Annotated in this window: 110 protein-coding genes; 69 read left to right on the top strand and 41 right to left on the bottom strand. The window is 60.9% G+C overall.

Features of this window, described 5'->3' with window-relative positions; genetic code table 11:
* Nucleotides 1–250: 250 nt before the first annotated feature.
* The 3 genes from BLJAPNOD_RS15885 to BLJAPNOD_RS15875 form a co-directional block, all read right to left on the bottom strand.
* Nucleotides 251–595: a hypothetical protein gene (locus BLJAPNOD_RS15885; protein WP_115420468.1), complete on the bottom strand. Its 345-nt coding sequence runs from the start codon at nucleotides 593–595 to the stop codon at nucleotides 251–253.
* Nucleotides 596–756: 161 nt separating this feature from the next.
* On the bottom strand, nucleotides 757–1,017 hold the full coding sequence (locus BLJAPNOD_RS15880; RefSeq protein ID WP_077498400.1) for a hypothetical protein: 261 nt from the start codon (nucleotides 1,015–1,017) through the stop codon (nucleotides 757–759).
* 120 nt (nucleotides 1,018–1,137) lie between these two features.
* The gene (locus BLJAPNOD_RS15875; RefSeq protein WP_115420467.1) at nucleotides 1,138–1,647 is read right to left on the bottom strand and encodes a peptide deformylase; all 510 of its coding nucleotides are present in this window, start codon (nucleotides 1,645–1,647) and stop codon (nucleotides 1,138–1,140) included.
* Between the two features lie 286 nt (nucleotides 1,648–1,933).
* Between BLJAPNOD_RS15875 and mgtE the strand changes: the two genes are divergently transcribed.
* Both mgtE and BLJAPNOD_RS15865 read left to right on the top strand, forming a co-directional pair.
* Nucleotides 1,934–3,355: a magnesium transporter gene (gene mgtE, locus BLJAPNOD_RS15870; protein WP_077498398.1), complete on the top strand. Its 1,422-nt coding sequence runs from the start codon at nucleotides 1,934–1,936 to the stop codon at nucleotides 3,353–3,355.
* A 70-nt stretch (nucleotides 3,356–3,425) separates the two neighbouring features.
* Nucleotides 3,426–3,812: a MerR family DNA-binding transcriptional regulator gene (locus BLJAPNOD_RS15865; protein ID WP_025426710.1), complete on the top strand. Its 387-nt coding sequence runs from the start codon at nucleotides 3,426–3,428 to the stop codon at nucleotides 3,810–3,812.
* Between the two features lie 76 nt (nucleotides 3,813–3,888).
* On the opposite strand, the gene BLJAPNOD_RS15860 is transcribed toward BLJAPNOD_RS15865, so the two are convergent.
* The 3 genes from BLJAPNOD_RS15860 to BLJAPNOD_RS15850 all read right to left on the bottom strand — a co-directional run bounded on the left by BLJAPNOD_RS15860 (nucleotide 3,889) and on the right by BLJAPNOD_RS15850 (nucleotide 6,198).
* A complete protein-coding gene (locus BLJAPNOD_RS15860; RefSeq protein ID WP_077498397.1) occupies nucleotides 3,889–4,362 on the bottom strand; it encodes an isoprenylcysteine carboxylmethyltransferase family protein in 474 nt (157 codons plus the stop codon).
* Between the two features lie 3 nt (nucleotides 4,363–4,365).
* Nucleotides 4,366–5,373, bottom strand: a complete 1,008-nt coding sequence (locus tag BLJAPNOD_RS15855; protein ID WP_244610951.1) for a DUF1624 domain-containing protein — start codon at nucleotides 5,371–5,373, stop codon at nucleotides 4,366–4,368.
* 132 nt (nucleotides 5,374–5,505) lie between these two features.
* Nucleotides 5,506–6,198, bottom strand: coding sequence for a DUF599 domain-containing protein (locus tag BLJAPNOD_RS15850; protein ID WP_077498395.1), 693 nt, complete (start codon nucleotides 6,196–6,198; stop codon nucleotides 5,506–5,508).
* A 694-nt stretch (nucleotides 6,199–6,892) separates the two neighbouring features.
* Here BLJAPNOD_RS15850 and BLJAPNOD_RS15845 point away from each other — a divergent pair.
* Together BLJAPNOD_RS15845 and BLJAPNOD_RS15840 are read left to right on the top strand one after the other, a co-directional pair.
* The gene (locus BLJAPNOD_RS15845) at nucleotides 6,893–8,293 is read left to right on the top strand and encodes an L-serine ammonia-lyase (RefSeq protein WP_115420465.1); all 1,401 of its coding nucleotides are present in this window, start codon (nucleotides 6,893–6,895) and stop codon (nucleotides 8,291–8,293) included.
* 77 nt (nucleotides 8,294–8,370) lie between these two features.
* Nucleotides 8,371–8,808, top strand: coding sequence for a DUF1489 family protein (locus BLJAPNOD_RS15840; RefSeq protein WP_115420464.1), 438 nt, complete (start codon nucleotides 8,371–8,373; stop codon nucleotides 8,806–8,808).
* Nucleotides 8,809–8,954: 146 nt separating this feature from the next.
* Here BLJAPNOD_RS15840 and BLJAPNOD_RS15835 read toward each other — a convergent pair whose 3' ends face one another.
* The 7 genes from BLJAPNOD_RS15835 to BLJAPNOD_RS15805 all read right to left on the bottom strand — a co-directional run bounded on the left by BLJAPNOD_RS15835 (nucleotide 8,955) and on the right by BLJAPNOD_RS15805 (nucleotide 14,829).
* Nucleotides 8,955–9,224, bottom strand: coding sequence for a hypothetical protein (locus BLJAPNOD_RS15835; RefSeq protein ID WP_077498392.1), 270 nt, complete (start codon nucleotides 9,222–9,224; stop codon nucleotides 8,955–8,957).
* A gap of 78 nt (nucleotides 9,225–9,302) precedes the next feature.
* Complete coding sequence (locus BLJAPNOD_RS15830; RefSeq protein ID WP_115420463.1) at nucleotides 9,303–10,820, bottom strand: SPOR domain-containing protein; 1,518 nt, start codon at nucleotides 10,818–10,820, stop codon at nucleotides 9,303–9,305.
* A gap of 184 nt (nucleotides 10,821–11,004) precedes the next feature.
* On the bottom strand, nucleotides 11,005–11,739 hold the full coding sequence (locus tag BLJAPNOD_RS15825; RefSeq protein ID WP_115420462.1) for a hypothetical protein: 735 nt from the start codon (nucleotides 11,737–11,739) through the stop codon (nucleotides 11,005–11,007).
* A gap of 326 nt (nucleotides 11,740–12,065) precedes the next feature.
* Complete coding sequence (locus tag BLJAPNOD_RS15820; RefSeq protein ID WP_077498389.1) at nucleotides 12,066–12,674, bottom strand: transglutaminase-like cysteine peptidase; 609 nt, start codon at nucleotides 12,672–12,674, stop codon at nucleotides 12,066–12,068.
* 141 nt (nucleotides 12,675–12,815) lie between these two features.
* Entirely contained in the window at nucleotides 12,816–13,181 is a 366-nt protein-coding gene (locus BLJAPNOD_RS15815) for a hypothetical protein (protein ID WP_115420461.1), read from the bottom strand.
* A 319-nt stretch (nucleotides 13,182–13,500) separates the two neighbouring features.
* Nucleotides 13,501–14,109, bottom strand: a complete 609-nt coding sequence (locus tag BLJAPNOD_RS15810) for a PilZ domain-containing protein (protein WP_077498387.1) — start codon at nucleotides 14,107–14,109, stop codon at nucleotides 13,501–13,503.
* Nucleotides 14,110–14,220: 111 nt separating this feature from the next.
* Nucleotides 14,221–14,829: a PAS domain-containing protein gene (locus BLJAPNOD_RS15805; RefSeq protein WP_244610950.1), complete on the bottom strand. Its 609-nt coding sequence runs from the start codon at nucleotides 14,827–14,829 to the stop codon at nucleotides 14,221–14,223.
* Between the two features lie 344 nt (nucleotides 14,830–15,173).
* On the opposite strand from BLJAPNOD_RS15805, the gene BLJAPNOD_RS15800 reads away from it, so the two are divergent.
* Both BLJAPNOD_RS15800 and BLJAPNOD_RS15795 read left to right on the top strand, forming a co-directional pair.
* Nucleotides 15,174–15,905: a rhomboid family intramembrane serine protease gene (locus tag BLJAPNOD_RS15800; RefSeq protein WP_115420460.1), complete on the top strand. Its 732-nt coding sequence runs from the start codon at nucleotides 15,174–15,176 to the stop codon at nucleotides 15,903–15,905.
* A gap of 265 nt (nucleotides 15,906–16,170) precedes the next feature.
* Nucleotides 16,171–16,599, top strand: coding sequence for a CBS domain-containing protein (locus BLJAPNOD_RS15795; protein ID WP_077498384.1), 429 nt, complete (start codon nucleotides 16,171–16,173; stop codon nucleotides 16,597–16,599).
* 270 nt (nucleotides 16,600–16,869) lie between these two features.
* Here the strand turns inward: BLJAPNOD_RS15795 and BLJAPNOD_RS15790 are convergent, their stop codons facing one another.
* From BLJAPNOD_RS15790 to folE, 3 genes are all read right to left on the bottom strand, one after another.
* Nucleotides 16,870–17,835, bottom strand: a complete 966-nt coding sequence (locus BLJAPNOD_RS15790; RefSeq protein ID WP_115420459.1) for a patatin-like phospholipase family protein — start codon at nucleotides 17,833–17,835, stop codon at nucleotides 16,870–16,872.
* A 405-nt stretch (nucleotides 17,836–18,240) separates the two neighbouring features.
* Nucleotides 18,241–18,693, bottom strand: a complete 453-nt coding sequence (gene hisI / locus BLJAPNOD_RS15785) for a phosphoribosyl-AMP cyclohydrolase (RefSeq protein ID WP_115420458.1) — start codon at nucleotides 18,691–18,693, stop codon at nucleotides 18,241–18,243.
* A 23-nt stretch (nucleotides 18,694–18,716) separates the two neighbouring features.
* The gene (folE, locus tag BLJAPNOD_RS15780; RefSeq protein WP_077498381.1) at nucleotides 18,717–19,334 is read right to left on the bottom strand and encodes a GTP cyclohydrolase I FolE; all 618 of its coding nucleotides are present in this window, start codon (nucleotides 19,332–19,334) and stop codon (nucleotides 18,717–18,719) included.
* Nucleotides 19,335–19,676: 342 nt separating this feature from the next.
* On the opposite strand from folE, the gene BLJAPNOD_RS15775 reads away from it, so the two are divergent.
* The 5 genes from BLJAPNOD_RS15775 (at nucleotide 19,677) to BLJAPNOD_RS15755 (ending at nucleotide 24,183) form a co-directional block, all read left to right on the top strand.
* On the top strand, nucleotides 19,677–20,123 hold the full coding sequence (locus tag BLJAPNOD_RS15775; RefSeq protein WP_077498380.1) for an iron-sulfur cluster assembly scaffold protein: 447 nt from the start codon (nucleotides 19,677–19,679) through the stop codon (nucleotides 20,121–20,123).
* A gap of 3 nt (nucleotides 20,124–20,126) precedes the next feature.
* Nucleotides 20,127–20,501 (top strand): membrane protein insertion efficiency factor YidD, encoded by a 375-nt coding sequence (gene yidD, locus BLJAPNOD_RS15770; RefSeq protein WP_115420457.1) that lies wholly within the window; start codon nucleotides 20,127–20,129, stop codon nucleotides 20,499–20,501.
* Between the two features lie 96 nt (nucleotides 20,502–20,597).
* Nucleotides 20,598–21,137 carry a DUF1697 domain-containing protein gene (locus BLJAPNOD_RS15765; protein ID WP_115420456.1) on the top strand — a complete coding sequence of 180 codons (540 nt, stop codon included), beginning with the start codon at nucleotides 20,598–20,600 and terminating at the stop codon, nucleotides 21,135–21,137.
* A gap of 128 nt (nucleotides 21,138–21,265) precedes the next feature.
* On the top strand, nucleotides 21,266–23,248 hold the full coding sequence (thrS, locus tag BLJAPNOD_RS15760; protein WP_115420455.1) for a threonine--tRNA ligase: 1,983 nt from the start codon (nucleotides 21,266–21,268) through the stop codon (nucleotides 23,246–23,248).
* Nucleotides 23,249–23,343: 95 nt separating this feature from the next.
* Nucleotides 23,344–24,183 carry a lysophospholipid acyltransferase family protein gene (locus tag BLJAPNOD_RS15755; protein ID WP_115420454.1) on the top strand — a complete coding sequence of 280 codons (840 nt, stop codon included), beginning with the start codon at nucleotides 23,344–23,346 and terminating at the stop codon, nucleotides 24,181–24,183.
* A gap of 45 nt (nucleotides 24,184–24,228) precedes the next feature.
* Here the strand turns inward: BLJAPNOD_RS15755 and BLJAPNOD_RS15750 are convergent, their stop codons facing one another.
* Nucleotides 24,229–25,233, bottom strand: a complete 1,005-nt coding sequence (locus BLJAPNOD_RS15750) for a hypothetical protein (RefSeq protein ID WP_077498375.1) — start codon at nucleotides 25,231–25,233, stop codon at nucleotides 24,229–24,231.
* Between the two features lie 99 nt (nucleotides 25,234–25,332).
* Here BLJAPNOD_RS15750 and BLJAPNOD_RS15745 point away from each other — a divergent pair, with 99 nt between their 5' ends.
* Together BLJAPNOD_RS15745 and BLJAPNOD_RS15740 are read left to right on the top strand one after the other, a co-directional pair.
* On the top strand, nucleotides 25,333–25,917 hold the full coding sequence (locus tag BLJAPNOD_RS15745) for a nitroreductase (RefSeq protein WP_115420453.1): 585 nt from the start codon (nucleotides 25,333–25,335) through the stop codon (nucleotides 25,915–25,917).
* Nucleotides 25,917–26,519: a flavin reductase family protein gene (locus tag BLJAPNOD_RS15740; RefSeq protein WP_115420452.1), complete on the top strand. Its 603-nt coding sequence runs from the start codon at nucleotides 25,917–25,919 to the stop codon at nucleotides 26,517–26,519. Before BLJAPNOD_RS15745 ends, BLJAPNOD_RS15740 begins: the two co-directional genes overlap by 1 nt.
* Nucleotides 26,520–26,557: 38 nt before the next feature.
* Here the strand turns inward: BLJAPNOD_RS15740 and BLJAPNOD_RS15735 are convergent, their stop codons facing one another.
* On the bottom strand, nucleotides 26,558–27,262 hold the full coding sequence (locus BLJAPNOD_RS15735; RefSeq protein ID WP_115420451.1) for an aldolase: 705 nt from the start codon (nucleotides 27,260–27,262) through the stop codon (nucleotides 26,558–26,560).
* Between the two features lie 73 nt (nucleotides 27,263–27,335).
* Here BLJAPNOD_RS15735 and BLJAPNOD_RS15730 point away from each other — a divergent pair, with 73 nt between their 5' ends.
* Complete coding sequence (locus tag BLJAPNOD_RS15730; protein ID WP_077498371.1) at nucleotides 27,336–28,475, top strand: DUF2336 domain-containing protein; 1,140 nt, start codon at nucleotides 27,336–27,338, stop codon at nucleotides 28,473–28,475.
* A gap of 93 nt (nucleotides 28,476–28,568) precedes the next feature.
* On the opposite strand, the gene BLJAPNOD_RS15725 is transcribed toward BLJAPNOD_RS15730, so the two are convergent.
* Nucleotides 28,569–28,985: a hypothetical protein gene (locus BLJAPNOD_RS15725; protein WP_115420450.1), complete on the bottom strand. Its 417-nt coding sequence runs from the start codon at nucleotides 28,983–28,985 to the stop codon at nucleotides 28,569–28,571.
* Nucleotides 28,986–29,227: 242 nt separating this feature from the next.
* Between BLJAPNOD_RS15725 and BLJAPNOD_RS15720 the strand changes: the two genes are divergently transcribed.
* Complete coding sequence (locus tag BLJAPNOD_RS15720; RefSeq protein ID WP_115421310.1) at nucleotides 29,228–29,710, top strand: GNAT family N-acetyltransferase; 483 nt, start codon at nucleotides 29,228–29,230, stop codon at nucleotides 29,708–29,710.
* A gap of 74 nt (nucleotides 29,711–29,784) precedes the next feature.
* On the opposite strand, the gene parE is transcribed toward BLJAPNOD_RS15720, so the two are convergent.
* Complete coding sequence (gene parE / locus BLJAPNOD_RS15715; protein WP_077498368.1) at nucleotides 29,785–31,848, bottom strand: DNA topoisomerase IV subunit B; 2,064 nt, start codon at nucleotides 31,846–31,848, stop codon at nucleotides 29,785–29,787.
* Between the two features lie 210 nt (nucleotides 31,849–32,058).
* On the opposite strand from parE, the gene BLJAPNOD_RS15710 reads away from it, so the two are divergent.
* The 6 genes from BLJAPNOD_RS15710 to BLJAPNOD_RS15685 all read left to right on the top strand — a co-directional run bounded on the left by BLJAPNOD_RS15710 (nucleotide 32,059) and on the right by BLJAPNOD_RS15685 (nucleotide 38,889).
* Nucleotides 32,059–32,991: an alpha/beta hydrolase gene (locus BLJAPNOD_RS15710; protein ID WP_115420449.1), complete on the top strand. Its 933-nt coding sequence runs from the start codon at nucleotides 32,059–32,061 to the stop codon at nucleotides 32,989–32,991.
* Nucleotides 32,992–33,120: 129 nt separating this feature from the next.
* A complete protein-coding gene (locus BLJAPNOD_RS15705) occupies nucleotides 33,121–34,563 on the top strand; it encodes a UbiA family prenyltransferase (RefSeq protein ID WP_077498366.1) in 1,443 nt (480 codons plus the stop codon).
* The gene (locus BLJAPNOD_RS15700; RefSeq protein WP_115420448.1) at nucleotides 34,560–35,882 is read left to right on the top strand and encodes an FAD-binding oxidoreductase; all 1,323 of its coding nucleotides are present in this window, start codon (nucleotides 34,560–34,562) and stop codon (nucleotides 35,880–35,882) included. Before BLJAPNOD_RS15705 ends, BLJAPNOD_RS15700 begins: the two co-directional genes overlap by 4 nt.
* Before the next feature lie 93 nt (nucleotides 35,883–35,975).
* On the top strand, nucleotides 35,976–36,416 hold the full coding sequence (locus BLJAPNOD_RS15695; RefSeq protein WP_077498364.1) for a transporter: 441 nt from the start codon (nucleotides 35,976–35,978) through the stop codon (nucleotides 36,414–36,416).
* The gene (locus tag BLJAPNOD_RS15690; RefSeq protein ID WP_077498363.1) at nucleotides 36,413–37,423 is read left to right on the top strand and encodes an NAD(P)-dependent oxidoreductase; all 1,011 of its coding nucleotides are present in this window, start codon (nucleotides 36,413–36,415) and stop codon (nucleotides 37,421–37,423) included. Before BLJAPNOD_RS15695 ends, BLJAPNOD_RS15690 begins: the two co-directional genes overlap by 4 nt.
* 11 nt (nucleotides 37,424–37,434) lie before the next feature.
* A complete protein-coding gene (locus BLJAPNOD_RS15685; protein WP_244610949.1) occupies nucleotides 37,435–38,889 on the top strand; it encodes an aspartate aminotransferase family protein in 1,455 nt (484 codons plus the stop codon).
* A gap of 35 nt (nucleotides 38,890–38,924) precedes the next feature.
* On the opposite strand, the gene BLJAPNOD_RS15680 is transcribed toward BLJAPNOD_RS15685, so the two are convergent.
* Nucleotides 38,925–39,527, bottom strand: coding sequence for a YceI family protein (locus BLJAPNOD_RS15680; protein ID WP_115420446.1), 603 nt, complete (start codon nucleotides 39,525–39,527; stop codon nucleotides 38,925–38,927).
* 3 nt (nucleotides 39,528–39,530) lie between these two features.
* Nucleotides 39,531–40,145, bottom strand: a complete 615-nt coding sequence (locus tag BLJAPNOD_RS15675) for a cytochrome b (RefSeq protein WP_115420445.1) — start codon at nucleotides 40,143–40,145, stop codon at nucleotides 39,531–39,533.
* Nucleotides 40,146–40,358: 213 nt separating this feature from the next.
* Here BLJAPNOD_RS15675 and BLJAPNOD_RS15670 point away from each other — a divergent pair, with 213 nt between their 5' ends.
* Nucleotides 40,359–40,805 carry a hypothetical protein gene (locus tag BLJAPNOD_RS15670; RefSeq protein WP_077498359.1) on the top strand — a complete coding sequence of 149 codons (447 nt, stop codon included), beginning with the start codon at nucleotides 40,359–40,361 and terminating at the stop codon, nucleotides 40,803–40,805.
* A gap of 1 nt (nucleotide 40,806) precedes the next feature.
* Here BLJAPNOD_RS15670 and BLJAPNOD_RS15665 read toward each other — a convergent pair whose 3' ends face one another.
* Entirely contained in the window at nucleotides 40,807–41,418 is a 612-nt protein-coding gene (locus BLJAPNOD_RS15665; RefSeq protein WP_158556132.1) for a TetR family transcriptional regulator C-terminal domain-containing protein, read from the bottom strand.
* Between the two features lie 155 nt (nucleotides 41,419–41,573).
* On the opposite strand from BLJAPNOD_RS15665, the gene BLJAPNOD_RS15660 reads away from it, so the two are divergent.
* The 5 genes from BLJAPNOD_RS15660 to BLJAPNOD_RS15635 all read left to right on the top strand — a co-directional run bounded on the left by BLJAPNOD_RS15660 (nucleotide 41,574) and on the right by BLJAPNOD_RS15635 (nucleotide 46,727).
* Nucleotides 41,574–42,065 (top strand): GNAT family N-acetyltransferase, encoded by a 492-nt coding sequence (locus BLJAPNOD_RS15660; protein ID WP_115420443.1) that lies wholly within the window; start codon nucleotides 41,574–41,576, stop codon nucleotides 42,063–42,065.
* A 59-nt stretch (nucleotides 42,066–42,124) separates the two neighbouring features.
* Nucleotides 42,125–43,444 (top strand): bifunctional class I SAM-dependent methyltransferase/GNAT family N-acetyltransferase, encoded by a 1,320-nt coding sequence (locus BLJAPNOD_RS36480; protein WP_199565947.1) that lies wholly within the window; start codon nucleotides 42,125–42,127, stop codon nucleotides 43,442–43,444.
* 128 nt (nucleotides 43,445–43,572) lie between these two features.
* Complete coding sequence (gene tpiA / locus BLJAPNOD_RS15645) at nucleotides 43,573–44,343, top strand: triose-phosphate isomerase (protein ID WP_115420442.1); 771 nt, start codon at nucleotides 43,573–43,575, stop codon at nucleotides 44,341–44,343.
* Nucleotides 44,344–44,478: 135 nt separating this feature from the next.
* On the top strand, nucleotides 44,479–44,949 hold the full coding sequence (gene secG, locus BLJAPNOD_RS15640) for a preprotein translocase subunit SecG (RefSeq protein ID WP_077498355.1): 471 nt from the start codon (nucleotides 44,479–44,481) through the stop codon (nucleotides 44,947–44,949).
* A gap of 149 nt (nucleotides 44,950–45,098) precedes the next feature.
* On the top strand, nucleotides 45,099–46,727 hold the full coding sequence (locus BLJAPNOD_RS15635) for a CTP synthase (RefSeq protein WP_077498354.1): 1,629 nt from the start codon (nucleotides 45,099–45,101) through the stop codon (nucleotides 46,725–46,727).
* 239 nt (nucleotides 46,728–46,966) lie between these two features.
* Here BLJAPNOD_RS15635 and BLJAPNOD_RS15630 read toward each other — a convergent pair whose 3' ends face one another.
* The 7 genes from BLJAPNOD_RS15630 to BLJAPNOD_RS15600 form a co-directional block, all read right to left on the bottom strand.
* Nucleotides 46,967–47,626 carry an SdpI family protein gene (locus tag BLJAPNOD_RS15630; protein WP_115420441.1) on the bottom strand — a complete coding sequence of 220 codons (660 nt, stop codon included), beginning with the start codon at nucleotides 47,624–47,626 and terminating at the stop codon, nucleotides 46,967–46,969.
* Complete coding sequence (locus BLJAPNOD_RS15625) at nucleotides 47,623–47,892, bottom strand: autorepressor SdpR family transcription factor (RefSeq protein WP_244610948.1); 270 nt, start codon at nucleotides 47,890–47,892, stop codon at nucleotides 47,623–47,625. Before BLJAPNOD_RS15625 ends, BLJAPNOD_RS15630 begins: the two co-directional genes overlap by 4 nt.
* Nucleotides 47,893–48,030: 138 nt before the next feature.
* Nucleotides 48,031–49,224 (bottom strand): DUF418 domain-containing protein, encoded by a 1,194-nt coding sequence (locus BLJAPNOD_RS15620; protein WP_115420440.1) that lies wholly within the window; start codon nucleotides 49,222–49,224, stop codon nucleotides 48,031–48,033.
* Nucleotides 49,225–49,508: 284 nt separating this feature from the next.
* Complete coding sequence (locus tag BLJAPNOD_RS15615; protein ID WP_115420439.1) at nucleotides 49,509–50,162, bottom strand: CDP-alcohol phosphatidyltransferase family protein; 654 nt, start codon at nucleotides 50,160–50,162, stop codon at nucleotides 49,509–49,511.
* Nucleotides 50,163–50,165: 3 nt separating this feature from the next.
* A complete protein-coding gene (locus BLJAPNOD_RS15610) occupies nucleotides 50,166–50,552 on the bottom strand; it encodes a hypothetical protein (RefSeq protein ID WP_115420438.1) in 387 nt (128 codons plus the stop codon).
* On the bottom strand, nucleotides 50,549–51,499 hold the full coding sequence (locus tag BLJAPNOD_RS15605) for a phosphatidate cytidylyltransferase (protein WP_077498349.1): 951 nt from the start codon (nucleotides 51,497–51,499) through the stop codon (nucleotides 50,549–50,551). The genes BLJAPNOD_RS15610 and BLJAPNOD_RS15605 overlap by 4 nt, the downstream gene beginning before the upstream one ends.
* Complete coding sequence (locus BLJAPNOD_RS15600) at nucleotides 51,496–52,143, bottom strand: lysophospholipid acyltransferase family protein (RefSeq protein WP_199565946.1); 648 nt, start codon at nucleotides 52,141–52,143, stop codon at nucleotides 51,496–51,498. The genes BLJAPNOD_RS15605 and BLJAPNOD_RS15600 overlap by 4 nt, the downstream gene beginning before the upstream one ends.
* Nucleotides 52,144–52,684: 541 nt before the next feature.
* Between BLJAPNOD_RS15600 and BLJAPNOD_RS15595 the strand changes: the two genes are divergently transcribed.
* The 15 genes from BLJAPNOD_RS15595 (at nucleotide 52,685) to BLJAPNOD_RS15525 (ending at nucleotide 67,011) form a co-directional block, all read left to right on the top strand.
* Nucleotides 52,685–53,494 (top strand): class I SAM-dependent methyltransferase, encoded by an 810-nt coding sequence (locus tag BLJAPNOD_RS15595; RefSeq protein WP_115420437.1) that lies wholly within the window; start codon nucleotides 52,685–52,687, stop codon nucleotides 53,492–53,494.
* A 546-nt stretch (nucleotides 53,495–54,040) separates the two neighbouring features.
* A complete protein-coding gene (locus BLJAPNOD_RS15590; RefSeq protein WP_115420436.1) occupies nucleotides 54,041–54,931 on the top strand; it encodes a VOC family protein in 891 nt (296 codons plus the stop codon).
* A complete protein-coding gene (gene kdsA, locus BLJAPNOD_RS15585; protein WP_077498346.1) occupies nucleotides 54,931–55,773 on the top strand; it encodes a 3-deoxy-8-phosphooctulonate synthase in 843 nt (280 codons plus the stop codon). The genes BLJAPNOD_RS15590 and kdsA overlap by 1 nt, the downstream gene beginning before the upstream one ends.
* 130 nt (nucleotides 55,774–55,903) lie before the next feature.
* Complete coding sequence (gene eno / locus BLJAPNOD_RS15580; RefSeq protein WP_115420434.1) at nucleotides 55,904–57,178, top strand: phosphopyruvate hydratase; 1,275 nt, start codon at nucleotides 55,904–55,906, stop codon at nucleotides 57,176–57,178.
* 140 nt (nucleotides 57,179–57,318) lie between these two features.
* Complete coding sequence (locus tag BLJAPNOD_RS15575) at nucleotides 57,319–57,639, top strand: septum formation initiator family protein (protein WP_077498344.1); 321 nt, start codon at nucleotides 57,319–57,321, stop codon at nucleotides 57,637–57,639.
* 136 nt (nucleotides 57,640–57,775) lie between these two features.
* Nucleotides 57,776–58,822: a pyruvate dehydrogenase (acetyl-transferring) E1 component subunit alpha gene (gene pdhA, locus BLJAPNOD_RS15570; RefSeq protein WP_077498343.1), complete on the top strand. Its 1,047-nt coding sequence runs from the start codon at nucleotides 57,776–57,778 to the stop codon at nucleotides 58,820–58,822.
* Between the two features lie 17 nt (nucleotides 58,823–58,839).
* The gene (locus BLJAPNOD_RS15565) at nucleotides 58,840–60,207 is read left to right on the top strand and encodes a pyruvate dehydrogenase complex E1 component subunit beta (protein ID WP_115420433.1); all 1,368 of its coding nucleotides are present in this window, start codon (nucleotides 58,840–58,842) and stop codon (nucleotides 60,205–60,207) included.
* 15 nt (nucleotides 60,208–60,222) lie between these two features.
* Nucleotides 60,223–61,572 carry a pyruvate dehydrogenase complex dihydrolipoamide acetyltransferase gene (locus tag BLJAPNOD_RS15560; protein WP_115420432.1) on the top strand — a complete coding sequence of 450 codons (1,350 nt, stop codon included), beginning with the start codon at nucleotides 60,223–60,225 and terminating at the stop codon, nucleotides 61,570–61,572.
* 67 nt (nucleotides 61,573–61,639) lie between these two features.
* Nucleotides 61,640–62,281: an SGNH/GDSL hydrolase family protein gene (locus BLJAPNOD_RS15555; protein WP_115420431.1), complete on the top strand. Its 642-nt coding sequence runs from the start codon at nucleotides 61,640–61,642 to the stop codon at nucleotides 62,279–62,281.
* Between the two features lies 1 nt (nucleotide 62,282).
* A complete protein-coding gene (locus tag BLJAPNOD_RS15550; protein WP_077498339.1) occupies nucleotides 62,283–62,864 on the top strand; it encodes a GNAT family N-acetyltransferase in 582 nt (193 codons plus the stop codon).
* 18 nt (nucleotides 62,865–62,882) lie between these two features.
* Complete coding sequence (gene lpdA / locus BLJAPNOD_RS15545; protein ID WP_077498338.1) at nucleotides 62,883–64,328, top strand: dihydrolipoyl dehydrogenase; 1,446 nt, start codon at nucleotides 62,883–62,885, stop codon at nucleotides 64,326–64,328.
* Nucleotides 64,329–64,406: 78 nt separating this feature from the next.
* Nucleotides 64,407–64,658 (top strand): GlsB/YeaQ/YmgE family stress response membrane protein, encoded by a 252-nt coding sequence (locus BLJAPNOD_RS15540; RefSeq protein ID WP_115420430.1) that lies wholly within the window; start codon nucleotides 64,407–64,409, stop codon nucleotides 64,656–64,658.
* Between the two features lie 134 nt (nucleotides 64,659–64,792).
* The gene (gene lipA / locus BLJAPNOD_RS15535; protein WP_077498336.1) at nucleotides 64,793–65,764 is read left to right on the top strand and encodes a lipoyl synthase; all 972 of its coding nucleotides are present in this window, start codon (nucleotides 64,793–64,795) and stop codon (nucleotides 65,762–65,764) included.
* A gap of 194 nt (nucleotides 65,765–65,958) precedes the next feature.
* Nucleotides 65,959–66,549 (top strand): AAA family ATPase, encoded by a 591-nt coding sequence (locus BLJAPNOD_RS15530; RefSeq protein WP_077498335.1) that lies wholly within the window; start codon nucleotides 65,959–65,961, stop codon nucleotides 66,547–66,549.
* Between the two features lie 9 nt (nucleotides 66,550–66,558).
* Nucleotides 66,559–67,011, top strand: coding sequence for a type II toxin-antitoxin system RatA family toxin (locus BLJAPNOD_RS15525; protein ID WP_115420429.1), 453 nt, complete (start codon nucleotides 66,559–66,561; stop codon nucleotides 67,009–67,011).
* Here the strand turns inward: BLJAPNOD_RS15525 and BLJAPNOD_RS15520 are convergent.
* Together BLJAPNOD_RS15520 and BLJAPNOD_RS15515 are read right to left on the bottom strand one after the other, a co-directional pair.
* Nucleotides 66,996–67,496: a CinA family protein gene (locus tag BLJAPNOD_RS15520; RefSeq protein ID WP_115420428.1), complete on the bottom strand. Its 501-nt coding sequence runs from the start codon at nucleotides 67,494–67,496 to the stop codon at nucleotides 66,996–66,998. The genes BLJAPNOD_RS15525 and BLJAPNOD_RS15520 overlap by 16 nt on opposite strands.
* Nucleotides 67,483–68,706, bottom strand: a complete 1,224-nt coding sequence (locus BLJAPNOD_RS15515) for a bifunctional 2-C-methyl-D-erythritol 4-phosphate cytidylyltransferase/2-C-methyl-D-erythritol 2,4-cyclodiphosphate synthase (protein ID WP_199565945.1) — start codon at nucleotides 68,704–68,706, stop codon at nucleotides 67,483–67,485. Before BLJAPNOD_RS15515 ends, BLJAPNOD_RS15520 begins: the two co-directional genes overlap by 14 nt.
* A gap of 149 nt (nucleotides 68,707–68,855) precedes the next feature.
* Here BLJAPNOD_RS15515 and dusB point away from each other — a divergent pair, with 149 nt between their 5' ends.
* From dusB to hflX, 9 genes are all read left to right on the top strand, one after another.
* Entirely contained in the window at nucleotides 68,856–69,884 is a 1,029-nt protein-coding gene (gene dusB / locus BLJAPNOD_RS15510) for a tRNA dihydrouridine synthase DusB (protein ID WP_115420427.1), read from the top strand.
* Entirely contained in the window at nucleotides 69,881–71,038 is a 1,158-nt protein-coding gene (locus tag BLJAPNOD_RS15505) for a nitrogen regulation protein NR(II) (RefSeq protein ID WP_115420426.1), read from the top strand. Before dusB ends, BLJAPNOD_RS15505 begins: the two co-directional genes overlap by 4 nt.
* Nucleotides 71,035–72,489 carry a nitrogen regulation protein NR(I) gene (gene ntrC / locus BLJAPNOD_RS15500; RefSeq protein ID WP_077498331.1) on the top strand — a complete coding sequence of 485 codons (1,455 nt, stop codon included), beginning with the start codon at nucleotides 71,035–71,037 and terminating at the stop codon, nucleotides 72,487–72,489. Before BLJAPNOD_RS15505 ends, ntrC begins: the two co-directional genes overlap by 4 nt.
* Nucleotides 72,490–72,701: 212 nt before the next feature.
* Nucleotides 72,702–74,972: a PAS domain-containing sensor histidine kinase gene (locus BLJAPNOD_RS15495; protein ID WP_115420425.1), complete on the top strand. Its 2,271-nt coding sequence runs from the start codon at nucleotides 72,702–72,704 to the stop codon at nucleotides 74,970–74,972.
* Nucleotides 74,962–76,326, top strand: coding sequence for a two-component system response regulator NtrX (gene ntrX / locus BLJAPNOD_RS15490; protein WP_077498329.1), 1,365 nt, complete (start codon nucleotides 74,962–74,964; stop codon nucleotides 76,324–76,326). The genes BLJAPNOD_RS15495 and ntrX overlap by 11 nt, the downstream gene beginning before the upstream one ends.
* 52 nt (nucleotides 76,327–76,378) lie before the next feature.
* On the top strand, nucleotides 76,379–77,755 hold the full coding sequence (gene trkA / locus BLJAPNOD_RS15485; protein WP_077498328.1) for a Trk system potassium transporter TrkA: 1,377 nt from the start codon (nucleotides 76,379–76,381) through the stop codon (nucleotides 77,753–77,755).
* A gap of 15 nt (nucleotides 77,756–77,770) precedes the next feature.
* On the top strand, nucleotides 77,771–78,634 hold the full coding sequence (locus BLJAPNOD_RS15480; protein ID WP_077498327.1) for a D-amino-acid transaminase: 864 nt from the start codon (nucleotides 77,771–77,773) through the stop codon (nucleotides 78,632–78,634).
* Nucleotides 78,635–78,744: 110 nt separating this feature from the next.
* Entirely contained in the window at nucleotides 78,745–78,987 is a 243-nt protein-coding gene (gene hfq / locus BLJAPNOD_RS15475; protein WP_003535434.1) for an RNA chaperone Hfq, read from the top strand.
* A gap of 78 nt (nucleotides 78,988–79,065) precedes the next feature.
* Nucleotides 79,066–80,391: a GTPase HflX gene (gene hflX / locus BLJAPNOD_RS15470; RefSeq protein ID WP_077498326.1), complete on the top strand. Its 1,326-nt coding sequence runs from the start codon at nucleotides 79,066–79,068 to the stop codon at nucleotides 80,389–80,391.
* A 31-nt stretch (nucleotides 80,392–80,422) separates the two neighbouring features.
* On the opposite strand, the gene mazG is transcribed toward hflX, so the two are convergent.
* Together mazG and BLJAPNOD_RS15460 are read right to left on the bottom strand one after the other, a co-directional pair.
* Complete coding sequence (mazG, locus tag BLJAPNOD_RS15465; RefSeq protein ID WP_115420424.1) at nucleotides 80,423–81,256, bottom strand: nucleoside triphosphate pyrophosphohydrolase; 834 nt, start codon at nucleotides 81,254–81,256, stop codon at nucleotides 80,423–80,425.
* 4 nt (nucleotides 81,257–81,260) lie between these two features.
* Nucleotides 81,261–81,848, bottom strand: coding sequence for a nucleoside deaminase (locus tag BLJAPNOD_RS15460; protein ID WP_115420423.1), 588 nt, complete (start codon nucleotides 81,846–81,848; stop codon nucleotides 81,261–81,263).
* 232 nt (nucleotides 81,849–82,080) lie between these two features.
* Between BLJAPNOD_RS15460 and cysG the strand changes: the two genes are divergently transcribed.
* The 6 genes from cysG (at nucleotide 82,081) to BLJAPNOD_RS15430 (ending at nucleotide 88,805) form a co-directional block, all read left to right on the top strand.
* Entirely contained in the window at nucleotides 82,081–83,535 is a 1,455-nt protein-coding gene (gene cysG / locus BLJAPNOD_RS15455) for a siroheme synthase CysG (RefSeq protein ID WP_115420422.1), read from the top strand.
* A gap of 10 nt (nucleotides 83,536–83,545) precedes the next feature.
* Nucleotides 83,546–83,860 carry a DUF2849 domain-containing protein gene (locus BLJAPNOD_RS15450; protein ID WP_025426788.1) on the top strand — a complete coding sequence of 105 codons (315 nt, stop codon included), beginning with the start codon at nucleotides 83,546–83,548 and terminating at the stop codon, nucleotides 83,858–83,860.
* A gap of 14 nt (nucleotides 83,861–83,874) precedes the next feature.
* The gene (locus tag BLJAPNOD_RS15445; RefSeq protein WP_115420421.1) at nucleotides 83,875–85,548 is read left to right on the top strand and encodes a nitrite/sulfite reductase; all 1,674 of its coding nucleotides are present in this window, start codon (nucleotides 83,875–83,877) and stop codon (nucleotides 85,546–85,548) included.
* 17 nt (nucleotides 85,549–85,565) lie between these two features.
* Entirely contained in the window at nucleotides 85,566–86,066 is a 501-nt protein-coding gene (locus BLJAPNOD_RS15440) for a DUF934 domain-containing protein (RefSeq protein WP_077498321.1), read from the top strand.
* Nucleotides 86,067–86,213: 147 nt separating this feature from the next.
* Nucleotides 86,214–87,026, top strand: coding sequence for a ferredoxin--NADP reductase (locus tag BLJAPNOD_RS15435; protein ID WP_077498320.1), 813 nt, complete (start codon nucleotides 86,214–86,216; stop codon nucleotides 87,024–87,026).
* Nucleotides 87,027–87,302: 276 nt separating this feature from the next.
* A complete protein-coding gene (locus tag BLJAPNOD_RS15430; protein WP_115420420.1) occupies nucleotides 87,303–88,805 on the top strand; it encodes an acetyl-CoA hydrolase/transferase family protein in 1,503 nt (500 codons plus the stop codon).
* Between the two features lie 4 nt (nucleotides 88,806–88,809).
* On the opposite strand, the gene BLJAPNOD_RS15425 is transcribed toward BLJAPNOD_RS15430, so the two are convergent.
* Complete coding sequence (locus BLJAPNOD_RS15425) at nucleotides 88,810–89,427, bottom strand: GntR family transcriptional regulator (protein WP_115421305.1); 618 nt, start codon at nucleotides 89,425–89,427, stop codon at nucleotides 88,810–88,812.
* Nucleotides 89,428–89,686: 259 nt separating this feature from the next.
* Between BLJAPNOD_RS15425 and BLJAPNOD_RS15420 the strand changes: the two genes are divergently transcribed.
* From BLJAPNOD_RS15420 to BLJAPNOD_RS15400, 5 genes are read left to right on the top strand one after another with little or no spacing between them, the layout of a single operon-like run.
* Nucleotides 89,687–90,940, top strand: a complete 1,254-nt coding sequence (locus BLJAPNOD_RS15420; protein ID WP_115420419.1) for a ferredoxin reductase family protein — start codon at nucleotides 89,687–89,689, stop codon at nucleotides 90,938–90,940.
* A gap of 39 nt (nucleotides 90,941–90,979) precedes the next feature.
* Complete coding sequence (locus BLJAPNOD_RS15415; protein ID WP_115420418.1) at nucleotides 90,980–94,207, top strand: c-type cytochrome; 3,228 nt, start codon at nucleotides 90,980–90,982, stop codon at nucleotides 94,205–94,207.
* A gap of 10 nt (nucleotides 94,208–94,217) precedes the next feature.
* Nucleotides 94,218–95,120, top strand: coding sequence for an OmpA family protein (locus BLJAPNOD_RS15410; protein ID WP_115420417.1), 903 nt, complete (start codon nucleotides 94,218–94,220; stop codon nucleotides 95,118–95,120).
* A gap of 3 nt (nucleotides 95,121–95,123) precedes the next feature.
* Entirely contained in the window at nucleotides 95,124–96,677 is a 1,554-nt protein-coding gene (locus BLJAPNOD_RS15405) for a caspase family protein (protein ID WP_115420416.1), read from the top strand.
* A complete protein-coding gene (locus tag BLJAPNOD_RS15400; RefSeq protein WP_115420415.1) occupies nucleotides 96,674–98,194 on the top strand; it encodes a caspase family protein in 1,521 nt (506 codons plus the stop codon). Before BLJAPNOD_RS15405 ends, BLJAPNOD_RS15400 begins: the two co-directional genes overlap by 4 nt.
* Nucleotides 98,195–98,363: 169 nt before the next feature.
* Here BLJAPNOD_RS15400 and BLJAPNOD_RS15395 read toward each other — a convergent pair whose 3' ends face one another.
* The 4 genes from BLJAPNOD_RS15395 to BLJAPNOD_RS15380 all read right to left on the bottom strand — a co-directional run bounded on the left by BLJAPNOD_RS15395 (nucleotide 98,364) and on the right by BLJAPNOD_RS15380 (nucleotide 102,629).
* Nucleotides 98,364–99,140, bottom strand: a complete 777-nt coding sequence (locus BLJAPNOD_RS15395; RefSeq protein WP_115420414.1) for an amino acid ABC transporter ATP-binding protein — start codon at nucleotides 99,138–99,140, stop codon at nucleotides 98,364–98,366.
* A gap of 14 nt (nucleotides 99,141–99,154) precedes the next feature.
* On the bottom strand, nucleotides 99,155–100,312 hold the full coding sequence (locus BLJAPNOD_RS15390; RefSeq protein ID WP_077498312.1) for an amino acid ABC transporter permease: 1,158 nt from the start codon (nucleotides 100,310–100,312) through the stop codon (nucleotides 99,155–99,157).
* Between the two features lie 4 nt (nucleotides 100,313–100,316).
* Nucleotides 100,317–101,510 (bottom strand): amino acid ABC transporter permease, encoded by a 1,194-nt coding sequence (locus BLJAPNOD_RS15385; RefSeq protein WP_077498311.1) that lies wholly within the window; start codon nucleotides 101,508–101,510, stop codon nucleotides 100,317–100,319.
* A gap of 93 nt (nucleotides 101,511–101,603) precedes the next feature.
* Entirely contained in the window at nucleotides 101,604–102,629 is a 1,026-nt protein-coding gene (locus BLJAPNOD_RS15380; protein WP_077498310.1) for an amino acid ABC transporter substrate-binding protein, read from the bottom strand.
* A gap of 341 nt (nucleotides 102,630–102,970) precedes the next feature.
* Here BLJAPNOD_RS15380 and BLJAPNOD_RS15375 point away from each other — a divergent pair, with 341 nt between their 5' ends.
* Nucleotides 102,971–104,161 carry a cystathionine beta-lyase gene (locus BLJAPNOD_RS15375; RefSeq protein WP_115420413.1) on the top strand — a complete coding sequence of 397 codons (1,191 nt, stop codon included), beginning with the start codon at nucleotides 102,971–102,973 and terminating at the stop codon, nucleotides 104,159–104,161.
* Nucleotides 104,162–104,167: 6 nt separating this feature from the next.
* On the opposite strand, the gene BLJAPNOD_RS15370 is transcribed toward BLJAPNOD_RS15375, so the two are convergent.
* A complete protein-coding gene (locus tag BLJAPNOD_RS15370) occupies nucleotides 104,168–105,334 on the bottom strand; it encodes an FAD-dependent oxidoreductase (protein WP_115420412.1) in 1,167 nt (388 codons plus the stop codon).
* A gap of 9 nt (nucleotides 105,335–105,343) precedes the next feature.
* On the bottom strand, nucleotides 105,344–105,589 hold the full coding sequence (locus tag BLJAPNOD_RS15365; protein ID WP_053247284.1) for a zinc-finger domain-containing protein: 246 nt from the start codon (nucleotides 105,587–105,589) through the stop codon (nucleotides 105,344–105,346).
* Nucleotides 105,590–105,768: 179 nt separating this feature from the next.
* On the opposite strand from BLJAPNOD_RS15365, the gene BLJAPNOD_RS15360 reads away from it, so the two are divergent.
* The 6 genes from BLJAPNOD_RS15360 (at nucleotide 105,769) to clpA (ending at nucleotide 111,495) form a co-directional block, all read left to right on the top strand.
* Nucleotides 105,769–106,554, top strand: coding sequence for an alpha/beta hydrolase (locus BLJAPNOD_RS15360; RefSeq protein WP_115420411.1), 786 nt, complete (start codon nucleotides 105,769–105,771; stop codon nucleotides 106,552–106,554).
* Between the two features lie 100 nt (nucleotides 106,555–106,654).
* Complete coding sequence (gene cysE / locus BLJAPNOD_RS15355; protein WP_115420410.1) at nucleotides 106,655–107,482, top strand: serine O-acetyltransferase; 828 nt, start codon at nucleotides 106,655–106,657, stop codon at nucleotides 107,480–107,482.
* Nucleotides 107,483–107,582: 100 nt separating this feature from the next.
* The gene (locus tag BLJAPNOD_RS15350; RefSeq protein WP_003535016.1) at nucleotides 107,583–107,786 is read left to right on the top strand and encodes a DUF3126 family protein; all 204 of its coding nucleotides are present in this window, start codon (nucleotides 107,583–107,585) and stop codon (nucleotides 107,784–107,786) included.
* Nucleotides 107,787–108,018: 232 nt separating this feature from the next.
* The gene (locus tag BLJAPNOD_RS15345; protein WP_025426808.1) at nucleotides 108,019–108,372 is read left to right on the top strand and encodes a phasin family protein; all 354 of its coding nucleotides are present in this window, start codon (nucleotides 108,019–108,021) and stop codon (nucleotides 108,370–108,372) included.
* A 240-nt stretch (nucleotides 108,373–108,612) separates the two neighbouring features.
* On the top strand, nucleotides 108,613–108,966 hold the full coding sequence (clpS, locus tag BLJAPNOD_RS15340; RefSeq protein WP_025426809.1) for an ATP-dependent Clp protease adapter ClpS: 354 nt from the start codon (nucleotides 108,613–108,615) through the stop codon (nucleotides 108,964–108,966).
* 9 nt (nucleotides 108,967–108,975) lie between these two features.
* On the top strand, nucleotides 108,976–111,495 hold the full coding sequence (gene clpA / locus BLJAPNOD_RS15335) for an ATP-dependent Clp protease ATP-binding subunit ClpA (RefSeq protein WP_077498305.1): 2,520 nt from the start codon (nucleotides 108,976–108,978) through the stop codon (nucleotides 111,493–111,495).
* The last annotated feature ends 23 nt before the right edge of the window (nucleotides 111,496–111,518 follow it).

Genomic DNA, 111,518 nt, shown 5'->3' with positions numbered 1-111,518 from the left:
TCGTGTGATCCATCGATTGGGGCGAGGGAACGACATAGAGACATTATCGAGGCGCTTGCACTTTACGCTCCGCACGGACAGCGCTTCTGGCCGGCCGCTATGCTTGGCACGCTCCGATCACGGTCAGCTTGACTGTTTCTTAATCCAGCCTTCCGAGAATTGGGAATATCGTGCCTCAATCTGTTTCGATGATATGCGCCCTTAAGGGCGTCTTCATCAGGCAGCGAAACTCCTGAACGGGAAGCTGCTGCTACTTGATCGTGCCATCGGGCGAAGCCTGTTGCGTTTGGGCGCCAGCAGTCGGAGCGGCATCATTCGGTGCCAACACGCGATCCTGCTTGTTATCAATGCTGCCGGTCTGTTCCGGTGACGGCTGAACCTGATCGACTGCCGTCGTCCGGTCGTTATCGTTGCTTTCGCCCCAGATCGCCGCGCCACCCCAGACCAGCAGCGCCAGAAACAGGCCGGCTCCGAGGATTGCCAGAACACGCACGCCGAGAGGACCTTGACGGCTTTCGCCCGCCGTGAAGTCCTCCCGGTCGGCGTCATGCGTCGCTGTGATGGGATCGCCCCGTTCATCCAGATATTTTTTCATCGGATGACCTCCGTTGTTGCCATTCTAAATAACGGGATTCGAACGACAATGTTCCACCGTGGGACAAAATCATCCGGGCATCTGGCTGGGAATGCGAGCACCGAAGCGCCAAGTAAGTTGGCGATCCGGTGTGGCATGTCTTTTTAAGAGAGAGCGAGGCTTCAGTTCGACCAGGTATCCGCAACTCTGCGGCGCACGAGCTTGTACGTATGGTCGGGCTGAACTTCGTAGGTCTCGAAGACCATGGTGCCTTGATGCATGAAGCGGTTTTGAATCATCGTGCCTGGCGCGGCGATCGTCTTGCGGGTGGGGCCTGTCTCGCCATAGGTCAAGCTGCCCGGCAGCGGCTCGAGATTGGGCGTTGTGCTGTTGCATCCCGCCAATGCGAGAAGGGTGACGATAGCGACATGCGTCGGTTTCATAGGCTGATCCTTGATTGAAAACCTGAGTTTGAACTTAGTCATGCAGACTTGCGACGGAAAGAGCAGGCTTTGGTGATTGCCTTGCCGCCTGCTTGAACTTGCACGCGAGCGAGTGCCGGTTCAGCTTCGCGCCATTTCCCTTGTGGCCTTCTCGAACCTCTTGACGGCGCGCTCCCGCTTCAGCCGCGACAGGCGCTGCGTCCAGAATATGCCGTTCAGCTGGTCGATTTCGTGCTGGAGGCAAATCGCCATCAGGCCATCCGCATCTTCCTCGACTGCGTTGCCGTCGAGCGTCTGGTACCGGACGCGCACTGTCGCGGGGCGCTCGATGTCCTCGGAAATTCCCGGCATCGAAACGCTTCCCTCGGCATGTCTGACCATGTGGGACGAGCGGGAGACGATCTCGGGATTGACAAAAACGCGGACACCGCTTTCGCGGGTTAGTTCGATCACTGTCAGACGTTGCAGAATCCCGATATGCGGCGCTGTGATGCCGATCCCCGGCGCTGCGCGCATCGTGTCGAGCAGATCGTCAGCAAGAGCCTTTAGGGCGGCGTCGAACCGGTCGACTGTCTGTGCTTCCCGGTTCAGTATAGGATCGGGAAAACGAACAAGGGGGCGGATCGCCATCGGAAGCTCCTGGGCTGCGGCCGCATAGTGCTATCCGATCATCCGGTCGATGTCGACTGTACACGCGCATGTGCGTTTCCTATGTATTTGCAACAGCTTGAATAAATCTGTTACCACACGCGCGACGTTGGCCCTTGTGATGTGGACCTTGGCAAGGCTTTGCGCTAGCAGGGCTCTAAGGCCCATGTCCTTGAGGAGGATGGGGCGACAAAACCGGCAGTGATGTACCCTTTCCCGATCGGCGCATGGCGGCCGGGAAGTTGGCAATCGTTTCGAGGGCGCGCTCATGAGCAATACCGGCGACGACGACCGCGGTTCCGAAGAAATCCCCGTCTATGACGGAGCGGACATCTATGCCGACGACGGTTCGGTGCGTTCCGATTTCCTGATGCATGTCGGCGCCGCGATTGCCGACCGCGACACGATCTATCTGCGCCAGCATGTCGCCGGTCTGCATTCGTCCGAAATGGGCGACTTGCTTGAGGCGATCCAACCGGAACAGCGCCTGGCGCTCGTCTCCCTGCTCGGCAAGGATTTCGACCTTTCGTCTCTGACCGAAGTCGACGAAGCCATCCGTCTCGATATCGTCGAGCACCTGCCTAACGAGCAGATCGCCGAGGCGCTTGGCGAGATGGATTCGGACGATGCCGTCTACATTCTCGAAGACCTCGACCAGGAGGACCAGGACGAGATCCTGGCGAAGCTGCCCTTTACCGAGCGTGTCCGCTTGCGCCGCTCGCTGGACTATCCCGAGAGCACAGCTGGCCGCCGCATGCAGACGGAGTTCGTGGCGGTGCCGCCGTTCTGGACCATCGGCCAGACGATCGACTACATGCGCGAGGACGCGGAGCTTCCGGAAAGCTTTACGCAGATCTTCGTCATCGACCCGACCTTCAAGCTTCTGGGTGCCGTCGATCTCGACAAGGTCCTGCGCTCCAAGCGCTCGATCAAGGTCGACGCCATCATGCGCGATACCAGTCACGCCATTCCGGCTGAAATGGATCAGGAAGAGGCGGCGCAGCTCTTCGAGCAATACGACCTTCTCTCCGCCGCCGTGGTGGACGACAACGGCAGGCTCGTCGGGGTTTTGACCATCGACGATGTCGTCGATGTCATCCAGGAGGAGGCGGAGGAAGACTTGTTGCGTCTGAGTGGCGTTGGTGATGAGGAACTGTCGGACTCTGTTGCCGAGGCATCGCGCTCCCGCGTGCCGTGGCTGTTCGTCAATTCGATGACTGCTTGCATTTCCGCTTCGGTCATTGGCCTTTTCGATGCGACGATCCAGCAGATCGTTGCGCTCGCCATTTTGATGCCGATTGTCGCCGGCATGGGCGGGAATGCCGGCTCGCAGACGATGACCGTGACGGTGCGCGCGCTTGCGACCCGCGGCCTCGATATTCACAACGCGCCGCGAATCATCCGGCGTGAAGCGGGGGTGGGCCTGCTGAACGGCATGATCTTCGGCTCGCTGATCGGCCTTTTGGCCGGCCTCTGGTTCCAGGATCCGAACATCGGCGGTATTATTGCCACCGCGATGCTCATCAACATGATGGCCGCGGCCCTTGCCGGCATCATGGTTCCGCTGCTTCTGGAGCGTTTTGGCGCCGACCCCGCGGTGTCTTCGGCCGTGTTCGTGACAGCGATTACCGATATCACCGGCTTCTCGAGTTTTCTCGGCATTGCCACTTGGTGGTTTCACGTCACGTGACATCGCCGGTTGTTTGACTTTTACGTCAAGGTCAACGATAGTGATGGTCAAGAAATCATGGAATGGCAGCGTGAATAAGTACTATAGCATTACCGAATTGACGCGGGAATTCGGCATTTCGACCCGAACGCTGCGGTTCTATGAGGACGAGGGCCTCATCCATCCGGAGCGCCGCGGCCGAACCCGCATGTTTCGACCCGCCGACCGTCGGCTGATCCAGGAGATTCTCCGGGGACGACGAATCGGTTTTACGATCGCCGAAATCCGCGAGATCATTCAGGTTTACAAGGATCCGCCGGGCGAACTCGGTCAGTTGCAACTGCTGATGAGCCGCGTCGAGGCCAAGCGCGAAGAACTGCGCCAGAAGCGCAAGGATATCGAGGATACGCTGACCGAACTCGACAATGTTGAGGAGGCGTGTTTGACGCGTCTCGCCGAGATTGGCGTCGGGACCTGATCGCGACCTGGTCAACGCATAAAGAACAAAAGGGTGGCTTTGGCCGCCTTTTTTGCTGTCTGCGAGGAGCTGTGGATCAGATCCAGCGGCTCGTATGCCGGCAGTAGCGCTCGAACTCGAAGCCGAAGCGTGAAAGCAGATGCCGTTCTTCGTTGCGGATGGCAAAGATCGTCGTCAACATCACGGCTGCAACCGCCATCACGAAGAACCATGGATTGAGCGTGATCAGGCCGAAGCCGATCATCATCAGCGTGTAGCCGAGATAGATCGGGTTGCGGGTGAAGCGAAACGGTCCGTAAGTAACGAGGCACGTGGCGCATCGGTGCGGAAGCACAGCGGTATGGCGATCCAGCAGCGTCTTGACGGCCCAGAGGTCGAGCCAGATTGCCGCGGCGACAAGGATACTGCCGGAAATCCACGGCACCCAGCCGTGGCCGTTGGCGACCGGGATAGGCGAGTATCGCGCAAGTAGCAAGGCTGCAAGGGTGGCGGTCCCGTAGAGCAGGGCCGGCCATGGGAAACTCAGCGGCTTGGCACGATAGGCATTCATGTCCTAGTCCCCTGATTGCACGTCCATTGTGCATTGACCGGCGATTCGCGCAATGCGTTCATCCGTGTTCACGTTGATCTTTCCCCTGTTCAGGTCGTCAAACAGGTTCTGCTCCACCAGCTTGTCGAGGGTACATCCGCAGAAGGCGTCGCAGGGCACGGCCGGATTGCCCCGGCTGCAGGCTTCGACGCAATTGGTGCGGTAGGCTTGCTTGGGATCCGGCAGTGTCGGTGGCGAGACCAGCGAGAAGAGGAAGACCAATCCGATGAGCAGCGGCTGGTGGAGGAGGTATATGGCCAGACTGTGACGCCCCCCGAAGGCCAATGCTTTCGTCCACAGGCGCGTCCTTTCGTCGTCGACCGGGCGCTTTGAAAGGGCTGTCACGAGACGCGCATGCACCAGTTTTGCGGTGCCGAGGCCAATCAGGAAGGGTCCGAGCCACGGCAGCAGCGGCACGTAGTCGTTCGAGCGAGGGATCGTTTCGGAAAGGCCGACCCACCAGAGATAGGGGGCGTCGAAGATCGCAGACCGCAAATAGAGGGGGGCAGCGAAGGCGGCAGCCGCAGCTACGAACGAAACAATCGCCGGAAGGGGCAGGAAAAGAAGACCGATGAGGCTTGCCGCCGCAATCGAATGCAGGATGCCGAAGAATATGAAGGTGTTGGGGAAGGCAAACCAGGTCGCAATACTGATGATCGCGGCCGCTCCTGCAATCTTGGCGAACCGGCGCATGAAGGCATCGAACCGGATCTTCGGCCGTTGCCCGAGCACGAGGCTGTAGCCAGCCAGAAACAGGAAGCTGCTGGCAATCAGCCGTGCAAACATCTTCCACCCGCCGGTGCCGGCGGTCCCGGCAGCGACATAGCCGAAGAACTCCAGATCCCAGACGAAATGGTAGAGCGCCATGGCCACCAGCGCCAGGCCGCGCAGCACATCGATAAAGACGAGCCGGCGTTGGCTGCCGGTCGTCGGCTGCGGTTCAACGGGTGAGGTCATGTTGGTATTGGACATGGTGTTCGCCATCCTGTTGGCGCGAATGAGAGTGGCAGGCCTGGCTTGCGCCAGACCGCCTTGATTGCTGAGGAAAGACAAAATGCGGCAGAAAGCCCGTTCGGCGATATCCGCGGTTTACCGGGCCAGCTGCTAGCGGGCGGCTTCCTGCAGCAGGGCTGCCCGCGCCTCGGAGAAGAATTGCCGGCGTGTCAGAACAAAGACGACGAAGATTGTCAGGCCGACGAAGGCGTAGGGACTGATAAACCAGCCGAGATAGCCGATCGACAGGAAGATCGCCCTGAGGCCGGCATTGAAGTGCTTGGCGGCAAGCACGTTCATGCGGACGGCGCGTTCGGCTGCAATCTCGGCCGCGTGCCGGTCCCGGATCATGTCTGCCGTCATCGGTATGCCGCCCATCAGGATCGAACAGTAGTTGAACAGGCGATACGACCAGCCGAACTTGAAGAAGGAATAGCCGAAGAGGCAGGTGAGCCCGGCGACCTTCAGCTCGAAGGCCGTCCGTCCGCCGTGGAACACATAGGGCATGTCGGCGAAGATCATCTGCGCCTGCTCGGTCGCACCCAGGAGAGCGAAGCAGCCACCGAGCGCAAAGATCGTCGTCGAAGCGAAGAACGCGGTGCCCGCCTGCAGCCCGGCAATGATCTGGGTGTCGATCATCTTCAGGTCGCGGTTGAGCGAGTTGCGAATCCACCGGCCACGATGGTCGTTCATCAGCCGTGTGAGACTGATGCGTTTGAAGCCGCGCGTGCCGTCTGTCGCCCAGCTGAAGCCGGCCCACAGCAGGATGAACACGGCAAGTGCTATGTAATCTTCGAAGGTCATACACGTGTTTTTGGCATGGCTTTTGGAAATTGCAAGGCCGGCGCGCCTGTGGAGAATCGGCCGTGCATCAACTAGTGTGATGAAATTGCGGCGGAATTTCTTCCGACAAAAATACGAGAACTCCAGCGTTTGGTGCGTTGGCCGGAGCGCCGAAACGGCCGTGACACCTTTCCGCCATATTTGACCGTTGCGTCTTTACACTTTCTTCAGTATGCATTGCGCCATGCGCGGGCCCTTGATGTGTGGCCCGCAGCCGTTGAGAGTTTTTCGGAGACATCATGGACAATACAATACAGAAGTCTTGCTGGGGCGTGACTGCTCGCGCCGTAGCCGGTTTCGCTGGCGTTCTTGTTCTTGCTTATCTTTTCGGCGGTCTTTGATACCCAAAAGTCCTCTGATTGACAGCGCGGCTTCGAAAAAGCCGCGCTGTTTTGATTCCGGGCGATCGTATCGCCATAGCGCGGAGACTGCTGAGCCTTTCCCCGGCCGGATGTCGCACCAACGGGATCGAATGTCGGTTGATCGCCTGATCGACAGGGATAGGATGGCTTAGGGTTTGATCCTATATCTAACGTGAGGGTACTGCTTCGGTCCTGAGGAGAGATCGAGGTTTGTATCGACTGTGCAATCATGCATATGACGGCATCCGGCGATCGGCCGGGCGGCATATGTTCAGGCTCCGGGCAGGCAATTCATGTTTCTTTCCGTCTTCGACGTCTTCAAGATCGGCATTGGTCCTTCGAGTTCGCATACGATGGGGCCGATGTCGGCTGCCAATCGCTTTCTCGAGCTCATCCTGTCCGATGAATGGCCGCGGCCTTCGCATGCGTCCGTCGCTGCCATCAAGGTGAGCCTGCACGGCTCGCTCGCCCATACCGGCATCGGCCACGGTTCGGGCAGGGCGATTGTGCTCGGGCTTGTCGGCGAGCGTCCCGATCGAGTCGATCCCGACCGTATGGACGCGCTGATCGACGAGGTGGAACGCACCGGCCGCATCACACCACCAGGTCATCCGTCTTACGAGTTTCAGCCGAAGACCGATCTTGTGTTCGACAAGAAGGTGCCCTTGCCGGGACACGCCAACGGCATGTCCTTCTCGGCCTTTGACAAGGACGGCCGCCTTTTGCTCAAGCGCATCTACTATTCGATCGGTGGCGGTTTTGTCGTGACCGACACGGAACTCGAAGCCATGCGCGCTTCGAAGAACAAGCCTGCCGGCGTCAAAGTGCCGTTCCCCTTCAGTAGCGCCGTGGAAATGCTCGAGATGGCCGCCCGCTCCGGCATGACGATCGCGCAGATGAAGCGGGCAAACGAAGAATGCACCATGTCGCCTCAGGAGCTGAATGACGGCCTCGATCGCATCTGGGGCGCGATGAGCAACTGCATCGATCGTGGGCTCAGCCAGGACGGTATCATGCCCGGCGGCCTCAAGGTGCGTCGTCGCGCCCGATCCATTCATGACAAGCTGCAGGAAGAGTGGCGCTCCAACAAGATCAATCCGCTGCTCGCCAACGACTGGCTGAGCGTCTACGCCATGGCGGTCAATGAAGAAAATGCAGCCGGTGGCCGCGTGGTGACGTCGCCGACGAACGGTGCTGCCGGCGTCGTTCCGGCGACCATTCGCTACTACATGCATTTCCATGACGATGCCGACCAGGACGGCATTCGCGACTATCTGCTGACCGCTGCCGCCATCGGCGGCATCATCAAGCACAATGCCTCGATTTCCGGAGCCGAAGTCGGTTGTCAGGGCGAGGTGGGCTCTGCCTCGGCGATGGCGGCGGCGGGACTTGCCGCTGTTATGGGCGGTACGCCCGAGCAGATCGAGAACGCAGCGGAAATCGCGCTCGAGCATCACCTCGGCATGACCTGCGATCCGGTCGCAGGCCTGGTGCAGGTGCCGTGCATCGAGCGCAACGCGCTCGGCGCGGTCAAGGCAGTGACCGCTGCGTCCCTGGCACTCAAGGGTGATGGCCAGCATTTCGTGCCGCTCGATGCCTGTATCGAAACCATGCGCCAGACCGGCGTCGATATGAACGAGAAATACAAGGAAACCTCGACCGGCGGCCTGGCGGTCAATGTGGTGGAATGTTGAGCGTTGTATGAACGATTGTGGACGACGTTGCGCAATTCGCTTGACCGTGACGGCCGGACGGGTGTTCAAAAACAGCCATGTCTCTGCATCTCATAAAGCTCTGCGTCGGGGCGGAATCGATCGAGGATCTGCGCGAATGGGTTTCGCGCAAGGCCCTGACTGCGATTGCCGCCGGCCTTGAACCGCATTCCTACCATACCACCCGCATGGTCCCGAAACGCATGGACGAGTTGCTGGAAGGCGGCTCGCTCTATTGGGTCATCAAGGGTCAGGTCCAAGCGCGCCAGCCGCTGATCGGCATTGAAACCTTCACCGACGGTGAGGGGATCGGTCGCTGCAATCTGCTGCTCGGCCCTGAAGTCGTCGAGACCGAGCTGCAGCCGCGCCGGGCTTTCCAGGGCTGGCGCTACCTCAAGGTCGACGAGGCGCCCCGAGATCTGGCGTCGCTTTCCGGTGGCGGAGCCGAATTGCCGCTTGAGCTGCGGCGCGAACTTGCGGAGCTCGGTCTGCTCTAAGAGCCTTTCCAGGAAAAATGCGAAGCGATTTTCCGTCAGGAAAGGCGGAGAGGCAACGCAAGAGTGCCCCTTAATGGCGCCGGTTGAGGCGGTTACTTCGGCCCAACGAAAAAGGCGGCCGAAGCCGCCTTTCAATCTCAGTCTGTTCAGAGAATGCGCATCTTCAGCGGCTGGCGACGGCCGGGTGCCGTCACGTGAAGATGAATGCCCGCGCGTGGCTGCGTCGAGCGCCAGGCTCTTGCACCATGCGTCAGCAGCATGCCCACCAGATCCTTGGTCTTCGCCTTCGGACGATTGAGACCGAGATCTGCAATGCGCATCGCTGCCTCATGCAGCGGATGCAGATTGATGCGCGACGGTTTGGCCCGCCGCCCCGGCAAGGGAGTAACACCCGGAACATTCTCGTTCATTGCCATAACTAACCTCGTACGCTTTACAAAACCGAGGAGGGCGTCCGGACAAATACAAACCGGACGCCGAAACTAAGTACCCGTCTACTGCTGGGCAGCCCAACAGGAAATGCCTTTCTTCTTCAACGTCTTGCATGCGTTGATCGCCGCATTCTGGTCATCGAAGCCGCCAAAGCGGGCGCGGTAGACCTGGGCGCCGCCGTTGCTGAAGGCGACCGTAAAGGGCGTTGCCTTGCTCAGCGCCTTGCCACCCTTGTCCTTGGCGTTGCCAAGCAAGGTCATGGCCTGGTCCTTGTCCGGCGTCGCGCCGATCTGGATGACCCAACCCTGAGGTTGCGGAACAGGCTGCGGTTCGGCTTCGGCCGCAACCGGCTCGCGCTTGGGAACGGAATTTGTGATCTGAGCGTCGACCATGCCGGCGGAAACGGGCTGGCGCGATAGCTTGATGCTCTGGGCGTCGAGCGTATTGGGAACGATCTTCGGTGAAAGGACCGGGTTTTCCGAAGCGCGCTTGGTGCCGGCATAGGCCATCTGCACACTGTTGGTGTTTTCGCCATTGTAGCGCACGGCCGGAACCGGTCCGGTGTTCGGCAGGTCGAGGCCAGCTGCGGCTGCAACCGGGCTGGCAACCGGCGTTTCCGTGACCTGCGCGACAGCGATCGGTTCTTCGGCAACCGGTGCAACCGGCGTCGGTGCGGTTTCGGCAATCAGGTTGCCCCCGCCGCGGCGCGATGCTGCCGGCATGTACTTTGCCACGAGGCGTCGCATCTGGGCGTCGCGGCTGGCGCCCGACGTGCCGCCCATGACGACGGCGACGATGCTGCGGCCTTCGAGCTGAGCTGAGGTCACCAGATTGAATCCGGAAGCGCGGGTGTAGCCGGTCTTGATGCCATCGACGCCGCGCACATTGCCGAGCAGGCGGTTATGATTGCCGATCGTCTGCTTGCCGAAGCGGAAGCTGCGGGTTGAGAAATAATCGTAATATTGCGGAAAATGCTGGCGGAGCGCGAGGCCAAGGCGCGCCTGATCGCGCGCCGTGGTGCGTTGCTCCGTGTTCGGCAGGCCGTTGGCGTTGCGATAGGTGGTGCGCGTCATGCCGAGCGCCCGTGCCTTGTTGGTCATCATGCGGGCAAAACGCTGCTCCGAGCCACCCAGCAACTCACCGAGCGCCGTCGAGGCGTCGTTGGCGGAACGGGTGACGAGCGACAGGATCGCCTGCTCGACCGTGATCGATTGCCCCGCACGCACGCCCAGTTTCGAGGGCGGTTCGGCAGACGCGTTCTTGGAGAAGGGAACGGGCGTCGACTTGCTGATCCGGCCGGCTTCGAGTGCCTCGAACGCCAGATAAAGCGTCATCATCTTGGTCAGCGACGCCGGGTAGCGCAATTCGTCGGCATCCTCGCCGTAAAGCACCTTGCCGGTTTTCGCGTCGACGACGATGCCCGAATATTTCGGATTGGCCAAAGCGGGCGCTGCGAAGGCAACCGACGCAACGGTGCCCGCAAGGACGATCCGTCCTACCATCTTTGAAAAAGCGCCGAACGGGCGTTTCGCGAGATCAAGAAAACCTGATTGGGACACTACGCTACTCTTCATTCTCATGTCATGGGTGTTGTCCGGACGCCGCCTCCGGGAACGACCGTTCCTGAGACAGTATCGGCATAGCGTTACCAATCGGTTTATGATGAATGATTGGTTTCCGGGATCGGGCGCATTTGTACAGGGGCGATACCGGTGTAGCGCAATGGTGCGGCGCACATGCCAGCACCACACCACTTGGACGAAATCAGGGCACGAGATGGCTTTTCACGAAGCCATCCACAGCGTTGTCGATTTCGCGCCATTGCGGCAGCAGATTACGAGAGAAGCGGTAAAGGACGACCAGGTCCTTGCCAACATGAATGTCGCGCTGGCAGTCCGCACTCGTGGAGGTCTCGTTGGCGCCGGGCTCCAGGCAGCGCACGACATAGGCCGGCTCCTTCTCTCGTTCCGCAGTGAAGAAGGCCTCGCCGGCATAACTCGATGCCGCTTTGACGCCGTGTCGCGTCAACCCGCCGGGACCGGAGCTTGCCGTCCCGTCGAAAACCTGGGTGTAGATGGGCTCAAGCCGGCCGGACATGTCGCGCGACATGGTGCTCTGCGAAATCTGCAGGAAGATCAGGGCCTCGGGACGGTTGACGTCATTGAAGAGGTGGCGGTTGTCATCGCTGTAGCCTTCGAGCTCAGGCCAGGCCAGGTAGAGATCGACGCGTTCGGCGATCGAAGTCGCGCGCTGGTTTTCAAAGCGAATGACGTTAGCAGGCAGCCGCAGGTGATCTTGCCCGATGAAGATATCGTAGGGCGTGAGGCTCGACGTGTGCCCGGCAAGCGCGAGGTTTTCGCCGAACCAGCGGCCGGTCAGAGAAAGCGCCGCGGTTGTCGCGGCAAGCAACGCAAAGAGTGCGGCAATTTTGTAGACGAGGCGTCCTGAAAGAAGCGGGCTGAGTTCCGGCTCCGAATTCCCTTTGGAAGAGGTGCTCATCGATGGGGCGTCCCGTCGCGGTTGCCGCGCGAAATGTGGCGGTTCAGCCGCTGGTCGTCGGTCGGTGGCGGCAATGGATCCTGGCAGGGTTTACTTGCTCGACGCTGGTCGAAGATGGTTAATTTTCGATGAAGCCGACGTCGGTTCCGGCGGCGCCAACGCGACCTTGCTTCGGCCGGGTCACCCACGAACGAAAAAGGCCGGTTCCGAGGGACAGCGGAACCGGCCAGGGCCTGGTCTGAAACGGGGATGGGACTGACCGAAGCCCGGTAAGCGGAGGGTGGCGCGGGCAATCACCCACCGCGCCACAATTTGTCTGCGGGCGGTTACTGGGTGCGGACGCTACCGACGGCGACCGTGCGGCCATCCTGAAGCTTGACCCAGCGGCCGGCATGTTCCGTCGACTGCCGCTTGAGGTAGGTGTATTCGGTATCCGACCACAGCAGCACCTTGTTGCGCATGTTGTCGAGGATGAAGTCGCCGCGATCGGTGCGTACGGTCAGGACCGCGTGGCCATCGCCATTCGGCTGAAGGACGACGGTGATCAAGAGGTCGGAGGCGGAGAAACCGCTCTCGATCAGTTTGCGGCGCTTCAAGAGCACGTAGTCTTCACAGTCGCCGACGCTGTCCGGGTAGGACCACTTTTCTTCGACGCCGTGGATTTCCATGTCGGTCATCGGCGTAATCGCCTGGTTGACGTCGAAGTTGACCTCGAGAATTTTCTGCCAGCCTTCACGCGTCAGGACCATTGGGCCGCGATCGGCTCCGTTCGAGCGGCATTCGCCCGGATTGATCTTGCAGAATTCATAGTGGCCGATCGGCGGATTGGTCGAGCCGGTCACGGCCATGTTTGCCGGTAGGGCCATTGCGCCTTCGATCAGGCTGCCGGTGAAAAGTGCGGCGACAGCGATCATCTTGGTGATTGTCTTGAGCATGATTGTCTCCCCGTTGTGGTGAGACAATGTCACGGACACTTTTATCGCTCGCGAATATACGAGGTAAAACAAAGTACAAATGAAACTCGTATCAGAATAAAATAAGAATAGATTTTTAGATGTATTTAAATTGAATTTGATTCAATTTTTATCGATCTTGAAACTGCGTCGATCCCGAAAGCAGAATTTGTTAAGCATCCAAATGGTTGCGGGGGCGGCATTTTTCGGGCGCGCACGGGCGGAAGGTAGGCTGATATTGAGGCGCGCGAGGGCGGTCGGGGCGCCTGCAAGGCGTAAATTCGCCACTTTGCATTCGGCTCCAATGCTTGAATAGAACGTGAAATCAACGCGGAGAGCGAAAACGGTGAGAAAAAATATTTGAAAAAAGTTGCGCCGAAAATCGGCGAAAAGAGCATGGGATGTGCTGAAATGGAGCAAATGGGCCCAGCTCGACACACGCACGGGTCGATCGTCGATGGTGCCAGGCCCGAATGGCGCCTCGGCCAAAGCGCAGTCCTGCCTCGGACATGTCGATTGCGGGCCGCCGAATACGATGCCGCCGCGGTTGGGCGTTTGAGAAAAAAGCTGGCAATGTCGATGAGGTGACGACCGAGCCTGCCTGACACAGGACACGCAGAAGCGCGCAGCGGTCTTGCGGCAACAACATGCGCAAGAACGCGAGCTCAATGCGCAGTCATCGACGCCTACTGGATGATGCCTGGAATTCTATCCGGCTTAAGGAGACGGAACTGCAGCAGTTGAAAACGCTACAGCGACCGTTGCGGGTCTGGTCAGACGCGCAACGCCGCAGAGATCGCGGCGCGTTCTAGAGGAATTCCGTCAAGGCTTCGCGGGACTGAACGCCCGAGAATTCGATGGCAACGCCTTCCTGGAAATGACGGACGATCTTGCCCTTCATGTTGCCGAGCCTGATCTGTGTGCCGATCGGCGGGCGGTTTTCGATATCGACGGCAGCACCCGACATCGAAAGGTCGATGATGCGGCAGGGATACTTCGCGCCGGTATCGAGCGTCAGCTCGGTCAGTGTCTTGCGCGGTGCAAGTCGGTCATGGCGACGGTCTTCCGGAAGGCCGAGTTCGTGCTTGTTGGCAATCCATGTCAATTGCGCCGCAAGCTTCTCGCGCTTGCGTTCAGTGGCATTGAGCTGGATGACGAAGGCGTTTTCGGCCAGCCGCGACACCGTGCCTTCGAGCCGACCGATGTGATCGATGTAGGCGATGATGCGTTCGCCGGCGCGTGGGCGGGCCGGCGACAACAAAAGCACGTCACCCGGTGACATGTCGACGGCGGTGCAGTCGTATTCGTCATGATTGGCAAGCATCAGTCGCCCGGTGAGATTCACCGAGACGCGCTGGAACGCGCCTTCCTGGTGCGGCTTCGGACCGGTATTTTGCGCTTGCTGGAACGAGAACATGATCACTCTGCATCGACGTATCTTGGCACGCGAAAGCATAGTGTGATCCGGTTAATAGAAGGTTCGCCCTGCGGTTGGTGCCGGCATCGATCTCGGCGGGGAGCAGCAACGTTATCCGTCGCGACGACCCTCGAAGACGCGCAAGTGTTGTACCTGGCGTATGCTCGGCTGAGAGGCATCGCGCTCAACCGGTTCCTTGAGGAAAGCTGCGGTTCGGTCGGGATCGAGTACCCTGAGGCCTGTGACGTCGAGGGCGGAAACGGGGGGGGCATTCAACCAGTACGGGCGCGATAGCGGTGAGAGCGAGCCAAGAATGCGATCGCTGTGACCTTCGTTGGACGCAAGAGGAAGGAGCAATGTCTCTGTCTCCAGCTCTCTTCCGTCTTCCGTTCGTGCTGTCGCCGACAGCACGACGGGGACGTGTTGTGCCATGACTCGCCTGCCGATCTGGAGTACTTTGCCAGCCTGACTTCCGAGCCAAAGCGTGGCGAACTGCCGGCCGCGAAAATCGTGATCGAAGAGGGCGCAAACATGCGTACCGGCTAGGCGGAATTTCATGCCGCCGAAATGATCCCGCTCGAGGATGAAGAGTTGGGGAAGGAGCGTTCGAATTGCCGACGGATCGATCTCGTTGCGACGTGGTAGCTCACGGTCGCCTCGGATGACGTTCCAGTACTGAAACAGCTGCATCGATGTCTTGTTGCGCATGATGTCGTTCATTCCACTTCTGCGGTCGCCTGTGCCGATCCGGCACAAGATCGACCGCTCATTCCTGTCGTGCTGATGACAGAGCGAAATTCGTGCCACGCGGAAATTAAGGTTAACAAACGGTTTCGATTGCCTCGGACGCACCGGGCTGGCACTTGAATGGACATCACTTCACGAAGGGTTGCCTTCGGCACAGAACTTGAGCTCGCGGTATTGGGGGCTCACCGACCGTTCAGTTTTTACTGGACGGTCTTTTTTTGTTTGCTTATGGCTGGGCGCGCTGTCCGGCTATGCGCAATTGCCCGACCGACGTGGTCGGATCGAAACGGATATGCGGACGGAAGAGAGCATCAGCCATGGAACGAGATCAGGCGGCAACGCCACCGGAGGCGGAACGGGAAGGCGCCGTCAATCGCACGCGCGAGCCAGCTTTCAATTTGCCGGCGGGGCTGACGTGCATTCTGCTGTTTCTCGTCGCCATTCACGCGTTGCGCACCTATGTTTTCTCGGAGAGTCTCGATCGGGAAATCATCCTGAACTTTGCCTTTCTTCCTGCACGCTATGACCATCCGTTTGCCGAGCAGGGCCTCGCCTGGCTTTGGAGCCCGGTGACCTACTCGTTCCTGCACGGAAGCTGGGAGCACTTGATCTTCAACATCTTCTGGATGGTTGCCTTCGGCGCGCCGGTGGTGCGGCGCATCGGTATGATGCGGCTTGCGGTTTTCTGGGTTCTTTCAGCTGCCGCCGCCGTAGCACTTCACACGGTTTTTCACTGGGGCGAAATGATCGTCGTCGTCGGCGCCTCGGGGGTGGTTTCGGGCTTCATGGGGGGCGCAGCGCGGTTCGTGTTCTCACCCAGCGGCCGCATCAGTCGCCAATTCGCCCATCTTAACCGCCGGCTTTCCGTCATGGAGGCACTGTCCAATCGTTCCGTCGTCGTTTTCAGCGGCATCTGGTTCCTGACGAATTTTCTCGTCGGATTTGGCATGTTCACGCCAGGCGGTGCCGGCAGCGTGGCATGGGAAGCGCATATCGGCGGTTTCCTCTTCGGCTTCCTCCTGTTCGCCCTGTTCGATCCGCGGGATTGATAGCGAACCGATCCTGTTGCGATCATTGTCAGAACGCTTGATTTCCCCGGAACGCTGGCGCACCATTTGAAACGGCCGTTTTCATTCAAGGGTGATGCGGTCCGTGAAGGCCGGGTGCCGGCAGGTGGATCGCGTCCCTGAGGAGCGGCGCGTCGAGCTTGCCAGTATCGGAAAGGGTATAGGTTCCATTGCCCGACTGTGCCGCACACGACAGGCCGGAACCTTCCTCGCCGACCCGGCGTTGTCGCAACGGGGAGAAGTGCGCATGTCAGTAAAAGCGATACTCAATGAAAAAGGCCGGAACGTCGTGACCGTCGGTCCTCGCATGACAGTTCAACAGGCTGCAGTCCTTCTACGTGACAATCATATCGGCGCGGTGATCATCATCGATGCGGATGATCAGATCGCCGGCATCCTGACCGAGCGCGATATCGTGGCCGCCATCGCCAAACACGGGGCAGCCTGTCTGGAGAAGCCGGTTTCGGCTGTCATGTGGCAGAACGTCTATTGCTGCACCGAGGATATGTCAGTCGATACGCTGATGGAGATGATGAGCAAGTTGCGGGCCCGTCATCTCCCGGTTGAAACGAACGGGCACCTGGCCGGCATCATTTCGATTGGCGACGTGATCAAGCATCACATTCGCGCCATGGAGCAAGAGGCCGAGCACATCAAGGCCTACATCGCCGGATAGTGGGCCGGATAGTGCAAAGGGGCGGTTCCTGCCGCCCTTTCGTCATCCGACTGCCGCACAGTCTCGAATTTTCGCGCCGAGCGCAGGTCGCGTCTCACAGCGCCGCGCGTCAAATATGATACGCAAAGGATGCTGTAATAATCCAGACTTGCTGCATAAATCCCTGAATCGACTCCTGTTTAAGGAGTTATGCAGCAAGCCTCCGCAAAACATGCTGCCGTTATCGCGATCCCTTGGGTCAAGGCGAAAGCTTGCCTTTTGCCCTTGCCGTCAGCGGACTAGGACTTCCTGCATTCGACGGATTTCGGCGAGCTTGGCTTTCGCTTCATGATAGCCGCGATCGATCGCTTCGCCGGCGCGGTGGAATTCCGACAGCCCGATATCGTTGAGTTTTGGATGCAGCGCGAGATCCGGCGGGTCGCCGGCAAGGCGTGCGCGCGAGATCCGATCCTGGATGATGTTGAAAGCCTGAACCATGACGCTGGTCATGCCCATGCGCGCGGAATGGTGCGTCGGCTCCTTGGCGGGCGGCGTATCGTGGGTCTCGGAACCGGCGTTGTGTTTGACGACGGCAGAGCGCCCATAGAGGTCGTAGTTGAGGTTCACGGCGACGACGAGCTGTTGTTCGTGCGCGCGGCAGACGGAAACGGGGACGGGATTGACGAGCGCGCCATCCATCAACATCCGGCCATTGGCCTTGATCGGCTCGAAGATCCCAGGGAGGGCGTAGGAGGCGCGGATCGCGGTGATCAGCGAGCCCTTTTCCAGCCAGACTTCATGGCCGCTATGCACTTCGGTCGCAACGGCAATGAACGGCCGGTCGAGGCCTTCGATGCTCAGGCCCTGCAGGTGTTCCTGCATGCGCTTGGTCAAGCGCAGCCCGCCGAACAGGCCGCCGCCGCCGATGGCGAAATCGAGCAAGCCGGCAATGCGTCGGACGGTGAGAGAGCGGGCGAAGGTTTCCAGTTCATCAAGCTTGCCGGCGAGATAACAGCCGCCGACCAGCGCGCCGATCGAAGTTCCGGCGATCATGCCGACTTCGATGCCCTCTTCGTCAAGCGCCCGGAGCACGCCGATATGCGCCCATCCACGGGCGGCGCCGCCGCCAAGCGCGATGGCGATCTTTGGTGGCATTGGCGGCACGGCGGGTTCTGATGGTGTTGTCGAGAGTGATGACCCGTCCGGGTCGGTCAGGTCGGCAATCTGGCTGCTACGCGTAAAAGTCCAGTTCAACATCCGGCACCTCCAACACCGCCGAACACTTGGCAGCGCAACACGTCCTTCAGAATGCGCGAAGGGCGTTGTGGCGCTCCATGCATTGACTCAAACTTCCGAAGACCCGATTCGATCCTGGAACCACGCAATAATTTTGAGCGCGCTTGTCTGGAGGATACCCTGCCAAGCCGGCGCTGGTGCCGGCCTTGTCCTTATTCATCGCTGAAAGACTGGCACCGTTACTCAGATTACCATCGATCCTGTCGCCGCGTGCGGTGGGGTCGATAAACATTCGCTACAGTCTGCAATACTGCCCGGCTTGCGGCCGTTCCCGGCGAAACTGTATCCTTGCCAAAGGATTAGGCGCCCGCTGGGTTACCAAAATATAAACGCAGTATGCACCCGCCCCAAAAAGGTGCGCAATGCTTAATTTTTGTCATAGACCTCGGTCGGGTCGAAATGCCTGATATCGTCGGTGATCGTGACGGTTGCACGACCCTGCTCGACGCCGACCGTGCGATAGAAGCACGAGCGGCGGCCGGTGTGGCAGGTCGCATCGTGCCCGGCGACCGAAACCTTCAGCCAGATGGCGTCCTGGTCGCAATCGGTGCGGATTTCCTTCACCGTCTGCAGATTGCCGGAGCTTTCGCCCTTCTTCCACAGGCTCTTGCGCGAGCGGCTGTAATAGTGGGCGACACCGGTCTCGATCGTCAGCGCCAGCGCCTCGGCGTTCATGTGCGCGACCATGAGCAACTCACCGTCGCGCGCGTCGGTGACGACGGCGGTGATCAGCCCCTTTTCATCGAAGCGGGGCGTGAAGGCCGGACCATTTTCAAGTTCGGCCTTGTTGGAAGAAGGGGCGTCGAAGGTGAGCGTCATAGAAGGCTCCGTTGGTCGGAGCCTTATTTGAAGCCCCGCAGCATCGTCATGAAACGGGCCTGTTCGGCCGGTTCGGTCTGGAAGGTACCCGTAAATGTGGTGGTCAGCGTTGTCGAGCCTTGCTTCTGAACGCCGCGCATCGCCATGCACATATGTTCGGCTTCGATCATCACGGCAACGCCGCGGGGTGCCAGCGTTTCGTCGATCGACCTGGCGATCTGCGCCGTCATCGATTCCTGTGTCTGAAGCCGGCGGCCATAGATGTCGACGACGCGGGCGATCTTCGAAAGGCCAAGCACCCTGCCATTGGGCAAGTAGGCGACGTGCGCCTTGCCGATGATCGGCACCATATGGTGTTCGCAATGGGAATAGAACGGAATGTCCTTCACCAGCACCATATCGTCGTAGCCGGCAACCTCTTCGAAGGTCCGGCCGAGCACGTCTTCGGCTGCGAGATCATAGCCGCTGAAAAGCTCGCGATAGGACTTGGCGACGCGTGCAGGCGTATCGAGCAGGCCTTCGCGGCTCGGATCATCACCTGCCCAGCGCAACAGAACGCGCACGGCGTCCTCGGCTTCCTTTTGCGTCGGCCGGTCGCTCGCATTGTCGAGCACGGGGAAATTCTTCACTATGGCATCCATAATGGCCTCTTTGCGCAATACGGGGATTGCTTGACGTTTTATCTTTCGGACAACTCGCCACTGGCCATTCGCCTAACCCTGCAGGCTTGGGTTCCGTCGGCGGGCTCCGGGGCTTTCTGGTCCTTGCTTAGCAGTGCAGTGGACCTTCCGGCACGGTTTCCCAAACAACAGGCGACATTTGATCCTCTTGTGGAACTGTCGCCCCAACACGACATAGCATATAGTATGGTGCCATAGAGATGAAAGAGGCCGAGGGGACTGCGTCGTGCTTTTTTCCTGCCTACAGGAGAAAATCATGCGCCGATCACCCAAAACCGCGAAAAATCAGCCGGAACGCGTCACATGATGGATGACATTTACAACAATCGTATTCTTGACTTCGCCGGCAATATCCCACGCATCGGGATCCTCGAAAATGCCGATGCCGAAGCGGTCGCCCATTCGAAACTCTGCGGCTCGAAGGTGCGGATCTGGTTGAAGATGGACGGCGACGTGATCACGGATTTTGCTCACGACGTGAAGGCATGCGCGCTCGGTCAGGCATCGTCGTCGATCATGGCGCGCCATGTGATCGGCGCGCAGGCGAGCGAAATCCGCCAGGCTCGCGACGAAATGCTGGCGATGCTGAAGTCCGACGGCGAAGGCCCCACGGGCCGTTTCGAGGACATGCGCTTCCTGAAGCCTGTGAAGGATTACAAGGCCCGGCACGCTTCGACCATGCTGACCTTCGATGCTGTCGTCGATGCGATCGTCCAGATCGAGGCCAGGCGTCTGGCAACGGCCGTTTGAGCTATGTGCCGTGATCCGCATTGTGAACATTCGACAGCGGCAGGCCCCGTGTCCGCGTATAAGGGACGCAACTGGTCTGGCCCTTTTCGTAAGACGCCGGGGCGTCTCGTCGGCATGGCCCTCATTCGCGCTTATCAGCTGACCCTTTCGAGTTTCATCGGCAACGCCTGCCGGCATCTGCCGACCTGCTCGGAATATGGTTATGAAGCAATCGCGCGCCATGGTTTGTGGGCAGGCGGCTGGATGACGTTTTTCCGCGTGACGCGTTGCGGCCCGGGCGGCACACACGGTTTCGACCCGGTGCCGGAACGCCTGAAGGCCAGGCATCTCTGGTATGCGCCGTGGCGCTACTGGCAGCCGCGGCCGAAAGGTGAATGAGAGCGATAACAACCCATGGGGCGGAGGTGCATGGCTTCGGCTTTCAACCGTTTCTGCGCTGGCAGGCCTCTGCAATGAGATCGGGAGTTCGTTGAATTGAACAGCTACGTCGCGCTGCTTTACAGTATCGTGCTGAGCGAAGGGCGCCGGGTTGTCATGAAGGATCTCAGAGCCATGTCTGAGCGGCTCGGTTACCGGTCGCCGCGTACGCTGGTCGCCACCGGCAACCTGCTTTTCGACGCGGAAGAGGCTGCGGTCAACGATATGGAGGCTGGGCTCGAAACGGCCTTTACCGACACGTTCGGTCGCCATGTCGATATCATTGTTCGCCCGGGTTCCGATTGGTTGAAGCTCGCCGCGACCAATCCGTTTCACGCCGAAGGCGAAGAGGACGGCACTCGTGTTCATGTTCGCGTGATGCGCCAGCCGCTGTCCGGCACGATGCCTGCCGATTTCGAACGCTATTGCACGGCGGGCGAGCGCCTGGCGGTCGTCGATGGCGACCTCTGGGTTCATTTCACCGGCCAGGCAAGCGAATCGAAACTGCTCGGCGCCTTGACCAAAAAACGCCTTGGCGTCGGCACGTTCCGCAACTGGAACACGGTGAAGGGCCTCGCCGCGATGCTCGGCAGCTAGGCTCTCCTTGCCTTTACTCGGCCCCGAAAAACCTCTATCAGGCCTGCGTCAAATAGCCGGCTGAAGCCGGTCAGTCATACCACACCATACCACCCGCATTCGTTGGCGGGACTGGATAGGAGATCATGATGTCGAATCCCGTTTCCCTTACATTTCCTGATGGCTCCGTCCGCGAATACGCCCCGGGCACGACCGGGCGCGACGTCGCCGAGTCGATTTCGAAGTCGCTGGCCAAGAAGGCTGTCGCCATTGCGCTCGATGGCGAGCTGCGCGATCTGTCCGACACCATCGCCGATGGCCGCATCGAAATCGTCACCCGCGACGACAAGCGTTCGCTCGAGCTGATCCGTCACGATGCTGCGCACGTGATGGCCGAAGCCGTGCAGGAGCTTTGGCCCGGCACGCAGGTGACCATTGGCCCGGTGATCGACAACGGCTTCTACTACGACTTTGCCAAGAACGAACCCTTCACGCCCGACGACCTGCCGGTCATCGAGAAGCGCATGAAGGAGATCATCGCACGCAACAAGCCGTTCACCCGGGAAGTCTGGTCGCGCGACAAGGCCCGGCAGGTCTTCGCCGACAAGGGCGAGGCCTACAAGGTCGAGCTCGTCGACGCGATCCCGGAAGGCCAGGATCTCAAGATCTATTATCAGGGCGACTGGTTCGACCTCTGCCGCGGCCCGCATTTGGCCTCCACCGGCCAGATCGGCACGGCGTTCAAGCTGATGAAGGTTGCCGGGGCCTATTGGCGCGGCGACAGCAACAACCCGATGCTGACCCGTATCTACGGCACGGCCTGGCATACGCAGGAAGAGCTCGACCAGTACCTGCACATCCTGGCGGAAGCGGAAAAGCGCGACCACCGTCGCCTCGGCCGTGAGATGGATCTTTTCCATTTCCAGGAAGAAGGTCCTGGCGTCGTCTTCTGGCACGGCAAGGGCTGGCGTCTTTTCCAGACGCTGACCGCCTACATGCGTCGCCGCCTTGCCAACACCTACCAGGAAGTCAACGCGCCGCAGGTGCTCGACAAGTCGCTTTGGGAAACCTCCGGCCACTGGGGCTGGTACCGTGACAACATGTTCAAGGTGACCGTTGCCGGCGATGAGACCGACGACGAACGCGTCTTCGCGCTGAAGCCGATGAATTGCCCGGGTCATATCCAGATCTTCAAGCATGGTTTGAAGTCCTACCGCGAACTGCCGGTGCGGCTGGCCGAATTCGGCAATGTTCATCGTTACGAGCCGTCGGGTGCTCTGCACGGGCTGATGCGCGTGCGCGGCTTCACCCAGGACGATGCACACGTCTTCTGCACCGACGAGCAGATGGCGGCCGAGTGCCTTCGGATCAACGACCTGATCCTGTCGGTCTATGAGGACTTCGGCTTCAAGGAAGTCGTCGTCAAGCTGTCGACCCGTCCGGACAAGCGCGTCGGTTCCGATGAGCTCTGGGATCGCGCCGAAAGCGTGATGACCGACGTCCTGAAGACGATCGAGGCGCAGTCCGAAGGCCGCATCAAGACCGGCATCCTGCCGGGCGAGGGCGCCTTCTACGGTCCGAAGTTCGAATATACGCTGAAGGACGCGATCGGTCGCGAATGGCAGTGCGGCACGACGCAGGTCGACTTCAATCTGCCGGAACGCTTTGGCGCATTCTATATCGACAAGGATTCCGAAAAGCGCCAGCCGGTGATGATCCACCGGGCGATCTGCGGTTCGATGGAACGCTTCCTCGGCATCCTGATCGAGAACTTCGCCGGCCACATGCCGCTGTGGATTTCGCCGCTGCAGGTCGTCGTCGCGACGATTACGTCGGAAGCCGACGACTACGGTCGCGAGGTCGCCGAGCTTCTGCGTGACGCAGGGCTGACGGTCGAGACCGACTTCCGCAACGAGAAGATCAACTACAAGGTCCGCGAGCATTCGGTGACCAAGGTTCCGGTCATCGTCGTTTGCGGCAAACGCGAAGCGGAAGAGCGTTCGGTCAACATCCGCCGTCTCGGCTCGCAGGCGCAGACGGCGATGTCGCTCGACGAGGCGATTGCCTCGCTCTCGGCTGAGGCGACGGCGCCAGATCTCCAGCGCAAGGCTGAAAAGAAAGCCCGGGGTTAAGACCCCGGGAACTTCGCTCTGTCAGCAAACTGTCATATTAGCGGAATATCCGGATACTACAGCGCCTTGTAGCAGGCCACCCATCGGAGACTTCCGTGCAGTTCAAAGAGCTGTCCTACGCAAACGAAAATGACCGGCGCCTGAAGCGCTGGTTCATCCGCTCCATGGAGGGCTTGGCGGGTCGCAACCGATACGCCAAGCTTTACACCCGCTGGCGAACCGACATCGTCGGCAAGAGCGACCGCATCTTCGGCGAGATGCTGCAACTGATCGATGTGCGCCTGCGGCTTCAGGGCGAATGGCCGCCGCGGCATCTTCCGGACACGCCCCTGGTTATCGTCGCAAATCATCCCTTCGGTATCGGCGACGGCATCGCCGTTCTGGCGCTTGCCGAACAACTCGGCCGGCCGTTTCGGGTGTTGATCAACAACGAGCTGTTGAAGGTACCGGAGATGGCGCCCTATTCGCTGCCGGTTTCGTTCGAGGAAACGAAGGGAGCCTTGGCGCTGAACATGGCGACCCGCCATGAGGCCGTGCGGCTGCTGAAAGAGGGCGTGACGATCGTGATCTTTCCAGCCGGCGGCGTGGCGACAGCGCGCTCGGGCTGGGGCAGGGCCGAGGATCTGCCGTGGAAGATCTTTCCCGCCAAGCTTATACAGGCAGCGCGCGCCAGCGTCGTACCGATCTATTTCGAAGGGCAGAACGGCCGCATCTTCCATCTTGCCAGCAAGGTGTCGCTGACGTTGCGGATCTCACTGCTGATCCGCGAATTCCGAAGGTTGTCGGGCACGACGATCGCAGCCCGCATCGGGCACATCCTTACATGGGAAGAGCTTTGCACGTATGGCGACCGCAAGGCTCTGCTCGATCGGATTTACGAGGCGGTGTTCTCTATGGCGCCGCCGCGTCGTCGCTTTCTCAGGCGTGCCGGGTAACGTTGCGTCAGGCGTTTGCCTCAACGTCACCCTTGTGCCATTAGATCAATCCTGTGCTTCCGCGGCCGCTTCCGGGCTTGCGGCAGCACCGCCATTGGTCAACAACACTTCGATATCGGTGTTGACGCCGGCCTTCACCGTGAAATCGCGCTGGTAGATCTTGTTCTTGTTTCTGGCAACGGCCGTATAGTTGCCCTCGAGAAGAACGAGTGTCGGGAACGCGCCTTCCTCCTGGTCGACGATGTCGCCGGCCGAAGTGAGGATCGACCAGCCGGTGTCGGCGATGGCTTCCCCACCCGCTTCGGACACCAGCTTCAACGTCAGTTTTGCCGCCTTGTGCTGGATCGTCGCCTCGGTGAGTTTGCCGGCTTCCACCTGGATGTCAGCGGTGATCACCGCGTTTGTCGTGCCGTAGTTGGAACTGACATGGTATGTGCCGGCGCCCAGACGGATGACGGTGCTGGGTTTCACGTCGGCGGCGATCAGCGCCCGTTCGCCATCGCCCTGCGTTTCGGAGGAATAGATGGAGAAGCTGAGTTCGCCCGGAGGAATGCGCACATCGCTGCCGGAGACGGCATTCAGCGTCATGCCGCCGGCATCGAGCACCAGCACCTGCTTGTCGAGCGCGCCGTCTTCCGGGATGCGGATCTTGCGCGTGGCGGCGGCACGTCCGAATGCGACGTTGACGAAATACTCGCCTGGCACCAGGCTAAAGGCCGTTGATCCGCCTTCCGACGTTGCCAGCAGCGGCAGCTTGCCATCGCTTCCGGGGATGGGACTGAACACCCGCCAGGTCAGGCCCGCCTCGACCGGTTGGCCCTTGCCGGTCAGAAGCGCCTCGAGCTTGACGTCCTTCAGCGTGCCTTCCTGCGTGGGGTCGGTGGTCATCGGGCTGAAGCCGGTCAGCTTCGGCATCTTGCGCGTTCCGGAAATCGACGGAAAGCTCTCAAAAGCTTCGGTCGCATCCTGCGCCAGGACGCTGCCGGCGGCGATACTCGCGAGTGCGACCGCCAAACCGGTTCTGATGAAAATACGAGGGCAGGTGCGCATGAGAGCAGTTGACTTCCTGACTGGGTGACTCCACTTGAGACGCCGGTATGGCATTTTCGTGGCTGCCGGTCGGCGGCAAAGTAGTGGAATTCACCCAATATGAAAACCGAAATAAAGCTCGTTGATTATCTCGCGTCCCGGCGATCCATTCCCGCTTTTCAGATGGGCGAGCCAGGACCTGGCAAGGCCGAAGTCGAGGAAATGCTGACGCTCGCCTCGCGCGTGCCGGATCACGGCAAGCTCGCTCCATGGCGGTTCATCGTTTACCGCGGCGAGGAGAGGGCGCGCATCAGCGGCGAATTGAAGACAATGGCACTCGCCAAGAAACCTGATCTTTCGGAAGAGATGATCAAGGTGGAAGAGACGCGGTTGTCACGGGCGCCCGTGGTCGTCGCAGTCGTCAGCAAGGCGGCCCCGCATTTCAAAATCCCCGAATGGGAGCAGCAGATGTCGGCCGGTGCCGTCTGCCTCAACCTGTTGATGGCGGCCAATGCGCTGGGCTATGCCTCCAACTGGTTGACCGAATGGTATGCTTTCGACGAGAGGGCGTATCCGCTGCTCGGCGTCGAGCCGGGTGAGAAAGTCGCCGGCTTCATACACATCGGCACCGCCATGGTTCCGCCGACCGAGCGTCCGCGCCCGGAGCTGGCCGAGATCGTCACCTGGGTCGGAGAAGGCGCCTGATGTTTTACGACACGGCCGAAAACAGGCATGGCCTGCCGCACGATCCGTTCAAGGCCATCGTCTCGCCGCGGCCAATCGGCTGGATTGGCACCCGCGCTGCGGACGGGTCGCTGAATGTCGCGCCCTATTCCTTTTTCAATGCGATCAGCGACCGGCCAAAACTCGTGATGTTTTCATCGAGTGGCTACAAGGACTCCGTACGCAACATCGAAGCAACGGGCGAATTCACCGCAAGTTTCGCCAGCCGCAATCTGAGCGAGGCGGTCAACAAGACCTCTATTGCAGCCCCTCATGGCGACAGCGAGTTTGCGATCGCCGGATTGACCCCCGTTGACGGTACCCTGGTCAAGGCGCCATTTGTCGGCGAGGCCTATGCGGCGCTCGAATGCCGGATGACCGAGATGTTCCAGCCAAAGGGGCTTGATGGCGAGCCCTCGGACAATTACGTCGTCATTGGCCAGGTCGTCGGCATACACATTCGCGACGAGGCGATCCGCGACGGTCGTTTCGACATGGCGACGGTGCGCCCGCTCGCCCGCCTTGGCTACATGGATTACTGCGACGGCGGCGACGTGTTCCAGATGGTGCGGCCGACGCGCTGAACCGTCTTCGGTTCGGTGACGGGCTGTCAACGATGGCGTCAGACGTCGATTTTCAGCCATGCCGCTTGCTCCGGCGAGCGGCAGACCACGGACGAAAAGCCGTCGGCCCGGCTGGCAGCAAATGCCTGCCGGGCGGCAATCTCCGTCATGGCCGTCTGCGGCAGCACGTCGTAACAGGCAAGACCCGCTTCGCGGGCGCGAAGAACGGTGGCGGCGCGCCCGGCGGCAACCGGCGCGGCTGTGACCTGATCCTGCCGTACCGGCAGTGGTTTGCAGCCCGTTGCCGCCGCTAGCTTTTGGCCATCGAAAACAAGTCCTTCGAGACGTGGGGAGCTTTCGTGAAGGGAGCAGGGTGAAAGCACGCTTTCCGGGACCGCACCATATTCGGCAAGGATAGCAATCTGTTGCGGACGGGAACTGGTGCTTGCCTCCGCGACACGCAACATGACGTCGAGCCTCTGCACGTCCGCACGGCTCCTGCATTCGGAGAGCACGACACCGTCAACATCGTTGCGAAGCAGCGCGAAGAGTGTGTCCTCCGTCACGCGGTTGATCGGAGGGATCCGTGCGAAGATGCGACAGGCGCTTCTCGCGACGCCCGCTGGTCGAGCAAGCACGTCGCCGCCAAACCCGAACTCGACAATGAGGACATCAACGGTTCCGAGGACGGCGGACGTCGCAACAGGCGCGCCGACGCTCTGAAACAGCAGTGGCTTCATGGTTTTGAAGCGGTTAACGGACATGGTGAACCAATCTTAAACCTTTGCCGGCTAGGATTCCAACATCAGGTGGCTTTGGGTGTCTAGTGGGGCGTCGGTGATCATACAAGCATTTCTTCGCTGGGTGGAAACGGCGAGAACGGGCGATCGGGCTCGCGCTGCACGAGCCCTCGGCCGCGCTTACGTCGACGCGCAGATGAACGGCATCGATCGTCAGGCCGCCGAAATGGCCATGACCTTTCTGCTCGACGATCCCTCTCCAAAGGTGCGTTCCGCGTTGGCGGACGTGCTTGCAGCATCGTCCGATGTTCCGCGCGCCATCGTACTCGGCCTTGCCGAGGACCAGCCGGAAATCGCCTATACCGTCATCTCCCGCTCGCCCGTTTTGACGGACGAGGATCTTGTCGATCTTGCAGCTCGCGGCTCGGTCGAAACGCGGGCGCTGATTGCGGCGCGTACGTTCGTCTCGCGCTCGGTCTCAGCCGCCATCGCTGAAATCGGCGGCGAAGAAGAAATGCTGATCCTGCTGGAAAACGCGGGCGCCCAGTTGTCGCGCCGGTCGTTGAAGCGGATCGCCGACCGCCTCGGCCATTCCGCATCCGTCCGCGACCGTCTGCTCGATCGTGCTGATCTTCCAGGTGACGCGCGGCACGCGCTAGTCGAAGAGGTTGGGGCAGCCCTTGCCGCATTCGGCCTGGTCCAGATGGCGATAGGGACGTCACGGGTAGAGCGCATCACGCGCGAGGCCTGTGATGTCGCAGCGGTCGGCATGGCTGGTGCCCTGGCAGTGAACGAATTGCCGAACCTCGTCGCCCATCTGCGCGAAACCGGCCGTCTGACGCCGGCCTTCCTGCTGCACGCGCTTGTCACGGGCCGGGCGGAGTTTTTCTCGGCCGCGATCGTCGACCTCTCCGGCGTTGCAGAAAAGCGCGTTCGCTCGATCCTTTCAGGCGGCCGTATTCATTCGATCCGCGCGTTGTTCGAGAGCGCCGGTCTCGGGCGCGACGTCAGCGAAGCGTTTGCCGAAGCGGTCCTTCTTTGGCGCAAGGACGGCACGACGGGCACTGATGATTGCCGCGCCTCCGTCTGCACGGCGCTGCTTGCAAACCTGCGCGGCCAAGGCGCGTCTTCGCCGGCATGCAATGCAATGGCGGAAATTCTTGAGCGACTGGCCTTTGCCGAGCAGCGACAATCGGCTCGCGATTATGCTCAATTGGCCGCGCGCCAGGCGGCCTGACGTTACCTCACGGAAGCTGACGCTGACCGCGCGCCACGTTCGTCTTGGTCTCGACGACGACATATTCATTAATGTCGATTTCGTCTTGTTACATCAGTCGGTGAACCGGCGCGCCACCCACGAGTAACCGTCCTCGATATAATGAACTGGCCTGCTGACGAGGTTTTTCAGCTTCTCGCGGTCGGGGACGGCGCCGGAGAGAAATTCCAAAGCCCGTTTCGGCAGGCCCGCTTGCGTCTCGGTCGCCTGGGGCGATGGCGTCTCGGGCCGTGGAAGCGGAGCGGCCACCTCCTGCTGCGGTTCGTTGGTTGCAAGGCCGGGGCCGGAGCTCTCGCAGACGGCTACGACCACCGGATAGTTGGCGTTGGAGAAGCGCGGCAGCTGTTTCTGCGAATCGGTATCGCACTGCGCGATCGAGGGCCATGTCCCATCCACTGTCGAGATATATTGGCACTGGTTCACGTCGTGGTCACAGCCAAGAATGGTCATGACGATCAGGGCGGCTTTCATGGTCTGGCTGTGTCCATCTGGTGCATGGTTGTGCGTTTTTCCACGTCAACTTATGCCTGTGTGATTCTTCCGGAAATGGGGCGGTGGCTCGAATGCGCAGAAACAATTTGTTTCGTCGTGTCATTCGGATTGATGGGGCAGGTCCGCTTGTTGCGCAATTTGACGTATTGGCTCCCGATACGCACGACCGTAGTTTCTTCCGCGAACCGTATCAGAACTCAGAAACAGCCATGGATCGAAAATTGCCTGAAGTCACGATTGCTGAAGAACCGCCGCGCCAGCCGGAAATCCTGCGCCTCCTGGAGATGTCGGACGCCTATGCGGCGTCGCTCTATCCGGCCGAAAGCAATCATCTTGTCGATGTATCGACACTGGAGCAGCCGGCCGTATCCTTCTTCGTCGCGCGTTTCGATGGGGCTGTCGTCGGTTGCTGCGCGCTGGTCGAAGCCGGTGATGGCACGGCGGAGATCAAGCGCATGTTTGTCGATCCGCAAGCACGGGGGCTGAAAGTCGGAAAGCGTCTTTTGCAGACACTCGAGCGGCAGGCCAAGAGCCTCGGGCTTGATATGATCCGGCTTGAGACTGGCATTCACCAACCGGAAGCAATCGGGCTTTACAGAAGCGCCGGATATGTCGAGCGCCCGCCTTTCGGCAATTATCAGCCGGACCCGCTAAGTCTGTTCATGGAAAAGGCGCTGCATGCGCCTGCTGATCTCGACCGATAGGCCTTGTCGCTTCTGACGCCACATCGGGTGCCCGTCTGCCTGTAAGCAGATAGGCACCGCGACGGATCGGTCGATCAGATGTCGAGATTGTCGGCGAACACTGCCCGCTCCTGGATAAAGCGAAAGCGTGCGTCGGCCTTCGTACCCATCAGGCTGTCGACGGCTTCGCGCGTGCCTTCGAAATCGACGTCGTCGATCTGCACCTTCAGCAATGTGCGGAACTTCGGGTCCATCGTCGTTTCCTTGAGCTGCGCCGGCAGCATCTCGCCAAGACCCTTGAAGCGGCCCACTTCCACCTTGCCGCGGCCGTTGAATTCGGTGCGCATCAGTTCTTCGCGATGGGCATCGTCGCGTGCGTAAAGCGTCTTTGAGCCCTGGCTCAGGCGATAAAGCGGCGGCACGGCGAGATAGAGGTGGCCACCACGGATAAGCTCGGGCATCTCCTGGTAAAAGAAGGTGATCAGCAGCGAGGCGATGTGCGCGCCGTCGACGTCGGCGTCGGTCATGACGACGATGCGTTCGTAGCGCAGATCCTCTTCGCGGTATTTGCTGCGGGTGCCGCAGCCGAGCGCCTGGATCAGGTCGCCGATCTGCTGGTTGGCGCCCTGCTTTTCCCGGCCGGCGCTGGCGACGTTCAGGATCTTGCCGCGCAGCGGCAGGATAGCCTGGTTCGCGCGATTGCGCGCCTGCTTGGCCGAGCCGCCAGCCGAATCCCCTTCGACGATGAAAAGTTCGGCGCCTTCAGCGGTGTTCTGTGAGCAGTCGGCAAGCTTGCCGGGCAGGCGCAGCTTGCGTACGGCGGTCTTGCGGTTGACTTCCTTTTCCTTGCGGCGGCGGACGCGCTCGTCGGCACGCTCGATCACCCATTCGAGGAGCTTTGCAGCCTCCGCCGGGTTGTCGGCAAGATAATGGTCAAAGGGGTCGCGCAGGGCGTTTTCGACGATACGCTGCGCCTCTACGGTCGCCAGCTTGTCCTTCGTCTGGCCGACGAATTCCGGCTCGCGGATGAAGACCGAGAGCATGCCGGCGGCTGAAATCATCACGTCATCGGTGGTGATGATCGCGGCACGCTTGTTCTGCGTCAGTTCGGCGTAGTTCTTCAGACCCTTGGTGAGCGCGATGCGGAAGCCCGCCTCGTGCGTCCCGCCTTCGGGTGTGGGAATGGTGTTGCAATAGGAATGGACCTGCTGGTCGCCGCCATACCAGGTGACCGCCCATTCCAGTGAGCCATGGCCGTTCGACTTTTCGGACTTGCCGGCAAAGATCTCGCGGGTGACGGTGAATTCCTTGCCGAGCGTGGCGGCGAGATAGTCCTTCAGGCCGCCCGGGAAATGGAACACCGCTCGGTCCGGAATTTCGGAACCTTCAGGCAGCAGCGACGGATCGCACGACCAGCGGATCTCGACGCCACCGAACAGATAGGCCTTGGAGCGTGCCATGCGGAACAGCCGCGCCGGCTCGAAGCGGGCATGCGGCCCGAAGATCTGCGGATCGGGATGAAAGCGAACCCGCGTTCCGCGCCTATTGTGGACGTCACCCAGTTCTTCCAGCCCGCCCTGCGGTACGCCGCGCGAAAAGCGCTGACGATAAAGCTTGCGGTTTCTGGCGACCTCGACCTCCAGATCGTCCGAAAGCGCGTTCACCACGGAAACGCCGACGCCGTGCAGGCCGCCTGAGGTCTCGTACGCCTTGCCATCGAACTTGCCGCCCGCATGCAGCACCGTCATGACGACTTCTAGCGTCGACTTGCCCGGGAACTTGGGGTGGTTTTCGACCGGAATACCGCGGCCATTGTCGGTCACCGACAGATAGCCGTCAGCGTCGAGATAGACTTCGATGAAGTTGGCGTGACCAGCCACCGCTTCGTCCATCGAGTTGTCGATGACTTCTGCGAAGAGATGGTGCAGCGCCTTCTCGTCGGTGCCGCCGATGTACATGCCCGGACGCCGACGCACCGGCTCGAGCCCCTCCAGCACCTCGATTGCCGAAGCGTCATAGTCGCCGCTATCGCTGCCTTTGGGGGCAGGGCGCGGTTCTTCACGCGGAACCGGCGCTGCTCGCGCAACAGGCGCGGCGTCTGGCACCGCGGGCTTCGGTTGTTCGGGCATTGCGGAGAAGAGGTCGTTGCTGTCGTCCATGGGGCGTCTAGATCATTCCTGTCGTGCGGAGGTGGTCAAGGCCATAGCAAGACCGTGGTCTTGTCGCCATCCCCAGTCATTCGAATCACCCTAATTCTGCCAGACTCTTGCCGATTGTGCGAACAAAAGGAGAATGGCGGCGCCGAATGCCTGTAAAATAAAGCCTGAGCGTTGGCACTTGTCACCAACTGTTGCTTTGGTGCCGAGCCGATGGCAAGGCTTTGCGACGAACCAGGGAGCCCTTCGTTGTCCGTGTCCACAGCTCATTCTTGCTTTCGTCGGCTTAGCGCCATCGTGCTGTCCTTCGGGCTTGTTGCCGGGGCCGCTGCTCTCGCTGCGGCGCAGGTGTTGAAGCCATACAAGGATGATCTGTTTTCCTACGGCACAGTGCTTGAGCAGAGCGACAACGGCGACTACCGCGTCGTCGATTATCAGGAATTGCGCGACATCAACGGGCGTGACGAAATTCCGGAGCGGCGGGTCAAGCGCGCTTTCGTTTCTCTCGGCGTCAAGGGTGAGCAAGCCAACGAGACGCTCGACGTGGGCGGGCGCCGACTCGATGTGACACGCGTCGGCCCGGATCGCGGTGCGGCATTCAGCGTAATCTTCATCCACGGGCGAGGCGGCGACCGGCGCCTCGGCGCCAACGACTTTTCCTTCGGTGGCAACTTCAATCGCCTAAAGAACCTGGCTGTTGCCAATGGCGGCGTCTACTGTGCACCGAGCGTTCGGTCTTTCGATGCGGCTGGGGCAACTGATATTGCAGGCTTGGTCAAGCTTGCCGCCGAGCGCTCCGGCGGCCGGCCGGTCGTGCTGGCCTGCGCCTCCATGGGCAGCTTCATCTGCTGGGGTGTGGCACGGGACGCCGGCGCCGTTGCGGCCCTTGGCGGCATGATGATCATGGGCGGCGTCGCCGATCCCGATTTCACGAAGAGTGCCGCGTACAAGGCAAGGCTGCCGATGTTTTTCAGCCATGGCAGCAGGGATAGCGTCTATTCGGCCGAGAGCCAGAAAGCGCTCTACAGCACGTTGAAAGGGCAGGGTTATCCGGCCCGCTTCGTGCTTTTCGAGACCGGGTCGCATGGAACGCCGATCCGCATGACCGACTGGCGCGACGCCTTGAACTGGATCGGCAGCCGCTGAAGCGTACCGAACTACGCTCGGCATTTATTAACCAGACCGGCAATTTCCGGATGCAATCAGGCCGCTTGTTTTCACCTTTGAAAGTGATCGGCGCGATGATCTCCGGCAGATATTGCTGGGGTATATTTCATGAACGCGCACATCGAAACACGACAAATTCCGTTGTGTGTCGACCTGGATGGCACATTGCTGGCTGCCGACACGCTTTGGGAAGGCGCTGCGATCATCCTATTGCGCAATCCGCTGATGCTCTTCCCCATGCTCCTATGGCTGTGGCAGGGCAAGGCTCGCCTTAAACATGAAGTTGCTTCGCGCTCCGGCCGAAAGGCTGAGGACTGGCCCTACCGCCAGACGGTGCTGAATCGATTGGCTGCTGAGAAGGCCGGCGGGCGCGATATCGTGCTTGTCACCGGTGCCGCACCCGCTGTTGCCCTGGGGGTTGCTGCGCATGTCGGGCTCTTTTCTTCGATCATGCATTCATCCGAGGCACTCAATCTGACGAGCGGCCGCAAGCGTGACGCACTTGTCGACCGTTTCGGCAAGGGCGGTTTCGACTACATGGGCAATAGCCGTGACGACATCGCGGTGTTCGACGTCGCGCGTCGCGCGATCGTCGTTGCTCCCGATGCGGCGGCTGAGAAATGGCGTCGCAATCACGATGCAGAGAAGCTCGATACCGGCAAGGTGAGTGCCCTCGCTGCCTTGAAATCGATCCGCGTGCATCAATGGGCGAAGAACGTGCTCATCGGTGTGCCGATGATCCTCAATCATGAGGTCCTGCATCTCGATGCGCTGGTCAGCGTCATCGTTGCGTTCTTCGCCTTCAGCTTCCTTGCCTCTGCCGTTTACATCATCAACGATCTCTCCGATCTGGCCAATGACCGACGTCACGCGAAGAAGCGCAACCGACCACTCGCCAGCGGCCAGATGTCGGTGCCAACGGCTTTGGTCATGGTCGTTTGCCTGATCCTGGCTTCGGTTTCGCTAACCTCGCTCTTGCCGTGGAACTTCGCAGTCGTCCTCGCCTTCTATGCCTGCGCCACGACGGCCTACACGTTCGTGTTGAAGCGCAAGCTTCTGGTCGACGTGTTCACGCTTGCCGGCCTCTACACGACCCGGATCGTTGCCGGCGCGGCAGCGACCGGCACCGAGCTTTCCTTCTGGCTGGTATCCTTCGCGATCTTCTTCTTCTTGAGCCTCGCGCTGGTGAAGCGATACGTCGAGCTGCATGAATTCGAAGACAAGGACGGTGGCGCCGTTCCCGGGCGCGGCTATCTCGCGGTCGATTTCGAAATGGTCGGGCAGGCCGGTGTGGCCTCCGCCTTCACGTCGGCCCTGGTGCTTGCACTCTATGTGCACAGCAAGGAACTGCAGGAGATGTACACGACGCCGTGGGCGCTGTGGCCGCTTTGCCCGCTGGTGCTTTACATGCTGTTGCGGATCTGGATGCTAGCGCGCCGTGGCATGCTGCACGAGGATCCCGTCGTTTTCATCATGCGCGATTGGCGCAGCCAGCTGACCATGATGGTCGGGGCGTTACTTATCCTTTTCGGAGCTGTCGGGCCGCAATGAATACGCAAGATTACGACAGCTGGGGCCGGCTCGACCGTCGGCCGCGGCAGGGCATTTCGCCCGACGACTACGAAGATCGCATCGGTTCGATCGAGCCGGAGACCTTCCTGCCGTTCGGCAATGGTCGCAGCTATGGCGACAGCTGCCACAACGATCTGGGTACGCTGATCGACAATCGCCGACACGCGCGCATTCTCGCGTTCGACCCCGGCACCGGTATGATGACCTGCGAAGCGGGCGTTACCCTCGGCGATGTGTTGGCCCGCGCCATTCCCCACCGCTTCTTTCTTCCCGTCACGCCCGGCACGGCTTTTGTCACGATAGGCGGCGCGCTTGCCAACGATGTTCACGGCAAGAACCACCATGTGCGCGGGACCTTCGGCAATCATGTGTCCGGCATTACGCTGCTGCGCTCCACTGGCGAGCGCCTGACCTGCACGCCGCTTGATAACCCGGAGTTGTTTTCGGCGACGATCGGCGGAATGGGACTGACCGGCCTGATCCTGACCGTCAGCCTTCGTCTCACCAAAGTGCCGTCGCCGCATGTGCAGCAGCACGCCATTCGGTTCGGCAATCTCGACGAATACTTCGGCCTGGTGGATCGCGTCGATGAGGAACATGAATATTCCGTCGCCTGGATTGACCAGCTTGCAACCGGACGGCGCATGGGCCGTGGGGTCCTGCTCGCCGGGGATCATGCGGATGGCTCCTGCGAGTTTCCCGACATGCCGAAAGGCATGAAACTCTCGGTACCGTTCTCGCCACCATTCAACCTTCTCAATTTCGCGACGCTCAAGGCGTTCAACGAATATTACTTCCGCAAGGAGAAGCCGGGCGAGACAATTTCGACTGTGCCGTGGACGTCGTATTTCTATCCGCTCGACGCCATCGGCGCGTGGAACAGGCTTTACGGTCCAAAAGGACTGTATCAGCACCAGAGCGTCTACCCCGCCGAGAGCGCGCGTGAGATTACCGCGACGCTGATGGAGACGGCGCGCCGCGCCGGGCACGCGTCCTTCCTGACCGTCCTGAAGCGCTTCGGGGACGTCGCCTCGCGTGGCCTCATGTCGTTTCCGCGGCCCGGTTTTACTTTGACGCTAGACTTCGCCAATCAGGGTGAACGGACGGTAAAGCTGCTGGACCGCCTCGATGCGATCGTTGTCGAGGCCGGAGGCGCGATCAATCCCTACAAGGATGCGCGCATGAGTCCGCAAGTCTTTGAAAAATCTTTCACTTCTTGGCGGTCACTCGAGGCGTTGCGCGATCCGGCGTTGACGTCGAACTTCTGGCGCCGCACGGCGTTGGCTTTGCCAAAATGAGACTGCAGACAATTTTATTAAATTAAATGCGCGAACTTCACGGAATATGCGTCTCTTGCGTGTAGTTGTTTTCCCGGGACTGGGAGTAAAACTATGAAATATATTCCATTCATTCTCTTCACTGTGCTGACCAATGCGGCCGCACAGCTGATGCTGAAGCAGGGCATGATGTCGCTCGGGCCGATCTCGATGACAGCCGAGACGGCGATCGTCCGCCTGTTCCAGATCATTTTCAATCCATGGGTCTTCGCCGGTCTCGCGACCTTCGTCATCTCCATGGCATCGCATCTCTACGTGCTGTCGAAGGTGGAGCTTTCCTTCGCCTATCCGTTCCTGAGCCTGGCTTATGTCGCGGTGGCGTTCTTCGCCTATTTCCTCTTTCGCGAAGACCTTAATGCCTGGCGCATCGCCGGCATCGCATTCATTTGCGTCGGAACGGTCCTGATCGCCCAGTCGGGCATTTCATCCCATAGCGACGAAAAGCCGGCCGAAGCGGCTGGTGCAAGAACAGCAGATTTCGGGAGCAAGTCATGAAGCACATTATCTTTGGTGGCGATGGTTTCGTCGGCCGGCATCTGGCGCAGCGCCTCGTCCAGGACGGCGAAGAGGTCGTTGTCGCCGATATCGTCAAGTCCGATCTGCCGCACTACAGCCGCGCGCGCTTCGTCCATTGCGACGTTACGCAGATGAGCGATGTGCTGAAGGTCGGCATCGGCCCGGACGACATGGTCTACAACATGGCGGCCAAGATGCTGTCGCCGTTGCAGATCCGCTCGAAGCGTTGGGACTTCTTCTGGCCGGTCAACTACTACGGCGCCGAGAACATCATGAAGGCCATGGGCGTGGCGAATGCCTCGCGCCTCGTGCAGTTCACCACCGACATGATCTACGGCCACACGGTTCAGTCACCGCAGACCGAGGACCATCCGGCAAAGCCGCTTGGCGAATATGGAAAGTCGAAGTGGGCGACAGAACAACTGGCCGTGCAATGGCGCAAGCAGGGCATGAGTATCTCGATCTTCCGCCCGCGCCTGATTATCGGCCCCGGCCGTCTCGGCATTCTCGAAAAACTGTTCAAGCTGATCGACATGAACCTGCCGGTGCCGATGATCGGTTCTGGCAAGGTGCCGTACCAGTTCATCTCGGTGTTCGATTGCGCCGAAGCCGCAAGGCTTGCCTGGAAGGGCGGCGTGCCCAACGAGGCCTACAACCTCGGCTCGGACAGTCCGCCTTCCGTGCGGGAGCTTCTCGGCAACCTAATCAAGCATGCCGGTTCGAAGTCCTTCTTGCTGCCGACGCCTGCCTTCGCGGTGAAGCAGACGCTGGCGCTCTTCGACCTGATCAACAAGCCGATCATGGATCCGGAGCAGTACCTGATTGCCGACGAACTGTGCGTGCGCGAGACGGGCAAGCTGAAGCATCAGCTCGGCTGGCGGCCGGAGTTCAACGACGGCGATATGCTGGTTGCCGCCTATGACGAATATCGGGCCAAAAAGTCCGGTACCACGATGCAAAACGCCGCTGCCGTACCGGCCGAGTGAGGGGAATGACCATGCTGGATAGACCGAACCGAACAGCCGTCTCGGCACCGTCGCACGAAGGTGGCGTCGCAAGGCCAAACCTGCTCACGGTCGAGCAGGCGAAAGCCATGTCGATCGGCGACATCACCACCGCCTTCAAGGATCATCTCAACCCTGGCCAGTTGCATTTCATGAAGCTGCTCGGTTTTCACAAGGTGAAGATCGAAAGCGCCGAGGGCATGTATTACACCGACCAGAACGGCCGGAAAATCCTCGATTTCTTCGGTGGCTTCGGCTCGCTGGCCTTCGGCCACAACCACCCCCGCATCATCGAGGCGCGTCAGAAGTTCCAGGACGAGAAACGCCACGAAATTGCGATTGCCTTCATGTCGCAATATGCGGCGGCGCTTGCAAAGAACATTGCCGCCTGCTCGCCTGCTGATCTCGACATGGTGTTCCTCGGCTCGTCGGGCTCAGAGGCGATGGAGGCCGCCGTCAAGCTTGCCGAGCGCGCCGCCGGCCCGAAGCGCCCGAAGGTCGTCTATGCGGAAAACTCCTTCCACGGCAAGACCAAGGGTGTGCTTGCCATCACCGACGGTCAGCTCTACCGCGCCGATTTCAAGCTCGTTGACAACACGGTCCGTGTTCCCTTCGCCGATATCGCGGCCGTTGAGAAAGCCTTCCAGTCCGATCCGGAGATCGGCGTCATCGTGCTCGAGACGATCCAGGGCGGCGGCGGCATCATCCAGGCACCGGCCGAATACTGGCAGCAACTGCGCGCTCTGTGCGATCGCTATGGCGTCCTGTGGGTGGCTGACGAAGTGCAGTGCGGTTATGGCCGCTCGGGCCGCTTCTACGCTTTCGAACACTATGGCGTCGTGCCTGACGTTACCGCTCTCGCCAAGTCGCTCGGCGCTGGCAAGGCGGCGGTTGGCGCGATGATCGCGCGCCGCGAAGTCTACATGAAAGCCTATGGCACATCGAAGACGGCGATGATCCACGCCATGGCGACGTTTGGCGGCATGGGCGAAGCCTGCGTCACAGCGATCGAGGGCATCAACGTGCTCTACGACGATCGTCTTATCGATCGCGCCGGCGACAGCGGCGACTATCTGCTTGAGCGCCTGCAGGCGTTGAAGGAGAAGTATCCGAAGATCATCAAGGATGTGCGCGGCAAGGGCCTGATGGTTGGCCTGGAGTTCCAGGATTTCAGCCAGACATTGCCGATGGTACTGCGTCCCGTGGTTTCCGTGCTCGACGACAAGCTGAAGGGATCGCTTTCGGGCTTCATCGGCGCCTTGCTTCTGCGCGACTACGACGTGCTTGTCGCGTTCACCGAATACAATCGCAACGTCATCCGCCTTGAGCCGCCGCTGATCTGCGAACGGTCTCATGTCGACCAGTTCATTGCCGCGCTCGACGCGCTCCTGGGCCGTGGGATCGTGCGTATCGTCAAGGACTTTGTCGGCAGTCAGATCGGCAGCTGATAGCTTTCGCAATCGATTGAGAGGGGGCAGGGCGCTTAGTGCTTCTGCCCCTTTATGTTCATGTCGAATTCGACGACGTTGGAATAGATCGGTGTCCCGACGTCCATGCCGTAGGGCGAGCGAAAGATGCTGCCCCGGATCATGAACGAGATCGAGCGGCTGTTCCAGTCCGTCAGCTTTACCGAGAAACGTTCCTTCCGGGTTTTGCCGCGCGCGGTCAGCGTGCCTTCGACGGCGGCTGAGTCGGGGCCGGTCTGCGTGACGCTGGTCGAGCGGAAGGTGACGGTGCGGTATGTCGCGCTGTCGAAGACCGCGCTCGACTTCAGGAAGTCTTCGACGCGGCTTTCTCCTGTCTCGACACTTTCCGGATAGAGCGTGAACTCGACTGACGAGCGGCTGATATTGCTGCCGTCTATGCGGAAATTGCCGGAGAACTTGCCGAAGTCGCCGACGATGCCGCCGCCGCCGACTTGGGCGACGGAAAAATGGACGCGTGATGCCCCGGTGATACCGTAGTTGCCGGCAGCGTCCTGGAGTTGCGGAGCGCTGGCTCTGGCAGTATCTGGTCCGGATGCGCACGTGAGTACGATACAAAGTGCCAATGCTGCTGGCGATGGTTTCGATTTCTGCATGATCATGGGTTACTTCCTCTTGGCAACCAGGGGCGCGCCGCTGGCTTTCTCGATTTCGCCGCGACGCCGCTGCCGCAACGTCAACATGCGAGCCAGAACCTCATCTCGCCTGATGATGTGGTGGTAGAAAGCGGCCATGGCATGGACGAGGACGAGGGTGAGCATCACGTAGGCCAGGATCGCGTGCGTTGACGTCCAGACGGTCTCAGCCGCCTCTGATTTCGCCATCGGCAGATGCGGGATGACGAACCAGTCGAAATAGAAGCTCGGAATGTTCAGGGTCGAGGTCGACGCGACCGCCCAGCCAGCAAGGGGCACCGCCAAGGTGAGGACGATCAGCGCAACATGCATCGTTGCCGATGCGTGCCGTTCAAGCGGCGAAAGGCCCGCGGTCGCCTCTGGTTTCCGCTCGAAGAGATGCCAGACGGCCCGAAACGCGGCGAGAGCAAGCACGGTAAAGCCGAACGATTTGTGCCATTGGTAGAGTGAGAATTGCAACGCCGGATCCAGCGACAGTCTGCGCATGGCGAAGCCGAGCGCGATCAGGCCAAGGATCAAAGCGGCGATCATCCAATGGAGGACGATCGTCACCCAGCCGAATGTCGATCTGCTGTTTCGCAGCATGGCAAGCTCCCGCGACTTCAGACGAAGTCCAAGACTTCGCTCTGATCGCTCGGATGGGACCCACAGGCCCTCGCTTTTATTCGCCGACGATACCGTAAATCTGCGGGTCGTTTACGTTGATGCGCGCGAAAGACGCCTCATTTGCTTGTGAACAGGCTGCGGGCTGGCTGGTCTGGTCTCTGCAAAAATCCAACCTATCGCGGAACATCAATCATGACCGAGAATAACTCGACACACCAGTTGATCCCAATTGAAAACGTGGTGTTGGACCACGCAAACGCCGGCATCGCACTGGGGACAGAGCACCGGTTCGAGGAGTCGCTCGAACAGTGGCGGCTGGCCGCGCAACTGGCGGACGCAAATTTCGAGGGGGAAGATCTCTATTATTGGGTGAAGGGTGGTTATGGCGCGGCGCTTCACGACGTCGGTCGTCACCGCGACAGCATCGCCGTTTCGAAGCTTGTTCGCGCGTGGACGCTTTCACTGCGCCAGCCGCTCGCATCGATGACCATTGCGCGTTCTTACCTGGCACTCGGCGAGGCCGAGAATGCCTATCCCCATATCCAGGACGTCCATCGGTTGGTGGGTGACGAGGTGTTCGGCCTGTTCGACCGGCGATACGTGGCCGATATCCGCAGGGCGCTTGCGATAAAAGCGTAGGTCAGGATACCCCAGTCATTTCTTGAAGCGCGATGCCGAGATCGTCGGCAACGGCTTGCATCATCAGAGTGCGGGCCGTTGCCGGAGAAAGCAGTGGCACAGGAAGCACTGCCATGCTGGAAAGGCCTGTTGCGAGGCCGAGGATCCGCCAGGCGATCGATTCCGCGACCGTGCCTGTGCGGAACTCGCCGGCGGCAATGCCATCCTCGATGATTTCGCAGAGCAGGCGATGCCAGTCAGAAACGGTCCGGGCGTAAGCCTCCGCCAACGCAATGTCGGCCTGGGCTGCACGCCATGTCTCCGCCCAGAACCGCATCCCGTTCTCACGCGCATCGTCCGTATGGTCGCTGACGAAGAGCTTGAGCGCCGCAGTCGCTCTGAGCGTCGGGCGCATCTTCATGAATTCGGCCCGTGCCGCAGCCTCGTAATGTTGGAAGGCCGCGGATTTGAGTTCGCTTGCGGTCTTGAAGTGATGGTGGATGATACCGTTTGCCGCTCCCATTTCGGCGGCCACCCGCCGTGTCGTCATCCCGTCGAAGCCGTCCTTCAGCATGACGGCGACGGCCGCCGCAATGATCGCCTCACGCCGGGCGAGGCGGGTCATGTACACCATATTCAGTCTCCGGTTGTATCCGGTTGACATATCGCAAATTTGATCATATGTCCAATTTGAGCGATGGCTCAAATCGTTGGCGGACGATCTAAAACCGCGGCCGGCCTTTTTGGTCTGGTCTTCGTCTTTCATCCATTGATTTTCAGGGAACGCTCATGAGCGAACATGTATTGCCGTCCGATGCCGAAATTACCTTCCGCCGCATCTCTGCCCTTACCGTCTGCGACGTTTGCGAACTCAGCGAAACGCTGAGCGAAGAACAGCGCAACATGGTGGCCGACAACGGCACGTCGATTGCCGAAGCGCATTTCTCCGAGAATGCCTGGTTTCGCGCGATCTACGCCGAGGAGACGCTTGTCGGTTTTATCATGCTGCACCAGGGATCGGATTGGGACGATGGCATCGATTGCCCCGGCGTCTACCTTTGGCGCTTCATGATCGCCCGACCTTTTCAGGGAAAGGGCATCGGCAAGAAGGCGATTGACCTTGTCGTGCGCGATCTCAAGGCGCGCGGCATCCGTGAGCTTTACACCAGCTACGGCCTGGGCGAGGCAAGCCCGGAAGGTTTCTACAAGGGGCTGGGCTTTGTCCGAACAGGTGACAGCTACGGCGAAGAGCCGGAGGCCGTGCTGAAGTTTGCGGCCTGAACGGGACATCATTGGCGGCGCTCGACCCGGCGTCGCCTGGGCTATTTTACGAGAGAGACATGCAAAACGACCTACACGAGGCCAATCGGCTTTCATGGAACGCGGCAACCGCGGCACACAACAGCCACAAGGGTGATCAAGGTGCGTTCTTCTGCAACGGCGGCTCGACGCTCTATCCCGAAGAGATCGAATTGCTCGGCGACCTGGCCGGCCTCGATCTCTTGCATCTGCAATGCAACTCCGGCCAGGACAGTTTGAGCCTTGCCCGCCTGGGCGCCAAGGTCACGGGCGTCGACATTTCCGACGAAGCGATCGCTTTTGCCACACGGCTTTCGAGCGAAAGCGGGATTGCCGCGACCTTCGAGCGCGCCGACCTTTTCCACTGGTTCGAAGGCGCTCAAGCACGCGGCGCGGTGTTCGATCGCGTCTTTGCGTCCTATGGCACGATATGCTGGTTATCCGACCTCGGGTTGTGGGCTCGCGGTGTCGCTTCGCTGCTGAAGCCCGGCGGCCGGTTCGCCTTCATCGAGTTTCACCCGTTTGCGATGGTCTTCGATGAAACGTGGACGCCACGCTACGACTATGCACCGCGAGAGCCGATCTCAGAACCGGGCGTAGGCGATTATGTCGCGGCGTCAGGCGCAGGGTTGGCTCCGAACGGCTACGAACAGGGTGTTGTGGATTTTCGCAACCCGCACCCCTCGTTCGAGTTCAATTGGGGCATCGCCGACGTCGTCCAGGCGCTGATCGACGCCGGTCTAAAGGTCGAATGCCTGAGGGAGTATCCCTATGCCAACGGCTGGGTCGGCTTTGAAGGGATGCGTGATTCCGGCGGCGGACGGATGCTGCCACCCGAGACCATGCCTAGCATTCCGCTGATGTATGCGATTGCGGCGACAAAGCCCGAGGCGATGACACAGGCCCCGGCACTGAAGCGGCCCGAAACAATCATCCGCCCCTACCGCGCCGAGGATCGTGACAGGCTGGTTGCCATCTGGCTCTCCGCCTCGCGCATCGGACACCCATTCCTTGGCGAGGAGCGTCTGCTTGCTCAACTCGAGATGGTTCGCGACACCTACCTTCCGATGGCCGACAATTGGGTCGCCGAGATCGACGGCAGTCCGGTCGGGTTCATCGGCCTGATCGACAGATTTATCGGCGGACTGTTCGTGGTTCCAGAAATTCATGGCGCCGGCATCGGCCGCGGGCTGATCGAGCACGCGGCGAGGCGGCTCGGACATCTCGATGTCGGCGTCTATGCCGACAATGCCAGCGCCGTTGAATTCTATCGCCGTCGCGGTTTTGTCGAGACCAGCCGGCAAGAGACGGATGATGAAGGGTTGCCCTTTGCGGTGATCCACATGGCACGCGCTTCCTGAGCAACAAACGACCGGCAGGGCCACGCGCTTTGGCCCTGCCGGAATATTCCGCGGCGCATGCTTTCTTTTGCCGGTGGCATTTGCTAGGCCGCTTTCCGGAGAAAAAGTCCTGACCCGGAGGAAAATTCATGACGCCTGACATCCGCCCGCTCGTCGCCGGAAACTGGAAGATGAACGGAACGCGCGCCTCGCTCGATCAGATCAAGGCGATGGCCGAAGGGGTCAAGGGCGATCTGTCCGGCAAGGTCGAGACGCTGATCTGCCCGCCCGCGACGCTGCTCTATGTGGCGACCGCGCTTTGCGACGACAGCCCCCTGATGATCGGTGCCCAGGATTGCCACCAGAAGCAGTCCGGTGCGCACACCGGCGAAGTTTCGGCCGAGATGATTGCCGATTGCTTCGGCACCCATGTGATCGTCGGCCATTCCGAGCGCCGCACCGACCATGCCGAGCACGACGGCCTGGTGCGCGAAAAGACGGACGCGGCCCATGCGGCAGATCTGATTGCCATTGTCTGCATCGGCGAGACCGGTGACGAGCGCAAGGCGGGCAAGACGCTCGACGTGCTCAAGCGTCAGCTCGCCGAAAGCCTGCCCGATACGGCCACCGCGGAGAATACGGTCATTGCCTACGAACCGGTCTGGGCGATCGGTACCGGCCTGACGCCGACCGTCGGCGATGTCGAAGAGGCGCATGCCTTCATGCGCAAGGAACTGGTGTCGCGTTTCGGTGATGCCGGGGCCAAGATGCGCATTCTCTACGGTGGTTCGGTCAAGCCGTCCAACGCCCGCGAGTTGATGGGCGTTGCCAATGTCGATGGCGCGCTGATCGGCGGTGCAAGCTTGAAAGCCGAAGACTTTCTCGCCATCTACCGGGCATATGAAGATTTGACGGCCTGATTGTCCGGCACGCGCCGGGCAGGGGGTTGGAATAACGGACAGGTTGGTATAAAGAGGCGCGAAAATTGCGCCCGGGAATGCCCCGTGTCCGCGCGAGATTTGATTCGTTTGCCCAAAGGGCAGGACTGGAAGCTGATGCAGACCGTACTACTCGTCATCTATCTCATGGTCGTCGTTGCCCTGATCGGCGTCGTTCTCATTCAGCGTTCTGAAGGTGGTGGCCTCGGCATCGGCGGTGGCTCCGGCTTCATGTCCGCGCGCGGCACGGCCAATGCGCTGACCCGCACGACGGCGATCCTCGCCGCGCTTTTCTTCGTTTTGGCCCTGGCGATGGGCATCCTCGCCCGTTACGAGCCGCAGGCGACCGATATCCTTGACCGTATTCCGGGCACGAGCTCCGGTGGCGGCGTGCTCGATTCGCTCGGCGGCGGCAACACGCAGGCTCCGGCCGGTGGTGCAACCCAGCAGCCGGCGACCGGTAACGGCGCCACGGCACCGGCTCCCGCCACCACAGGCGAAGCTCCGGCCGGCGGTGCAACGACAACGCAGACACCCGCAGGCGGAGCCAACAGCAATACGGGATCGCAAGTTCCCAGCGGCCAATAAGGTCGCAATTTAGAAGAACCCACCGGCGGATGGCACCATCCGCCGGTTTTGTTTTGTGTGAAATCTGATTCCCTTCGAAGACGGAAAAATTCGGATAGACGAATTTTTCTGTGGCGGAATCGTTTGTTAAAAGGTAACCGGTGACTCCCATGGCGCGATATGTATTCATCACTGGCGGCGTGGTTTCCTCCCTCGGAAAAGGCATAGCTGCGGCCGCTCTTGGAGCGTTGCTGCAGGCACGTGGCTACCGGGTGAGACTGCGCAAGCTCGACCCCTACCTCAACGTCGATCCGGGCACCATGAGCCCGACCCAGCACGGCGAGGTGTTCGTCACCGACGACGGCGCCGAGACCGATCTGGATCTCGGCCACTATGAACGCTTCACGGGGCGTTCGGCGACGAAGACCGACAACATCACCACTGGCCGGATCTACAAGAACATCATCGACAAGGAACGTCGCGGCGACTATCTCGGCGCAACCGTTCAGGTGATCCCGCACGTTACCAACGAGATCAAGAATTTCGTTACCGAAGGCAACGACGATTATGATTTCGTGCTGTGCGAGATCGGCGGTACCGTCGGCGACATCGAAGCGATGCCGTTCATGGAAGCGATCCGCCAGCTCGGCAACGACCTGCCGCGGGGCACTGCCGTCTATGTTCACCTGACGCTGATGCCCTATATTCCGGCGGCGGGCGAACTGAAGACCAAGCCGACGCAGCATTCGGTCAAGGAACTGCAGGCACTGGGTATTCACCCCGACATCCTGCTGGTTCGTGCCGATCGCGAGATCCCCGAAGCCGAGCGTCGCAAGCTTTCACTGTTCTGCAACGTCCGCCAGTCGGCGGTCATCCAGGCACTCGACGTCGCCTCGATCTACGACGTGCCGATCGCCTACCACAAGGAAGGCCTCGACAACGAAGTGCTGGCCGCCTTCGGCATCGAGCCGGCACCGAAGCCGCGCATGGAAGCGTGGGAAGAGGTTGCCGATCGTATCCGTACGCCGGAAGGCGAAGTCACGATCGCGATCGTCGGCAAGTACACCGGCCTGAAAGATGCCTATAAATCGCTGACCGAAGCGCTCTATCACGGTGGCATCGCCAACCGCGTCAAGGTCAAGCTCGAATGGATCGAGTCGGAAGTCTTCGAAAAAGAAGATCCAGCGCCGTATCTTGAAAAGGTGCACGGCATCCTGGTTCCCGGCGGCTTCGGCGAGCGTGGCTCCGAGGGCAAGATCAACGCGGCGCGCTTCGCCCGCGAGCGCAAGGTGCCGTATTTCGGCATCTGCTTCGGCATGCAGATGGCCGTCGTCGAAGCGGCGCGCAATCTCGCCGGCATCGACAAGGCGTCCTCGACCGAGTTTGGTCCGACCAAGGAGCCGGTCGTCGGCCTGATGACCGAATGGGTGAAGGGCAACGAGCTGCAGAAGCGCACTGCTTCCGGCGATCTTGGCGGCACCATGCGCCTTGGCGCCTATCGCGCGTCGCTGAAGGGCGGCACGAAGATTGCCGACATCTACGGTACGACCGACATCTCGGAGCGTCATCGCCACCGTTACGAGGTCAACGTCGACTACAAGCCGCAGCTCGAATCCTGTGGCCTGGTCTTCTCCGGCATGTCGCCTGATGGCATCCTGCCTGAGACCGTCGAGTACCCTGATCACCCGTGGTTCATCGGCGTGCAGTACCATCCGGAGCTGAAATCACGTCCGCTTGATCCGCACCCCCTGTTCGCGAGCTTCGTCGAAGCAGCATTGGAACAGTCGCGTCTCGTTTGAACCGTCAGCGCGGTTGTAAGAATTGCGGCCGGTCCCTTGTGACCGGCCGTTTTCGTTTCTGTGCTCTGTGACAGCGATCTGCGGCGCGAGATCGGTAGCTGTGTGCCGCAGGCGCTTTTTGTGGTTCTGGAAGGGGGCGGTCACTTCTCACCGATCGAGACGACAAGGGTGGTTGCGACCGCGATCGCGACTTCCTTGCTGTGCTCGACCCTTAAGGTCGGGTGCTGATGAGGCAGTCGTCACCGACGTGACGGCCGTCCTTGCCGGCGTGAGAAGAGATAGCTGTACAGACTGCCGACGACGATTGGCAGCACGAAAGCGGTGATCGTTACCACCGCAAGCAGCGGGCCGGCGTCGAGTGTCAATGCCGCCAGCACCGGAAGGATGCCGGATATCATCATGAGCTTACCGGTCAGGCGATGCGTTGCTGTCCAATTGGCTGCATCGGCGAGCGTCCACGGCAGGCGGAGGCCGGCAAAGCCGTTCCGTTGCGACTTCGGCATCACATTGTCGATGAAGATGGAAAGAAGACCCATGGCGAACGCGATGACCCGGACCATCGACACGTCGACCCCAATGCCGACGAGCACGGTAACGGTTTGGATTGCCATAAAGAGTGCAAGGATGCCGGTCGAAGCGGCGGCGGCCACATGGCGGCCTGCCTGTCGCGCGGGTGCGAAGCGGTCGGCGAAAGCCATCAACGCCAGAACGACCGTTGCACCGATGGGCGCCATCAACAGCGCCCGGTCGCGCGGCAAGAACCCATCCGGCTTGCCGTCTATGCCCCAATGGATCGGAAGCTCGATGCCGGGCGGGATCATGATGTAGCCGGAAAGCGTCGTAGCTACCAGCGCGGCCGCCAACGGCAACACCAGGGGAGAACGCAGCACAGATGTCATGGCGTTTGATCCTTCTTGCCTAAAAGTCCGCTCAAGGCTTCTTCCAGGATGGACATGTTGAGGTGATAGATGAGGCTCGTGCCCCGGCGTTCCATCGCGACCAGTTCGGCATCGCGCAGCTTGTTGAAGTGCACTGAAAGCGTCGGCTTGGTCAGATCGAAATGGCCGGCGAGTTCACCGGCACTCATCGGGCCGCTTTTCAGCAGCGTCAGAATTTGTCGCCGCACCGGGTGCGAAAGCGCTTCGAAGACGGTGTTGATCCGCATGGCCATATTCCGTTGTCGCCAATATTTAGAGATTCATCTAATTAGAGTCAACGCGAACAATTGCCGCTCTGAACAGCAAAACACCCGGCGTGAAACGCGCCGGGTGCGTTGAGATCCCATCTGATGACGTAGGGAGGGCTATCGCTGATCGGCGCCTGCGAGCTTGCGCCATTGCGGCACGCGCCAGATGGTGACGAAGCGCAGCAGCCATTCCAGCGGACCATAGGCGAAGCGCTGCATCCACCAACGGCTGAGAACAAGCTGGGCGGCGTAGATGATGAGGGCTATCGATACGGTTTCGAGCGCCGACACACGCCCGACCAGGCCGAGGCCATAGCCATGGAAGATCAGCGCGCAGACGAGCGACTGCAGCAGGTAGTTGGAAAGCGCGGTGCGACCGGCCGGCGCCAGCCGATCGCGCAGCCATTGGCCACCGGGGCTATCAAGGAACAGCACCATGGCGCCGACATAGGCTCCCGTCAGCAACGGCCCGGTCAAGAGGCCGATAGCGAGCCCGATAATCGCCAGCGGCGTTTCGCTCATCTCGACGCTGGTATAGGCATAGACGACGGCACCGGGCAGGCCGACGAAGAAGCCGAGGCGAACGAGCCGCCGGAGCATGGCGCGGTTCTCCTGCGGGTGAGACAGGATTTGCCGACGTCCGGCAATCAGGCCGATGAGGAACATGGCAAGCGCCGACGGCGCCTGCAGCAGGCCGAGGATCACCCAGACCGACTGCAGTTCAATCAGGTGTTGGCCGATGATGGATTGCCAATTGCCCCTGAAGGCCGCTTCGGTCGCCGCGGCTCCGGCGATGATGGCATCCCGATCGACAGGGAGAGGTTCCAGCGTTGCGACGACGCCGAGCGCGAACCAAGCGAGAGCCGTTCCCACGACCAGAAAACGAGCGAACCGCCAGAGGCTGGCATCGCTTCGCGTGCGCAGCATCATCAGCGCGATGCCGAGAACGGCATATGTCGTCAGGATGTCGCCGTGAAACAGCAACACCGCATGCGCCAGCCCAATCAGCCAGAGCCCCGTTTGGCGCCGCAAGAGGCGGGGCACAAAGGCGTCGCCGGCTTTTTCGGCGGAGCGCATCTGCAGCGTGAAGCTGTAGCCGAAGAGGAAGGAGAAAAGCAGGTAGAACTTCATCTCGAAGAACAGCGCGACGACAAGGTGCACGGCGCGGTCTAGGCCGCTATCGTACGATGGATCCGGCAACTCCAGGCCGTAAAACCCCGAAGCGAAGGCCATGGCGTTGACGAGCAGGATGCCGAGCAACGCGAAGCCGCGCAGCGCATCGACCCCGTCTATGCGGTCTTGGGTGGTCATGATTATCTCCGTAACGGCAGGCGCGATAAGCCCCGGCCGGATCCATCTGATTCAAAACGATTATCGGAGAACGCACAGGGCGGTGAACGGCCGAGACGGCCGCTTCATCCATTCCTGTCGGCAGTGCGCCGCGGCAGCCGTTCAAAGGTAATCAAGTCGTATCATTTAATAATTAGAGTAATCGATCTAATAATTAACAGCGACGACGTCAAGCCTCTCGCGGGGTCGATACCGGCGACGGTAGTCAAAGGATCAGTTTTGGCGATTGCAGTCCGCTTGATGCCCTACTTTCCTGCGGCGTTGGCCCTCAGCCATGAGGTCTGGCGCCGGGCGCGACGCAGTGCCGTAAAGGCGGCCCCGACTGAGACGGCGATAAGGGCGGCGAGCAACATTTCGCCATCGCCGAGCCACAGCCCTTCAAAAGCGGAAATGACGGCCGCGAGCGTGATCGCGGCCATGCGATGCTGTTTTGCCATCGGGCCGGAGAAGTCACTTGGTGCGCCGTTGGCGCGTCCGAGCTCGCGGACATAGGCGGTAAGCACGGCGAACGCACCTGCGGCAAAGCCGAGCGCGGGCAGGCCGATGCCGTAGCCGGCGCCGACGAGAATGAAGAGGTCGGCCACCCGATCGGGAAATTCGTTCCAGAAGGGACCATCCGGTGCACCCTTGTCGCCCTCGACGGCAACCATGCCGTCAAAGAGATTGCAGAGCAGGCGCAACTGGCAGAACAGGGCGGCTGCGATGAAAAGCATAGAGCGAAGTCCGTCCTGGGTCTCGCTCGTCAGCCAGAAGGCAAGGCCTGCAAGTGCCGCGGCCGCCATGCTCGCCTGCGATATCTGGTTGGGCGTGATCGCCATCGCGGCGAGCCGTCGGGCGATCGTCTGCGCCCAGCGGGTGTTGCGGCTTGCCAAAGGTCTGCGATCGCCGGTGTTTTCCATGGTTCAAGCTTTCCTGCGGCTGATCGAATAATTGTAAAGCACGGCGTAGCTGGTGGAGACCATGAGCGGCAGGGCAATGGTCCTAAGGATTTCCGGCGTTCCGGTTGCCGCGTGGACTGTCACGAGAATGGTCGTCGAGGCAAGGCAGGCGATAAGCGGCGGCATCCAAAGCCGAGCGGTCCCGTGGAACCGAAGAGACAGCGCGTCGATCGTCGATTTCAGGCACAGCGTCAGCGCGGCTGAGAGCGCACCCTGCACCAGGCCGGCGACGAGTGGCCGCGGCATCGGGTGAAGCCTGTTGGCAAACAGCGCCCATCCGCCCATGGCCAGAAAAGCAAAAAGCACGTGGACGATGCTGCTGCGGGCAAGGGCGCGCAGGTGGCTGCTCATGTCAGCGACCACCAGTAACGCGTCAGATGGAAGAAGATCGGCGCCGAAAACACGACCGAATCCAGACGGTCGATCAGGCCGCCATGCCCTTCGATCAGATGGCCCCAGTCCTTGACCCCGCGGTCCCGCTTGATCGCCGACATCACCAGTCCGCCGAAGAAGCCCATCAATGTGATGATGAGCGACATCACCCCTGCCTGAAGCGGTGTGAACGGCGTGATCCACCACAGCGAGGCGCCGAGCAGCGTGGCGCTGGCAACCCCGCCGACGAAACCCTCCACTGTCTTCGATGGCGAGAGTTTCGGGGCGATCTTGGTGCGCCCGAAAAGCTTGCCCCAGACATATTGCAGCACGTCGCTCGATTGCACGACGATCACCAGGAAGGCGATCAGGAGCACGTTGCGCCCCTCGTAACCGGGGATCTGCAGCGTCAAAAGCGCCGGCACGTGAGAGGCGCAAAACACGCAGATCATCAGTGCCCATTGAACTTCCGAAATCCTCAGCAGGAAGTTCTGCGTGTCGCCTCGCAACACCGCAATGATCGGCATCAGCAGGAAGGCATAGACGGGAATGAAGATCGCATAGATGCCGTATTCTTCCGCCCACAGCAGATAGTAGTTGATCGGTAGCGCCAGGAAGAAGGCGGCAGCGATCGCCCAATGATCGGCGCGTCTCGTGTTGATCAGCGTGATGAATTCGCGCAGCGCTGCAAACGAACAGAAGGCGAAGAGCAGAAGCACCCCGACGCGTCCGGCGATGAAAGCGATGGCGATGAGGAAGACCATTGCCCACCAGGCCTTGATGCGGGCGTTGAGGTTCTCGATCGCGCCATTCGAACCGTCGGGCGAGAGCTTGCGCTGCAACACATAACCGACAGACGAGGCGAACAGCAGGATGCCGCCGACGCCGAGCAGCAGGGTGACCATGTCGGAAGTCGTCGTGCTCATGCGTCATTGTCCGTCTGGGTCGGGGCGAGGGACAGCAGTGCGCCTTGTGCCCTGGCGATGAAGTCTTCCTTGCTCTCGTCCGGCTCGACTTTGAGCGGTTCACCGAAGTTGATCGTGCAGATCAGCGGGATCGGAACGAACTCGCCTTTTGGCATCACGCGGTTGAGATTGTTGATCCACACCGGGACCAGCGCCACGTCCGGGCGCTTGCGCGCGAGGTGATAGAGCCCGCTCTTGAACGGCAGCAGCCTGGCCTCGGTCTGGTTGCGCGTGCCTTCGGGAAAGACGATCAGCGACGCGCCTTCGTCGAGCGCGGCCGCCATCTGCTCGACCGGGTCGCTGGTGCGCGCTGCCGGGTCGCGCTCGATCAGAACGGCATTGAAGACGTCGCGGCCTATGAAGGACGTCAACTTTGACTTCAGCCAGTATTCGGCGCTGGCGACAGGACGGGCGCGTTGACGCAGCCAAGGCGGCAGCACGGCCCAGATCAGGATGAAATCGCCATGGCTGGAGTGATTGGCGAAATAGACGCTCTGTCTCGGCGGCAGGCCGGTTTCATGCCAGAGTGCGCGGGCCGCGGTCAGCGCACGTGCAAACATCATGATGGCGACTGAAGCGAGCTTGGCAAGAAAATCGCGAATCATGCCGCTTCGATCCCGCCTGCAAGAGATGCCGTTGTTGAGGGGCGCTTCGCCCCTCGTGCCCGGATGCGTCCCACGCCCTGCGATGCATTGATCAAATGTTGCCCCTCAAACTGCCAGGCCTGCCATAACCTCAGGCTGCATTTTCCGACTTTACGCGATTGCGTCCGCTTCACAAGCGGCCCAAGTCGCTGGTGGGATGATGACGTATGAGCGCTGCGAATTCTTCGATCTCCGCAAGCTTTTAGCCGACGTGCAGGAAACGACGTGACGTCTCACCGCAGTCCTTGACGGAAGAGCTGCTCCTTTCCACCGTTGACCGCTTGCAACTCAGGCGCTAATTTCCGAGGCTCAACAAGAGGAGCGTCGTCCAATGCGCCAGTAATGCCCGGTGAAAACCGAATTCGCCTCAACTTCGCTCGCGAAGGGGATGGACGATGGCATTGCTCGATCCGCAATCAACGGACAGACGCAGAGGCATATTTGCCTGCAATTTCTATTCCCCGTGAGCGGTCATGTTTGGACATGTTTCCAAGGACCGATTATGCAAGACACATCGACCAAGCTCGATATCATCAATCACAACCGCCAGGCCTGGGACCGCCAGGCAAGCGAGCAACGCGAATGGTCAAGACCGGTGACGCCGGAACTGATCGCTGCCGCCCGGAACGGGCAATGGCAAGCGCGGCTGACGCCCAGTGACCTCCCGAAAGGCTGGCTGCCCGCTATCAGGGGCCTGAAGATCCTGTGCCTGGCATCGGCCGGCGGTCAGCAGGCGCCAATTCTGGCGGCGGCCGGTGCCGATGTCACCGTCTTCGATATTTCGGAACGCCAACTCGATCAGGACCGGTTGGTGGCGGAGCGCGAAGGCCTGACGTTGAGCGCCGTTCGGGGCGACATGCGCGACCTCTCGGTTTTTGCCGATGGCGCCTTCGATATCGTCTTCCACCCGATATCGAACCTCTATGTACCCGATATCCAGCCGGTCTGGCGCGAATGCCATCGGGTGCTGAAGATGGGGGGTCGGCTGCTGGCAAGCTTTTACAATCCGGTCGTCTTTGTCGGCGACCGCGACCCGAGCTATGCCGAGCAGGGGCTCGTCCGACCGGCCTACGCGCTTCCCTTTGTCGAGGCCGAGCATCTCGCGCCCGACCTGGTGCGATCAAAGATCGAACGGGGCGAGGCACTCGTGTTCGGGCACAGCTTGGCTGAGCAGATCGATGGCCAGCTCCGGGCCGGTTTCGTGCTGGCTGGCTTCCACGAGGATCGGCAACGGGTGCCGCGCTTCCTGATCGACAGGTTCATGCCGACCTTTATCGCCACCTGCGCCATCAAGAGCGATCTTGGCCTTTAGTGCGCGTGGGCCGATAATGTTGGTCGGGTCTTAAACGCGGATCGAACGAGAACGACCGCAGCGCCCGACGCGACGCTGCGGTTCCAGGCCGTGCTGGTGGCGTCACGTTACGTCGTGTTACTGTTACGTACTCGCCAAATCATCGGATTCGTACTTTTCTGTTCTCCAGCCAAACCGGAAAGGGTCAATGCATATGCGCTCCATAGCTTTGTTGTTTGTGCCGCTGACGCTCGTCCTGCTGGGGCTGTCGGGCTGTGCCACGACGTCCTCGAGCAATACGACCTACGCGCACCCGCAAACATCCGCCCCCGGACTCGGGGCCTCGAATACGGGCAACGCCACGGCGGCTCCGGGCTACTATTGACGCCCAGGCCGTTCGGTACCTGCTGGCAACAGTAGATCTGCGGCGGGCGAGGCCCGGCGCGCACGGATGCTGCTTGCCGTAGATGTTTGCGGCCAGGCGGCCAATCGGCGCCATGGTCGGCAGCCGGCTTGCATTCGCCGGGCAAAAGTTGCAAACAGCGGCAAACCATCAGGGAAACCGCCATGAGCCTCTCCAAGCGCACCACCCGACCGCTCGATCATCTCGTGCTGCCGGTGGACGCACTTGAACAGGCGCGGCGCCGGCTCCATGATCTCGGCTTCACCGTGGCCGAGGATGCACGCCATCCCTTCGGCACAGAAAACGCCTGCGTCTTCTTCTCCGACAGCACCTATCTTGAGCCTCTGGCCGTGGCTTCGCGCGAAGAATGTGAAGCGGCAGCCCTGGACGGCAACGCCTTCGTCGCCCGCGACCAGGCATTCCGTTTCCGTCAGGGACCGCAGGGGCTGTCGGCGATCGTGCTCGGCACCGAGGACGCAGCCTCCGATCACATGCGCTTTCGCGCCCATGGCATCTCGGGCGGCGACATGCTGGAGTTCTCGCGGCCGATGCGACTGCCGGATGGCCGGGAAGGGCTCGGTTCCTTCCGCCTCGCCTTTGCCGCCGACCTGCGTTCGCCGGATTTCTTCCTGTTCAGCTGTCAGCGCGTGCGTGCGCTTCCAAGTGATCGCGGCGCGCTCGAGCGGCACGAAAACGGTGTACTCGGCATTTCCGAGGTCGTGCTTTCGGAGACGAACCCGACAGATTTCCAGTACCTCCTGCAAGAAGCGGTCGATGAGCGCGAAGTCGAAGCGCATTCCTTCGGCATGGACATCGAGACGACGAACGCCAAGATCTCGGTGCTGAGTGCCGCCGGCATGGAGGCCTTCTTCGGCCGTTCGGTTCGCAGCGCCGAGCGCGGCCTTCGCGGCCGGGCCGTGATCTTCCGTGTCGCGGACCTCGAAGTGACGCGCGCGCATTTTGCGCGCAACGATATCGAATTTTCAGAAATGGGCGGACGCCTCATTGTTCCCGAAATGCCGGGGCAAGGGGTGATCTTCGCGTTTGGAGCTTGATGATGGAAACGAATGCCAGAGTAGTTGTCGGTGAGGGTGCAAAGCAGGTCGCTTTCTCGCAGAAGGAGCGGCTGTCGCTGATCGCTGGCCCCTGCCAGATGGAAAGCCGTGAGCACGCCTTCATGATGGCGGGAGCGCTCTCCGAACTCTGCAAGAAGCTTGATATCGGCCTCGTCTACAAGTCCTCCTACGACAAGGCCAACCGCACGTCGCTGTCGGGCAAACGCGGCATTGGCCTCGACACGGCGATGGAGGTCTTTGCCGACCTCAAGAAGGAGTTCGGCTTCCCGGTGCTGACCGATGTCCACACCGAGGAGCAGTGCGGACTCGTCGCCAAGACAGTCGACATCCTGCAGATCCCGGCCTTCCTGTCGCGCCAGACCGACCTGTTGGTGGCCGCCGCCAAGACCGGCCGCACCATCAACGTCAAGAAGGGCCAGTTCCTGGCGCCTTGGGACATGAAGAACGTGCTCGCCAAGTTCACGGAAAGTGGCAATCCCAACATTCTTCTGTGCGAACGCGGCGCGTCCTTCGGCTACAACACGCTGGTGTCCGACATGCGGTCGCTGCCGATCATGGCTTCGCTCGGTGCCCCCGTCGTCTTTGACGCCACCCACTCGGTGCAGCAGCCCGGCGGGCAGGGCGGCTCGACCGGCGGCCAGCGCGAGTTCGTCGAGACGCTGTCGCGTGCGGCCGTTGCCGTTGGCATCGCCGGCCTGTTCGTCGAAACCCACGAGGATCCCGACAACGCACCTTCCGATGGCCCCAACATGGTGCATCTGAAGGACATGCCGCGGCTGCTCGAAAAGCTGCTGGCCTTCGATGCGGTCGCCAAGGGCTGATCGCGCCCGCGTGAAATTTTCATGAACCTCGGTGGCGCGGTTGTTTTTAGATCTTGCGCGCCATTGAAATTCCCGGGCCTTCGCTTATGACAGGCCCGACCCACCACCGTCCTAAAGCAGGGAAGAGATCATGACTGCAATCATCGACATCATCGGCCGAGAAATTCTGGACAGCCGCGGCAACCCGACCGTCGAGGTCGACGTCTACCTGGAAGACGGAAGCTTTGGCCGCGCCGCCGTGCCGTCGGGTGCCTCGACGGGTGCGCATGAAGCGGTCGAACTGCGCGATGGTGGTACACGTTACCTCGGCAAGGGTGTCGAGCGCGCCGTCGACGCCGTCAACGGCGAGATCTTCGAGGCGATCGGTGGTCTCGATGCTGAAAACCAGATCCAGATCGACAAGACGATGATCGAGCTCGATGGCACGGCCAACAAGTCGCGCCTCGGTGCCAACGCCATTCTCGGCGTATCGCTTGCTGTCGCCAAGGCTGCCGCCGAAGCCTCCGGCCTGCCGCTCTACCGTTACGTCGGCGGCCCGAACGCCCACGTGCTTCCGGTTCCGATGATGAACATCATCAACGGTGGCGCCCATGCCGACAACCCGATCGACTTCCAGGAATTCATGATCGTTCCTGTTGGTGCTGATACGCTTCGTGATGCGGTGCGCATGGGTTCGGAAGTGTTCCACACGCTGAAGAAGCAGCTTGCAGCCGACGGCCACAACACCAATGTCGGCGACGAAGGCGGCTTCGCGCCGGGTCTCGCATCCGCTCCGGCAGCCCTCGACTTCATCATGAAGTCGATCGAGAAGGCTGGCTACAAGCCGGGCGAAGACATGTTCATCGCGCTCGATTGCGCTGCGACCGAGTTCTTCAAGGACGGCAAGTACGTGCTCGAAGGCGAAGGCCGCACGCTGGAGCCGGGTGCCATGGCCGAATACCTGGCGGAACTTGCCGCCAAGTACCCGATCTTCTCGATCGAAGACGGCATGGGTGAAGACGACTGGGATGGCTGGAAGGCCGTGACCGATCTCATCGGCAACAAGTGCCAGCTCGTCGGCGACGACCTGTTCGTCACGAACTCCGCGCGCCTGCGCGACGGCATCAAGATGGGCGTCGCCAACTCGATCCTCGTCAAGGTCAACCAGATCGGTTCGCTGTCCGAAACGCTCGACGCCGTCGAGACCGCGCACAAGGCACGCTACTCCGCCGTCATGTCGCACCGTTCGGGCGAGACCGAAGACGCGACGATCGCCGACCTCGCGGTTGCCACCAACTGCGGCCAGATCAAGACCGGTTCGCTTGCCCGTTCCGACCGGCTCGCAAAGTACAACCAGCTGATCCGCATCGAAGAGCAGCTTGGCCTGCAGGCCAAGTATGCCGGCCGCTCGATCCTGCGCGGCTGATAGCCTCGCGTAATCGCTGAAAATTTGACCCGCTCACGGCCCGTGGGCGGGTTTTGCTTTATCCGGCCATTCATGGTCAACGGTCGGTTAATCAATGCCCGCTAGTCTCACTCGGTATTGCGTATCAGGGTGTGGACGGGATGTGGACACGGCATCATAAGAAACGGAAATTGGGTCGGTTGGTGCTGCCGCTGATCGCGGTCGCCTTTCTCTCCTATTTCGGCTATCATTCCATTCACGGCGGCTACGGCTTGAAGGCGACGGAACAATTCGATCGCCAGATCGTTGAGCGGCAGGCACGGTTGGACGCACTCACCAAGCAGCGAACGACCCTCGAAAGAGAGGTTCAGCTGATGAGCGACGGTTCGCTGGAGCGTGACATGCTGGATGAGAAAGCTCGCCTCGCGCTCAACATGTCGCGGAGCGATGAAATCGTTATTTTCCACCGCATGACGAATTAACCGAAATTCGGTTAATTTATATTTCTTGTTTTAATTCAACAGCTTGCGCGGAATGCGAGCCATGCAAATATGGCATTGCTGTGGCGCTTTTCTTTCCCTATGGTAACCCTCAAAGGCTAACCATTGGGAGGAATGAATGGCTCCGCGAAAAAACGCGTCCGTCTCCAGCCGTAAGACCGCAGCAAAGCCGGCCAAGAAGGACTTGAGCGGCGGCAATATCGCCGACTTCACCAAAGAAGACGAACTGAAAGCCTACCGCGAAATGCTGCTCATCCGGCGTTTCGAGGAAAAGGCCGGCCAGCTCTATGGCATGGGCTTCATCGGCGGCTTCTGTCACCTCTACATCGGTCAGGAAGCTGTCGTTGTCGGCATGCAGATGGCCCTGAAAGAAGGCGACCAGGTCATCACCGCCTATCGTGACCACGGTCACATGCTGGCCTGCGGCATGAGCGCCCGCGGCGTCATGGCCGAACTCACCGGTCGTCGCAGCGGTCTTTCCAAGGGGAAGGGCGGCTCGATGCACATGTTCTCCAAGGAGAAGCATTTTTACGGCGGCCACGGCATCGTCGGCGCCCAGGTGTCGCTCGGCACCGGTCTGGCCTTTGCCAACCGTTACCGCGGCAACGATAATGTCAGCGTCGCCTATTTCGGAGACGGTGCGGCCAACCAGGGCCAGGTCTACGAAAGCTTCAACATGGCGCAGCTGTGGAAGCTGCCGGTGATCTACGTAATCGAAAACAACCGCTACGCCATGGGAACTTCGGTCACCCGCGCCTCGGCGCAGACCGATTTCTCCAAGCGCGGTGTTTCCTTCGGTATTCCCGGCTTCCAGGTTGACGCGATGGACGTCCGCGCCGTGAAGGCGGCTGGCGACGAGGCTGTCGAATATTGCCGTTCGGGCAAGGGCCCGATCATCCTGGAAATGCAGACCTACCGCTACCGCGGCCACTCCATGTCCGACCCGGCGAAGTATCGCTCGAAGGACGAAGTGCAGAAGATGCGGTCGGAGCACGATCCGATCGAGCAGGTGAAGGCGCGTCTGGCTGAAAAGGGCTGGGCGAGCGAGGACGAGCTGAAGCAGATCGACAAGGACGTCCGCGACATCGTCGCCGATAGCGCCGATTTTGCTCAGGCTGATCCGGAGCCGGATGTATCCGAGCTCTACACCGATATCCTGCTTTGATCCGGGGAGGCTCAAACATGCCAGTAGAAATTCTCATGCCCGCCCTTTCCCCGACGATGGAGGAAGGCACGCTCTCGAAATGGCTGAAGAACGAAGGCGACAAGGTCTCCTCCGGTGACGTCCTTGCCGAGATCGAGACTGACAAGGCCACCATGGAAGTGGAAGCCGTCGATGAAGGCACGATCGGCAAGCTGCTGATCGCCGCCGGCACCGAAGGCGTTAAGGTCAACACGCCGATCGCGGTCCTGCTGCAGGATGGCGAAGGTGCAGGCGATATCGCCGCACCGAAGGCCGAAGCGCCGAAGGCTGCCGCTGCAAGCGAAGCACCGGCCGCGCCGGCACCGGTTGCCGCCCAGCCGAAGGTCGAAGTGGCTGCCGATCCGGCGATCCCCGCTGGCACTGAAATGGTGACGATGACCGTGCGCGAAGCGCTGCGCGACGCCATGGCCGAAGAAATGCGCTTGAGCGACGACGTTTTCATCATGGGTGAGGAAGTCGCCGAGTACCAGGGCGCCTACAAGATCACGCAGGGCCTGCTGCAGGAATTCGGCGCCCGTCGTGTCATCGACACGCCGATCACCGAGCACGGCTTTGCCGGCGTCGGCGTCGGTGCTGCCATGACCGGCCTGCGCCCGATCGTCGAGTTCATGACCTTCAACTTCGCCATGCAGGCGATCGACCAGATCATCAACTCTGCTGCCAAGACGCTCTACATGTCCGGTGGCCAGATGGGCGCGCCGATCGTGTTCCGTGGCCCCAGCGGTGCCGCGGCCCGCGTCGCAGCGCAGCACTCGCAGTGCTATGCCGCCTGGTACAGCCACATTCCGGGCCTCAAGGTCGTCATGCCCTACACGGCAGCCGACGCCAAGGGCCTGCTGAAGGCTGCGATCCGTGACCCCAACCCGGTCATCTTCCTCGAAAACGAGATCCTCTACGGTCAGACCTTCGAAGTGCCGAAGCTCGACGATTTCGTTCTGCCGATCGGCAAGGCGCGGATCCACAAGGTCGGCAAGGATGCCACCATCGTTTCCTTCGGCATCGGCATGACCTACGCGGTCAAGGCGGTCGCCGAGCTCGAAGCGCAGGGCATCGACGTCGAACTGATCGACCTTCGCACCATCCGCCCGATGGACCTGCCGACGGTGATCGAATCCGTCAAGAAGACCGGCCGCCTGGTCACCGTCGAGGAAGGCTACCCGCAGTCTTCCGTCGGCACCGAGATCGCGACCCGCGTCATGCAGCAGGCCTTCGACTATCTCGATGCCCCGATCCTGACGATCGCCGGCAAGGATGTGCCGATGCCTTACGCCGCGAACCTCGAAAAGCTTGCGCTTCCGAACGTCGCAGAAGTCGTCGATGCGGTGAAAGCCGTTTGCTACAAATAAGGGGAGGGCCCTTCGATGCCTATCAACATCACAATGCCTGCCCTCTCTCCGACGATGGAAGAAGGCAATCTGGCCAAGTGGCTGGTCAAGGAAGGCGATAAGGTCAAGTCCGGCGATGTGATCGCCGAGATCGAGACCGACAAGGCGACGATGGAAGTCGAGGCCGTCGATGAGGGCACCGTTGCCAAGCTCGTCGTTCCTGCCGGCACCGAAGGCGTCAAGGTCAATGCGTTGATCGCCGTTCTTGCAGCCGACGGCGAAGATGTCGCCGCGGCCGCCAAGGGCGGTAACGGCGCAGCCGCCGCACCTGCCCCAGCCGAAAAGAAGGAAGAGCCGGCCGCAGCACCGGCGGCAGCAAGTGCTCCTGCTCCTGCCGCAGCTCAAGCCGTGGCGGCAGCGCCGCAGGCGGCCAAGGCCGATAGCGGTGCCCGCGTCTTTTCGTCGCCGCTCGCACGGCGTCTTGCCAAGGATGCCGGTATCGATCTCTCGGCGATCGCCGGCACCGGTCCGCATGGCCGCGTGATCAAGAAGGACGTCGAGACCGCTGTCGCCGGTGGCGGCGCCAAGCCGGTCGCTGCACCAGCGGCAGGTGCTGCAGCTCCCGCTGCCGCGCCGCTTGCCAAGGGCATGTCGGAAGACGCCGTTCTCAAGCTGTTCGAACCCGGCTCCTATGAGCTTGTGCCGCATGACGGCATGCGCAAGACGATCGCCAAGCGTCTCGTCGAATCCAAGCAGACGATCCCGCACTTCTACGTCTCGGTCGATTGCGAACTCGATGCGCTCCTGGCGCTCCGGGCCCAGCTCAACGCCGCATCCCCCGAAAAGGACGGCAAGCCGGTCTACAAGCTCTCGGTCAACGACATGGTGATCAAGGCTCTGGCTCTGGCTCTGCGCGACGTTCCGGATGCAAACGTGTCCTGGACCGACAGCAACATGGTCAAGCACAAGCACGCCGATGTCGGCGTTGCCGTGTCCATCCCGGGCGGCCTGATCACGCCGATCATTCGCCAGGCGGAGCTGAAGAGCCTGTCGGCCATCTCCAACGAGATGAAGGATCTCGGCAAGCGCGCCAAGGATCGCAAGCTGAAGCCCGAGGAGTATCAGGGCGGCACAACGGCGGTCTCCAACATGGGCATGATGGGCGTCAAGGACTTCGCCGCCGTCGTCAACCCACCGCACGCCACGATCCTTGCGGTCGGTGCGGGCGAGGAACGCGTCGTCGTCAAGAACAAGCAGATGGTCATCGCCACTGTGATGACCGTCACGCTCTCGACCGACCATCGTTGCGTCGATGGCGCGCTGGGTGCCGAGTTGCTCGGAGCCTTCAAGCGCTACATCGAAAATCCGATGGGCATGCTGGTCTGATGTGGACCAGGACCGGCCTTCGGGCCGGTCCGCTCCTTGATCGCAACGCCGAAGGCGGGCCCGGACGATGAAAACAGTTCTCTGCTACGGTGACAGTCTGACCTGGGGCTACGATGCCACGGACGGCGGCCGCCATGTGCTTGCCGATCGCTGGCCGAGCGTCCTGCAGACGGTACTGGGCGCGGACGTCCAGATCATTGCCGAAGGCCTGAACGGTCGCACCACCGCCTATGACGATCACCTAGCCGATTGCGATCGCAACGGCGCCAAGGTGCTGCCGACGATCCTCCACAGCCACGCGCCGCTTGATCTGATCATCTTTCTGCTCGGCGCCAACGACATGAAGCCGATCATTCACGGGACAGCCTTCGGCGCCGTGAAGGGCATCGAGCGCCTCGTCAATCTGGTGCGCCGGCACGACTGGCCGGTCGAGGGCGAAGGCGGACCGGAGATATTGGTCGTCTCGCCTCCTCAGCTTTGTGAAACGGCAAATGCAGCCTTCGGCGCGATGTTCGCCGGCGGCATCGAACAATCGGCGATGCTGGCGCCGCTCTATCGCGATCTTGCCGACGAACTCGATTGCGGGTTCTTCGATGCGGGATCCGTTGCAAGGACCACACCGCTCGACGGCGTGCATCTGGACGCTGAAAACACCCGTGCGATCGGCCGTGGCCTCGAGCCGGTCGTTCGGATGATGCTCGGTGTCTGAGATGGCGGGCGACGTCACCATCAGGCCGGCGGAGAGACAGGAGGCTGCGGAATTGGCGGTTCTCGCCGATATCGCCTCGCACGGCTTTGCCGCCTGGCTCTGGTATGGCGCGGTTCTCAGTGGGGCGACCGATACGGCTTTCGAGCGCGGGCGCAACAAGCTGCGCGAAGATGTGGGGCCTGGAAACTGGCGCGATGCCGTCGTCGCCGATGTCGAGGATGAAATCGCAGGCGTGTCGATCGGTTACGGCATCGAGGCATCGGCGGTGGAATCCGAGGCAAAACATGCCGTGATCGAGCCCTTGCTCGCATTACAGCGACAGGTGGTCGGTCACTGGTTCATCGATAGCCTCGGCGTCTACCGTCATCGGCGCGGCCGCGGCATCGGACGCAGACTGCTTGCACATGAAATTGCACGCGCCGGCTCGGCGCCGGTGAGCCTGATCACCGAAAGCCACAATGACAGGGCGCAGGCACTCTACAGCAAAAACGGCTTTGAGGAGGCGGCTCGGGCTGAGGCCGTACCGCTCTTCGAAGGCAGCAGAAAACACGACTGGGTGCTCTTCACCCGCAAGGTCGCTTGAGGCAAAGGCAGGAAACACATGGCTGAGAATTACGACGTCATCGTCATCGGTTCGGGTCCGGGCGGCTATATCGCCGCCATTCGTGCGGCACAGTTGGGTCTCAAGACCGCGGTCGTCGAGCGCGAGCACCTGGCCGGCATCTGCTCCAACTGGGGCTGCATTCCCACCAAGGCGCTGCTGCGCTCTGCCGAAGTGCTGCACTACGCCCAGCATCCGGGCAGCTACGGCATCAAGATCGAAGGTGCGGTGACGCCGGACCTGAAGGCGATCGTCGCCCGCTCGCGCGGAATTGCCGAGCGCATGAACGGCGGCGTCGGCTTCCTGATGAAGAAGAACAAGGTCGACGTCATCTGGGGCGAAGCCAAGCTGACGAAGCCCGGCGAGATCGTCGTCGGCAAGACGACCAAGGCGATCGTCCAGCCGCAGGCGCCGCTGCCGAAGAACACCAAGGGCGAGGGCACCTACACAGCCAAGCACATCATCATCGCCACCGGCGCCCGCCCGCGGGCGCTGCCGGGCATCGAACCGGATGGCAAGCTGATCTGGACTTACTTCGAGGCGATGAAGCCCGAGGAAATGCCGAAGTCGCTGCTCGTCATGGGCTCGGGCGCGATCGGCATCGAATTTGCCTCGTTCTACCGCACCATGGGCGTTGACGTCACCGTGGTCGAGGTCATGCCGAACGTGATGCCGGTCGAAGACGCCGAGATCTCGAACATCGCCAAGAAGCAGTTCGAAAAGCAGGGCATGAAAATCCACCTTGAAGCCAAGGTGACCAAGGTCGAGAAGGGTGCGAACTCGGTCACCGCCCATGTCGAGATGAAGGACGGCAAGGTCGAGAAGATCACCGCCGACCGCATGATTTCTGCCGTTGGCGTTCAAGGCAATATCGAGAACCTCGGTCTCGAGACGCTGGGAATCAAGACCGATCGCGGCTGCATCGTCATCGACGGTTACGGCAAGACCAATGTTGCCGGCGTCTACGCGATCGGCGACGTTGCCGGTCCGCCGATGCTTGCCCACAAGGCCGAGCATGAGGCTGTCATCTGCGTCGAGAAGATCGCCGGCCTGCCGAATGTCCACCCGATGGACAAGCTGAAGATCCCGGGCTGCACCTACTGCCACCCGCAGGTCGCTTCCGTCGGTCTCACCGAGGCCAAGGCGAAGGCCGAGGGCCGCGACATCCGCGTCGGCCGCTTCCCCTTCGTCGCCAACGGCAAGGCGATTGCGCTTGGCGAAGATCAGGGCATGGTCAAGACGATCTTCGACAAGAAGACCGGTGAACTCCTGGGCGCGCACATGGTGGGCGCAGAGGTGACCGAACTCATCCAGGGTTTCGTCGTCGCCATGAACCTGGAGACGACGGAAGAAGACCTGATGCACACGATCTTCCCGCATCCGACCATCTCGGAGACGATGAAGGAAAGCGTGCTCGATGCCTATGGACGCGCGCTGAACGCCTGACGGGATTTACCGCCGCCGGAACTTTTGGGGCGGTCCCGCATTGATGACGCACCTTGTCCTCAATGCACGGAGATCACCATGGCTGTGAACGGCGTCGGCATCCTGGCTGCGATCATCATCGGCGGTTTCGCCGGGTGGCTCGCGGAGAGGTTCATGAACAGCGATGTGGGGCTGTTCATGAACATTGCGCTCGGCATCATCGGCGCGGTGGTGTCGAATATCATTCTGGCAGCCTTCGGAATGGCTTTTTCCGGCTGGCTTGCCTATCTGGTCTTCGGCTTTATCGGCGCTTGCCTGCTGATTGCCGTTGGCCGCGCTGTCAAACGATAGCCTGCGACGCTTCCAGCGCGAGCGGTCGGGCTTTCGAGTAAAAGGTGGCCTGACATTTCCCGTCGAGCCATCTATATAGATCGAAAAAGGGTCTGCCGGCACAAAGCCGCAGCCGCCGCGACGAGGAAGACAGTATGGTAACGGTGTTCGATGCCGTCTCTGAACGGGCGCAACGCGTCCGCCATCCGGAAAAGGCCCACAAGCCCGATACCGAAATGCTGCGCAAGCCGGAATGGATCCGCGTCAAGGCGCCGACCTCCAAGGGCTACCAGGAAACGCGCGAACTGGTGCGCTCGCACAAGCTCGTCACTGTCTGCGAAGAGGCCGGCTGCCCGAATATCGGCGAATGCTGGGACAAGAAGCACGCCACCTTCATGATCATGGGCGAGATCTGTACCCGCGCCTGCGCCTTCTGCAATGTCTCGACCGGCAAGCCGAATGCGCTCGATATGGCGGAACCCGAGAATGTCGCCAAGGCCGTCAAGCAGATGGGCCTCTCCCACGTCGTCATCACCTCTGTCGACCGTGACGATTTGGCCGACGGTGGTGCGGAACATTTCGAGAAGGTGATCTGGGCGATCCGCGCCGCGTCGCCGCTGACCACCATTGAAATCCTCACGCCCGACTTCCTGAAGAAGCCAGGCGCGCTGGAGCGCGTCGTCGCCGCCAAGCCCGATGTCTTCAACCACAACATGGAAACGGTACCGGGCAATTACCTGACCGTCCGTCCGGGCGCTCGCTACTTCCACTCCATCCGCCTGCTGCAGCGGGTGAAGGAACTCGATCCGACGATGTTCACCAAATCCGGCATCATGGTCGGGCTCGGCGAAGAGCGTAACGAAGTCCTGCAGTTGATGGACGACCTGCGCACAGCCGACGTCGATTTCATGACCATCGGCCAGTACCTGCAGCCGACGCGCAAGCACCACAAGGTCGAGAAGTTCGTGACGCCGGAAGAATTCAAGTCCTACGAGACGGTCGCCTATACCAAGGGCTTCCTCATGGTCGCTTCAAGCCCGTTGACCCGCTCGTCGCATCACGCCGGCGACGATTTCGCCCGCCTGCGAGAAGCCCGCGAAAAGAAGCTGGCGGCTGCGGCCGGGTAAAGCCGGGGCATTTCGAGACAACAGGAACTCCGGCCCAGCGCCGGAGTTTTCGTTTGGCGATCTTTCATCTCATCTCCGGCGGTCGGCGCTACGCTGCGTCCCGCCGCGTATTCGTCTTCCGAACGATCTTGAGGTTTCGATCGCGGCTACGGTACAACCGACCGTGGGCCGGGATTGGTGAATGGAATTTGTCGATGGATCAGCCAGTGGCAACCGGAAAGGTGCTCTATGTCGACGCTGCCACCGCCGCCGACCATATCCGTAGCGCTGATCGTATTCTCGTCGTCGGGTGCTCCGGCGGCGGCAAGTCGACACTGTCGCAGAAGCTCGCCCGACATTTCGACCTCGCCTATGTCTCCATCGACCGCGATATTCTGTGGTTGCCGGGCTGGGTTCAGCGCGATCGCGCCGAACAGCGCCGGCGCATCGTCGAGCGCGTAGCGGCAGACCGCTGGATCATGGATGGGACCAGCCCTTCCACCTTCGATATCCGCGTGCCGAGAAGTGATGTCGTCATCTGGGTGCGCATGCCGCGGCTTCTCTGCGTCTGGGGTGTCCTCACCCGCTGGCTGAAACATCTCGGGCGCACCCGCCCGGAGATGGCACCGGGTTGCATCGAGAAAGTCGACTGGGAATTTCTCGAATTCATCTGGACCTTCGAGGACAGGTTCTCGCCGCGTATCGTCGCAGGTCTCGCCGAACATGGCCCTAATGTGCCGGTTCTGCAGTTGAAATCGCGACGCCAGATGCAGAGGCTCCTTGATCTTCTCGGTCTGCCCGCTTAACTCCCCTCTATGCCGCACTTTGAAACGAACCATGTCGTCAAGCACACGGCCGACCAGATGTTCGATCTCGTCGCCGATGTTGAACAGTATCCGCAGTTCCTGCCGCTGTGCGAGGCGCTGACGGTGCGCTCGCGCAAGGAGCGCGACGGTAAGGTCCTGCTGCTCGCCGACATGACCGTCGGCTACAAGGCTATCCGCGAGACCTTCACGACGCAGGTGCTGCTCAACAAGGCCGAGCGGGTGATCGAGGTGAAATACATAGATGGCCCGTTCAAGTATCTCGATAATCGCTGGCGTTTCGAGCCGGCGGGCGAGGGGCAGTCGGCCGTCCATTTCTACATCGATTACGAGTTCAAGAGCCGCATCCTCGGGGCGCTGATGGGATCGATGTTCGATCGTGCCTTCCGCATGTTTTCTGACGCGTTCGAAAAACGCGCCGACAAGATCTACACCGCCGTCTGAGCGACCTCGGTCAGCATCTCCAGCGCCGTTCGGATGGTTGCCAGCCGCACGGCGTCCCGGCCGATATCGCCGTAGCGCATCTCGCGGTGAAGCGCGGTGCCGTTGCGCCCCGTAGCCGACAGATGCACCAGGCCGACCGGCTTTTCGGTCGATCCGCCGCCAGGACCGGCAATCCCCGTTACCGCGACGGCAAAGTCGGCCTCGGAGCGCGCGACCGCGCCGTGCGCCATTTCGATGGCCGTCTGCCTTGAAACTGCGCCATGGGCTGCCAGCGTTGACGGATCGACGCCGAGCATCTGGATCTTGGCGTCGTTGGAGTAGGTGACGAAGCCGCGGTCGACGACCGCCGACGATCCGGCAATTTCCGTCAGGGCACCGGCAATCAGTCCACCGGTGCAGGATTCGGCCGTTGCCACCTTGAGCCCGCGGGCGGTGAAATCGGCGATGATCTTGCCAGCCGTGGCTTGAATGTCATTCGGCCACATCGTGTGCGTCCCCCGGCATGTAGACGACGGTTGCCGTTGCGATCGCGGCGATACCCTCGTCGCGGCCGACGAAACCGAGCCGCTCGTTCGTCGTCGCTTTGACCGAGCAGCGGTCGAGATCGATGCCGAGCATCTCGGCAAGGTTCTCGCGCATGGCCTGGCGATGTGGCCCGACCTTTGGCGCCTCGGCAATCAGCGAAATGTCGGCATTGGTGATCGTGCCGCCGCGCTGGCGCACGATGTTGGCTGCATGTTCGAGGAAGATGCGTGAGGCTGCACCCTTCCACTGCGGGTCCGAGGGCGGAAAATGGTCGCCGATATCGCCGGCACCGCAGGTGGCCAGCAGCGCATCGGTGAGCGCATGCAGCGCCACGTCGGCGTCGGAATGGCCGGAAAGCTTCTTGGTGTGCGGAATGAGGACGCCGCAAAGCGTCACGCCATCGCCTTCGACGAGTTGGTGCACGTCATAGCCATTGCCGGTGCGAACGTCTGGAATGAGATGCCGCTTGAGTTTTTCGTCGGCCATGGCGATGTCCCTTTTCAGTGTGAGCTTGACGTTGTCGACCGTGCCTTCGACGAGCGCGACGGGGATGCCCGCCCATTCGGCGATAGAGGCATCGTCGGTAAAATCCGTCCGTCCGCTTGTCGCGGCTGCCCGGTGGGCGTCGAGAATGGTTTTCAAGTCGAAGGTCTGCGGCGTCTGGGCCGCATGGAGATGATCGCGCGAAACGGTTTCGGTCACCAGGCCGGCGGCATCGGCGCGCTTCAGCGTGTCCGACACGGCAATTGCCGGCAGCACCCCGCGCGCGCCATTTGTCAGGGCATCGGCGCAGCGCGACAGCAGGGCATGATCGGCAAATGGCCGTACGGCATCGTGGATCATCACGTAACGTGAGCCGGTTGCCGCCACAGCTTCCAGGCCTGCCAGCACCGATTGCTGCCGCGTCGCGCCGCCGTGGACCACGATCAACTCGCGCGCCGGCGACCGTCTGCGTGCGGCAGCCAGCAAACCCTCGTCTTCAGGATGGATGACAACCACGATCGGGCCGGTTCCTGGCCATGTCGCGAAAGTGTCAAGCGTATGGGCGATAACCGGCTTGTCGCCGATGGTGCGGTACTGCTTCGGCCCCTCGGCCGACTGGCCCGCGCGTTCGCCGCGCCCTGCTGCAACGATCACAATGCCGCAGGAAAGCTGTTCTTCAGGCTGCATCTTCTGTATGTGGTCCCGGATTTCGCCAATCTTCGCCGTGATGTACCGCGAAGGTCCGTGCTTTGCCAGCCGAACAGGGAAATTTGCCCGACGCTTCGAAATCGCTTGGCAAGCCAGAGAACAATGTCTAAAAATAGTGCAAGAACAACATGTGCCTGAAAGATATGCATTTGCCAGCTCCGGCTTTGTCATCACCGCTTCGGATCGGGAATATCGAAATCCGCAACCGGGTGGCGCTCGCCCCGATGTCTGGCGTCACGGACCTGCCGTTCCGCACTTTGGCCTGGCGTTTTGGTGCGGGGTTTGTGGTGACGGAAATGGTCGCAAGCCGCGAACTGGTCGGCAACGCGTCCGAATCCTGGGCAAGGCTGAAGAACTCCGGTATCAAGCCGCACATCGTTCAGCTGGCGGGCCGCGAGGCGCATTGGATGGCCGAGGCGGCAAAAATCGCTGCCGCGAACGGTGCCGATATCATTGATATCAACATGGGTTGCCCGGCAAAAAAGGTGACGGGCGGCTATTCAGGATCGGCGCTGATGCGCGATCCCGATCACGCTCTGTCGCTGGTCGAGGCGACCGTGAAGGCAGTCGATGTGCCGGTCACCCTGAAGATGCGGCTTGGTTGGGATGAAAACTCGATCAACGCACCGCTGATTGCAAGGCGGGCGCAGGAGGCTGGCGTCCAGGCGATCACCGTGCATGGCCGCACCCGGATGCAGTTCTACACCGGCAAGGCCGACTGGGATGCGATCCGCGCCGTGCGCGAGGTTATCTCCGTGCCATTGGTCGCCAATGGCGACGTCGACACGGTGGCGGATGCGCAAGAGATCCTGAGGCGCTCCGGGGCAGACGCCGTCATGGCTGGGCGGTCCTCGCAGGGCCGTCCCTGGCATGTCGGCGTTCTTGCCGGTGCTGCAAGCCATCCTGACCAGGCGGAAATCGCCGACATTTTCGTGGAGCACTATGAAATGATGCTCGAATTCTACGGTGCTGATACCGGCCTGAGGCATGCACGCAAGCATGTCGGTTGGTACCTCGACCGTTTCGCACCCGGTCTTGCCGGGGCGGAGAAGGGAGCGATCCTGACGTCGACCGATCCCAAATCCGTCGCCGCGCGTGCTTCGGACGCCATTCGCAGTTCGCATGCGACCTTCTCAAGCGAAGGGATCGCGGCATGACGGACAAGCCCAACACTTCGGAAGCCGCGACTGCTGCAAACGGGCTGTCGATGTCCGTTCTGAATGCCATCCAAAACCCGGTGATCCTCGTTGATCAGAACGGTCTCGTCGCCTTTGCCAACTGGGAAGCCGAATCCTTCTTTGGCGCCAGCGCCAATCATCTCGCCCGCCACGATATCAGCGCCTTTATTCCCTTCGGCAGTCCGCTGCTGACGCTGATCGAGCAGGTGCGCGAGCGCAAGGCGCCGGTCAACGAATATCGCGTCGATCTGAGCTCGCCACGGCTTGGCGCCGACAAGCTGGTTGACCTCTACGTGGCACCGGTGATTTCGGAGCCCGGCTCCGTGGTGGTCGTGTTCCAGGAACGGTCGATGGCCGACAAGATCGATCGCCAGTTGACGCACCGCGCGGCGGCGCGCTCGGTCACCGGCCTTGCCTCGATGCTGGCACATGAGATCAAGAACCCGCTTTCCGGCATTCGGGGTGCGGCGCAATTGCTGGAGACCTCCGTCAACGACGAGGATCGAGCGCTGACGCGGCTGATCTGCGACGAGACCGACCGGATCGTTTCGCTTGTCGATCGGATGGAAGTGTTTTCCGACGAGAGGCCGGTCGATCGCGTGCCGCTCAACATTCACTCGGTGCTCGATCACGTGAAGGCGATTGCGCGGGCCGGCTTTGCGCGCCGGATCAAGGTGACGGAGAACTACGACCCGTCCCTCCCGTCCGTCTTTGCCAACCGCGACCAACTGGTGCAGGTGTTTCTCAATCTCATCAAGAATGCGGCGGAAGCGATCGGCGATCGGCCGGAAGGCGAGATCATGCTGACGACCGCCTACAGGCCCGGTATTCGCCTTTCGGTCGCCGGCACCCGCGAGAAGATCTCGCTGCCGCTGGAGTTCTGCGTGCACGACAATGGCCCGGGCGTTCCCTCCGACCTGTTGCCGCATCTGTTCGATCCGTTCATCACCACCAAGACCAACGGTTCGGGCCTTGGGCTGGCGCTGGTTGCCAAGATCATCGGCGGGCATGGCGGCATCGTCGAATGCGACAGCCAGCAGAACCGCACGACTTTCCGCGTCCTGATGCCGGCCTCAAAGGGGCAGGCGGCGGATGAAGACGACATACCTATGACAAAAGGAAACATTGCATGACGGGTGCCACGATTCTCGTCGCGGATGACGACGCAGCCATTCGCACCGTGCTCAATCAGGCGCTGAGCCGCGCCGGTTACGACGTTCGCATCACGTCGAACGCGGCGACGCTGTGGCGCTGGATCTCCGCCGGCGACGGCGACCTTGTTGTCACCGACGTGGTCATGCCCGACGAGAATGCCTTCGATCTTCTTCCGCGCATCAAGAAGGCGCGCCCGGATCTGCCGGTTCTTGTCATGAGTGCGCAGAACACCTTCATGACGGCGATCAAGGCCTCCGAGAAAGGCGCTTACGACTACCTGCCGAAACCTTTCGATCTCACCGAACTGATCGGCATTATCGGCCGGGCGCTGGCCGAACCGAAGCGCCGCCCGGCCAAGATCGACGACGATTCGCAGGACGGCATGCCGCTCGTCGGCCGCTCGGCGGCGATGCAGGAAATCTACCGGGTGCTCGCGCGCCTGATGCAGACCGATCTCACGCTGATGATCACCGGTGAATCCGGCACCGGCAAGGAGCTGGTGGCGCGGGCGCTGCATGACTACGGCAAGCGCCGCAACGGCCCCTTCGTCGCCATCAACATGGCGGCGATCCCGCGCGACCTGATCGAATCAGAACTGTTCGGTCACGAGAAGGGCGCTTTTACCGGTGCGCAGACCCGTTCGACCGGTCGTTTTGAGCAGGCAGAAGGTGGCACGCTCTTCCTCGACGAGATCGGTGACATGCCGATGGACGCTCAGACGCGTTTGCTGCGCGTGCTGCAGCAGGGCGAGTATACGACGGTGGGCGGACGCACGCCGATCCGCTCCGATGTGCGCATCGTCGCTGCAACCAACAAGGACCTGAAACAGTCGATCAACCAGGGTCTCTTCCGCGAGGACCTGTATTACCGGTTGAATGTGGTGCCGCTGCGCCTGCCGCCGCTGCGCGACCGTGCGGAAGACATTCCCGATCTCGTCCGCCATTTCGTCCAGCAGGCCGAAAAAGAGGGCCTGGATGTCAAGCGTTTCGATCAGGAGGCGCTGGAACTGATGAAGGCGCACCCGTGGCCGGGCAACGTGCGCGAGCTGGAAAATCTCGTGCGCCGGCTGACAGCCCTTTACCCGCAGGATGTCATCACCCGAGAAATCATCGAAAACGAGCTGCGCTCGGAGATCCCCGACAGCCCCATCGAAAAGACGCAAGCGCGAAACGGTTCTCTTTCGATCTCACAGGCGGTTGAGGAGAACATGCGGCAATATTTTGCCAGTTTCGGGGACGCGCTTCCCCCAAGCGGTCTTTACGAGCGGGTGCTCGCCGAGATGGAGTATCCACTCATCCTTGCCGCTTTGACGGCGACGCGGGGAAATCAGATCAAGGCTGCCGATTTGCTCGGTCTCAACCGCAACACGCTGCGCAAGAAGATCCGAGAACTCGGCGTCTCTGTGTATCGCAGCTCACGTACGGCTTGACTTGGCCACAACCACCGTTGCATTTTCGCCACAATACGTTGCTTGAACGTGTTATGACCGCCGAATCGAGCGGTGTTGCGCTGCTTTGCCTGGCCTTGGGGCTGTGGCTGATGCGCAACAGCTCCGGTTGACGGTCCGGTCAATACCTTGACCCGGGATGTGCGTGAGAATTGCTGGTGTCGATAGGCGCCGGTCGGGGGAACGTTTTTTACATGGTGGATGCAATGGCCTTGCCGCTGGGCACAGATGACGGATTGGCGGCGCACGACCGTCGCGCGTCCTTTGCCTTACCGGGCCTCATGCTGGCGATCGGCGCACTCGTCTGCGCTACTCTGTCTCTGCTCGTCTTGCTTGGGCTGACGCCGATTCGTCTGGAACGCAACGTTTTCATCGCCTGTGCCGCGATCAATGGCCTGTTCGTCGTCGGCCTGATCTATCTCATCGTTCGCGAAATTCTCAGGCTGCTGCGGGCGCGTCGCAAGGGGCGTGCTGCCGCGCGGCTTCATGTCCGCATCGTCGCGCTGTTTTCGATCGTCGCCATCACGCCCGCCATTCTGGTCGCGATCTTCGCCAGCATAACGCTCGATGTCGGACTTGACCGCTGGTTCTCGCTGCGCACGCAGGCGATCGTCCGGTCGTCGATCAGCGTCGCCCAGGCCTATGTTCTGGAGAATGCCAGCTATCTCCAAGGTCAGACGGTTTCGATGGCCAACGACCTTGAACGCAACCGGCAACTCTACAGCCTCGACCGCACCGGCTTTACCGAACTGGTGACGCGCCAGGCCAGAGGCCGGGGCATGCTCGGCGCCTTCCTCGTTCGGGCAGACGGCAGTGCCATTCTGCAGGCCAACATCTCGACGGAAAAGCCCCTGCCGGCCATTCCGCCGGATGCGCTCAAAAGCTCGGTTTCCGGACAGCCGACATTGATACCGCCCGGGATTACCAATCTGGTGGGTGCCGTGATCCCGCTTGACGACATTCCCGGCACCTATCTCTACACAGTCCGCAACGTCGATCCGGAAGTGATGCGTTCGCTGCGGCTGATGGAAGAAAACACTGCGGAATATAAGACACTTGAAGCCGGGCGGGCCTTTACGCAGATTGCCTTCGGCGTGCTCTATATCGGCTTTGCGTTGATCGTGCTGCTGGCGGCAATCTGGACGGCAATCGCGGTCGCCGACCGCATCGTTCGACCGATCCGCCAGCTGATCGGTGCCGCCGACAGCGTTGCTGCGGGCAACCTCGATGTCGTCGTGCCGGTGCGTGCCGTCGATGGCGACGTCGGCAATCTTTCGCGTACGTTCAACAAGATGGTTTCGGAGATCCGCACCCAACAGGAGCAGATCCTCGAGGCCAAGGATGAGGTCGATCATCGGCGGCGTTTCATCGAGGCAGTTCTTTCGGGCGTCACGGCAGCGGTCATCGGCGTCGGCCGCGACCGGCAGATCACCATTGCCAATTCCTCTTCGGAGGAGTTTCTGAAGAAGGCCGCGCCCGAACTGCTCGGTGCGGATCTGCGCGTGGTTGCGCCTGAGATCGAGGAAGTTTTGGTCGAGGCGGAAAGCCGCTACCGCAACAACTTCCGCAAGCAGATCAATATCATGCGCGGCGGAACCGAGCGTACACTCAACATCCAGGTGACGCGCGAAGAAGGCGGCGAGGCAAACGAATCCTACGTCATCACCATCGACGACATCACCGACCTCGTGATTGCACAGCGCTCGACCGCCTGGGCCGATGTGGCGCGGCGTATCGCGCATGAAATCAAGAACCCGCTGACGCCTATCCAGCTCTCGGCTGAGCGCCTGAAACGTCGCTACGGCAAGCAGATTGATCAGGAAGACAGGACCGTCTTCGATCAATGCACCGACACGATCGTAAGGCAGGTCGAGGATATCGGTCGCATGGTCGACGAGTTCTCCGCGTTTGCCCGCATGCCGAAGCCGACGAAGGAGAAGGCGGATCTGCGGGCAATTTTGAAGGACGCCGTGTTTCTGCGCGAAATGGGCAACAACCATATCAGCTTCATGCGCGATTTCGGCGACGAGCCGCTCGAGGGCATGTTCGATGGCCGCATGCTCGGCCAGGCATTCGGCAATATCGTCAAGAATGCAGTGGAAGCGATTGAGGCGGTGCCGACGGGCGCTGTCCGTGGCGAGCCTAAAGTACTCGTGCGCGCGCAGCAGGATGGAGCCGCCGGCCGGTTTGTCGTCGATGTCATCGACAATGGCAAAGGCCTGCCGACCGAGAACCGGCATAGAATATTGGAACCGTATATGACGATGCGCGAGAAGGGCACGGGCCTCGGGCTCGCGATCGTCAAGAAGATCATTGAGGACCATGGCGGACAATTGGAATTGCACGACGCACCGGCCGATTTCGATGGCGGCGTTGGAGCAATGATCCGCGTGATCCTGCCGCCTGCCGGAGAAGCCGGGGGCGAAGACACTTTGAAGGGTAAGGATACGAGCGATGGCCGCTGACATTCTGGTTGTAGACGATGAGGAAGACATCCGCGAGATCGTCTCCGGCATCCTGTCCGACGAGGGGCACGAGACCCGAACGGCTTTTGACAGCGACAGCGCGCTGGCGGCGATCAGCGACCGCGTGCCGCGGCTCGTCTTTCTCGACATCTGGATGCAGGGCAGCCGCCTCGACGGTCTCGCCCTGCTCGACGAGATCAAGGCGCGCCATCCCGATCTGCCGGTGGTGATGATTTCAGGTCACGGCAACATCGAGACGGCCGTCAACGCCATCAAGCGTGGCGCCTATGATTTCATCGAGAAGCCGTTCAAGGCCGACCGCCTGATCTTGATCGCCGAGCGTGCGCTCGAGAACTCCAAGCTGAAGCGCGAAGTCTCGGAGCTGAAGAAGAAGTCGGGCGATCCGGTCGAACTGATCGGAACCTCCGTTGCCGTTTCGCAGCTCCGCCAGACCGTCGAAAAGGTCGCGCCGACCAACAGCCGCATCATGATCCAGGGGCCGTCCGGCTCCGGCAAGGAGTTGGTGGCGCGCATGATCCACCGCAAGTCGACCCGGTCGACTGGTCCGTTCGTGGCGTTGAACGCCGCAGCGATCACACCCGACCGCATGGAGATCGCGCTCTTCGGAACCGAGGGAACGCCGGGGCAACCGCGCCGCACCGGTGCGCTCGAAGAGGCGCATAGCGGCATCCTCTATCTCGACGAAGTCGGCGAAATGCCGCGCGAAACGCAGAACAAGATCCTGCGGGTTCTCGTCGATCAGCAGTTCGAGCGGGTCGGCGGGACGAAGCGCGTCAAGGTCGACGTCCGCATCATCTCCTCGACGGCCTACAACCTCGAAAACATGATCTCCGAGGGCCTGTTCCGCGAGGATCTCTTCCACCGGCTCGCGGTCATCCCGGTGCGGGTGCCGGCACTGGCCGAACGCCGAGAGGATATTCCGTTTCTCGTCGACATGTTCATGCGCCAGGTCAGCGAGCAGGCTGGTATCCGTCCGCGCAAGATCGGCGACGATGCGCTTGCCGTGCTGCAGGCCCACGACTGGCCGGGCAACATTCGCCAGCTCCGCAACAACATCGAGCGGCTGATGATCCTGGCGCGCAGCGACGGCCCTGACACGCCGATCTCGGCCGACATGCTGCCGACCGAAGTTGGCGATACCTTGCCGAAGATCTCCGCGCAGGGCGACCAGCACATCATGACGCTGCCGCTGCGCGAGGCTCGCGAAATGTTCGAGCGGGATTATCTGATCGCTCAGATCAACCGATTCGGCGGCAACATTTCCCGCACGGCCGAATTCGTTGGCATGGAGCGGTCGGCGCTTCACCGCAAGCTGAAGTCGCTGGGCGTTTGAGCAACAGATTTCTTCCGGCTAGCGGCCGCCTGTACCTTGGTGAAAGAACGACATGAAGGTGATCATTTGTGGTGCGGGGCAGGTCGGCTACGGCATCGCCGAACGGCTGGCCCAGGAAGACAATGACGTCTCGGTGATCGACACATCGGCGGCGCTCATTGCCAACATTACCGAAAGCCTCGATGTTCGCGGCTATGTCGGCCACGGCGCCCATCCGGACGTGCTGGCGAAAGCCGGTGCCGATCAGGCCGACATGCTGATCGCGGTGACACTGTTCGACGAAGTCAACATCGTCGCCTGCGAGGTGGCGCATGCGATCTTCAATGTGCCGACCAAGGTCGCCCGTATCCGCGCGCAGAACTATCTGGCGCCGGAATACGCCAACCTGTTCTCCCGCGAGAACGTGCCGATCGACGTGACCATTTCGCCCGAGGTCGAAGTCGGGCGAATGGTGCTGCGGCGCATCTCTTTCCCGGGCGCGACGGACGTCGTGCGCTTTGCCGACGACCGGATCGCCATGGTCGCGATCGAGTGCATGGAAGACTGCCCGGTGGTCGACACGCCGCTGCAACAGCTGAGCGAACTGTTCCCCGATCTGCAGGCGACCGTCACCGGCATCTTCCGAAACGGCAAGCTGATCGTGCCGCACTCGACGGACCAGTTGCAGACCGGCGATCTCGCCTATGTCGTCTGCGACCGGGATCATGCGCGCCGCACGCTCGCTCTGTTCGGCCACGAGGAACAGGAAGCGCGTCGTATCGTCATTCTCGGTGGCGGCAATATCGGTTATTTCGTCGCCAAGGCGATCGAGGAAAATCAGCCGAGGACCCGCGTCAAGCTGATCGAGAACGATCGCGACCGTGCTGTGATGATGGCCGACAAGCTCAGCAACACCGTCGTTCTCAACGGCTCAGCGATGGATCAGCGCATCCTGATGCAAGCCGACGTGCAGGATGCAGACCTGGTGGTGGCGCTGACCAATAACGACCAGATCAATATCCTCGGCAGCATGATGGCAAAGCGCCTTGGCGCCAAGTCGACGCTCGTTTTGATCAACGAACCGTCCTACCAGGATTTCGCGGGAACGGCCGGTGTCGACGCCTATATCAACCCGCGTGCGGTGACGATCTCGCGTGTGCTTCAGCACGTGCGCAAGGGGCGTATCCGCTCGGTCTATGCCGTCCAGAAGGGGACGGCTGAAGTGATCGAAGCCGAAGCGCTGGAGACCTCGCCGCTGGTCGGCAAGGCACTACGCGAGCTGGATCTGCCCGACGGCATTCGCATAGGCGCGCTTTATCGGGACAAGACATTCATCCGCCCGCACGGCGACACCAAGATCAAGGCCAAGGATCGCGTCGTGCTCTTTGCCGCCGCCGAGGCTGTGCGCCATGTCGAGCAACTTTTCCGCGTCAGCATCCAGTTCTTCTGAGGTCAAACAAACGCCATGCCGAGAATTGCCTATGTCAACGGCGCCTATGTGCCGCACGCCGACGCTGCCATCCATATCGAAGATCGCGGCTACCAGTTCGCCGATGGGGTCTACGAGGTCTGCGAGATCCGGCATGGCTACATCGTCGATCTGACCCGCCATCTTGACCGCCTTGGCCGATCGCTGAGTGAACTTCGCATCGATTGGCCGATGAGCCGTGCGGCGCTGATCCACGTCATTCGCGAAGTCGTGCGCCGCAATCGCGTTCGAAACGGCCTGTTCTACTTGCAGGTCACGCGCGGTGCCGCTCGCCGCGATCACGTGTTCCCGGCAAAGGGCACCGCTCCGACAATCGTGGTGACGGCGAAGCGCACTGATACCGCGGCAATCGCCCGGAAGGGTACCGAAGGCATCGCGGCGATCACCGTTCCGGAGAACCGCTGGGATCGGGTCGACATCAAGTCCGTCGGTCTCCTGCCGAACGTGCTCGCCCGTCAGAAGGCCAAGGAGGAGGGCGCCCATGAGGCAATCTTCGTCGACCCAGATGGAACGGTTAAGGAGGGCGCGGCGACCAATGTCTGGATCGTCGATCGCGATGGCGTACTGCGCACGCGTCCGGCCGATCACGGCATTCTCAAGGGCATTACCCGCACGACCCTTATGGATGTTGCTGGGCCCCTTGGCATCAGGATAGAGGAGCGGGCCTTCTCCGTCGACGACATGCTCGCAGCACGCGAGGTCTTCATCACCGCGGCTACGAGCATCTGTTTCCCGGTCGTTTCCGTCGACGGTAAACCGATCGGCAACGGTCATCCAGGAAGCATAGCACAGAATATTCGTGAAGCCTTTTTCGACGTTGCGGAAAAGACATTGATTTGATACCAAACTGACAGAGGCGTCGGGGGAAGGGTACTTGTGACGCCTCTGATTGAAAAAATAGACAAAATGCACCGGCGCGCGACGCCGGCAAATAAGAAAGAATCGGCGCGATGGCGGAACGTTCTCAGAACTTGCAGGATCTTTTTCTCAATACGGTCCGCAAACAGAAGATTTCTCTGACAATTTTTCTTATCAACGGCGTCAAATTGACGGGCGTCGTCACGTCTTTTGACAATTTCTGTGTCTTGTTGCGCCGCGATGGTCATTCGCAGCTCGTCTACAAGCACGCGATCTCGACCATCATGCCGGGCCAGCCGCTGCAGATGTTCGAGAACGAAGAAGCCGCATCCTGACGGGACGTTAGGCACATTACCAAACGGGATTCAAAGTCGTCGTCGATCATTCCGGAGCTTGAAACGCTCCGCGACGACATGCGCGCAGTCGTCATCGTGCCGGTTCTGAAAAAGACCGGCCGGCAGGCGGCTGATACTCTTTCTGCGACCAGCACCCGCACCGACGAAAGTCGGCTCGAGGAAGCAGCGGGCCTGGCACGGGCGATCGACCTCAACGTCGTTCATGGCGCCATCGTTTCGGTGGCGCAGCCAAAGCCAGGGACGCTTCTCGGCACCGGTAAGATTGAGGAGATCGGTCACATCCTGGTCGAACAGGATGCTGGTCTGGTCATCGTCGATCACCCGTTGACACCGGTGCAACAGCGAAATCTGGAAAAGGAATGGAACGCCAAGGTCATCGACCGGACGGGCCTGATCCTTGAGATCTTCGGGCGGCGCGCTTCCACCAAGGAAGGCACGCTGCAGGTCGATCTCGCACATCTCAACTATCAGAAGGGCCGGCTCGTGCGTAGCTGGACCCACCTCGAGCGTCAGCGCGGCGGTGGCGGCTTCATGGGCGGCCCGGGTGAAACCCAGATCGAAGCGGACCGGCGCTTGCTGCAGGACCGGATCGTCAAGCTCGAGCGCGAGCTCGAACAGGTTCGCCGTACGCGGCAATTGCATCGCTCCAAGCGCAAGAAGGTGCCGCACCCGATCGTGGCGCTCGTCGGTTACACCAACGCCGGCAAATCGACGCTTTTCAACAGAATGACCGGAGCCGGCGTGCTGGCCGAGGACATGCTGTTTGCAACGCTCGATCCGACGTTGCGGCGGCTGAAACTACCGCACGGCCGCATGGTGATCCTGTCCGACACGGTCGGGTTCATCTCTGACCTGCCGACGCATCTTGTCGCTGCCTTCCGTGCGACGCTTGAAGAGGTGCTTGAAGCCGACCTGATCCTGCATGTGCGCGATCTCTCCGATCCGGACAACCAGGCGCAGGCAAGCGACGTTCTGCGGATCCTCGCCGATCTCGGTATCGACGAGAAGGAAGCCGCGGCCCGGCTTGTCGAGGTCTGGAACAAGATCGATCGGCTTGAGCCTGAAGCGCGCGAAGCCCTGACGAACAAGGCTGCAAACACCGATAACACCGTGGCAGTTTCGGCGATTACGGGCGAGGGCGTCGACGTGTTGCTCGCCGAGATCGGTCGTCGCCTCTCCGGCGTGTTGACCGAATGCACCGTCGTTCTCGGCGTCGACCAGCTGCAGCTTCTGCCCTGGGTCTACGAACACGCCATCGTCGATGGTCGCGAGGATCTCGAGGACGGTACGGTCAGTCTCGATCTTCGTCTGACTGAAAACGAAGCCGTGGAACTGGATCGGCGTCTCGGCAACGGGCCGAAGCCCGCCGCTGAAGACTGGTAAACGTATTTACCTGAGGCGCGGATGGCGCGCCTCAGGCCAGTTGCCGCTCGATCGCCTTGGCTGCCTGCCAGAGCTCTTCCATTCGTTCCAGCGTCGCCGCCTCAAGCGTCTCGCCTTGAGCTTGCAGCTCGTGCTCGATGTGGGAAAAACGCCGGCGGAACTTGGTGTTGGTGCCGCGCAGCGCCATTTCAGGGTCGGTGCCGACATGGCGGCCGATATTCACCACCGCAAAGATCAGGTCGCCAAGTTCATCGGCCACCTTCGCACGGTCCTTCTCCTTCAGCGCCTGACGCAATTCTCCGATCTCTTCCTCGATCTTGTCGAGAATCGGCTCCGGTTCCGACCAATCGAAACCGACCTTGGCGGCGCGCTCCTGCAGCTTCAGCGCCTCGACGAGGGCTGGAAAGCTGCGCTGGATCGAGCCCAGGTGACTGGCAGCACCGTCTGAGGGCAGGCCACGCGTGGCACGGCACGCTTGGCGTTCGGCCTTTTCGGTCTGCTTGATCGCGTCCCACTGGTTCTTGACCGCTTCCGGGGTATCGGCGTCCGAACGGGCGAAGACATGCGGATGGCGACGGATCATCTTGCGCGTGACGGCCTCGACGACGTCGCCGAAGGCGAACTCGCCGGCCTCTTCGGCCATGCGTGCATGAAATACCACCTGCAACAACAGGTCCCCCAGTTCGTCGCAAAGGTCATGCATGTCGCCGCGCTCGATCGCGTCGGCAACTTCGTAGGCTTCTTCGATCGTATAGGGCTTGATCGTCTCGAACGTCTGGACGACGTCCCAAGGGCAGCCGGTTTCCGGCTGCCGCAGCGCTTCCATGATATCGAGAAGGCCCTTGATGTCGCGTGATGGTTTCATGGGATCAATTCAACGGAATGGCGTTGTCGCTTTTGCCCGACTGGTAGCTTTCGGACAGGCGCTGATAGCGGCCGCGGATGCGATCATCCTGGGCTGCAAGTTTCTCCTGCGTTTCCTGGTCGGCGTCCTTGGCGAGTGCTGCGATCGACGACGACTTCCAGAACGCGTTGTTCTGCGCGTAGCCGCCTGGCTCAAGCAGAAATACTTCCTTCAGGATCTTCAGGTCGTGCGGGATGGAAAAGCTGTCGCGCGAATCTTCGTGGCTGAAGAAGTAGTAGAAATTGTCAAAGCCCGCCCAGGTGATTGCCGACAGGCACATCGAGCAGGGCTCGTGCGTGGACAGGAAGATCAAGTCGTGCGTGTCCGGTTTTTCCGCCATCTCGTAGAAACGCTTGAGTGTGTGCACTTCGCCGTGCCAGAGCGGATTTTCCGTCTCGTTGTTCGTCTCGGCGAGAACGAGAGAAAGATCGGACTTGCGCAGGATTGCCGCGCCAAACACCTTGTTGCCGGCGGCCACACCCTTTTCCGTCAAGGGCAGGATATCCTGTTCGATCACGTCGAGCAGCCGTTTGGCCAGTTCGGATTGCGTCATGTATTCGGTCTCCGGCAAATGCGTTGCGGCATTTAACGGAGGTTGCCCCTTGGGCGCAATGGCTGCCGACAGCAGGTATCGCGCAGCAGTCCCGGAGAGATTTGCTCAAAATGCTGCGTGGTCGAGCAAAACAATACGGGACCTCAAAGCCATTGAAATTTCTGTTTCTTCAATTGCTGTGGGCTATGCGGGATATTGAGCGAAGCCTGTAGAAGGAACAGATTGCAAGACCATGCCGCAGCAACTCTCCGTCTTCCCCGCATTCTTTCGCGTCGCGCAAAAGCGCGTGGCGGTTTTCGGCAATGGCGATGAGGCTTTTGCAAAGGTGCGGCTACTGCTCAACACCGAAGCGTCGATCGTCGTGCACGCCGATGCTCCGGAGGCTGACTTTGCCGCATTCCTGAACGAACGAGCGATTGAAACCTTGCGCGCGGCATTCGCTCCGCAGCAGCTTGAGGGCGCGATCCTGGCATTTGCCGCCACCGGCGATGCAGCGCAAGATCGCAAGATCGTCGTTGCCGCGCGCGAACAGAAAATTCCGGCCAACGCCGTCGATCAGCCCGATTACTGCGATTTCTTTACGCCGGCGCTCGTCAATCGCGCCCCGGTCGCCGTTGCGATCGGCACCGAAGGTGCCGGTCCGGTGCTTGCGCAGATGATCCGTGCCCAGATCGATCAGATGCTGTCGCCCTCGCTCGGGCTCGTGGCAACGCTCGCCGCCAGCTACCGCGACGCCGTTGATCGGCTGGTGCCGCGCGGTGTGGCGCGCCGCCTGTTTTGGCGTCGGTTCTTTCGGGGGCCGGTGGCAGACAAGGTTGCGCTTGGTGATGTCGCTGCCGCGCGCCGCGAAGCTTCGCGTCTGCTCGACACTGCGCAGGCAGCCTCCGGTCACGTCTGGCTCGTCGGCGCTGGCCCGGGCGCAGAGGACCTGCTGACGCTCAGGGCACAGCGGGTGATGATGGAAGCCGATGCGATCGTCTATGACGCACTGGTGCCGCAGGCGATCGTCGACATGGGGCGCCGCGATGCCGAGCGACTCTCGGTCGGCAAGCGCAAGGGTTGCCACACGAAGTCGCAGGACGAGATCAACCAGCTGCTGGTGAAGCTTGCAGGCGAGGGCAAGCGCGTCGTTCGCCTGAAGTCCGGCGACCCGCTTGTCTACGGCCGCGCCGGCGAAGAGATGGCGGCGCTGCGCGACGCGGATATCACCTACGAAATCGTGCCGGGCATCACGTCGGCCTTTGCCGCTGCCGCCGACTTCGAACTGCCACTCACCTTGCGCGGCGTCGCTTCGTCGCTGGTGTTCACCACCGGCCATGACCTGACCGGCGAAGTGCTGCCGGACTGGGCGCGGCTTGCCGTCTCCGGCGCAACGATCGCCGTCTATATGGGCCGCACCGTCGCTGCTTCGGTTGCCGGCCGCCTGATGCAGGCGGGCTTGCCCGCCGAGACCACCGTGGCCGTGATCGAAAACGCCAGCCGTGCCGATCGCCGGCTGTTGCATGGCACGCTCAACGATTTGCCGGACCTCGAAGGTCGCACCGAGCTATCCGGCCCTGTTATGGTCATCATCGGCGATGCCGTTGCTGGCGCGAATTTCGAGCGCTCCGAACCGCTGGTCGCCGGCAAGCTTACGCAAACAAAGATCAAAGCTGCCGCTGAGCGCAGCGAACAGATTCTGAACTAAGGGAAACGTCATGGTGAACAAGGTTTTGACGGCAAATCGGCTCTCGGATGGCATATCCGTCTGGCTGGATGCCTCGGGCAACTGGGTCGAATCGCTCCAGCAGGCCTTCATTGCCCGCCATGCCGAGGCGGTCACCGCACTCGAAGCGACGGGCAAAGTCGCTTTTGACGACAACAAGGTGGTGGATGCCAATGTCGTGGATGTGGAGGAAGTGAACGGGACGTTGCGACCGCTGCGCATGCGCGAGCGCATTCGCGCCGAGGGGCCTTCGATCCCCTATGCCGCCGGATATAATGGGCTCGCCGGCCCGAACTTTGCTGCCTGAGGAACCGAGACAACATGTACCGTTACGATGAATTCGATCATGCCTTCGTTTCCTCGCGCGTCGAGCAGTTCCGCGATCAGGTCGAGCGCCGCCTGAGCGGCGAGCTGGCCGAGGACGCCTTCAAGCCGTTGCGCCTGATGAACGGCGTGTACCTCCAGTTGCATGCCTACATGCTGCGCGTTGCCATTCCCTACGGCACGCTTTCGAGCCGCCAGATGCGCATGCTTGCCCATATCGCCCGCAAGTATGATCGTGGCTATGGCCACTTCACCACTCGTCAGAACATCCAGTACAACTGGCCGCGCCTTTCCGATACGCCGGATATCCTTGACGAGCTGGCAAGTGTGGAAATGCACGCGCTGCAGACGTCGGGCAATTGCATTCGCAACGTGACCGCCGACCATTTCGCCGGTGCGGCTGCCGATGAAGTCGCCGATCCAAGGCCTTATGCGGAAATCCTCAGGCAATGGTCGAGCGTACATCCGGAATTTTCGTTCCTGCCGCGCAAGTTCAAGATCGCCGTCACCGGTGCCGAGCGCGACCGTGCCGCCATCCAGGTGCACGATATCGGCCTGCACCTGAAAAAGGATGAGAACGGCCGCATCGGCTTTGCCGTCTATGTCGGCGGCGGACAGGGCCGTACCCCGATGATCGCCAAGAAGATCCGCGACTTCCTGCCGGAAGAGGATCTTCTGTCCTACACGACGGCGATCATGCGCGTGTACAACCTGCATGGCCGTCGCGACAACAAGTACAAGGCGCGCATCAAGATCCTCGTTCACGAAACCGGCGCGGAAGAACTTTCCCGCCAGGTCGAGGTCGAATTCGCAGCGCTGAAGGATACCGAGCTGAAGCTGCCGGAAACCGATATCCAGTCGATCTCCACCTATTTTGCACCGCCGGCTCTGGAGCCCCGCGCCGAAGGCTGGGAGAGCCTGGCGCGCTGGAAGAAGACCGATCCAGAGTTCTCGCGCTGGGTTCACCAGAACGTGCAGCCGCACAAGCATCCTGATTACGGCATGGTCACGATCTCGCTGAAGCCGATCGGCGGCATTCCGGGGGATGCGACCGACGCGCAGATGGAGGCCGTGGCCGATATCGCCGAGGAATATGCTTTCGATGAGATCCGCGTCAGTCACGAGCAGAACCTGATCCTGCCACATGTGGCGCTGGCCGATCTGGAGCCGATCTACCGCGCGCTTGTCGTTGCCGGTCTCGCAACGGCCAATGCCGGGCTGATCACGGATATCATTGCCTGTCCCGGGCTGGACTACTGCGCGCTTGCAAACGCGCGCTCGATTCCGGTGGCACAGGAGATTTCCAACCGCTTCGGAGCGCCCGAGCGTCAGGCCGAGATCGGTGAACTGAAGATCAAGATCTCCGGCTGCATCAATGCCTGCGGCCACCACCATGTCGGTCATATCGGCCTGCTTGGCGTCGAGAAGAAGGGTGCGGAACTCTACCAGATCACGCTCGGTGGCTCCGGCGACGAGAACACGTCGATCGGAGAAATCATCGGTCGCGGCTTCGAGCCGGAAAAGGTGACCGATGCGATCGAGACGATCGTCGATACCTATCTCGGGCTGCGAAATGACAAGTCGGAGACGTTCCTCGAAGCGTACCGTCGTGTTGGCCCGCAACCCTTCAAGGAAGCGCTCTATGGCGGCAGTGCACAGGAAGCCGCTTGAGGGGCTAAGGAACGGACATGACAAAAATCTGGAAAGAAGCCGGCTTCGCAAGCGATGATCCCTGGATCATCGAAAACGAGGAAACCAAGGCGGGCTCGAACGAAAAGGCGATACTCGGCTTTGACGCGTTTCTCGCCAAGGTGGCCGAGACGGACGAGGTCGGCTTGGGTGTGGTCGTCGCTCCGGCGGATGATGTTACGAAGCTGCAGCCCTATCTCGATCGCATCGCGCTGGTCGCCGTTGCATTCCCTGCCTTCAATGACGGGCGGGCGTTCAGCCATGCGTCACTTCTGCGTGCAAGGCTTGGCTTTGCCGGCGAGGTGAGGGCTGTCGGTGACGTGTTGATCGATCAAATCCCGTTGATGCTGCGTTGCGGCATCGACAGTTTCGCGGTAACCAACGGCACGGCGCTGAAGCGTCTGACGGAGGGCCGGCTTCCGGGCATAGCCAATCACTATCAGCCGACCGCAAAACCCTCTGCTGACGCCAGGTCCTATAGCTGGCGACGTGTTTCTTGAAGCTTGTGCTGACCGCGACAGTGTGAAGCACGCCGAAATGCGCGAAAGCGACTATATTTGGAAGGGAATTCCTTCCCGTTGAGCGCGGCTTGGAATATCCACGTATTGTTGATAGACAGGGTCATCATTTACAGGACTGTAGCCACAATGAATGCTCCGGCAAAAACGGAAGATTTCGCGATCCAGGCACCCGCAGGTGTCTTCGTTGAGACGGTGACGAGCGTCACCCACTATACGGATCGGCTCTTCCGCTTCCGCATGACCCGTCCTGCGGAATTCCGTTTCCGCTCCGGCGAGTTCGCGATGATTGGATTGATGGTCGGCGACAAGCCGGTCTATCGCGCCTATTCGATCGCAAGCCCTGCCTGGGACGAGGAACTCGAATTCTTCTCGATCAAGGTTCCCGATGGCCCGCTGACGTCGCACCTCCAGGCGATCAAGCCTGGCGACAAGGTGCTGATGCGCAAGAAGCCAACCGGCACGCTGGTGCTCGATGCGCTGGTTCCCGGCCGCCGACTGTATATGTTCTCGACCGGCACCGGCATTGCGCCTTTTGCCAGCCTGATCCGCGACCCCGAGACCTACGAGAAATTCGAGGAGGTCATCCTCACGCACACCTGCCGCGATGTGGCCGAGCTGAAATACGGCTTCGACCTCGTGGACGAGATTCGCAACCACGAATTCCTGAACGAGATCGTCGGCGACAAGCTTCGCCACTATGCGACGGTGACCCGCGAGGACTACCCCTTCAAGGGCCGCGTGACCGACCTGATGGTCAATGGCAAGTTCTTCGCCGACCTCGGCCTGCCGCCGCTCGATCCGGCCATCGACCGCGGCATGATCTGCGGCTCGACGGCAATGCTGAAGGACACGAAGGAGATCCTGGAGGCCGCAGGCCTGACGGAGGGTTCCAACAACAAGCCGGCCGAGTTCGTCATCGAACGAGCCTTCGTCGGCTGATCGGCGGCACAGCCGTCACAACACGTGGATTTTCAAAAGGCGCATCATCGGGTGCGCCTTTTTCGCATCCGTGCGACAGTCGCTGCCGGAGGACGAGCTATGCGTTTCTGGAAGCTCCGCTCTGATCAATCAGCGTACCGGCAGCCGGTCTCAGGCACTATCGTTGCCCAGCATTTTGACATGTCGCTCAGCCGCAGCCAGGCGGAGTGAGCGCGCCAGGAAAGCGTCCCACGCCGCAGATATGCCGGCGACAGTGGATCTTGCAGGGAGTGGCCGATGAGCCTTGAAACCAGAATTCGCCGCAAGTCGTTGCATGACCGGATCGTTTCACCGGAGGCGGCGGCGGAGCTGATCAAGGACGGCATGACGATCGGCATGAGCGGCTTTACCAAGGCGGGCGATGCGAAAGCCGTGCCGCTGGCCATGGCGCAGCGGGCGGCTAAGGAGAAGTTTCGCATTACATTGATGACCGGGGCATCGCTTGGCCACGACATCGACAAGATGCTGACGGAGGCGGGCGTTCTCGCGCGCCGATTGCCCTTCCAGTCCGACCCCGTCCTGCGTGCCGCCATCAATCGCGGCGAGGTCATGTTCATCGACCAGCATCTATCGGAGACCGTGGAGCAGCTTCGCTCCGGCCAGATCAGCCCGATCGATTACGCCGTCGTTGAGGCGGTGGCGATTACCGAGGATGGCGGCATCGTGCCATCGACGTCGGTCGGCAATTCCGCAAGTTTCGCGATCCTCGCCAGGAAAGTGATCGTCGAACTTAATCTCAGCCACAGCCCGGAGCTCGAAGGGCTGCATGACATCTACATTCCGGCCAAGCGACCGTCGCGCACGCCGATCCCGGTCGTCGCCTGCGACAGTCGCGTCGGCTCGCCCTATATCCCGGTCGATCCCGACAAGATCGCAGCGATCGTCATCACCGAAAAGCAGGACAGTGCCGCGCGGATCTCGCCGCCGGATCCGGAGACCATTTCGATCGCCGGCCACCTGATCGGCTTCCTTGAAGACGAAGTGCGCAAGGGCAGGCTCGACATGACGTTGAACCCGTTGCAGGCGGGTATCGGCATCATAGCGAACTCGGTTCTGAGCGGCCTCGTCGACAGTCCGTTCCACGATCTGCGCATGTACAGCGAAGTGCTGCAGGACAGCACCTTCGAGCTTTTCGAGGCCGGCAAGCTGAGCTTCGCCTCGGCGGCGTCGATGACACTCAGCAGCACCTGGGCCGATCGGGTCTTCCGCAATATCCGCGCCTATAAGGACAAGGTGATCCTGCGGCCGCAGGAAGTCAGCAACCACCCGGAGATCATCCGCCGGTTGGGCGTCATCGGCATCAACACCGCGCTGGAGTTCGACATCTACGGCAACGTCAACTCGACCCATGTCGGCGGTACCGACATGATGAACGGTATCGGCGGCTCGGGCGATTTCGCCCGCAATGCGTTCCTGTCGATCTTTGTTGCGAAGTCGGTTGCCAAGGGCGGCGCGATCTCTTCGGTGGTGCCGATGGTTTCCCATGTGGACCACACGGAACACGATGTCGATATTCTGGTCACCGAACATGGGCTTGCCGATTTGCGCGGCCTTGCGCCGCGCGAGCGCGCGCCGGTGATCATCCGCAATTGTTGCCACCCGGCCTATCGCGAGTTGCTGGCGGATTATTTCAAGCGCGCCGCGGCAACGCGGGCAGGGCAGACGCCGCATATCCTCGAGGAAGCGTTCGACTGGCACGTGCGCCGGCTGAAGACGGGCAGCATGCTGCCGGGTGCCTGACGGCCTATTCCTGCGCGAGGTAAGCCATCAACGACGACATGGCCGCCGCCGCACCCTCGGCGTCGGCAGACGCGATTGCGTCGATCACCCTGATGTGGCGCTCGACCGACCCGCGCATCCGCTCGACGGATGCGCCGGCAAACCAGATGCGCCGGGCATGCGTCTGCAGGGGCGCAAGGGCCGCTGTCAGGAACCTGTTGGGGCAGACTTCCTCCATCAGCTCGTCGAAGACCTTGTCGGCCACCAGGAAGCCTTCCATGTCGGCGGCGTCTGCGCATTGGCTCATCTCGGTGGCGCATTCCTTCATTGCTCGCCGTGCATCCGCGTTGGCGTGTTCGGCGACCAAGGCGGCTGCGAGCGGCTCCAGCTTCTGACGGGTTTGCACCACATGCGCTCGATCGTTCGGCCCGATCGTCGTTATCTGTAGGCCGATGCGCGGGCGAACGGCCATCAGTTCCTGCCAGGCGAGCTTCTGGATGGCCTCGCGCACCGGCGTGCGGCCATGACCGGCAAGTTCGATCAGTTGTTTTTCCGTCAACAGCCTGCCGGGCTCGAGCTTGAGCGTAACGATCAGCCGCTCGAGAGCGAGATAGGCGAGGTGGGCCTGGGAGTGAACTGACATGTGCATCCCGCAGTTTCTGATATATCAGAGCGTGCCATGTTTTCGGTTTAATGGCAAACAAACGGATGGTCGCTAATCAGGAAGGATTACGCTGATCGAAGCCGTAGCCATGGAACGGTAAAAGCCTCAGATTTCAACGGCCTGAATAAAATTGGCTTGCCGCCCGTACGAGGGGTGAATGGTGTTGACGAAGAGGAAGCTGCTTGTCAGTCTCCTCTAAAAAGGACGTCCGACATCGACGTTGAGGGGCTTGGCTGAGGTGGGTGCGTTTCTGGTCTGGTCGCTGATTGTTTTTGCGGGGCTGCTTGCCGTCCCGGCAGTGAGCCATACGAACGCGCAGACGACGTTTTCCCTGATGGCCTCTTCAATGGCTTTCGTCGGTATGGGCATCGCGCAGTTCATGGCGGCGCGTCCGCCGGTCATAGAGCCGCTGTTCGGCGGGCTGGACCGCATCTATCACCTTCACCGCAAGATCGGTATCTCAGTGCTGGTGCTTATCCTCGTCCACTATTTCCTGACGCCGGATTTCAAGGGGCTGTCGTTCACCAGCGGATTGAACCAGCTTGCCGCCTCCGCCGGGAAGTATGCGTTCTACGGGCTTGTCATTCTGCTTGTTCTGAGCCTCGTCAAAATCATCCCAAAGACGAAGATCGAGATTCCTTACCACCTCTGGCGCTACACCCATCGCTTCATCGGTCTGCTGTTCATCCTTGTCGCGTTCCACCAGATGTTCATCAAGCGTCCCTACGACAGCACCGCCCTGCTTGCGGTCTATCTCAATGTGTTCGCGGCACTCGGGATCCTGAGCTACGCCTATACGCAGCTTCTGCCCTGGCTGAGGACGCGCCGCTACGAGGTGTCCGAGGTGGTGAGACACGATGGCGCAACGATCATTTCGGCGCGGCCAAAGGGGCGGGCGCTGCGGGCCAAGCCCGGTCAGTTCGGTTTCCTGCGCGTGTTGAAGACTGGCCTGCGCGAGCCGCACCCCTTCACCATTGCCGGTATCGATGGCGATGGTACGGTGCGCTTCGCCATCAAGCCGCTCGGCGATTATACGCAGGCGCTGCGGAACAATATTGCCGTTGGCGACCGGCTGAAGCTCGAAGGCGGATACGGCCATTTCAATCATCGACGCGGCGCCAGGAAGCAGATCTGGTTGGCCGGAGGCATCGGGGTCACGCCGTTTCTCGCCATGGCCCGCCATTTGACCGGCAATGAGGGGCAGGACATCCACATGGTCTATTGCGTGCGCGACCGAAAGGAAGCGATCGGCCTTGAAACCTTCGAGGCGCAAGCGGAAAAGCTCGGCAACTTCAGCTTCGTGCTGCACGATTCGGCCACGGACGGGCGGCTCGATGCTGCCAAACTGGCGGCGGGCAGTCTTATCGATCCGGGCGAGGCCGACCTTTGGTTCTGCGGCCCGGCACCGCTGAGGGAGGCGATCGTCAAGGGCTTGAAAGAGCTTGGAAAGAAGCCGCTCCGCGTGGAGTTCGAACAGTTTCAGTTTCGATAGCAGTTTAATTGAAGATTTTTCGGTTGAGGGAGTACGGCCATGCGCAGTCTGCGTGAAATGCGAGAGAGCGTCTCGTCAAGTGCCGGCATCCGCAAGAGGAACGGATTGGCGCTGGTTGCCGGTCTGCTGGTCGCCACGCTCTCTCCCGGCGCCGCATCGGCGCGCGACGCTTTTACCGAGGACGCCTTCTCGACCTACAAGGCGAATGTCGAGAACGGCAAATACATGTTCAACGCAGCCGGCTGCGGCGCCTGCCACGGATCGGGCGATGAAACCGAGCTTTTGTCCGGCGGCATGGAGATGAACACGGCGATCGGAACCTTCTATGCGCCGAACATCTCGCACCATGCCAACGGTATCGGCGGGTGGAGCAACGCCCAGTTTCTCAGTGCGGTGATGGTCGGGCTCGACCGCGACGGCAACAATCTCTATCCGGTCATGCCCTATACGTCCTATGGCGGGATGAAGCCGCAGGACGTGCTTGATATCAAAGCCTATGTGGAGACCTTGCCGCACTCGGATGCGGCCTCCAAGGAACATGAGATCGCTTTTCCTTTTAGTCGGCAAACGACGATAACCCTATGGAAACGCAGTAATTTCAACGTTCCGGCCTATCAGTCGCGCGAAGAGACGCAGATGGAGCGCGGCCGCTATCTCGTTGAAAATGTCGGCGGCTGCGGCGACTGTCACACGCCGCGCACGACCACCTATGGGCTTGACCTGGAACACGCCTATCAGGGTGAGAAGGGGCTGACCGGTGCGGTCGCACCCGATATCGGCAAGGCGAAGATGGCGGGTTTGTCCGCGCCCGAAGTCTTTACCACGGGCCTGATCGGCGAAGGCAAGAAGTTGTCCGGCGCGCCGATCAGCGATCCCGTCATGCGGCGCATTGCCAAGGGGCTTTCGGCACTCAGCGACGACGATCGTCGCGCGATCTACGCGTTCCTGTCCGATCGCGAAGTCAAGGCGCCGGCGCCGGTCGCGCAGTCTGTCACGGCAGTTTGCAAGGAGACCACCGCCTCGACTGCATTCTCTGGCGACAATGCGGCACTCGCCCAACAGGCAGATGACTTTATCGGCAAGTATTGCCGCAACTGTCATGGTCCGGGGGAAAGTTCCCAAGGCAGCTACCCCGCAGGCGAGCTGACATCGATCGCCGCCGATGCCAATTTCGTCACGCCGGGCAATGCTGCAAAATCACGCCTCTTCACCTCGGTCACGAGCGGGCGCATGCCGCTTGGCAAGCGACCGACCGATGAAGAGATCAAGGTGTTCGAAGACTGGATCAATTCGCTCAGTGAAAAGAACCTGCCGCAGACGGCGGCCGCCAAGCCGGATCGATCGCGCCCGATGCTGTCCTACGACCAGTTCGTCGAAGCGGCGCTCAAGGATATCTCCAAGGTCAGCGCACTCGATCGTCGGCACGTCCGCTACTTCTCCTACCGCGACCAGTATAACGGCATGATGGGGTGTGAAGACGACGCCACGTTCATGAAGCGCATGGATGTGCTGGCGGGTGGCTTCAAGAAGCTGCTGAACTCCTTGTCCTATGGACCGAAGCTGGTGGTGCCGGCGGAGGTGGACGGCACCAATGGCCTGCTCGTGCGGGTCGATCTGCGCGACCTGCAGTGGGATGCCGCCGACTATGATTTTCTGGTCAAGCGCTACTTCTATGGTGTCGATCCGAAGAGTGATGCCTCGCTTCAGGCGCTCTCCACCGAGACGCAGACGCAGCTGCCGATCATGCGCATCGACTGGTTCATGAGCAATGGCGCCCGGCCGGAGATTTACAACCGGCTGATGAAGTTGCCGACGCATATCCGCGAGCTGGAAACGCGCTTCAAGATCGATGTGGACGACAACATAAGGCGGCGCAACGTTCTGCGCGCCGGATTTGCGGATGGGTCCTCGGGTGTTTCGGACCATAACCGCATGCTTGAGCGGCACGACATGCCGTTTGGCGGATACTATTGGAAATCCTACGATTTCGCTGGTGATCTCGGCAAACAGGTGCTGAAGCGTTTTCCGCATGGCCCCAAGGAACTGGGCACACTCGATGCCGGTCTGGTGCCGTTTGAGCACGATGGTGGCGAGATGATCTTTTCGCTGCCCAACGGCTTGCAGGGCTACTATCTGTCGACCGCGGCGGGGAAACAGCTTGATGTCGGGCCCACCACCATCGTTTCGTTCCGCGAGCGGCCGATCGGCAAGGGGGTCGAGATCGTCAATGCCCGCTCCTGCTTCGATTGTCATGCCGATGGCATCCTGTCGAAGCGCGATCAGTTGCGCGACCACATCGCCACGTCGACGCTGTTCAGCAAGGACCAGCAGGATGTGCTTTTGGCGATGTATGTGAAACAGGAGGAGCTGGACGAGGCCTATCGCAAGGATCGCGAGCGCTTCGTCGGGGCTCTGCAGACGTTGGATGTAACCGAACCGACACCGGACGGCGGACTGCAGAGCAAGCACGCACCCGGCGACTCCGAGATCGTCACCTATTTCGCCGACAAGTATGAAGACGAACTGGACTTTGACGGTCTGGCGGCTGAATTCGACATGACACCGCAGCAGTTCTCCGAAGCGGTCAAGCGAGTGACGGATGTGAATGTGCTGCGCCTCGGGCTGGATTGGGTCACGACGCTGGAGGCCGGCGGAACCGTTCCGCGCAACGAGGTCGAGCAGCAATATGCCCTGTTGCTGAAACCGCTTGCCCAGCGCCGTCCGCTTGATACCGACGCAATCGTCGTTGCCGGTGCCGAACAGCAACCGGAGGCAATGCCGCAGACAGTGGCCGCGGCCGTACCAGACTATCGAAAACAGGAGGTCGCAGGCGAGGGTAAGCTTGAACTTGCCTTGAAGGTGCCGACGACGACGGCCAGGGTCGGCGATCAGCTGTCGTTTGAACTCAGCGCCAATCAGGCCTGCGAACTGCAGATCCTCTATGTCGAGGAAAACGGCAATGTCGAAGTCATCCCGGACGAGATGATCGGCAACACGACGCTGCAGCCCGGCGAAAGCAGACTGATCCCGCAGCCTGGGACCGGCACGCTGACCTTCGATACGGCAGCGCCCGCCGAAACCATGCTTGCCTTCTGCCGGGTCGGTGGCTTGGCGGAACAAAAGCTCACATTGGAGAAAGCACGCGAATATGTCGCTCAATCGAAGTTGCCGCCGACCCGCGGACTGGCGGTTAATCTCGCCAAGAAGGCACGGGTGGATAACGGCGCGAGCAGCGTGCAGATGGTAACTTTCGAGATCAAGGAATAGCGCTAAAGCAATGGGCAAGCTGATGAAAAGGCTGATCGTCGCTTCCGCCGTGTTGTTGCCGCTCGCCAACCCGGCCAGTGCCTGTGATGCGCTGGTCAAAGCCTCCGAGGCCCTCAACAGGGGCGACGAGGCCGGGGCACGGTCGGCCGCCGCGCTGGAGAGCACGAAAACATGTTCGAGTACGGACGCAGCGCTGACGCGACGCGTGGCGGCGCTTGCGACTTTCAATCGCATCGCCAACGCGGTCGGACGTGGTGCTGCGCTTGAGACGTTCCAAAGCGAGCTTGAAGCCGTGCGTAATGACGTCGGTGGACCATGGCAGATCCTCGACGCGCTTGGGGATATCGAACGGGCGCGAAAGAAGTACGAAAGCGCGGCGACCTATTATCAGCAGGCGTTGGAGGATGCGGCCAACGAGCAACTGACCCCGCAGTGGATGGCGCCGGACAACGCCTATATTCTGCGGTTGGATCGGCTCGCGTCCGAGATGCGTCTCGCATCGGCCAGGCCGGTGAAACTCGCCATGCGCGGCGCCTGCAAATTTTCCTATCGCGGTGTCGCGATCAGGAAGAAGGCGACACCGGTTCGCTATGTCTTCGGAACGGCGGAGTTCACGCCTGAGGGGCTGCAGTCGGCCAAGGATCTTTTCGAGTGCCTGAAATCGGCAAAACCCGCGTCGATCACCCTGATTGGCCACACCGATCCGGTCGGTAGCACCGAGGCGAACAAGACGTTGTCGTTGGCGCGTGCCGAAGCCCTCGCGCACTATCTCGTGGACGCTGGCTACAAGGGCACCTGGACCACGGTCGGCAAGGGTGAGGAAGAGCCGTTCAAGCCGGATGACCCTGGTGCCTATGACGAAGCGATGCTGCACCAATTGGATCGCCGCGTTGAAGTTGATGTGGAGAAATAGACGGTGCTGCGCAAAGCTCTGATTTCGAGCGTGATCTTTGGGTTATCGACGTTGCCCGTCACGGCCGCCACGTCAGCGCTTGTCGTCGGCGTCGATATCTACCCACATGAGGTGAGCCTCGACGGAGCCGTCAAGGATGCGCGTGACGTGGCGCAGGCGTTGAAGACGGCGGATGTCGGCACCATCCGTGAATTCATCAACGGGCAGGCGACCAAGGACGCGATCCGCGCCGCCTGGTTGGAGCTTGTCGACGCCGCCAGCAAAGGCGACACGATCATCTTCACCTATGCCGGGCATGGCGCCCAGATGCCGGAGCTTGTTGCCGGCAGCGAGCCCGACGGGTTGGACGAGTTTCTTGAGCTTCCGGGATTCGATCGCAGTCGCGCCGAGGAAACGGCAAAGGAGATCATCGTCGACAACGAACTCAATGCCTGGTTCGCCGAAGCGGAGGCTAAGGGGGTCCAGGTGTTGTTCGTTTCCGACAGCTGTTACTCGGGCGGCATGAACCGGTCAATCTCCGGCAAGACGCGGCTTGCGCCGACGGTCCGGGCGCAGTTGCCGCCGCCGTCGCAAGAGGCGGTCTCCGGCGCGGCGGTCAAGGACGAGGATCTGGCGCAGGTGACGATCCTTGCCGCATCGCTTGAGAGCCAGCCAACGCCGGAGGTTGTGATCGAAGGCGAGCCAAGGGGGGCGCTCAGTTGGAGTTTCGCCCGTGCGCTTGAGGGGGCAGCCGATCGTGATGGCGATGGCCGGATCTCGAGGGTCGAGCTTGAGGACTACGTCTTTTCCAACGTCAAGCTCCAGTCCGAGGCGCTGCAGGTGCCGAACTTTACGCCGCAGGTTCCGCGATCCGATAGGGAAATCGTCCTGTCCCTGCCCAGAAGCGCGACGCTGGTAACAGGCAACGGCGCTGCCGCAACCGGCCGGTCGGTAAAGCTGAAACCGGCCCGGGACATGGGGTGGACGGGCAAGCTGGCGCTCAGCGTCGATGGCGTGGCGCCGACGCTTGAGAATGTCGGTGGCAGCGGCGTCCCCTATCGATGGGATGCTGCCAGCGGCACATTCTACACGCCGAACGGCGATGTCGCGGGCGAACACGTTGCCCCCGATATGGTGCAGGGGGTGGTGGACAAATTCATCGCCCTCGATTTCCTGAAGGCTCTCGCCGCGCAGAACCCCGGCAAAGTCTCGCTGACGCCGGTCAAGGATATCTATTCGTCAGGGGATCGCCTGAACTTCGATGCGCCGCAATCCGGATACGCGAACATGTTGGTCGTCAATCTCGCCAACACCGGGGAAGTCCAGCTTCTCGATGCCCAGATCGCAGGCTCCGGCAGCCATGTGTTCAAGCTGACGGACCTGGAAGTGGTCAAGCCTTTCGGCGCCGATCATCTGGTGGTCGTCTCGACGAACGCTCCGATCGATGCGGTGGCTGCTGCGCTCGCGGGCCCTGGCGTCGATGCATCGAGGTTTTTGCGTCTCCTGGAAGAACGCCTTGATGGAACCGACAGTGCCGTCGCGATCCAGCCGCTCTATACGCGGGAGCGCGGGCAATGAGCGTCGACATCAGGGCCTGGTCTTTCCTGTTGCCGCTTGTCGGCTTGGGGATGTGTTCGCCTGCATTGGCTGCGGACCGGGCCTTGCTGATCGGGATCGGAAGCTACCAGAACCTGCAGCCAAAGCTGTTTCTGCACGGGCCGAAAAACGACCTTGTTGCCATGGACCGGCTGCTGACCGGAACACTCGGCTTCGATCGTTCTGCCATCCGCGTCCTGAAGGACGAGCAGGCGACGCGCGCGACCATCCTGTCGTCGATCGAGGAGTGGTTGGTCGCGGGCACGGAACCCGGCGACCGTGCCTATCTTTACTATTCAGGTCACGGTCTCCAGGTCGCCGATGCCGATGGTGAAGAGGATGACGGTTTGGATGAGGCGCTGGCGCCGTTCGATGTGGTCTCCGGGCCCAAGGATTGGGACGGTGCCGTCACCGATGACGAACTCGATGCCATCCTCGAACGCTTGAAGGGCAGGGCGGTGACCCTGGTGATCGACGCCTGTCACTCGGACAAGATTTCGCGGTCGCTGTCGGGAGAGGTATCCGTCGGCATCGACGGCGCCCGTTTCTTGGCGCGACCCGAGGCGAAGCCAGTGGAGCAGGCGCTGACACGTGGGCTTCGCATCGACCTTGGTGTCGTCGACAAACCGGCCCGTGTCAACGAGAGCGGTATCGTCGCCTGGAGTGCAAGCGCACCCTATCAGGTGGCGTGGGACGATGTGAGGCTACCGATCGAAGGCCGCCACGGCGTTTTCACGGAGGCCTATGTCGCTGGACAGACGGGAGCGGCGGCGGACGCCAACGCCAACGGGCTGACCAGCAACGCCGAACTTTTCGAATATGTCACGGCGCAATCGGCCTCCTACTGCGCCTCGCAGGAGAAATGCGAGACTCTCGACCCGCAGCTCGAGATGAAGGCGCAGAGCCTGGGCGCCAGCGCGGTCGTTCCGGTACAGGCAGGAACCGAAGCGACGGCACGGTATCAGCCCGTTGCCGGCGATGGTGCCGCCCCGGCAAGTTATCAGGATGCAAATGCGGTCGATGCGGTCGGCGATATCGTCGGCAAGGCCAATGCTGGCGACGTGCGTATCAGCATCAACCGGCCAACCACGATGAAAGCCGGTGACGTGTTCAAATTGACGGTCGCAAGCAAGGTTGCCGGAAGCCTCATCCTCATCGACGTCAACGCGAACGGCGCTGCAACCCAGATTTTCCCCAACGAGTTCGCGCAGAAGATTACGCCGCTCGCCGCCGACGTTCCGTTGACACTGCCGGACGAGTACTACGGCTTCGACTTCGAAGCCTCCGGTAAAGGCGAAAGCGCATTCGTTGCGCTGGTGGTCAGCGACGCCGTCGATTTGTCTGACGTCGCGCCGAAGACACGAGGGCTCAAGATCGAGCTCAATGCGCGAGAGACTTTGAGCGAAATCGTCTCGCGGCTGCAGCAGGCCTGGACAGACGACCTGGAGAAACGTGCTATCCGCTGGTCGGTCGGCACGCTGCGCTATCACGTCGAATGATTGTTTCTGCGACAGATCGGACAGCAAAAAGCCCGCCGCAAAGGCGGGCTTTCTGTTTGAAATCTTTCGCGATGGTTAGAGCGTTTCCGACTTAGGCTGAAACGCTCTACCTCTTTGCTCTTACGCATTTCCTGACGGAAAACCGCTTCGCACTTTTCCTGGAAATACTCTAGTGCAGGATCTGGCTCAGGAAGAGCTTGGTGCGCTCGTGCTGCGGATTGTCGAAGAACTCGGCGGGTGAGTTCTGTTCGACGATCTGGCCCTGGTCCATGAAGATCACGCGGTTGGCGACCTGGCGCGCAAAACCCATTTCGTGGGTCACGCACAGCATGGTCATGCCTTCTTCGGCAAGGCCCACCATCGTGTCGAGCACTTCCTTGACCATTTCCGGATCGAGCGCCGAGGTCGGCTCATCGAACAGCAGGATCTTCGGCTTCATGCACAGCGAGCGGGCAATCGCCACGCGCTGCTGCTGGCCGCCCGAAAGCTGGCCCGGATACTTGTGGGCCTGCTCAGGGATCTTGACGCGCTTCAGGAAGTGCATCGCGATTTCTTCGGCCTGCTTCTTCGGCATCTTGCGGACCCAGATCGGTGCAAGCGTGCAGTTTTCGAGAATCGTCAGGTGCGGAAACAGGTTGAAGTGCTGGAACACCATTCCGACTTCGCGGCGCACTTCATCGATCTTCTTCAGATCGTTGGTGAGTTCGATGCCGTCGACGACGATCTTGCCCTTCTGGTGTTCTTCCAGCCGGTTGATGCAGCGGATCATCGTCGATTTACCAGAGCCCGATGGGCCGGCAATGACGATGCGCTCGCCCTTCATCACCTTCAGGTTGATGTCACGGAGAACGTGGAAGTCTCCGTACCATTTGTTCATTCCGTTGATTTCGACCGCAACGTCAGTCGCGGATACGGTCATCTTGGAAACAGTGGCTGCATTGGCCATGCGATCTCCCCCTCTTATCGTTTATGGCTCGTGTCGAGCACGCGTTCCATGAAGCCTGAATAGCGCGACATACCAAAGCAGAAAAGCCAGAATATGAAGCCTGCGAAAATTAGCCCTGAGATCGGCGTCACCGCCGACGCCCAGTTGGCGTCCGAGAAATTCAACCGGACGATGCCGAGAAGGTCGAACATGCCGATGATCGAGACCAGCGACGTATCCTTGAACAGCCCGATGAAGGTGTTGACGATGCCTGGAATGACGAGCTTCAACGCCTGCGGCAGCACGATGAGGTTCATCTTCTGCCAGTAGCTGAGGCCGAGCGAATCGGCGCCCTCATACTGCCCCTTGCCGATCGCCTGCAGACCGCCGCGCACCACCTCGGCCATGTAGGCGGAGGCGAAGAACGACACGCCGATCAGCGCCCGCAGAAACTTGTCGAAAGTCACCCCCTGCGGCAGGAACAGCGGCAACATCACGCTCGCCATGAACAGAACGGTGATCAGCGGGATGCCGCGCACGACTTCGATGAAGAACGTGCAGAGCATCTTGATTACCGGCATGGTCGATCGCCGGCCGAGCGCAAGCAGGATGCCGAGCGGCAACGAGACCGCGATGCCGACGAAGGAAAGCACCAACGTCACCATCAGGCCGCCCCACAGCGGCGTCTCGACGAACGGCAATCCGAACCACCCGCCCGGCAGAAGGATCAGCGCCAGGATAGGCAGCACGACGAGAAGCAGGATCGCGTTGATGTTCTTGTAGGGAACCTTCGGGATCAGCATCGGCGTCAGGAACAGAATGAAAAGGATGCCGACAAGTGCGGGTCGCCAGCGCTCCTCGATCGGGTAGCGCCCGAAGAGGAACTGGTCGAACTTGGCGTTGACGAAAGCCCAGCAGGCGCCGCTCCAGCCATCCGGCTGCGAGCCGCCCTGCGCGACGGTGGCACAGACCCCACGCCCGCCGCCGGTCCAGGCGGCATCGATAAACAGCCATTGCACGGCCGGCGGTACGAGCCAGGCGAGCACAAGCAGGCTTATGATCGTCAGAGCCGTATCCTTCGGCGTCGCAAAGAGGTTCTTGCGAAGCCAGTAGGCAAGGCCGCCCGTCTGTATGGGCGCCGGTGCAGCCTCGATCATCGAGGCGCGGACAAAATTTCCCTGGTGTGAGTTCATGATCTTATCTCTCCACCAGGGCCATGCGGGCATTGAACCAGTTCATCAGCAACGACGTCGTCAGGCTCAGCGACAGGTAGACGATGATCCATATCGATACGACTTCGATCGCCTGACCGGTCTGATTGAGGATCGTTCCGCCGACGGCAACCAGGTCGGCGTAGCCGATGGCGATCGCCAGTGACGAGTTCTTGGTCAGGTTGAGATACTGGCTGGTGAGCGGCGGAATGATGATCCGCATCGCCTGTGGTACAACGACGAGGCGGGTGGTGAGGCCGGGCCGGACGCCCAGTGCATGGGCAGCCTCGGACTGCCCCTTCGAGACACCGCGAATGCCGGCCCGCACAATTTCGGCGATAAAGGCGGCGGTGTAGAAGGAAAGCGCCAGGAACAGCGACAGGAACTCCGGTCCGATGACCGAACCGCCGGTAAGGTTGAACTTGCCGGCTACCGGGACATCGAAGGTAATCGGCGAGCCGGTTGCCAGGAAGGCGAGGAGCGGCAACCCGATGACGAGGCCGAGCACGGTCCAGAGCAACGGGAAGCGCTGTCCGGTTGCTTCCTGCTTGATGCGCGCATAGCGGGCCAAGAAGAAGCTGGCTATGACGGCGATCACGAACGTGTAGAAAACATATTGCGAGCCGTCGCCGAAAACCGGTTTGGGAAAGGCGATGCCGCGGTTGTTGAGGAAGATGTTGAGGGGCAGCGCGGCCGATTCGCGTGGCTGCGGAAGCACGGCGAGAACGCCGCTGTACCAGAAGAAGATGACCAGCAGCGGCGGGATGTTGCGGAACACTTCGACATAGGCGAGCGACAGTTTCGCGATCAGCCAATTGTGCGAGAGCCGCCCGATGCCGACGACGAAGCCGATGATGGTTGCGGTGATGATGCCGGTTACTGCCACGAGCAGCGTATTGAAGAAGCCGACGACCAGCGCGCGCCCGTAGGTGGAATCACTCGTATAGGCGATCAAGGACTGTCCGACGTCGAAGCCGGCGCGCCCGTTGAGGAAGCCATAGCCGGACGCGATGTTCGCGCGCTTGAGGTTCTGGATTGTGTTGTCCGCTATCCAATAGACGAGGGCAACGAGAATAACGACGGTTATGACCTGGTAAAATATTCCACGCACCTGCGGGTCGTTCATGATCGAACCGGAAGGTTTGCTCTTCTCAGGCGTAGTTGTGACGCCAATCGCCATGCAATGCCTCTTTCCCCTTGTCACCCTTTTGGGTGTTTTTATCGTTGGGATGGGGAAGCGGCGTGCCGCTTCCCCCTGTTGTGTCTGGCCGTATTAGCGGACCGGAGGAGCGTACTGAATGCCGCCCTTGCTCCACAGCGCGTTGAGGCCGCGTTCGATCTTCAGCGGGCTGCCGGCGCCAATGTTACGGTCGAAGACTTCGCCGTAGTTGCCGACTGCCTTGATGATGTTGACGGCCCATTCGTTAGTCAGGCCGATGTCGGTGCCGATCTTGCTGTCAGCTTCGACGCCGAGGAAGCGCTGGACGTCCGGATTGGGGGACTTCTTCATCTCTTCGACATTTGCCTGCGTGACGCCGAATTCTTCGGCCTGGATCAGCGCGTAATGGACCCAGCTGACGATATCGAACCACTGGTCGTCACCCTGGCGAACGGCCGGACCAAGCGGCTCCTTCGAGATGATTTCCGGCAGGATCATGTGATCGTCGGGCTTGGACAGCGTCAGGCGCAGCGAATAAAGGCCCGACTGGTCAGTGGTGTAGACGTCGCAACGACCGGCGTCATAGGCCGCGTTCACTTCTTCGAGCTTTTCGAAGACGACCGGGTTGTACTGCAGGTTGTTGGACTTGAAGTAGTCGGCGAGGTTGAGCTCGGTGGTGGTGCCGGTCTGTACGCAGACGGCAGCGCCGGAGAGTTCGAGGGCCGACTTTACGTTCAGGCCCTTGCGGACCATGAAGCCCTGGCCGTCATAGTAGTTGACCGGGCGGAAGTTGAAGCCGAGAGCGGTGTCGCGGTTGATCGTCCATGTTGTGTTACGGGCGAGGACATCTACTTCACCGGACTGCAGGGCCGGGAAACGCTCCTTGGCCGAAGTGGGTGTGTATTTTACCTTGGTGCCATCCGCGAAGATCGCGGCGGCGATCGCCTTGCAATAATCGACGTCGAAGCCGCTCCAGTTGCCCGAAGCATCCGGTGCAGCGAAGCCGGCGAGACCGGTGTTCACGCCGCATTGGACGAAGCCCTTGGCCTTCACGTCATCGAGTGTCGCAGCCGAAGCCGCATGTGCGCCAATCCCCATGACAGCAGCGCCAACAAGGGCTGTCAGAATTCTTCTTGCCATTTTTTAGAACCTTTTTCTGTTGTCGTTAGTTCCCGTCTGCACCAGCGCGTCTCCCTGCGCGTACAGCCTCCGCCACCCTCATGGCGCGAGTGCAATCTATCTCATGCTCAAAATCCATGGGGGTCAAGAGAGCTTGCCGATTTTCTGAACTTGCATGTGAAAAACCTGAAATAAGCCAGAAGTTTAGGCATGTTTTGCAGGAAACGGGCAATTGCTGAGCGAAAATTCGCCAGTTGCCCCTGCATTCGATTGCAAAACGCCTTTGTCGGATTTTGCCACTTGACCCCGGTTGTAGGGCGTTCGAAGAGTTTCGGATCGGTTTTTCAACATCGGACTCTTCAATGGCAGACAGCGGCAATGTGAATGGCAAGATGGGCATCAACACCCGCCTGGCCCATACCGGAAACAAACCCTCCGACTATTTCGGTTTCGTCAATCCACCGGTCGTTCACGCGTCCACTGTGCTGTTTCCAAACGCCCAGACGATGGAAACGCGCGCGCAGAAGTACACCTACGGCACCCGCGGCACGCCGACGACGGATGCGCTTTGCGACGCGATCAACGAGCTTGAGGGGGCCGCCGGCACGATCCTCGTTCCCTCGGGCCTTGCTGCCGTCACCGTGCCGTTCCTGGCCTATCTTTCGTCCGGCGACCACGCACTCATCGTCGATTCGGTTTATTTCCCGACCCGCCACTTCTGCGACACGATGTTGAAGCGTCTCGGTGTCACCGTCGAATATTACGACCCGATGATCGGGGCTTCGATCGAAAGCCTGATTCGCCCGAACACGCGCCTGGTTCATACGGAAGCTCCAGGCTCCAACACGTTCGAGATGCAGGATATCCGGACGATCGCCGATGTCGCGCATCGTCACGGCTGCATCGTCACCATGGACAACACGTGGGCGACGCCGGTTTATTTCAAGCCGCTTGACCATGGCGTCGACGTATCGATCCATGCCGCCACGAAGTACCCTTCGGGCCATTCCGACGTGCTGTTCGGCACTGTCTCGGCCAACGCTGCCCACTGGCCGGCGCTGACGGAAGCCATGGTCACGCTCGGCATCTGCGTTTCCCCTGACGATAGCTACCAGATTTTGCGCGGGCTTCGTACCATGGGCATCCGTCTCGAGCGGCACCAGGAGAGCGCTCTGTCGCTCGCCACTTGGCTGGAGGGGCGTGACGAGGTTGCCCGCGTCCTGCATCCGGCGCTGCCGAGTTTCCCAGGCCACGACCTCTGGAAGCGCGACTTTACCGGCGCGAGCGGCATCTTTTCCTTCGTGCTGCGGGCGGAAAGTCCTGATCGCTTCAAGGCCAAGGCGCATGCCTTCCTCGACGCGCTGTCGCTGTTCGGCCTTGGTTACTCCTGGGGTGGCTTCGAAAGCCTGGCGCTTCAGGTCGGATTGTCCGATCGCAAAGTGGCTTTGGCGCCGACCGAGGGTCCTGTCCTTCGCCTGCAGATCGGCCTCGAAGATGTTGCCGATATTCGCCGGGATATCGAGGCAGGGCTTGCTGCAGCCAACGCCGTCTGAGCGTTTTCAGCGTTCGGGAGCGCCGTAGCCGTAGAGCCAATCGAAATCGGCTGCGAGCGCTTCGGGACTTTTCATGGACAGGACGATATCCCGCCCGAGCCGGAACGGGCCGCGGGCGTGATAGGCGAAGCGGTTGAAGGCGGCGCGACGGCGCACTTGGGCGATACGTGGCCGGCGCGTAGCCTCGAAGGCCCCAAGGGCTTCGCCGATATTGCTTGAGCCGACGAGGCAAGCCGCAAGCTCATATGCATCTTCGATCGCCATGGCGGCGCCTTGCGCCGCAAACGGCGTCATCGCATGGGCGGCATCGCCGATCAGAACAGTCTTTCTTCCATCCTGCCAAGCGCCATCCGTTACCGTGCAAAGCGGCCAATAGGTCGGCGCATCAGCCTTTTTCAGCATCGTTTGCAAGCCAGTGTTCCAGCCGGAAAAGGCTTCGAGGTAGTCACGACGCCGGCCTTCGGAATCCTTGCCTACCCAGACGCTGTCGGTTTCATCGCCCTCGATGATCGCAACCAGGTTGAAACCGTCGATTTCGCGCAAGGGATAGGCGACCAGATGCGCCCGTGCGCCAAGAAAGGCTGTGACACGATCCGGCAATAAAAGGCCGGCGGCGGCATCGCGCGTGACCGTCATGCGCCAGGCGACATTGCCCGAAAACTGGACCGTACCGGCATCCGGAACTGCCGTGCGCAGGCGCGACCAGATGCCGTCGGCGCCAACTGCCAGCGCCGGCGTCCGGCCTGTAACGGCGGGGATTGCCTGCTCGGCGTCGCCATCGATCCGGTGTCCGAGATGCAGGCGGCAGCGCGGCTCAGCTGCCACGGCGGTTAGCAGGATTCGTTGAAGGCTTGCCCGGTGCAGCACGCCATAGGGCGCGCGCCAGCGCTCACGGGCAAAACGGCCTGAGGCAACCCGTGCAAGTAAGCGGAGAGATTTGCCATCGACGAGCGTAATTGCATCCGGCTCGGTCCAGACGGCTTCAAGCTCGTTCTGAAGGCCGAGTTCGATGAGGATGCGCGATGCATTCGGGGAGAGCTGAAGCCCGGCTCCGACCTCGGTCAGAACGGCTGCCTGCTCGACAATGTCGACGTCAAAACCGCGACGCGCGAGGCTGAGTGCTGCCGTGAGCCCGCTGACGCCGGCACCGACGATCGCGACCGCCGCTGACATCCGCGTTGATCAGGCCGCCTGGAATGTGAAGAGGCAGCCCGGCGGGTTGGTTTCGGTCGCCTTCAGCTTCGGATTGTAGCGATAGAGCGTCGAGCAGTAGGAGCAGACTTTTTCGTTGTCGTCGCCCATGTCGATGAAGATGTGCGGATGGTCGTAGGGAACGGACGCGCCGGTGCACATGAATTCCTTGACGCCGATCTCGATTGCCTGGTGTCCGCCATCATTCTGGAAATGCGGGATGCTGTGGCCGGCCATGTCATGCTCCGATGTATGCAAGTCTTTGAGGGTCGAATTTGCCGGCACCATAGTGAGCTTTGTCGCAAAAGTGTAGCGGCAAACACGCCGCACCTGTGGTTTTTGCGGGCTCGGGGTTTCCCTCTTCGGAGCGACAAATTAGGTTGCGCCAAACCGCCGCCGCCTCAAGGACCAGAATGATGGATCTCAATCCGCCCCCATTTTCGCACTTCACGCATGAGGGGCTGGATATTGCCTTCTTCGACGAAGGCGATCCGTCCGGTCCGCCGATCCTGCTCATTCACGGCTTTGCCTCGAGCGCCAACGTCAACTGGGTTTTTCCCGGCTGGCTGAAGACGCTTGGCGATGCCGGCTACCGGGTGATCGCGTTCGACAACCGCGGGCATGGCAAAAGCAGCAAGCCCTATGATCCGGCCGTCTACCATCCCCAGCAGATGGCCGGCGACGCGATCGCGTTGCTCGGGCATCTCGGCATCGCCGAGGCGCATGTCATGGGCTATTCCATGGGCGCGCGCATCTCGGCGTTCCTGGCCTTGGCTCATCCCGATCGCGTGCGCTCTCTGGTCTTTGGCGGGCTCGGTATCGGCATGGTGACGGGGGTCGGCGACTGGGACCCGATCGCCGATGCGCTTGTGGCGCCGTCGCTCGACGTCGTGACACACGCGCGTGGCCGCATGTTCCGCGCCTTTGCCGACCAGACCAAAAGCGATCGTCAGGCGCTGGCCGCCTGCATCTCGACCTCGCGCGACCTGCTGACCGACGAGGACATGGGACGCATCGATGTTCCAACCCTGATTGGCGTCGGCACCAAGGACGATATCGCCGGCTCGCCGCAGGAGCTTGCCGACCTGATGCCGAATGCCCGTGCGCTTGATATTCCGGGCAGGGACCATATGCTTGCGGTCGGCGACCGGGTGTTCAAGAAGGCGGTGCTCGAATTCCTCGAAGAGGTGGGGCGAGCTTAGGTGCGTCTACGACCTTTGGTCGAAGTGGATGCTGACCATTTATGTCCTGCCGGATTTCCCCTATATTGACGGCATAGACCGATTAAGAAGGAGTGCGACGATGGTCGCGACGACCGAACTTCGTCAGACGGAATCCCTCAAGCTGATGGATCCGATCTGGAGCAGCCTGCGCGAGGAGGCACGCCTCGCCGCCGAGCAGGATCCGATGCTGGCAGCGTTCCTCTATTCCACGGTCGTCAACCAGCATTCGCTGGAAGAAAGCGTCGTCTACCGCATCTGCGAGCGCCTCGATCATCCCGATCTGCAGGCGAACCTCCTGCGGCAGACATTTGCCGACATGCTGGAGGATTGGCCGGAATGGGGCACGATCCTGCGCGTCGACATCCAGGCGGTCTATGACCGTGATCCGGCCTGCACCCGGTTCATCGAGCCCGTGCTTTACTTCAAGGGTTTCCACGCCATCCAGACGCACCGTCTCGCCCATTGGCTCCTGAAGCGCGGGCGCCGGGATTTCGCGTTCTATCTGCAGAGCAGGGCATCCAGCGTCTACCAGACCGATATCAATCCGGCCGCCCGGATCGGCCGAGGCATCTTCCTCGATCACGCCACCGGGTTGGTGGTGGGCGAAACCGCGGTCATCGGCGACAACGTTTCGATCCTTCACGGCGTCACGCTTGGCGGCACCGGCAAGGAGGGCAGCGACCGCCATCCGAAGATCGCCGACGGCGTGCTGATCGGCGCAGGCGCCAAGATTCTCGGCAATATTCACATTGGTCACTGCTCGCGCATTGCCGCCGGCTCGGTCGTCCTGAAGCCGGTGCCGCCGAAAACGACGGTTGCGGGCGTTCCGGCCAAGGTCGTCGGCGAAGCCGGCTGTTCCGAACCGTCGCGCCAGATGGACCAGATCCTGACAAGCTTCGAAATTTGAACCATCGGGAACCGGTGCGTAGCTGCTTTCGAGGGGTTTACACCCGCCAACGCAGCGTGCGAGAAGCGCCGCACATCAAAAACGGCTACGGAGAAGACATTTGAAGCCCGAAGAAATCCGCAAGCTTGAAGCCTATCTCAAGCGCACGTTCAACCAGTCGATGGTCGTCAAGGCTCGCCCGAAGAAGGACGAGTCGGCTGAAGTCTATCTCGGTGACGAATTCCTCGGCGTCGTCTTCCGCGATGAGGAAGATGGGGAACTGTCCTACAACTTCTCCATGGCGATCCTCGACATCGACCTCTAAGTCGCCGATCGACCGTTCCAGGAAATGACCCGGTGGCGAGCGATCGCGCCGGGTTTTTCTATGCCTTGACGTTTTTCGGGGCGCAAAGCCGAAGAATTTTCAACATCCGTGGCGTTTTTCATCAAGCTGTTGCAAGCATTGTGTTTTATTGCAGCGCACGCTCGACTTGACTTTTTGTGCAGTGCACATAAACTGAAGCCTCCAGATCAGGCCGTCACTAAGGAGACACCCGATGTTCAACTTCGATGATGCAAACAAGAAAAGCAAAGAAGCCATTGACGTGGCTGTGAAGAGCTATTCCGCCTGGACCAAGGGCCTTCAGGCCATTGCGACCGAGGCTGCCGATTTTTCCAAGAAGTCCTTCGAAGACAGCGTTGCGCATGTGGAGAAGCTCTCCAGCGTCAAGAGCGTCGAGACGGCTTTCGAACTCCAGACCAATTTCCTGAAGTCGAGCTACGAAGGCTTCTTCGCCGAGGCGACCAAGATCGGCGAAATGTATGCCGACCTCGCCAAGGACGCCTACAAGCCGTACGAAGCGCCGGTTGCCAAGGCGACCGCAGCGGTCAAGGCCGCCGCCGCAGCGTAACGCAACGGATCATTGCCGTCATTGGAAGGCCGGTCGCCGATGAAGCGACCGGCCTTTTTGCTGTTTCGCACACTTCTCGGTGGATCGAAGAAAGTTGATCAATCTTATGCCTCTCCGTGCGATTATGATTGCAGTGCGTTGGTTCGGTCTTAAAATCCAGAAACGAACCATTAGATAAAGGGCAAGCACGCTGCGGCCATGTTCGATGGATCCGCGGCTTGTACTAAGGAAAAGACACGAATGATCGCCATGCCGGTCCGGATGCAGCAAGGAAGCGACGACGAAGGAGGTGGAAGCAACCGCAGCACCTCCGTCATCACGCGCACCAAGCCGAAGACCAAGAAGCCGAGTTTGTATCGCGTTCTGCTTTTGAATGACGATTACACGCCGATGGAGTTTGTCATCCACATTCTGGAACGTTTTTTTCAGAAGAATCCGGAAGAGGCGACTCGCATTATGCTCCACGTCCACAATCACGGTGTGGGGGAGTGCGGCGTCTTTACGTACGAAGTCGCCGAAACGAAGGTGACGCAGGTGATGGATTTCGCCCGCCAGCATCAGCATCCGTTGCAATGCGTCATGGAAAAGAAATGAGGAACTAACGTGCCAACATTTTCGCCCAGCCTCGAAAAGGCGCTGCACCAGGCACTGACTTTTGCCAACGAGCGCCACCACGAATATGCGACGCTTGAGCATCTGCTTCTGGCATTGATAGACGATGCCGATGCAGCGGCCGTGATGGGCGCGTGCAACGTCAATCTCGAGACGCTGCGCAAGACCGTGACAGACTATGTCGACAACGAACTGTCGAACCTGATCACCGGCTATGATGAGGATTCGAAGCCGACCGCCGGCTTCCAGCGCGTTATCCAGCGGGCCGTCATCCACGTTCAATCGTCGGGTCGCGAGGAAGTGACCGGGGCAAATGTGCTCGTTGCGATCTTCGCCGAGCGCGAAAGCCATGCCGCCTACTTCCTGCAGGAGCAGGAAATGACGCGCTACGACGCGGTCAACTTCATCTCGCATGGTATCGGCAAACGGCCGGGAAGCTCCGAGGCACGTCCGGTGCGCGGGGCAGAGGAACACGAATCCGAGCAGAAGCCTGCCCGTGAAAACGAAGAGGCGAGCGCCAAGAAGCAACAGGACGCGCTGACGGCCTATTGCGTCAACCTCAATGAAAAGGCGAAATCCGGCAAGATTGATCCGCTGATCGGCCGGCACGCCGAAGTCAACCGCACGATCCAGATTCTCTGCCGCCGCTCGAAAAACAATCCGCTCTATGTCGGCGATCCAGGCGTCGGCAAGACGGCGATCGCCGAGGGCCTTGCCAAGCGCATCATTGAGAAGAAGGTGCCGGAGGCGCTCCAGGACGCGACGATCTTCTCGCTCGACATGGGCACGCTGTTGGCCGGCACGCGCTATCGCGGCGATTTCGAAGAGCGCCTGAAGCAGGTCGTCAAGGAACTTGAGGACTATCCGGGTGCGGTACTGTTTATCGATGAAATCCACACCGTCATCGGTGCCGGCGCCACCTCGGGCGGTGCGATGGATGCCTCGAACCTGTTGAAGCCTGCGCTTTCGTCGGGTGCGATCCGCTGCATCGGATCGACCACCTACAAGGAGTACCGGCAGTTCTTCGAAAAGGATCGCGCGCTCGTCCGTCGCTTCCAGAAGATCGATGTCAACGAGCCGACGATCGCCGATACGATCGAGATCATGAAGGGTCTGAAGCCTTACTTCGAGGACTATCATCACCTGAAATACTCCAATGAGGCGATCAAGGCCGCGGTCGAGCTTTCGGCCCGCTACATCAACGACCGCAAGCTGCCGGACAAGGCGATCGACGTGATCGACGAATCCGGAGCCGCGCAGATGCTGCTGCCGATCAGCAAGCGCCGCAAGCTGATCACCGAACGCGAGATCGAAGCCACCATCGCGACCATGGCCCGCATTCCGCCAAAAACCGTCTCCAAGGACGACGAGGCGGTGCTGGCCAATCTCGAGAAGGAGCTGCGCTCCGTCGTCTACGGTCAGGATCTGGCGATCGAGGCGCTGGCGTCGTCGATTAAGCTTGCCCGTGCGGGCCTGCGCGAACCGAACAAGCCGATCGGCTGCTACGTCTTTTCGGGCCCGACGGGCGTCGGCAAGACCGAAGTCGCCAAGCAGCTGGCAACGTCGCTCGGCGTCGAGCTTCTGCGCTTCGACATGTCGGAGTATATGGAGCGGCACACCGTATCGCGGCTGCTCGGTGCACCTCCCGGCTATGTCGGTTTCGACCAGGGCGGCCTCCTGACCGATGGCGTCGACCAGCATCCGCACTGCGTGCTGCTGCTCGACGAAATCGAAAAGGCGCATCCGGACCTGTTCAACATCCTGCTGCAGGTCATGGACCATGGCTCGCTCACGGATCACAACGGCAAGAAGATCGACTTCCGTAACGTCATTCTGATCATGACGACCAATGCAGGCGCTTCGGAAATGGCACGGGCCGCAATCGGCTTCGGCTCGTCCAAGCGCACCGGTGAGGACGAGGAAGCGCTGAACCGCCTGTTCACGCCCGAGTTCCGCAACCGTCTCGATGCGGTCATCCCGTTCGCATCGCTGCCGACGCCGGTTATCCACCAGGTGGTGCAGAAGTTCGTCATGCAGCTGGAAACCCAGCTTGCCGAACGCAACGTCACGTTCGATCTTGCACCCGATGCCATCGCTTGGCTTGCCGAGAAGGGCTACGACGAGAAGATGGGTGCGCGGCCACTGGCGCGCGTCATCCAGGAACACATCAAGAAGCCGCTTGCCGACGAAATTTTGTTCGGCAAGCTGAAGAAGGGTGGCGTCCTCAGGGTGACGATCGGCACAAAGCCCGACGGAACCAGGGGGCTGTTGCTTGATGCCGTACCGGAAACGGCGCCGATCAAGCCGAAGGCGGAAGTGACACGCCCGGCGATGAAGAGCGCCAAGCCGAAAAAGGCTGAGGAAAAGGAAGCTGTCGGCGCCGAGCCCGCACCGAAGGCCAAGCCTAAGAAGGCAGCCGCCAAGGCGCCTTCCGATGCCGGGGCCAAGGATACGGACGCGGCAAGCCCCCGAAAGGGCAAGACGGTGCCGAAGGTGCCGCGGAAGAAGTAGTCCCATCGGACACGATGTTTGGC

This window comes from Ensifer sp. M14, from assembly GCF_003355565.1.
Taxonomy (GTDB): Bacteria; Pseudomonadota; Alphaproteobacteria; order Rhizobiales; family Rhizobiaceae; genus Ensifer.
This window is presented reverse-complemented; position numbering and strand designations above follow the sequence as displayed.

Coding starts and splice junctions, on each gene's coding strand:
- BLJAPNOD_RS15885 (WP_115420468.1), bottom strand. CDS start 595: ATGAAAAAATATCTGGATGAACGGGGCGATCCCATCACAGCGACGCAT.
- BLJAPNOD_RS15880 (WP_077498400.1), bottom strand. CDS start 1,017: ATGAAACCGACGCATGTCGCTATCGTCACCCTTCTCGCATTGGCGGGA.
- BLJAPNOD_RS15875 (WP_115420467.1), bottom strand. CDS start 1,647: ATGGCGATCCGCCCCCTTGTTCGTTTTCCCGATCCTATACTGAACCGG.
- mgtE (WP_077498398.1), top strand. CDS start 1,934: ATGAGCAATACCGGCGACGACGACCGCGGTTCCGAAGAAATCCCCGTC.
- BLJAPNOD_RS15860 (WP_077498397.1), bottom strand. CDS start 4,362: ATGAATGCCTATCGTGCCAAGCCGCTGAGTTTCCCATGGCCGGCCCTG.
- BLJAPNOD_RS15855 (WP_244610951.1), bottom strand. CDS start 5,373: ATGTCCAATACCAACATGACCTCACCCGTTGAACCGCAGCCGACGACC.
- BLJAPNOD_RS15850 (WP_077498395.1), bottom strand. CDS start 6,198: ATGACCTTCGAAGATTACATAGCACTTGCCGTGTTCATCCTGCTGTGG.
- BLJAPNOD_RS15845 (WP_115420465.1), top strand. CDS start 6,893: ATGTTTCTTTCCGTCTTCGACGTCTTCAAGATCGGCATTGGTCCTTCG.
- BLJAPNOD_RS15840 (WP_115420464.1), top strand. CDS start 8,371: ATGTCTCTGCATCTCATAAAGCTCTGCGTCGGGGCGGAATCGATCGAG.
- BLJAPNOD_RS15835 (WP_077498392.1), bottom strand. CDS start 9,224: ATGGCAATGAACGAGAATGTTCCGGGTGTTACTCCCTTGCCGGGGCGG.
- BLJAPNOD_RS15830 (WP_115420463.1), bottom strand. CDS start 10,820: ATGAGAATGAAGAGTAGCGTAGTGTCCCAATCAGGTTTTCTTGATCTC.
- BLJAPNOD_RS15825 (WP_115420462.1), bottom strand. CDS start 11,739: ATGAGCACCTCTTCCAAAGGGAATTCGGAGCCGGAACTCAGCCCGCTT.
- BLJAPNOD_RS15820 (WP_077498389.1), bottom strand. CDS start 12,674: ATGCTCAAGACAATCACCAAGATGATCGCTGTCGCCGCACTTTTCACC.
- BLJAPNOD_RS15810 (WP_077498387.1), bottom strand. CDS start 14,109: ATGTTCTCGTTCCAGCAAGCGCAAAATACCGGTCCGAAGCCGCACCAG.
- BLJAPNOD_RS15805 (WP_244610950.1), bottom strand. CDS start 14,829: ATGAACGACATCATGCGCAACAAGACATCGATGCAGCTGTTTCAGTAC.
- BLJAPNOD_RS15800 (WP_115420460.1), top strand. CDS start 15,174: ATGGAACGAGATCAGGCGGCAACGCCACCGGAGGCGGAACGGGAAGGC.
- BLJAPNOD_RS15795 (WP_077498384.1), top strand. CDS start 16,171: ATGTCAGTAAAAGCGATACTCAATGAAAAAGGCCGGAACGTCGTGACC.
- BLJAPNOD_RS15790 (WP_115420459.1), bottom strand. CDS start 17,835: ATGTTGAACTGGACTTTTACGCGTAGCAGCCAGATTGCCGACCTGACC.
- hisI (WP_115420458.1), bottom strand. CDS start 18,693: ATGACGCTCACCTTCGACGCCCCTTCTTCCAACAAGGCCGAACTTGAA.
- folE (WP_077498381.1), bottom strand. CDS start 19,334: ATGGATGCCATAGTGAAGAATTTCCCCGTGCTCGACAATGCGAGCGAC.
- BLJAPNOD_RS15775 (WP_077498380.1), top strand. CDS start 19,677: ATGATGGATGACATTTACAACAATCGTATTCTTGACTTCGCCGGCAAT.
- yidD (WP_115420457.1), top strand. CDS start 20,127: ATGTGCCGTGATCCGCATTGTGAACATTCGACAGCGGCAGGCCCCGTG.
- thrS (WP_115420455.1), top strand. CDS start 21,266: ATGTCGAATCCCGTTTCCCTTACATTTCCTGATGGCTCCGTCCGCGAA.
- BLJAPNOD_RS15750 (WP_077498375.1), bottom strand. CDS start 25,233: ATGCGCACCTGCCCTCGTATTTTCATCAGAACCGGTTTGGCGGTCGCA.
- BLJAPNOD_RS15745 (WP_115420453.1), top strand. CDS start 25,333: ATGAAAACCGAAATAAAGCTCGTTGATTATCTCGCGTCCCGGCGATCC.
- BLJAPNOD_RS15740 (WP_115420452.1), top strand. CDS start 25,917: ATGTTTTACGACACGGCCGAAAACAGGCATGGCCTGCCGCACGATCCG.
- BLJAPNOD_RS15735 (WP_115420451.1), bottom strand. CDS start 27,262: ATGTCCGTTAACCGCTTCAAAACCATGAAGCCACTGCTGTTTCAGAGC.
- BLJAPNOD_RS15725 (WP_115420450.1), bottom strand. CDS start 28,985: ATGAAAGCCGCCCTGATCGTCATGACCATTCTTGGCTGTGACCACGAC.
- parE (WP_077498368.1), bottom strand. CDS start 31,848: ATGGACGACAGCAACGACCTCTTCTCCGCAATGCCCGAACAACCGAAG.
- BLJAPNOD_RS15710 (WP_115420449.1), top strand. CDS start 32,059: ATGGCAAGGCTTTGCGACGAACCAGGGAGCCCTTCGTTGTCCGTGTCC.
- BLJAPNOD_RS15705 (WP_077498366.1), top strand. CDS start 33,121: ATGAACGCGCACATCGAAACACGACAAATTCCGTTGTGTGTCGACCTG.
- BLJAPNOD_RS15700 (WP_115420448.1), top strand. CDS start 34,560: ATGAATACGCAAGATTACGACAGCTGGGGCCGGCTCGACCGTCGGCCG.
- BLJAPNOD_RS15695 (WP_077498364.1), top strand. CDS start 35,976: ATGAAATATATTCCATTCATTCTCTTCACTGTGCTGACCAATGCGGCC.
- BLJAPNOD_RS15690 (WP_077498363.1), top strand. CDS start 36,413: ATGAAGCACATTATCTTTGGTGGCGATGGTTTCGTCGGCCGGCATCTG.
- BLJAPNOD_RS15685 (WP_244610949.1), top strand. CDS start 37,435: ATGCTGGATAGACCGAACCGAACAGCCGTCTCGGCACCGTCGCACGAA.
- BLJAPNOD_RS15680 (WP_115420446.1), bottom strand. CDS start 39,527: ATGATCATGCAGAAATCGAAACCATCGCCAGCAGCATTGGCACTTTGT.
- BLJAPNOD_RS15675 (WP_115420445.1), bottom strand. CDS start 40,145: ATGCTGCGAAACAGCAGATCGACATTCGGCTGGGTGACGATCGTCCTC.
- BLJAPNOD_RS15670 (WP_077498359.1), top strand. CDS start 40,359: ATGACCGAGAATAACTCGACACACCAGTTGATCCCAATTGAAAACGTG.
- BLJAPNOD_RS15665 (WP_158556132.1), bottom strand. CDS start 41,418: ATGGTGTACATGACCCGCCTCGCCCGGCGTGAGGCGATCATTGCGGCG.
- BLJAPNOD_RS15660 (WP_115420443.1), top strand. CDS start 41,574: ATGAGCGAACATGTATTGCCGTCCGATGCCGAAATTACCTTCCGCCGC.
- BLJAPNOD_RS36480 (WP_199565947.1), top strand. CDS start 42,125: ATGCAAAACGACCTACACGAGGCCAATCGGCTTTCATGGAACGCGGCA.
- tpiA (WP_115420442.1), top strand. CDS start 43,573: ATGACGCCTGACATCCGCCCGCTCGTCGCCGGAAACTGGAAGATGAAC.
- secG (WP_077498355.1), top strand. CDS start 44,479: ATGCAGACCGTACTACTCGTCATCTATCTCATGGTCGTCGTTGCCCTG.
- BLJAPNOD_RS15635 (WP_077498354.1), top strand. CDS start 45,099: ATGGCGCGATATGTATTCATCACTGGCGGCGTGGTTTCCTCCCTCGGA.
- BLJAPNOD_RS15630 (WP_115420441.1), bottom strand. CDS start 47,626: ATGACATCTGTGCTGCGTTCTCCCCTGGTGTTGCCGTTGGCGGCCGCG.
- BLJAPNOD_RS15625 (WP_244610948.1), bottom strand. CDS start 47,892: ATGCGGATCAACACCGTCTTCGAAGCGCTTTCGCACCCGGTGCGGCGA.
- BLJAPNOD_RS15620 (WP_115420440.1), bottom strand. CDS start 49,224: ATGACCACCCAAGACCGCATAGACGGGGTCGATGCGCTGCGCGGCTTC.
- BLJAPNOD_RS15615 (WP_115420439.1), bottom strand. CDS start 50,162: ATGGAAAACACCGGCGATCGCAGACCTTTGGCAAGCCGCAACACCCGC.
- BLJAPNOD_RS15610 (WP_115420438.1), bottom strand. CDS start 50,552: ATGAGCAGCCACCTGCGCGCCCTTGCCCGCAGCAGCATCGTCCACGTG.
- BLJAPNOD_RS15605 (WP_077498349.1), bottom strand. CDS start 51,499: ATGAGCACGACGACTTCCGACATGGTCACCCTGCTGCTCGGCGTCGGC.
- BLJAPNOD_RS15600 (WP_199565946.1), bottom strand. CDS start 52,143: ATGATTCGCGATTTTCTTGCCAAGCTCGCTTCAGTCGCCATCATGATG.
- BLJAPNOD_RS15595 (WP_115420437.1), top strand. CDS start 52,685: ATGCAAGACACATCGACCAAGCTCGATATCATCAATCACAACCGCCAG.
- BLJAPNOD_RS15590 (WP_115420436.1), top strand. CDS start 54,041: ATGAGCCTCTCCAAGCGCACCACCCGACCGCTCGATCATCTCGTGCTG.
- kdsA (WP_077498346.1), top strand. CDS start 54,931: ATGATGGAAACGAATGCCAGAGTAGTTGTCGGTGAGGGTGCAAAGCAG.
- eno (WP_115420434.1), top strand. CDS start 55,904: ATGACTGCAATCATCGACATCATCGGCCGAGAAATTCTGGACAGCCGC.
- BLJAPNOD_RS15575 (WP_077498344.1), top strand. CDS start 57,319: ATGTGGACACGGCATCATAAGAAACGGAAATTGGGTCGGTTGGTGCTG.
- pdhA (WP_077498343.1), top strand. CDS start 57,776: ATGGCTCCGCGAAAAAACGCGTCCGTCTCCAGCCGTAAGACCGCAGCA.
- BLJAPNOD_RS15565 (WP_115420433.1), top strand. CDS start 58,840: ATGCCAGTAGAAATTCTCATGCCCGCCCTTTCCCCGACGATGGAGGAA.
- BLJAPNOD_RS15560 (WP_115420432.1), top strand. CDS start 60,223: ATGCCTATCAACATCACAATGCCTGCCCTCTCTCCGACGATGGAAGAA.
- BLJAPNOD_RS15555 (WP_115420431.1), top strand. CDS start 61,640: ATGAAAACAGTTCTCTGCTACGGTGACAGTCTGACCTGGGGCTACGAT.
- BLJAPNOD_RS15550 (WP_077498339.1), top strand. CDS start 62,283: ATGGCGGGCGACGTCACCATCAGGCCGGCGGAGAGACAGGAGGCTGCG.
- lpdA (WP_077498338.1), top strand. CDS start 62,883: ATGGCTGAGAATTACGACGTCATCGTCATCGGTTCGGGTCCGGGCGGC.
- BLJAPNOD_RS15540 (WP_115420430.1), top strand. CDS start 64,407: ATGGCTGTGAACGGCGTCGGCATCCTGGCTGCGATCATCATCGGCGGT.
- lipA (WP_077498336.1), top strand. CDS start 64,793: ATGGTAACGGTGTTCGATGCCGTCTCTGAACGGGCGCAACGCGTCCGC.
- BLJAPNOD_RS15530 (WP_077498335.1), top strand. CDS start 65,959: ATGGATCAGCCAGTGGCAACCGGAAAGGTGCTCTATGTCGACGCTGCC.
- BLJAPNOD_RS15525 (WP_115420429.1), top strand. CDS start 66,559: ATGCCGCACTTTGAAACGAACCATGTCGTCAAGCACACGGCCGACCAG.
- BLJAPNOD_RS15520 (WP_115420428.1), bottom strand. CDS start 67,496: ATGTGGCCGAATGACATTCAAGCCACGGCTGGCAAGATCATCGCCGAT.
- BLJAPNOD_RS15515 (WP_199565945.1), bottom strand. CDS start 68,706: ATGCAGCCTGAAGAACAGCTTTCCTGCGGCATTGTGATCGTTGCAGCA.
- dusB (WP_115420427.1), top strand. CDS start 68,856: ATGTGCCTGAAAGATATGCATTTGCCAGCTCCGGCTTTGTCATCACCG.
- BLJAPNOD_RS15505 (WP_115420426.1), top strand. CDS start 69,881: ATGACGGACAAGCCCAACACTTCGGAAGCCGCGACTGCTGCAAACGGG.
- ntrC (WP_077498331.1), top strand. CDS start 71,035: ATGACGGGTGCCACGATTCTCGTCGCGGATGACGACGCAGCCATTCGC.
- BLJAPNOD_RS15495 (WP_115420425.1), top strand. CDS start 72,702: ATGGTGGATGCAATGGCCTTGCCGCTGGGCACAGATGACGGATTGGCG.
- ntrX (WP_077498329.1), top strand. CDS start 74,962: ATGGCCGCTGACATTCTGGTTGTAGACGATGAGGAAGACATCCGCGAG.
- trkA (WP_077498328.1), top strand. CDS start 76,379: ATGAAGGTGATCATTTGTGGTGCGGGGCAGGTCGGCTACGGCATCGCC.
- BLJAPNOD_RS15480 (WP_077498327.1), top strand. CDS start 77,771: ATGCCGAGAATTGCCTATGTCAACGGCGCCTATGTGCCGCACGCCGAC.
- hfq (WP_003535434.1), top strand. CDS start 78,745: ATGGCGGAACGTTCTCAGAACTTGCAGGATCTTTTTCTCAATACGGTC.
- hflX (WP_077498326.1), top strand. CDS start 79,066: ATGCGCGCAGTCGTCATCGTGCCGGTTCTGAAAAAGACCGGCCGGCAG.
- mazG (WP_115420424.1), bottom strand. CDS start 81,256: ATGAAACCATCACGCGACATCAAGGGCCTTCTCGATATCATGGAAGCG.
- BLJAPNOD_RS15460 (WP_115420423.1), bottom strand. CDS start 81,848: ATGACGCAATCCGAACTGGCCAAACGGCTGCTCGACGTGATCGAACAG.
- cysG (WP_115420422.1), top strand. CDS start 82,081: ATGCCGCAGCAACTCTCCGTCTTCCCCGCATTCTTTCGCGTCGCGCAA.
- BLJAPNOD_RS15450 (WP_025426788.1), top strand. CDS start 83,546: ATGGTGAACAAGGTTTTGACGGCAAATCGGCTCTCGGATGGCATATCC.
- BLJAPNOD_RS15445 (WP_115420421.1), top strand. CDS start 83,875: ATGTACCGTTACGATGAATTCGATCATGCCTTCGTTTCCTCGCGCGTC.
- BLJAPNOD_RS15440 (WP_077498321.1), top strand. CDS start 85,566: ATGACAAAAATCTGGAAAGAAGCCGGCTTCGCAAGCGATGATCCCTGG.
- BLJAPNOD_RS15435 (WP_077498320.1), top strand. CDS start 86,214: ATGAATGCTCCGGCAAAAACGGAAGATTTCGCGATCCAGGCACCCGCA.
- BLJAPNOD_RS15430 (WP_115420420.1), top strand. CDS start 87,303: ATGAGCCTTGAAACCAGAATTCGCCGCAAGTCGTTGCATGACCGGATC.
- BLJAPNOD_RS15425 (WP_115421305.1), bottom strand. CDS start 89,427: ATGTCAGTTCACTCCCAGGCCCACCTCGCCTATCTCGCTCTCGAGCGG.
- BLJAPNOD_RS15415 (WP_115420418.1), top strand. CDS start 90,980: ATGCGCAGTCTGCGTGAAATGCGAGAGAGCGTCTCGTCAAGTGCCGGC.
- BLJAPNOD_RS15410 (WP_115420417.1), top strand. CDS start 94,218: ATGGGCAAGCTGATGAAAAGGCTGATCGTCGCTTCCGCCGTGTTGTTG.
- BLJAPNOD_RS15400 (WP_115420415.1), top strand. CDS start 96,674: ATGAGCGTCGACATCAGGGCCTGGTCTTTCCTGTTGCCGCTTGTCGGC.
- BLJAPNOD_RS15395 (WP_115420414.1), bottom strand. CDS start 99,140: ATGGCCAATGCAGCCACTGTTTCCAAGATGACCGTATCCGCGACTGAC.
- BLJAPNOD_RS15390 (WP_077498312.1), bottom strand. CDS start 100,312: ATGAACTCACACCAGGGAAATTTTGTCCGCGCCTCGATGATCGAGGCT.
- BLJAPNOD_RS15385 (WP_077498311.1), bottom strand. CDS start 101,510: ATGGCGATTGGCGTCACAACTACGCCTGAGAAGAGCAAACCTTCCGGT.
- BLJAPNOD_RS15380 (WP_077498310.1), bottom strand. CDS start 102,629: ATGGCAAGAAGAATTCTGACAGCCCTTGTTGGCGCTGCTGTCATGGGG.
- BLJAPNOD_RS15375 (WP_115420413.1), top strand. CDS start 102,971: ATGGCAGACAGCGGCAATGTGAATGGCAAGATGGGCATCAACACCCGC.
- BLJAPNOD_RS15370 (WP_115420412.1), bottom strand. CDS start 105,334: ATGTCAGCGGCGGTCGCGATCGTCGGTGCCGGCGTCAGCGGGCTCACG.
- BLJAPNOD_RS15365 (WP_053247284.1), bottom strand. CDS start 105,589: ATGGCCGGCCACAGCATCCCGCATTTCCAGAATGATGGCGGACACCAG.
- BLJAPNOD_RS15360 (WP_115420411.1), top strand. CDS start 105,769: ATGGATCTCAATCCGCCCCCATTTTCGCACTTCACGCATGAGGGGCTG.
- cysE (WP_115420410.1), top strand. CDS start 106,655: ATGGTCGCGACGACCGAACTTCGTCAGACGGAATCCCTCAAGCTGATG.
- BLJAPNOD_RS15345 (WP_025426808.1), top strand. CDS start 108,019: ATGTTCAACTTCGATGATGCAAACAAGAAAAGCAAAGAAGCCATTGAC.
- clpS (WP_025426809.1), top strand. CDS start 108,613: ATGATCGCCATGCCGGTCCGGATGCAGCAAGGAAGCGACGACGAAGGA.